Source organism: Comamonas sp. HJ-2, from assembly GCF_053615495.1.
In genome coordinates, this window is record NZ_JBSIFD010000016.1 from 1 (window position 1) to 114,828 (window position 114,828).

Consider the following 114,828-nt stretch of genomic DNA (forward strand, 5'->3'; position numbering starts at 1 on the left):
CTTTACCATTCAGTTCGGAGACCGCATCTCCGTCAATTGAAGTCCGAACCGTTTACACAAAAATTCGGACACGCCCCGCCCAAGGACTCCAAGTCCTTGGAGAAGTCCTCAACGCCGCCACGACCCCAGTCGTCATTTACGCCGATATAAGCCACCTTCTTTAGCTGGAGCTTGTTTGCCAGGATCTTGCTAAAGGTCTTGGACATGAGCCGATCAGTTTCTGCCGAACGGAAGAAGTACTGCATACCTTTTTCTGTCAGGTCAGCTTTAGAAGAAACGCCTGAGACAAAGGGAACTTTGTACTTCTCAGCGACGGGCATCACCGCTGCAGTGGCTGAGCTGCAGAAAGCCCCTTGCAGCGCCACAACTTTGTCGCGCTGTAACAGCTTTTCGGCCGCATTGACCGAATTGGCAGGGCGGCACTGGCCATCTTCAATGACAAGCTCGACCTTTCGACCCAGCACACCGCCTGCGGCGTTGCGCTGTGCTACGGCTAGCTTGGCACCATTGACGGATGCTAGGCCGTTGTACGCAACTGATCCGGTTAACGGTTCGATCACGCCAATTTTTACCGTCTCTTGCGCAGTGGCTGCGGCGGTAACCGCAAGCAGGCTTGCCAGGGACATCAGTTGAGACCATTTGTGCATTTCACTCTCCAGATGAGGACAGACACCCATCTGATGTGCCAGCTTCTGCTAGCCCACCAGTACTAATAAATTAAACGACCAATTAATTAAGTGCCTGAAGAATATCCGCCAAGGCGGAAATCTAGCTTCGGGGTTAACCCGGGCAACTAATTGAACGTTACGCAAGCAAGTTTAGTGCCAATCTGGGGATCTGTTTTGCGCTGTCAAGATAGGGAAGCTAGGCGCCAAGTGTCACTTGCGGTGCACCAACTAGGGTCCTGTGCACTTGCAAAGTGCAAAGATCAACTCGAAATCGTGCTCATCGCGAGCCATGGAACAAGAGCAAGGTCGTCGAGCAGAAGTCGCCGTGTTAATTTCCACGCATAACTGACCCACCGGGGGCTAGTGGGTCACTTCTGGGTGGAAATCAACATCCTGGCCTCGCGCGCCCGAAAGCACTTGCACCTCATCTCGGAGGCCGGTCGCTCACGCGGAAGATATGGGAGCTACGAGCCCACCGAGGTCCTAGCACGCTGTGAGTTTGATTACAACGGGTAGTGAGGGCGACGCAGCTACCGCAAGAGAGATTTTGTCCTGCGTCTATTTCCTACGGCCCTGGCTTCGCGCCAGCGAGGTGATTGGCCCAAAGGTCAACCAACGGCTGCTATCGGGGATACGCCTTGGTGGTACGAACGGCAGCATCGGTCGATTGCTGGCCGACACGAACGACCGCTGATGGGTACCTCAGGTTTGTCGCGCTGTCCCATCAAGTCTACCGTCCGGCGACAGACCGCTCACAGCCTAAAGCACCTGCTCAGCCTTGATTTCAAGCGACCCGCATTTTTTTAGCACCTTCAACTACGCCCAACGACTCGCGTAAATTATCCAAATAGTCAGCCCACTGCTGAATCTGATCGAAGCGCTTTGCCAAGTACTTCGTCCGGTTGTAGCTGCGTCCATTAGCATCCTTAACGGCGTGCGCTAGATTAGCTTCAATCGCCAGCGGATCGAGATCAAGCTGATCAACCAACATGGTTCTGGCACTAGCACGAAAACCGTGCCAGCTTTGCTCATCGCCATATCCCAAGCTATACAGGGCTGTACGCACAGAGTTATCTGACATGGGCCGGTCATGATCTCGCTGGCCAGGGAAAACATAACGGCCACGTCCACTGAGAGGCTTCAGCTCACGAAGCATCGCTACCGCCTGTTTGGGCAACGGCACCACATGCGGCTCGCCGTTTTCCTTCTCTTGCACAGAACGCTTCATTTTTGCGCTAGGAATCGTCCACAGTTGCCCATCCAAATCAAGCTCCTCCCACTCCATCATCCGCAGATTGGCTGGGCGCTGATAAAGCAACGGTGCCAGCAAAAGCGCCGTTCGCACGAACGGGCCGCCTTTGTAGGCATACATTGCCCTCAAAAGTTCGCCAAAGCGCTGTGGTTCCACAATGGCTGGGAAGTTGGTGCCTCGATATGGAGTCAATCGAGCTTTCAGACCTTCTGTGATGTCACGCTGTGTATTGCTGGCTGTAGGCAGCCAGTAACGCCAGACCTGCCGCGCCAGCATTAGTGCACGGTCAGCGGTCTCAACAGCACCACGCGCTTCCACTTTCTGCAGCACTGCCAACAATTCCATGGGCTGGATCTGAGCCATTTCCCGCTCACCGATATACGGAAACAAATCACGCTCTAACTGACGAAGCATCCGTTCTGCATGACCAGGACTCCAACGGGGAACCTGCTTGTCATACCACTCCAAAGCTACAGCTTTGAAAGTGTGAGCAACTCCATTTGGATTGACCAGTTTCTCCAGCTTGCGTGCCTTGGCGGGATCGACGCCTTCTGATTTCTGCAGCCGAGCAACATCTCGGGCTTTCCGCGCAGCAGTCAAACTGACCTGCGGATAGCTGCCTAACGCCAGCCTCCCCTCTTTACCGTCTTTTCGATACTTCCAAAACCAACGACGAGACCCTGCTGGGCTGACCTCAAGGTACAAGCCACCAGCATCAGAAAAACGCTCTCGCTTGGCGCCAGGGGAGCAGACTGCGTTTCGGCACTGTGCATCAGTCAACATAGGGGGAACAAATCCTATTTAAAAAAAACCCACCACAGAGGGGAAAGGGGGAACAATATGGAAGAAATTTACCATTCCCCCCGCTTGTTCCCCCACCTGTTCCCCATGTATTCATCGGCAGCAGTGAGATCAGTTAAGACGCAACAAGACGATAAGTCATTGATTTTTCAAAAGAAAAAGGGGTTCAATGAACTTCATTGAACCCCTTTGGATGGGTGTATGGTGGAGCTGGCGGGAATTGAACCCGCGTCCGTAAGCCTTCGCCGGACAGATCTACATGTTTAGTGCTCTGTTTTAAATCTCGCCACCCAAACCCCGCAGGCACACGCTGCTTGGGTAGCCAGCTTCCTAAAATCTCGCCAAATACCAAGAAGCCCGGTATCCAGCCAGCTAATGTAAATTCCCTTGCAGCCGGGAGGTATTGCTACCCCCTTGCCCAGCCCACTAGCGTGCTGTTGCAAGGCTCACCGGATTAAGCGGCGAGTGCGAAACGTTCGTCGTTTGCAGTTAGTTTTTTGAATGGAGATTTACGAGCGTCACTCAAGCTCGACATGCACCGCACCGGTCCCGAACCCACGTCGAAACCAGGACAGCCCCTTAGTGCCTATTCTAGCCTCATCCCAGCAACTTCAACAGCTCAAGCGGTGAATTGATATGTGCATCGGCACCCCAATGAACCGTATCTGCTGTCGCACCCAGGTAGCCATAGCGTGCAGCTACGGTTTTCATACCCGCTGCTGCACCCGCCTGGATATCGCGCTCGTCATCTCCGACATAGATGCAATGCTCGGGAGCAATCTGCATGCGTCGTGCGGCTTCAAACAGAGGCTCTGGGTGAGGCTTGGAATGCGGCGTCGTGTCCCCGCTCACCACGGCCGCAGCCTGAGCAAACAAGGGCATTTGCCGTGTCAAAGGGTCAGTGAAACGCATAGACTTGTTGGTCACCACCCCCCACAACAACGGACCGGCTTCCAATGCCCGGATCAACTCGGGCACGCCATCAAAAGCATAGGTACGCTCGGTCATGCATTGCTCGTAATTGCGAAAGAACTCCTCGCGCATTTCCGCAAAGCCTGCAGACTCAGGCGTCATGCCGAACGCAATACCCAGCATTCCACGAGCCCCAGCCCCGGCCATATGGCGGTAGGCATGGAGCGGCAGCGAGGGCATGCCGCGATCCACACGCATCTTGTCTGCTGCAGCTCCCAGATCAGGAGCGCTGTCGATCAAAGTGCCATCGAGATCGAAAAGAACGGCTCTAACGTGCTTCCACATGGCTGTCACTCCTGAGGGCGGCGTGTCGCCAGCATGTAATTGACCGAGGTGTCGTTGCTGAGCCAATAGCGGCCCGAGATCGGGTTGTGCTCCATGCCCTTGCTGCCTTGCACATCCAGGCCGGCTTCGCGCGCAAAGCGAGCCAACTCGCTTGGGCGCAGCAACTTGGCGTACTCATGAGTCCCTTTGGGAATCATCTTGAGCATGTATTCGGCAGCCACGATCGCCAACGCAAAAGCCTTGGCATTGCGATTGATGGTGGAAAAAAACACCCAGCCACCAGGCTTGACCAGCTGGGCACATGCCCGCACGATGGACGCAGGATCGGGCACATGCTCCAGCATTTCCATGCAGGTCACCACATCAAAACTGGCCGGCTGCTCCTGCGCCAGTTGCTCGACGCTGACCTCATGGTATTGAATATTGGGCGTTCCCGCCTCCAGAGCATGCAACTGCGCGACGCGCAAAGCCTTGGTTGCCAGATCGATACCCACCACCTTGGCCCCTTTGCGCGCCATGGAGTCTGCAAGAATGCCTCCGCCACAACCCACATCCAGCACCCTCTGGTTCGCCAATGGGGCCTGGGCGTTGATCCAGTCCAGTCTAAGGGGATTGATCTGATGCAGTGGCTTGAATTCACTCTCGGGATCCCACCAGCGATGGGCCAGGCTGGAGAATTTTTCCAGTTCTGCCGGGTCGGCATTGATAGTGTTGCTCATAGTGCAATTGTCCGCGATTACCGCAATGGATCAGGCATAAAAAAAGCCCCGTTGCCGGGGCTTTTTGTGTAGCAATCGAAAGATTACTGAGCAGCCTTGGTGCCCACAACTTCGATTTCCACGCGACGGTTTTGAGCGCGGCCAGCAGCAGTCTTGTTGTCTGCCACGGGTTGCTTCTTGCCCTTGCCTTCGGTGTACACGCGGCTCTTTTCGATGCCCTTGGACACCAGATAAGCCTTCACAGCTTCAGCGCGACGCACCGACAGCTTTTGGTTGTAAGCATCGGAACCGATGGAGTCAGTGTGACCCACGGCGATGATGACTTCCAGGTTGATGTCCTTGATCTTGCCGGTCAGGTCATCCAGCTTAGCCTTGCCTGCGGGCTTCAGCACGGACTTGTCGAAGTCGAAGAAAGCGTCAGCAGAGTAGGTAACCTTAGATGCCACTGCAGGCTGGGGAGCCACAGGAGCGGGAGGCACAACGGCGGGAGCGGGAGCAGCAACCTGGGCCTTCAGAGCACCGTCGCAATCAACAGCGGCAGTAGCAGGAGTCCAGTTGGCATCGCGCCAGCACAGTTCGTTCGTGCCGTTCTTCCACACCAGTTCGCTGGTGCCGTTTTGCCAGTTGTCGATAGTCTTGCCACCGTCAGCAGCCTTCACTTGTGCGCCAGCGGCTGTCACGAGGGCAGCAGAGGCAAACAACATCGCCACTTTGTTCAGTTTCTTCATGGTTCTCCTCTTGGGGAAAAAGCCGCAGCAGGGCTGCGAATCTGTGGACGTCATCAGTGACCATCACCAAAAACGTTGAAATGATTGTGCCATACGTAACATGCAAGAGTGTTGTCAACTAGGCACCAACAAGTAGGACAGCTATGTAATTCCTCAGTTATGTTGCTCTGCTGCCACACGCCATTCGACCTAAAATGGCTGTTTTCCAGCCGTCAAAGTATCACTAGACATGACCCAGTTTGCTAAAGAAACTCTGCCCATCAGCCTTGAAGAGGAGATGCGTCGCAGTTATCTCGATTACGCTATGAGCGTGATCGTGGGCCGGGCGCTTCCTGATGCGCGTGATGGCCTCAAGCCCGTGCACCGCCGCGTTCTGTACGCCATGCACGAACTCAATAACGACTGGAACCGCCCCTACAAGAAGTCGGCGCGTATCGTCGGTGACGTCATCGGTAAGTACCACCCTCACGGCGACAGCGCGGTCTACGACACCATCGTGCGTATGGCGCAGGACTTCTCGCTGCGCCACATGCTGGTCGATGGTCAGGGCAACTTCGGCTCGGTGGACGGTGACAGCGCCGCCGCCATGCGTTACACGGAAATCCGCCTCTCCAAGATCGCTCATGAAATGCTGGGCGACATCGACAAGGAGACCGTGGACTTCGGCCCTAACTACGACGGCTCCGAGCAGGAGCCGCTGGTGCTGCCAAGCCGCCTGCCTAACCTGCTGGTCAACGGCTCCTCCGGTATTGCCGTGGGTATGGCCACGAATATCCCGCCGCACAACCTCAATGAGGTAGTGGACGGCTGCCTGCATTTGCTGCAGAACCCCGAAGCTTCCATCGACGAGCTGATGGAGATCATTCCCGCGCCCGACTTCCCCACGGCCGGCATCATCTACGGCATCAACGGTGTCAAGGAAGGCTATCGCACCGGCCGTGGCCGCGTGGTGATGCGTGCCAAGTGCCACTTCGAGGACATCGACAAGGGCCAGCGCCAGTCCATCATCGTTGACGAGCTGCCCTACCAGGTCAACAAGAAGACGCTGCAGGAGCGCATGGCCGAGCTGGTGCACGAAAAGAAGATCGAGGGCATCAGCCATATCCAGGACGAGTCGGACAAGTCCGGCATGCGCCTGGTGATCGAATTGAAGCGCGGCGAAGTGCCCGAGGTGGTGCTCAACAACCTCTACAAGCTGACCCAGCTGCAAGACACCTTCGGCATGAACATGGTGGCCCTGGTCAACGGCCAGCCCAAGCTCTGCAATCTGAAGGATCTGATCCAGGTCTTCCTGGAGCACCGCCGCGAAGTGGTGACCCGCCGCACCGTGTTCGAGCTGCGCAAGGCGCGTGACCGCGGCCATGTGCTGGAAGGTCTGGCTGTCGCACTGGCCAATATCGACGACTTCATCGCCATCATCCGCAACGCTCCCACACCTCCCGTGGCCAAGGCCGCGCTGATGGAAAAATCCTGGGACAGCAAGCTGGTGCGCGAGATGCTCACCCGCACGCGCACCGACGGCGGCGTGGTCAATGCCGACGACTATCGCCCCGAGGGCCTGGAAGTCGAATTCGGCATGCAGCAAAACGGCCTGTACCGCCTGTCCGAAACCCAGGCCCAGGAAATTCTGCAGATGCGTCTGCAGCGCCTGACGGGCCTTGAGCAGGACAAGATCGTGGCCGAGTACAAGGACGTCATGTCGGTCATCGAAGACCTGCTGGACATCCTGGCCAAGCCCGAGCGCGTCTCCATCATCATTGGCGAAGAACTCAACGCCGTGAAGGCCGAGTTCGGTCAGTCCAAGAAGGGCGAGCGCCGCTCCACCGTGGAGTACAGCGCGCAAGACCTGTCCACCGAAGACCTGATCACGCCCACCGACATGGTGGTGACGCTCTCGCACACCGGCTACATCAAGAGCCAGCCCCTGTCCGAGTACCGCTCGCAAAAGCGCGGCGGCCGCGGCAAGCAGGCCACGGCCACCAAGGAAGACGACTGGATCGACCAGCTCTTCATCGCCAACACGCACGACTATCTGCTGTGCTTCTCCAACCGCGGCCGCATGTACTGGCTCAAGGTCTGGGAAGTGCCATCGGGCTCGCGCGGCTCGCGTGGTCGCCCCATCGTCAACATGTTCCCGCTGCAGGAAGGCGAGAAGATCAACGTGGTGCTGCCGCTGACCGGCGAAAACCGCAGCTTCCCCGAAGATCACTTCGTCTTCATGGCCACCAGCATGGGCACCGTCAAGAAGACGGCGCTGACCGAGTTCAGCAACCCGCGCAAGGCCGGCATCATTGCCGTGGGCCTGGACGAGGGCGACTATCTGATCGGCGCTGCGCTGACCGACGGCAAGCATGATGTGATGCTGTTCAGCGACGGCGGCAAGGCCGTGCGCTTTGACGAGAACGATGTGCGCCCCATGGGCCGCAATGCGCGCGGCGTACGTGGCATGAACATCGAAGAGCATCAGAACGTGATCGCCATGCTGGTCGCCGAGGCCGACGACGGCACGGGCAATGTGGTGGCGGGTTCGCAAAGCGTGCTGACCGCCACCGAAAACGGCTACGGCAAGCGCACGGCCATCAGCGAATACACCCGCCACGGCCGCGGCACCAAGGGCATGATTGCAATCCAGCAGTCCGAGCGCAACGGCAAGGTTGTGGCCGCCACCCTGGTGGCGCCCGAGGACGAGATCATGCTGATTACCGACACCGGCGTGCTGGTGCGTACCCGGGTGGCGGAAATCCGCGAGCTGGGCCGCGCCACACAGGGCGTGACGCTGATCAACCTGGACGAAGGTGCCAAGCTCATCGGCCTGCAGCGCATCGTCGAAAATGATGCGAACGACAATGCCGGCGAGGACGGCGAAGCCGATGACTCCGGCAGCGCCGGCGCCGAAGGCGCAGCCGAGTCCGGCGACGCCTCCTGATCGGCCAGCCCCGGCTGCCCCGATACGGACCGGACGCCACGGGCATGGCCCCATGCCCGTGACCCAATGTTTTGATAGCTGAAAGCGCAAGCCAGACAAGCGCTTTCACATGTTTTTAGCGTAAATCTGATGAACCGCCCTTTTAACTTCTCCGCAGGCCCCGCCGCCATCCCTGAAGAAGTGCTGCAAACCGCAGCCGCCGAAATGCTGGACTGGCACGGCTCCGGCATGGGGGTGATGGAAATGAGCCACCGCGGCAAGGAATTCATCAGCATTTACGAAGCCGCCGAAGCCGATCTGCGCGAGCTGCTGGCCGTGCCCGCGCATTTCAAGATCCTGTTCATGCAGGGCGGCGGCATTGCCGAAAACGCCATCGTGCCCATGAATCTGTCGCGCGCCGGCGTGGTGGACTTTGTGGTGACCGGCAGCTGGAGCCAGAAGTCGGCCAAGGAAGCCGCCAAGTACGCCAGCGATGCCAATGTAGCCGCCAGCGCCAAGGACAGCGACTACACCACCATTCCCGCCGCCAGCAGCTGGAATCTGAGCCGCGGCGCCAGCTATGTGCATATCTGCAGCAACGAGACCATTCACGGCGTGGAGTTCCACGAGCTGCCCGACCTCCAGGCCCTGGGCTCGGATGCACCTCTGGTCATCGACTTCTCCTCGCATGTGGCCTCGCGCTCCATCGACTGGAGCCGCGTGGGTCTGGCCTTTGGCGGCGCGCAGAAGAACATCGGCCCCGCCGGCCTGACCATCGTCATCGTGCGCGAAGACCTGCTGGGCCATGCCCTGCCCGTCTGCCCCTCGGCATTTGATTACAAAACCGTGGCCGACAACGGCAGCATGTACAACACGCCGCCCACCTGGGGCATCTACATGGCCGGCCTGACCTTCCAGTGGCTCAAGCGCCAGACCGAAGGCGGCCTCAGCGGCGTGGCAGCCATGGAAGCGCGCAACATCGCCAAGGCCAAGCTGTTCTATGACTATGTGGACCAGTCCTCGCTCTACGTGAACAAGGTGGCCGCGAACTGCCGCTCGCGCATGAACATCCCGTTCTTCCTTCATGATGAGTCGCGCAACGACGCCTTCCTGGCCGGCGCCAAGCAAGCCGGCCTGCTGCAGCTCAAGGGCCACAAGTCCGTGGGCGGCATGCGTGCCAGCATCTACAACGCCATGCCCATAGCAGGCGTGCAGGCGCTGGTCGACTACATGCGTGACTTCGAGCAACGTCAGGCCTGAGCCCCACCCTTAGCCTTGTAAAAAGATGAGCTGCCAGCGCTTGATCTGCAAGTACCTCACCAAGGTATTGGTTTGAATCCCTTGTGCAACAAGCGCCAGCAGCTACGAAATTTGAGAGATTCATGAGCCAAGAACCCCAAGCCAGCCCCGAGCTGTTGTCGCTGCGCAACCAGATCGACTCCCTGGACCGCCAGTTGCTGGAGCTGGTCAACCAGCGCGCCCATGTGGCCGAGCAGGTGGGCGAGCTCAAGAAGAAGGAAGGCTCGGCCTTCTTCCGCCCGGACCGCGTGGCCCAGGTGATCGAGAAGATCAAGTCCAACAACCCCGGCCCGCTCAAGGGCGCGCATGTGGCCGCCATCTGGCGCGAGATCATGTCAGCCTGCCTGGCGCTGGAATCCCCCCAGCGCGTGGCCGTGCTCGGCCCGGCCGGTACCTTCTGCGAAGAAGCGGCGATCCAGTACTTCGGCGGCGCGGCCGACCTGATGTACTGCAACAGCTTCGAGGAAGTCTTTCATGCCACGGCCGCCGGCAGCGCCCAGTACGGCGTGGTGGGCGTGGAGAACTCCAACGAGGGCGTGGTCACGCGCTCGCTGGACATGTTCCTGCACACGCCCTGCCATGTGGTGGGCGAGGTCAGCATGCTGATCCGCCACAATCTGATGCGCACCAGCAACACGCTGGACGGCATCGAGGTCGTGGCCGCCCACCCCCAGGCTCTGGCTCAGTGTCAGGGCTGGCTGTCCAAGCATCTGCCGCATGCCGAACGCCGCCCCGTGGAGAGCAATGCCGAAGGCGCACGCCTGGCGGCCCTGCATCCCAACTGGGCCGGCATTGCCGGTGAGCGCGCCGCCCAGCAGTTCGGCCTGCACATCGTCAGCCACGCGATCCAGGACGATGCCTACAACCGCACGCGTTTTGCCGTCATCTGCCTGCCGCACACGCTGGCCACGGCCGCGCCCAGCGGCAGCGACTGCACCAGCCTGGTGGTCTCGGTGCCCAACACCGCCGGCGCCGTGCATGACCTGCTGGTGCCGCTCAAGAAGCATGGCGTCTCGATGACGCGCTTCGAGTCGCGTCCCGCCCGCACCGGCCAATGGGAGTATTACTTCTACATCGACATCGAAGGCCACCCGGCCCAGGCCAATGTGGCCGCCGCCCTGCAAGAACTGCAGGGCCTGTGCGCGTTCTACAAGGTGCTGGGCACCTACCCGGTGAGCAAGTGATGGCGACTCAGGAATTGCAGCCGTTCGAGCAGCTCGGCTTGATCGGCTGCGGATTGATGGGCGGCTCCTTCGCGCTGGCACTCAAGAAAGCAGGCCTGGTCAAGCGCGTGGTGGGCTACAGCAAATCGCCCTCGACCACCGAACGTGCGCGCCAGATGGGCGTGATCGACGTGGAAGCGCCCTCCGCCCTGCTGGCGGCGGCCGGCGCCGATCTGGTGCTGCTGGCCGTGCCCGTGGCGGCCACCGAGGCCACGCTCAAGTCCATCAAGCATCTGGTCACGCCCCAGATGATGATCATGGACGTGGGCTCCACCAAGGTCGATGTGGTGCAGGCCGCACGTTCGGCGCTGCGCGACCAGATCGGCAGCTTTGTGCCCGCCCACCCCATCACCGGCAAGGAAGTGGCCGGCGTGGAGCACGCCGATGTCAAGCTCTACCAGGGCGCCCAGGTCGTGCTGACCCCTACGGAGCGCACGCTGACAGCGCATCTGGCCAAGGCCCAGGCGCTGTGGCAGGCCCTGGGATGCAAGGTCACGGCCATGTCGCCCGAAGCCCATGACAGCGCACTCGCCACCGTCAGCCACCTGCCCCATCTGCTGGCATTTGCCATGATGCAAAGCGTGCTGAACCAGCCCGGTGCCGACGATATGCTGGCGCTGGCCGGGCCCGGCTTTCGCGATTTCACGCGCATCGGCGCAGGCGACCCCAAGCTCTGGCGCGATGTGCTGCTGGCCAACCGCGATCAGGTGCTGGCCCAGTCACGTCAGTTTCGCCAGGCGCTGGAGCAGCTCGAAGGGCTGATGCAGGCCAACGACGGCCAGGGACTGCAGGATCGCCTGACCCTGGCCAGTGCCGCACGCGCCGAATGGACCATGGGCGGCAAGCGAGGCTCTTAAACTAGCGGCGTCGATCTATTCACCCAACCGCCAGAGACACCGGGCAGAGGCAGCCACGCAGCCTTGGTGTCGAAGCAGCCAGGCTGCACAGGGGGTTACGAGAGTTTTATGTTCACCACTGAATTTCTGGACCTGCCCGCACTGGACTCCGCCAACGGCAGCGTCAGCCTGCCCGGCTCCAAAAGCATCTCCAATCGCGTGCTGCTGCTGGCGGCGCTGAGCCAGGGCACCACCACCATTCACGACCTGCTGGATTCGGACGACACCCGCGTCATGCTGGCCGGACTCAAGCAGCTGGGCTGCAGCATCAGCCCGGATGCCGTCACACCCGGCCAGGCGATTGACGTCACCGGCATCGGGGGTCAGTTGCCGGCCGGCACTGCGGCCACGCTGTTCCTGGGCAATGCCGGCACGGCCATGCGCCCGCTGACTGCGGCGCTGTCGGTGCTGGGCGGCGACTTCGAGATGACGGGCGTTCCCCGCATGTACGAACGCCCCATCGGCGACCTGGTCGATGCGCTGCGCCAGCTGGGCTGCAAGATCGACTACCTGAAGGATGAAGGCTTTCCGCCCCTGAAGATCGGCCAGCCCGACTTCAGCCAGCTGGGCAGCGAATCCATCAAGGTGCGCGGCGATGTCTCCAGCCAGTTCCTGACCTCGCTGCTGATGGCCCTGCCCTTGCTGGCCAATGTCCCCGGGGCACAGCGCGACATCACCATCGAGGTGGTGGGCGAGCTGATCTCCAAGCCCTATATCCACATCACGCTGGAGCTGCTGGCGCGCTTCGGCATTGCCGTGAAAAACGATAGCTGGCAGCGCTTCGTGATCCCCGCAGGCTGTCGCTACCAGTCGCCGGGTGCCATCCATGTGGAGGCCGATGCCTCCTCCGCCAGCTATTTCATCGCACTGGGCGCGATTGCCACCGGCACCACCGATGATGCGGATGCAGACAATGCGCCGCAGCCCAAGAGCATCCGCATTCTGGGCGTGGGCCAGGACTCGATCCAGGGCGACATCCGCTTCATCGAGGCCGCCCAGGCCATGGGCGCAAAGATCGAAAGCGGCCCCAACTGGCTGCAGGTCAGCCGTGGCAGCTGGCCTCTGAAGGCCATCGACCTCGATTGCAACCATATTCCCGACGCGGCCATGACGCTGGGCACCATGGCGCTGTATGCCGACGGCGTGACCACACTGCGCAATATCGCCAGCTGGCGCGTCAAGGAAACCGACCGCATTGCCGCCATGGCGATTGAGCTGCGCAAGCTGGGGGCTTCCGTGGAAGAAGGTGCGGACTACATCCGCATCACGCCGCCCGCCGGCAAGACCGCCTGGAAAGCGGCCAGCATCCACACCTATGACGACCACCGCGTCGCCATGTGCTTCTCTCTGGCGGCCTTCAACCCGGCCAAGCTGCCGATGCGCATAGAAGACCCCAAATGCGTGGCCAAGACCTTTCCCGACTATTTCGAGGCGCTGTTCTCCGTCAGCGAAGCCGAACGCGAGCATATTCCCGTGATCTGCATCGACGGGCCCACAGCCTCCGGCAAGGGCACGATTGCTGCAGAAGTCGCCAGGGCACTGGGCTACCAGTTGCTGGACTCCGGCGCGCTGTACCGCATCACCGGCCTGGCCGCATCGCGTGCCGGCATGACGCTTGACGAGTCGAACGAGGAAACCATTGCCGAGATGGCGCTGGACATGCCCGTGCGCTTCGATGCACAGCAGCGTGTCTGGCTCGGCGACGAGGACATCAGCCTGGCCATTCGCAGCGAAGAAGCCGGCATGAATGCCTCGCGCGTATCGGCCCTGCCTGCCGTGCGCACCGCGCTGGTGGATCTGCAGCTGTCCTTCCAGGCCCTGCCCGGGCTGGTTGCCGATGGCCGCGACATGGGTACGGTCATCTTCCCTCACGCCCCTCTGAAGGTCTATTTGTGGGCATCTGCCCAGTGCCGCGCCGAGCGCCGATATAAACAGTTGATTTCCAAAGGAATTTCAGCTAATATATCCACCCTTTTGGCAGACCTTGAGGCGCGCGACGCCCGCGATATGAATCGCAGCACCGCTCCGCTCAAGCCCGCCGAGGATTCTTTGCAGCTCGACAGCTCCGAGATGCCCATTGAAGAAGTGGTTGCCCAGGTGCTGTCGTGGTGGCAGGAACGCCAGCCGTTCGGCCGTCCTTGAAATTTCAAGCTTGAAGTTTCAAGGCCAGCCCTGCATCTGGCTTGTTGGCCCTTGATGCCAGGTTCTCGCAGACCGCGGACCGGCAGCAAGGTTGTTAACCTTTAACCCCCGTGGGCCTCAAACCCACAACCTCCGCAATCAGTCTTAAAAACGCTTGGCAATGGTGCCGACGGAAACCTGGTTGCGGGCAAGGAACTACATGTCTGAATCTTTTGCCGCCCTTTTTGAAGAGTCGTTGACACGCACCGAAATGCGTCCTGGCGAAGTTATCACCGCTGAAGTCGTGCGCGTTGAGCACAACTTCGTGGTGGTGAACGCCGGCCTGAAGTCGGAAGCCTACGTGCCCCTCGACGAGTTCAAGAACGACCAGGGCGAAGTCGAAGTCCAAGTGGGTGACTTCGTGTCCGTGGCCATCGGCTCCATCGAAAACGGCTACGGCGACACCATCCTGTCCCGTGACACCGCCAAGCGTCTGGCTTCCTGGCTGTCGCTGGAAAAGGCTCTGGAATCCGGCGAATTCGTGACCGGCACCACTTCCGGCAAGGTCAAGGGCGGCCTGACCGTTCTGGTCAACGGCATCCGCGCTTTCCTGCCCGGTTCGCTGATCGACACACGTCCCATCAAGGACCTGACCCCCTACGAAAACAAGACCCTGGAATTCAAGGTCATCAAGCTGGATCGCAAGCGCAACAACGTGGTGCTGTCGCGCCGCGCTGTGGTGGAAGCCTCCATGGGCGAAGAGCGCGCCAAGCTGATGGAAACCCTGAAGGAAGGCGCTATCGTTCAGGGCGTGGTCAAGAACATCACCGAATACGGTGCGTTCGTGGACCTGGGCGGTATCGACGGCCTGCTGCACATCACCGACATGGCATGGCGCCGTGTGCGTCACCCCTCCGAAGTGGTGACTGCCGGCCAGGAAATCACTGCCAAGATCCTGAAGTTCGACACCGAAAAGAACCGCGTGTCCCTGGGTCTGAAGCAAATGGGCGACGATCCCTGGATGGGCGTGGCTCGCCGCTACCCCTCCGCCACCCGTCTGTTCGGCAAGGTCACCAACATTGCTGACTACGGCGCATTCGTGGAACTGGAACCCGGCATCGAAGGCCTGGTGCACGTTTCCGAAATGGACTGGACCAACAAGAACATCGCTCCCACCAAGCTCGTGTCCCTGGGCGACGAAGTGGAAGTCATGGTTCTGGAAATCGACGAAGACAAGCGTCGCATTTCCCTGGGCATGAAGCAGTGCAAGGCTAACCCCTGGCAAGAATTCGCCCAGAACACCAAGCGCGGCGACCGCGTGAAGGGCCCCATCAAGTCCATCACCGACTTCGGCGTGTTCGTGGGTCTGGCTGCCGGTATCGACGGCCTGGTGCACCTGTCTGACCTGTCGTGGAACGAAGCCGGCGAAGCCGCTGTTCGCAACTACAAGAAGGGTCAAGAAGTCGAAGCCATCGTGCTGGCCGTGGACGTTGAGCGCGAGCGCATCTCCCTGGGCATCAAGCAGCTGGACAGCGATCCCTTCACGACCTTCGTGACCGTGAACGACAAGGGCCAGGTTGTGACCGGCAAGGTCAAGACCGTGGACGCCAAGGGCGCTGAAATCGACCTGGGTGAAGACATCATCGGCTACCTGCGCGCTTCCGAAATCTCGCAAGACCGCGTGGAAGATGCTCGTTCCGTCCTGAAGGAAGGCGACGAAGTGACGGCCGTGGTGGTGAACGTGGATCGCAAGAGCCGCAACATCCAGCTGTCCATCAAGCAAAAGGATCACGCTGAACAGCAAGTCGCCATGGCTTCCCTGTCGGCTCAGTCCTCCAAGGAAAACGCTGGTACCACCAGCCTGGGCGCTCTGCTGCGCGCCAAGCTGGACGCTGACAAGTAAATCTTGCATCAGCCGGTCAGCCAGCTCGCCTGACTGACCGCCAAGCGTCAAAGACAACGGGCGCCCTGTGCGCCCGTTGTTGTTTCAACCTAGAGCCTCCGTCACCCGATGACCCGATCCGATCTCGTCGAAGAACTTGCCGCCCAATTTGGCCAACTCAACCAACGTGATGCCGAGCAGGCCGTCAAATTCATTCTGGATGCCGTCAGCGATGCCCTGGTGCGCGGTCACCGTATTGAAATTCGCGGCTTTGGCAGCTTTGCCATCAATCACCGCCAGCCCCGCATAGGCCGCAACCCCCGCTCCGGCGAGTCCGTTCAGGTTCCTTCCAAGCGCGTGCCTCATTTCAAGCCAGGCAAGGCCTTGCGCGAAGCCGTGGACAATCTCAAGGCCGAAGACTCCGCTGCCCAGCAGCCGCAGATCGCCTGAAGTCCATGGGCACCGTCAGCCACATCAGGGCTGACCACGCCATCCGTTTGCCAGTCCGAGCATAGGCTGGCCTAAAATCTTCCCGTCACACAAGGCGCATAAAGGGAAGCATGAAATACCTGCTGTGGCTGCTCAAGGCAGCCATTTTTTTCACTCTGTTCGCATTCGCACTCAACAACCAGCAAGACGCCACCGTGCATTTTTTCTTTGGCACGGCATGGACGGCACCTCTGGTGCTGGTGGTTCTGGCTGCTTTCGCACTGGGCCTTTTTGTCGGAGTGCTGGGCATGGTGCCACGCTGGCTCAAGCATCGCAGCGCAGCGCGCGAGGCACAGGCCACTCAACAGGCACCGAACGCCGCAACCAGCGCCACCAGTGCAGCACCTGCGGTGAAGGAACAGAACTCTTCTTCGATCATTGCGCCGGGCGACGTGCATGGAATTTAATCTGACTTGGATTTTGCTGGGCCTGCCTGCAGCCTTTGTGCTGGGCTGGCTGGCCTCCCGCTGGGATTTGCGCCAGGTGCGTGCCGACAACCGCCAGGCTCCCAAGGCGTACTTCAAAGGCCTGAACTTTCTACTCAACGAGCAGCAGGACAAGGCCATCGATGCCTTTATCGAGGCCGTGCAGAACGACCCCGACACCACCGAACTGCACTTTGCACTGGGCAATCTGTTTCGCCGCCGCGGCGAATACAACCGAGCAGTGCGCGTCCACGAGCATCTGCTCAGCCGCGCCGACCTCACCCGCCCCGACCGGGACCGTGCCCAGCATGCACTGGCACAGGACTTTCTCAAGGCCGGCCTGCTGGACCGCGCCGAGGAGGCTCTGAACCGCCTGGAAGGCACGCAGTACGAAGGCGAGGCACGCCTGGCGCTGCTGGCCATTTACGAGCGCTCGCGCGACTGGGCCCAGGCAGCGGCCATCGTGCGCAAGATGCAGGCTGCGGGCCAAGGGGACTTCAGCACCCGGCTGGCCCACTATCTTTGCGAAGACGCGCAATCTCAGGTCGCCCATGGTCAGCTCGACAAGGCGTTTGCGCAGCTGCAACAGGCCCTGGAGACTGCGCCGCAAGCTCCGCGTCCCCGACTGGAGCTGGCCCAGCTCCAGCATCGACAGGGCCGGTCCGCACAGGCTTTGTCAAGTCTTCAGGCCCTGGCACAGAACAGCCCCGCAGCCCTGCCCCTGGCGGCCAGCCTGCTTGTGGAAGTGGCCGAGGCAACGGGCGCGCTCGCCGAGGCTCGCGATCTGCTGCTCAAGCACTATGAGCAGGCACCCTCGCTGGATCTGCTGCAGGCACTGGTCGCAGTCGATCAGAAAAGCGGAGATGCAGGAGCCCCCGGCCGCCAGCTCCTGGTGCAACACCTGGAGCATGAGTCTTCCCTGGTGGCTGCCGCCCAATGGCTGGAAGGCGAGACCCTGACCGAAGAGCAGTACCATGCCACCGTGCAGAAGGCGCTGAACCACGCCACCAAGCCCCTGACCCGCTACCGCTGTGCGGCCTGCGGCTTTGAAGCCCGCACCCATTTCTGGCATTGCCCCGGCTGCCAGAGCTGGGACAGCTACCCGGCACGCAGGGTCGAAGAGCTGTAAAGCACTTCCCGAAGAAAAAGAGCGCCCAGGGCGCTCTTTTTCAATGCATGCAGCCGGCCCCTCTAATGGCCACCCCACTCATCGGCCGGCATATCCTGCTTGCCGATCAGCCAGGGCAGGCGCGAGGACACTCCGACCAGAACCCCCACGGCCCAGAACAGGGCAGAGACACCGACCACGGTGCCCAGCGAACCGAACAGCACCGGCATCAGCACGCTGGAGCCATTGATGGCCATCATGCGCAATCCCAGCGCCTCACCATGGCGCTCGGGCGGGGTGATCTGATGAATCATGCTCATCACCATGGGCTGCACCGACCCCAGCACCACGCCCAGCAAGACTGAACAGGCACCCATGGTCCAGGCTCCTGGCATGAAGGGATAGGCGATGAACAGCGCGCAAGCGGCAACCATGGCCCCCAGCACCACTTGCGATTCGGCCATATGGCGCGTGATGATGGGCATCAGCATGCGGATCACGGCTGCAGCAATCGCAAAGGCGCCCAGGATGCTGCCTATCACCGAGGCAGGAAGTCCGCGTTCATGCCCCAGAATGGGTACGACAAAGGTGTGCACGTCCCAGCAAGAGGAAAGCGCCCAGTTCAACAGCAACAGGCGCCTGAAGCCCCGGTTCTGCACCAGGTCCCAGGCCGTTGCCTTCTGGTTCGCACTCTCGGTCTGCAGTGCGGGCAGCTCCTGTACCGTTCTCGCCCAGAACCAGGCCGCCAGAGGCATCAGGGTCAGCAGCAAAAACGCCGCCCTGAAGCCCGTGGTGCTGGCCGCTTCGCCGCCGGCGTAGTCGATCAGCAACCCGGCCGCGAAAGGCCCCAAAAAATTGGAGATGGCCGGCCCGATCGCCAGCCAGCTGAAGACCTTGCGCAACTCGTCCTTGTTGTGTGCCATGCGCCCCACATGGCGCTGCAGGGCGATGAGTGCCATGCCGGCGGCGCCGCCCGTCAGCAAAGCGCTCAGGCATAGCACCGGATAAATCGGGAACAGCACGGCCACCCCCGCTCCGGAACAGGCGGCCGCCACGCTGATGATGAGCGGGCGCTTGAGCCCGTGACGGTCCGCATAGCGCCCCGCGGGCAGGGACAGAAACACCTGGGTCAGTGCGAACAGCGCCAGCAGCATGCCGACCGCAGCCGCGCTATAGCCCTCCTTGAGCGCCAAAAGCGGCGTGGCCATGCGCATTCCGGTCATGGTGCCGTGAATACAGACTTGCGCGAGGATCAGGCGCAGCAGGGCCGCATTCATTCTTCATCCTCGCTGGCGGTCTGATCGCCTCCAGACGAGGTGGCCGGAAACAGGGGCTGCTCCTGCCCTGCTTCATTCGGCAGCTCCTGCACATTGCGCAAATGGCGCTGAATGGCGCGCGTGCGCACACCCACCTGATCGAACTTGCGCGCAGCGGCATCGATGGACTTGCGCGTGGCCTCCACCACCTCGCCGAACTTGCCGAACTCGGTCTTGACCTGTCCGAGCACGCCCCAGACTTCGGAGGAGCGCTTCTCGATCGCCAGCGTCTTGAAGCCCATCTGCAGGCTGCTGAGCATGGCGGCCAGATTCGCGGGACCGGTAATCACGATGCGATGCTCGTTCTGCAGGGCCTCGACCAGGCCCGGACGTCGTAGCACTTCGGCGAACAGGCCCTCGGTGGGCAGATACATGACGGCAAAGTCCGTGGTGTGCGGCGGTGCGATGTACTTGCTGGCAATCTTTTTGGCTTCGCCGCGAATCGATGTCTCGAAGGCATTGCCTGCAGCGGCAATTGCCACCCTGTCGGCACTGTCCTGGGCATCCTGCAGGCGCTGATAATGCTCGACTGGATATTTGGCGTCGATGGGCAGCCAGACGGGCTGCTCGTCGTTGCGGCCCGGCAGCCGGATGGCGAACTCGACCAGCTCATCACTGCCAGGCACGGTCTTGACGTTTCTCGCGTACTGCTCGGGCGTGAGCACATTGTCGATGATGCTGCCCAGTTGCAGCTCGCCCCAGGTGCCGCGCGACTTCACATTGGTCATCACGCGCTTCAGATCGCCTACGCTGCCCGCCAGAGTCTGCATCTCGCCCAGCCCCTTGTGCACCTGCTCCAGCCGATCGCTGACCAGCTTGAAGGACTCGCCCAGACGCTGCTCCAGCGTGGCATGCAGCTTCTCGTCGACAGTGCGGCGCATCTCGTCGAGCTTGAGGGAGTTTTCACTCTGAATCGTGGCCAGTCGCTCGTTGAGCGTTGCGCGCAGTTGCTCCGCCGTGGTCTGCTGGCCCTGTGCCAGCGCAGCCAGTTGCTGGCTCACCGCATCCTGCAACACGGCAAACTGATGACGCAGTTGCTCGCCATTGCTTCCCAGCTGATCCTTGAGCGCAGCCCCCATATTGGTACTCATATGCGTGAGCTGCTGCTGGATGTCGCCCTTGAGCGAGTCCAGCGTGCCGCGCGTCGTCTCGGCCAGGGCCTCGAAGCGCTGCTGGACATGGACTGCCTGCTCTGCACTGCTTTGGGCCAGTGCCGCACGGGCTTGCTGGCTGTCGCCCGTCAGCCGCTGCGCAAGCTGGGAAACGTCTTCACGAAAGGATGCCAGCGCCGCCGCCTGCTCGCGCCGTGCGGCCAGTGCATCTTGCTGGGCCTGGGCCAACTGGGTCTGTACATGCTGGGTGACACGGTCCAGGGCTCCATCGCTCTTGGCCACCGTCATCTGGGTACTCTGGCTGCTGCGCTCCAGCTGCTGCAGCCTGACATCCAGCGCCTGCAATCCCTGCAGCAGCTGGGCTTGCAACCTCATCGCATCAGGGCCCAGAGCAAGTTCCGTCTGACGGCGCAGCCCCTGCAGCCACCACAGCAGCACCAGAAGCAGGCCCACCATCAATACGGCCAGCGCCGCCAACCCAAGCCACCACGTAGTCACTGTCTTGCCACGCCTTTCGCACTCTTTTTCATAGCTGCAAGCGCTTATCAGCAAATCGCTACAGACCTATTCATTGAATTTCCGCCCTGGGCATTGCAGACTGAAGTTTGCAAGCACTAGCGCGCAGGCAAATTATCAGTCCTCAGAGCCACGAAAAATTCAATGCGATCAAAAGTGCTGCGTCCGATTGCAGCCTTGGTGACAGCGAGGCTGCAATCGGTTGACGCAAGAATCAGGCGTCGGGGCCCACTTGCTGGGCAATGGCCATGGCGAACTTGCCGCCGCCCACAGACCAGTCGGAATAGTCGTTTTCGTGCGTGAAGATGAACACATCGCTGGGTGCGACGTCCGCATCTTTTTCCAGATTGGCGGCGATGTTGGCATACAGCGCGCGCTTCATGGCATCGCTGCGCCCACGGCGCATGGTGATCTCGACCACGACCACGCGGTCCGAGCGCTTGTAGCCGTTGAAAGTGCGGCTGAAGAAGAACTTCTGCTCGTCATATTCCTCAACCATGTTGAACAGCTCATCGGCGGGCATGCCGATGCCGTCGATCAGGGCCTGATGAATACCGTTGACGATGGCCTGGCGCTGGGCGGGCGTGGTGTCCTTGTGGACGCTGGTGCGGATAAAAGGCATTGCTGTCTCGCTTGATATAAAAAAGCCCGCCGTGCGCACAGACGCCAAGCGGGCAGAAATTATCAAAGCCGACAACGCACTCAGAGCACGTATTCGCCCTCAAACTGATATGACGTGATACGGCCTAATCGCGGCATCAGGCCAGCTGATTGACGGGCGTCAGCGGCCCCTTGCCAGCAAAGAACGAGATCAGGTTGTCAGCCGCCAGCCCCGCCATGGCCGTACGCGTACCCTTGGTGGCGCTGGCGATATGAGGTGTCAGCACCACATTGGGCACGGTCAGCAGATCGGGATGCACGACAGGCTCACCCTCGAACACGTCCAGCCCCGCTGCGGCAATGCGCTTATCCTTGAGTGCCTGGGCCAGAGCCGCATCATCGACGATGCCGCCGCGCGCAATATTGATCAGCGTGGCCGTGGGCTTCATCTGCGCAATTTCTGCCGCGCCTATGGTGTGGCGGTTTTCGGGGGTGAACGGCAGCACCAACATCAGATGGTCTGCACGTTCGAGCAGCTCCTGCTTGCCGACATAACTGGCCTTGCACTCGGCTTCCAGCGCAGCATCCAGACGCGAGCGGTTGTGATAGAGCACCTCCATGCCAAAGCCGTAAGCCGCACGGCGTGCAATGGCCTGACCGATGCGGCCCATGCCCAGGATGCCCAGCGTGCTGCCATGCACCTCGGCACCGGCAAACAGGTCGTAATGCCAGTCCTTCCAGAGCCCGGCACGCAGATAGTGCTCGCTCTCGGCAATGCGGCGCGCCGTGGCCATCAGCAGGGCAAAGCCGAAATCAGCCGTTGTCTCGGTCAGCACATCGGGGGCATTCGTGCCCTGCACGCCCGCGGCCGTCATCGCAGGCACATCGAAATTGTTGTAGCCCACCGCCATATTGGCCACGATCTTGAGCTGCGGGCAGGCGGCAAGCAGCTCGGCATCGATGCGCTGCGAACCCGTGGTCAGCACGCCATCCTTGCCCTGCAACTGCTGTGCCAGCTCTGCCGGAGACCAGACCACATCCTCCTGATTGGACTGCACTTCAAAATGCTGCTGCAACCGCTGCACCACCTCGGGTGAAATGGCGCGGGCAATCAAGATACGGGGCTTTTGACTCATCGCGTTGTCTCCTCATTCATCTTTTTAGAACATATCAGCTCGCCCGGCACAGCCCGAGCTATCAAGCAAGAACCGTCCCGCAGCAATGATGTCGTCCCCCTCAAGGGGAGAGCCATCACCTAAACCAAATCCAGGTAATCAAAACCAGCAGAGGTACCAGCACGCAGACCGACCAGAGCATATAGCCGAAAAAGCCCGGCATCTTCACGCCGCGATCTTCGGCAATCGCCTTGACCATGAGATTGGGCGCATTGCCAATGTATGTGTTCGCTCCCATGAACACGGCACCGGCAGAAATGGCTGTCAGCGTCAGCGCCATCTCGGTCATGAGGTGAGCGGGGTCGCCACCGGCGGTATTGAAGAACACCAGATAAGTCGGAGCGTTGTCGAGGAAGGAAGACAGCAGACCCGTGGCCCAGAAATACATGGCCGGGTTGGGCGTGCCATCGGCATTGGTGACTGCGCGCACCACGGCACCGAACGGGCCATCGACACCTGCCTTGAGCATGGCGATGACGGGAATGATGGTCAGGAAAATACCTGCAAACAGCTTGGCCACTTCCTGCATGGGACCCCAGCCGAACTCATTGGCCTGATGCACACGGGCGGGTGTGAGTTTGAGCGAAAGCAGCACCACGGCAAGCAAACCCAGATCACGCACCAAACCGGGCAGGCCCACATGAGTCCCGGCGATCTCTATACCCGCAGGAGTGCGCCAGATGCCGCTGACCAGCACCAGAGCCACCACCACCATCAGCAGCACAAAGTTCACGCGGCCTTCAAAGCCCAGGCGGCTTTGAGCCCCGGTCACATCCATGCTGGGCGTGGGATCGGGCAGATCGGTCTCGCCCTTTTGCCCCATCAGCTTGTGATCTATCACATAGAAGATGGCCAGCAGCGCCAGCGTGAGGAACAGCATAGGGCCCCAGATATGGCTCACCGTCCAGAAGAAGTCCACCCCCTTCAGAAAGCCCAGGAACAGCGGCGGATCTCCGAGCGGCGTCAACGCCCCCCCGGCATTGGAGACGATGAAGATGAAAAACACCACCACATGAGCCTGATGACGGCGGTTGTCGTTGGCGCGCAGCAAGGGGCGTATCAGCAGCATCGAAGCCCCGGTCGTGCCCATGAAGCTGGCCAGCACTGCTCCAATGGCCAGGATGGCGGTATTCAACCCCGGCGAACCACGCAGATTGCCGCGCACATAGATGCCTCCGGCCACCGTGTACAAGGCGGTCAGCAGGATCACGAATGGCAGATACTCGGCCAGCAAGGCATGCACCAGATTCACGCCCGCCGCGCCCAGACCGTAGACCAGCGCAAAAGGCAGCAGGAAGGCCAGCGCCCAGCCGGCAGTGACCTTGCCGAAATGGTGATGCCAGAATTGCGGAAGCAGCAGCGGCAGCAGCGCAATGGACAGCAGCATGCCCACAAACGGCAGGCCCCAGGCCACGGACATGGCTGCGCCGTCAATGTCTGCGGCCTGCGCGGTGGCCGCTGCCAGCGTCAGCAGCGCGGCCGCCGCGGCTTTCATAAAAGATTTGCTGTTCAAACGCCCATCCTCTCTGCTCTTTGCCCTGCAACAGGCATAACTCCCGCCAATGATTCTTTGATTTCTATGCCGGCGAAACCGGCTCCGGCGGCGCAATGCTGAACACCTGGCGCAGATAGGCCAGGTATTTTTCATCGTCACACATGCTCTTGCCCGGTGTGTCCGATAGCTTTGCCACGGGCTGGCCGTTGCAGCGCGTCATCTTGATCACGATCTGCAATGGCACATGCTCGGGGGGATTTCCCAAATCGTTGGTCAGATTGGTGCCGATGCCGAACGCCAGCTGGCAGCGACCGTTGAAGCGCTCGAACAGCCCGATGGTTTTGGGGATGGTCAACCCGTCGCTGAAGATCAGCACCTTGCTCAACGGATCGATCTTGTTGGCCTTGTAATGTGCTATCAGGCGCTCTCCCCAGTCAAACGGGTCGCCGCTGTCATGACGCGCACCGTCAAAAAGCTTGCAGAAGTACAGATCGAAATCACGCAGAAAGGCCGACATGCCATAGACGTCGGACAGCGCAATCCCCAGATCGCCCCGGTACTCGCGCGCCCAGGACTCGAAGCCGAAGATCTGGCTGTCGCGCAGGCGCGGGCCCAGCGACTGGCAGGCCTGCAGATATTCATGGGCCAAGGTGCCCAGCGGGATCAGGCCCAGCTTCATCGCATACAGCACATTGCTGGTGCCCGCCAGTTGCCCCCTGCGCTGGCCGTTAACGCGCGCCGCCCCCGAATGACCCAGCCTGGCGCAAAGCACCCGCAGCACCTCTTCATGCCAGGCCCTGGAAAAGCGCCTGCGGGTGCCGTAATCGGCAATCTTGAGCGACTCAAGGCCAGGCGCCTGCAGCAGCTCGATCTTCTCGTCCAGGCGCTTGCGTCCTTCCAGAAAGCTGGGTACGGGCTGGGTATTGCGGAAATACACCTCGTTGACGATGGCCAGCACTGGAATCTCGAACAGGATGGTGTGCAGCCAAGGGCCCTGGATGGTGATGTCGATCTCGCCGCTGGCCAGGGGCGTGACCGTGATGTATTTGTCGTTGAGCTGGAACAGGCTCAGGAAATCGACAAAATCGCTCTTGATGAAGCGCAGCGAACTCAGATAGGCCAGCTCGGCATCTTGAAAGCGCAGCTTGCACAGAGAGCGGATTTCTTCACGAATTTCATTGACGTACGGAGCCAGTTGCACGCCAGGGTTTCGGCATTTGAAGCGGTACTCCACCTGCGCGCCCGGAAACTGATGCAGCACCACCTGCATCATCGTGAATTTGTACAGGTCGGTGTCTAGCAGACTGGTGATGATCATGGACGACGGTGGGCCTGACGGTCCGTTCAGTCATGGAACAAGGCTGGCTCAAATACAGGCTGCGCCAGCCTCAACAGAGACTGACGAGTGTAGGCTATTCCACACCCTGCACCGTACTCACGGCCCCTAAGCGCTTCTTGCAGATGCGGGCTTCGGATTTGCCGCCAGATATATCAATCGGATCAGAATCAAACCTTTGATACACATACGCAAGAAGCTATCGTTTTTGCTATTCACCAGCAGGCTCTGCACGAAGCAGTGACTGTAGCGCCGCCCGCAAGGGCTCGGGCAAAGGCACAGGCCGGCGCGTCTGCCTGTCGACATAGACATGCACAAAATGCCCGGCAGCAGCCGACTGGCTCGCACCCCTGGCAAACAGACCCACTTCATAGCGCACGCTGGAGCTACCCAGATGGGCCACGCGAATACCCGCTTCCACGGCTTGGGGGAAAGCCAACGAGGCAAAGTAATTGCACTGGGTCTCTATCACCAGGCCAATCGTCTGCCCATCATGAATATCCAACGCGCCCTGCTCTATCAGATACGCATTGACCGCGGTATCAAACCAGCTGTAGTAGATGACGTTGTTCACATGACCGTAAACATCGTTGTCCGACCAGCGGGTGCTGATTTCACGAAACACGGGATAGGAGTCGCGCGCCTGCGGCTGGGCGCGCAAAGGTTTGCCATGAGATAACGATGCAGTCATGCAGTCATTTTGCAGAGCTGCCCCGGCGCCGCCAGCACCACCGCGACAGGGCTTGCAGGTTGTCACTCATCAACGCATGACGCACCGCACAAAGAAAACACGCTACTTCAATTTTTGTCAGTTATCAGACATAACAAAGTCTTTTAAAAATCAGATACTTATCAAAAACAAAGAGTCATTAATTTTTTTGCTGCAGCGCAACAAATTAAAGCTTGCATTGCCACAAATTCTCTTTCACAATGCACCCATGCTGCACTGCAACATACGGCTGGCAAAGATAGCGGTCATGTCAGGGCAGACGTTTCCTCCGGTCCGATCCCTTTGTTAGATCCGTAATTTTGGAGAATTGCCATGAGCCTGACCCCTGACCAAATCCTGAGCGCACAAAAAGCCCACTTCGAGACACTGTTCGGCCTGACCAGCAAAGCTTTCGAAGGCGTGGAAAAGCTGGTGGAACTGAACGTCACCGCCTCGCGCGCCGCACTGGCCGAAGCTGCCCAGCACACCCAGGCCGTGCTCAGCGTCAAGGACGCCCAGGAACTGCTGACTCTGCAAGCAGGCCTGTTCCAGCCGCTGGCCGAGAAAACCGCTTCCTACAGCCGCCACCTGTACGACATCGCCAGCAACACTGCCGGCGAATTCAACAAGACGCTGGAAGCCCAGTCCACCGAAGCTCGCAAGAACTTCAATGCCCTGCTGGACAACACGACCAAGAATGCTCCTGCCGGTTCCGAATCCGCTGTTGCCATGGTCAAGAGCGCAGTCTCTGCCGCCAACAACGCCTTCGAATCCGTGCAAAAGGCGGTGAAGCAAGCCTCCGACATGGCCGAAGCCAATTTCAACGCTGCCACCAAGACAGCAACTGAAGCTGTCAAGGCCACGACCGCCGCCAAGCGTTAAGAACATGGTTATTGACATGCTTGGCAAAGACTAGGGTTTACCCTATAATCACCAGCATGTCAGGTCAGCGTACATTGAATCAGATGCTGACCTTGCGCAAGTTGTCTCCTTGGATCCTCCTGAAACCCCCGTTTCATGGATCCCTTCAAAGCCCAATCTTCCCGATTGGGCTTTTTTTTATGCGCGCTTTCCTCAGGTCGCCAGTTCCTTCACTCTGTGCATAATTGACGTTTACGTCAACGTCAACAGACATCGAACAAGGAGACAGTTCATGCAGATTCAGGATCGCGTATTCATCGTGACCGGTGGCGCTTCAGGCTTGGGCGAAGGTACGGCGCGCATGCTGGCCGCCAACGGCGGCAAGGTCGTGATTGCCGACATGAATGCAGAGCGCGGCGAGGCCGTAGCCAGTGAGATCGGCGGCGTCTATCTGCGCTGCGATGTCAGCAATGAGGCCGATGGTCAGGCCGTGGTCGCCAAGGCCACCAGCCTGGGCAAACTCGCCGGCCTGATCAACTGCGCTGGTATTGCACCGGCCGAGAAGACCGTAGGCAAGAGCGGCCCGCACAGCCTGGCCGTCTATACCAAGACCATCATGGTCAACCTGGTCGGCACCTTCAACATGATTCGCCTGGCAGCGGATGCCATGAGCAAGAATGAGCCAGAGCCTACCGGCGAGCGCGGTGTGCTGATTTCTACCGCCAGCGTCGCAGCTTATGACGGCCAGATCGGTCAGGCCGCCTACTCAGCCTCCAAGGGCGGCGTGGTCGGCATGACGCTACCCATTGCTCGCGACCTGGCTCGCAGCGGTATTCGCAATATGACGATTGCTCCCGGCATCTTCGGCACCCCCATGCTGTTCACCATGCCGCAGGAAGTTCAGGATGCACTGGCCGCCAGCGTGCCCTTCCCCAGTCGCCTGGGCAAACCCGAGGACTACGCCAAGCTGGTCAAGCAGATCCTGGAAAACGACATGCTCAATGGTGAAGTCATCCGCCTGGACGGCGCCATTCGCATGGCCCCGAAATAATGGGTAAATCAAAGGCCTTGCCGCAAGGCCTTTTCTCGGGATCCCGGGCAAAGAAAAAGCCGCAATCAATTGCTTGATTGCGGCTTTTTGAATCTGGCGGAGTGGACGGGACTCGAACCCGCGACCCCCGGCGTGACAGGCCGGTATTCTAACCAACTGAACTACCACTCCTGGCAGGAAGCTTTGCTACATATCATGTAGCTACAAGCGCTTCAAACTTGGCGACCCTACGGGGATTCGAACCCCGGTACTCACCGTGAAAGGGTGATGTCCTAGGCCTCTAGACGATAGGGTCATAACCTAGAATCTTTGCTTTCGCACCGATTAAAAAAGCGCCTTCTGAAAATAAAGGCGCTTTTTTAATCAAGCGACTAGCCAAACTGGCGGAGTGGACGGGACTTGAACCCGCGACCCCCGGCGTGACAGGCCGGTATTCTAACCAACTGAACTACCACTCCTGGCAGGAAGCTTTGCTACATATCATGTAGCTACAAGCGCTTCAAACTTGGCGACCCTACGGGGATTCGAACCCCGGTACTCACCGTGAAAGGGTGATGTCCTAGGCCTCTAGACGATAGGGTCAATTCCTAGAACGATTCGAGTCTTGCGACTCGCCGTCATTAATTTTGGTGGAGGTAAACGGGATCGAACCGATGACCTCTTGCATGCCATGCAAGCGCTCTCCCAGCTGAGCTATACCCCCAAAAACTCTCTGCAAGACAACCTTTTAATCAGTCGCGTTTTGCAGAGACTCGAATTATAGACAGGTTTTTAGCGATTTTTCAAACGCGCGATAACTTTTTCACGTCCGAGCAATTCCAGCACCGCATCGACCGAGGGAGTATGGGCCGTGCCCACGGTCAGAACACGTACGGGCATGGCCAGCACGGGCATCTTCACGCCCTGCGCCTTGAGCAGCTCCTTGATCGCAGCCGCAATGGCTTCCTTGGTCCATTCCACGTTTTCCACCACGGCAGCAAATGCATCCAGCACGGGGTTGGCCGCCTCGGTTACATGTTTGGCGTAGTCTTCCGCATTGCGCTCCACGCTGTCCACATAGAAGACCTTGGCCCAGTTGGCCAGATCCACCAAGGTCTCGCAACGGTCCTTGAACAAGGCAGCAATGCGCACCAGACGGTCATCGGCATCGATCAGGCTCTCGGCCACACCCGCCTTGACGACAAAAGGCTTGACCAACTGGGCCAGCTCGGCGTCGTCCATGGCCTTCAGATGCTGGGCATTGACCCAGCGCAGCTTGGCTTCGTCAAACTGGCCGGCACTGCGGCCCAGGTGATCCAGGTTGAACCACTCCAGGAACTGGGCGCGACTGAAGATTTCGTCGTCGCCGTGGCTCCAGCCCAGACGCGCCAGATAGTTCACCATGGCATCGGGCAGATAGCCTTCATCGCGGTACTGGGTCACGGCCTTGGCACCGTTGCGCTTGCTCATCTTTTCACCTTGCTCGTTGAGCACGGTGGGCAGGTGGGCAAAGGTAGGCACGGTGGCACCCAGCGCTTCAAAGATGTGGATCTGGCGCGGCGTGTTGTTCACATGGTCGTCGCCACGGATGACATGGGTGATGTTCATGTCCATGTCGTCCACGCAGACGCAGAAGTTGTACGTGGGCGTGCCGTCGGGTCGGGCAATCACCAGATCGTCGAGCTCGGAGTTCTGGAACTCGATACGGCCCTTGCACTTGTCCTCCCAGCCCACCACACCGGTTTGCGGAGTCTTGAAGCGCAGCACGGGCTTCACGCCTTCGGGAATCGCGGGCAGGACCTTGCCCTCCTCGGGACGCCATGTGCCGTCGTAGCGCGGCTTTTCCTTGGCAGCCATCTGCTTTTCACGCAGCGCGTCCAGCTCCTCCATGCTCATATAGCAGGGGTAGACATAGCCTTTTTCCTGCAAGGTCGCCAGCACCTGCTTGTAGCGATCCATGCGCTGCATCTGGTAGAACGGACCTTCATCGTGATCCAGTTGCAGCCATTCCATGCCTTCCAGGATCACGTCCACGGAAGCCTGGGTGGAGCGCTCCAGATCGGTGTCCTCGATGCGCAGCACGAAGTCGCCGCCATTGGCGCGCGCAAACGCCCAGGGATAGAGGGCCGAACGAATATTGCCCAGATGGATGAAACCCGTGGGCGAAGGGGCAAAGCGGGTGCGAATTTTGTTGTTTGTCATATCAGAAATCCTTGTACGACATTCCCCGCGCCAAGGCTGCGGCGCTTGATACGCACGCAGTCTCGGCCAGAGATGCCGAGCAAGAGCCGCCTCGCAGCGCAGGCATAGTCCCCCAGAAAGGGGAAGGCGCGAAGCGACTCAGGGAGTGTTTCACAGCGTATCCAGTCCGCGAGCCAAGTCGACCTTGAGGTCTTCCAGATGCTCAAGACCCACGGAAATACGAATCAGACCCTGACCCACGCCGGCAGCCTGACGCTGGTCCTCGGTCAGACGACCATGCGAGGTGCTGGCCGGATGGGTGATGGTGGTCTTCACATCACCGAGGTTGGCCGTAATCGAGCACAGACGCGTGCTGTCCACGACATGGAAGGCATTGGCACGCAGTTGCTCGGCACCCTCGCCCACCACATCGAAGGCCAGCACCGCACCGCCCATGCCATTTTGCTGGCGCATGGCCAGCTCGTGCTGAGGATGGCTCTTGAGGCCCGGGTAGTACACACGCGCCACCTTGGGATGGGCTTCCAGCCAGGCGGCAAACTCCAGCGCTGCTGCGCTTTGCGCCTTGACGCGCAAAGCCAGGGTTTCCAGACCCTTCATCACCGTCCAGGCATTGTAGGGAGCGATGTTCAGACCGCCGCTGCGCAAGAAAGTGCCCATGACCTTGTCCACGAGGGCAATGGTGCCGCAAACCGCACCGGCCATGACGCGGCCCTGGCCGTCGAGGAACTTGGTGCCCGAGTGCACGACGAGGTCGGCGCCGAACTTCACGGGCTGCTGCAGCACGGGAGTGGCGAAGCTGTTGTCTACGGCCAGCAGCGCGTTGTTGGCGTGCGCCAGCTCGGCCAGTGCGGCGATGTCGCAAAGATCGGTCAGCGGGTTGGTGGGCGTCTCGGCAAAAAGCATGCGCGTGTTGGGCTTGATGGCCGCCTTCCAGGCTTCGATATCGGTCTGCGAGACAAACGTGGTTTCCACGCCGAAGCGTGCCATCTCGGTTCCCAGCAGCTTGATGGTGGAGCCGAACATGGACTGCGAGCAGATCACATGATCGCCCGTCTTGAGCGCCGTCAGCGCCACCAGCAAGATGGCCGACATGCCGGTGGAGGTCGCTACCGCACATTCCGTGCCTTCCATGGCCGCCAGACGCTTTTCAAAGCTGGTGACCGTGGGGTTGCCAGTGCGGCTGTAGGTGAAGCCCGGCTCTTCATTGGCAAAGCGGCGCGCTGCGGTCGCCGCATCGGGCTGCACAAAGCTGCTGGTCATGTACAGGGCTTCGCAATGCTCGCCCCACTGACTGCGCTCGACCGCTTCGCGCACGGCCAGAGTTTCAGGATGCAAACCTTCGGGTAATGTCTTGTTGGTCACAATCGTCAAATCCAGATGGTTGGTACCGGTCATGAGTCCGCTGCAGACCGCCAATCAGGCCCGCACGCATGCTGCTCTACCAGCTTGACCGGCGGCACTCGCCGTGCCGGTCTTTGAATATGCTTTGCTCGCACATCATGAAATTTGAGTCATATCAGGCTCAAACCCTTAATGAGCATACGTCAAAAGCTCACTTTTAAAGAGCATACCGACCGCACAGCTCTGCCATTGTCCTCCCGAATGAAAAGGGTTGCCTAAGCAACCCTTTCCGACTCGGTCATTCGCTGCGCTTTAACGCCAGCGCTCAGCTTTCCTGAGCATTCGGCAGGGACAGGCGCGAAGTGTCTTCGCTCTCCTCTTCGCTGCCGCGGTTGCGGCCTTCGTTGAGCGCCGTCACCTCTTCATCGGAGATATCACCGGTGATGTAGATGCCGTCGAAACACGAGGCCTCGAAACCGCTTACCTGGGCATTGATCTTGCCCACGGCCTGCTTCATGGCTTCCACGTCCTGATAGATCAGCGCGTCGCAGCCGATGACCTGGCGAATTTCCTCGACCGTGCGGCCGTGGGCCACCAGCTCGGAGCGCGTGGGCATATCGATGCCGTACACATTGGGGTGACGCACGGGGGGCGCAGCGGAGGCCAGATACACCTTGTTGGCACCTGCATCGCGCGCCATCTGCACGATTTCCTTGGAGGTGGTGCCGCGCACGATGGAGTCATCGACCAACAGCACATTGCGGCCCTTGAACTCGCTGCTGATGGCGTTGAGCTTCTGGCGCACCGACTTCTTGCGAGCGCCCTGACCCGGCATGATGAAGGTACGGCCCACATAGCGGTTCTTCACAAAACCTTCGCGATAGGGCTTGCCCAGCAACTGTGCCAATTGCATGGCGCTGGGGCGGCTCGATTCGGGAATGGGAATCACCGCATCGATTTCATTGGGCGGCACCATGGAGATCACGCGCTTGGCCAGCGTTTCACCCATGTTCAAACGAGCCTGATAGACCGAAATGCCATCCATGGTGGAGTCGGGACGTGCCAGATACACATACTCGAACACGCAGGGATTGAGCTGGGTCTTTTCAGCGCATTGCTGGCTCTCGACGCGGCCGTCGTTGTGCACGAAGATCGCTTCGCCGGGAGCAATGTCGCGCTCGAACTGATGGGTCGTACCTTCCAGCGCCACGGACTCGCTGGCCAGCATGATGGTGCCATCATTGCCGCGCCCCATGCACAGCGGACGAATGCCGAAGGGATCGCGGAAGGCCAGCAGGCCGTAGCCGGCGATCAGCGCGATCACGGCGTAGGAGCCCTTGATGCGCTTGTGCACCGCACGCACGGCCTTGAAGATTTCCTCGCTCTGCAGCGGAGCGCCGCTGGAGGCGCGGCCGATCTCGTGCGCCAGCACGTTGAGCAGGACCTCGGAGTCGCTTTCGGTGTTGGTGTGGCGATGGTCGGTATCCGCCAGTTCGCGGCGCAGTTGCTTGGCATTGGTGAGGTTGCCGTTGTGCACCATGACGATGCCGAAGGGCGCATTCACGTAGAAGGGCTGAGCCTCTTCCTCGCTGGAGGCATTGCCCGCCGTGGGATAACGCACCTGACCCAGACCCACATCACCGGGCAGAGCACGCATATTGCGGGTGCGGAACACATCCTTCACCATGCCCTTGGCCTTGTGCATGAAGAACTTGCGTTCCTGCTGGGTCACGATGCCGGCTGCATCCTGCCCACGGTGCTGCAGCAGCAGCAAAGCGTCATAAATCAGCTGATTCACGGGTGTGGTGCTCACCACACCAACGATTCCACACATAGTTGCGTTCCATCTGTTCGCGAAAGTCGCCCTTCGCCACACTCGCCTGCTTCGCCACCCATTGGCTAGCCTGCGCTTTGATATCCGGCATGGCGGATCACGCCAACACCAAACTCTCGTCAGCACCCACTGCGTTTTACAGCAAGCACCTTAGCCACTTTCAACCCTTAGGTAAATTGCGGCAAAAAACTTCGCTTCAAGAGGAAGCCTTGGGCAGATACTGCCCCCACTCCTCTGGCAGAGCCGGCAGCACCCAGCCCAGCGCCTCGGTCAACCAGGGCGCCAGCATCGAGTCCTGCCACCACAAGGCCTTGTGCAGCGGCGTGTACTGGATCACCAGAGCCAGCACCAGCAGCAGCAGGCCACCACGCAAGACACCGAACAATGCGCCCAGGGTGCGATCCACAGGTCTCAGACCCACGGCTTCAATCAACTGCTTGGACAGCCAGGAGATCACTCCCCAGGCAAACATGGACCCCACCAGCAGCAGCACAAAGCCCGCCGCATAACGCAGCTGCATGTCCCAGCCATCCAGCGGCAGCCACACCGCCACCTCTTGCGCCCAGGTCCGCGCGACCATGAAGGCTACCAGCCAGCCCAGCAAGGACAGGACTTCATAGACCAGACCGCGCCAGGCCCCTAGCAACAAGGAGCCCAGCACAACGACCACAAAAATCCAGTCCAGCGTGCTCATCAATCAAACCGTTGCCGGAAAACCGGTCTCAAGCCTTGAACACCGATGCCGGCAAACCCAGTGCCTTGGCTCTGGCGGCAGCCTTCTCGGCTTCTTCGCGGCTCTTGAAAGGCCCCATGCGAACACGTGTGCGCTTGCCGTCCTTGGTATCCACGGTCTGGGTAAAGGCTCCGGCCCCCAGCTTGCCCTTGATTTCATTGGCCTTGCCGACTTCGGCAAAGGCGCCGATCTGAACGATAAAGCGCTCGTTAGTCGCTGCAGCCTCCTTGGCCGGTGCTGCTTCCGAGGTACTGCGCCCCTCCAGCAATGCACGGGCACGAGCGGCCTCGTCCACCTTGGGCGCCTCCGGCTTGTGCTTGGGCTCGGGTTTGGCTTCCGGCTTCTTGATCTCGGGCTTGACCTCTGGCTTGACCTCGGCCTTGGGTTTTTCAGGCTTCGGTTCCGGCTTGCGCTCGGGCTTTACTTCCGGCTTGGGCTCCGGCTTGGGCTGAGGTTTGACCTCTGGTTTGGGCTCGGGCTTGACCTGAGATGCCACCGCGGCGGCAGTGCCGACGGCAGCCGCAGTGACTGCAGCCCCGACCACCGGCGCAGCAGGCGCCACAGCGGCCGCCGCAGGAGCTGCAGGCCTGGCCGAAGGCGCAAGCACTTCTTCGCCATCATCCAGAGAAGCATTGGCAGCAACACGCCCTGACGGTGCAGCCGTCTGGCTCGCCACCTGAGTGCCAGGCACGACCTCGGGAGCCGAGTTGGCCTGATCGGGAATTTCAATCGGAATATTGACCGGAATGGGACGTGGCTGCGTATCGAACAGCAGCGGGAAGCCCACCACACCGATCAGCACCAGCACGGCCGCCCCGATGAGGCGATGACGTGCGCGGCGGCGCATGGCTTCCACGCTTTCGCCCTGGGCCAAGCGGCTGGGGCGCTTGGCTCCGGCCACGGACTCGGCTTCGTCTTTTTTGCCAGGCCAACGGAAATTGAAAAATGCCATGAGTGAGGACTTGTTGAGGTCTGCCACCCGACAAAAGCCGGGGCGGCAGGCCGCTGACTCAGTGAGCCAGGTGTTTGGCGTTCAGACGAGGCGTGCCGTTTTGCAACACTCCGCCCACAGTGAAGAACGATCCAAAGACCACGATTCTATCAGCCGCCTCCGTTGCCGCGACTGCGGCATCCAGGGCCTGCTGGGGATTGGCAAAGGTCTGCATGCTCACATCTTTGCGGATCACGCCCTGGGCCTGCAACTGCTGCAGCTTGGCCTTGAGGTTTTCTGCCGAATCCGCACGCGGCGTCGGCAGATCGGTGAAATACCAGCGATCAACCAGCGGACCCACCTTGGTGAGCATGGGCTCCCAGTCCTTGTCGGCCATGGCACCGAATACGGCATGCGTGATCGGAAAGTAACCCATGGCATCGAGATTCGCCGTGAGCGCCGCCACCGAGTGCGGGTTGTGCGCCACATCCAGCACCAGCGTAGGCTGGCCGGGAACGATCTGGAAGCGACCGGGAAGCTCCACCATGGACAAGCCCGTGCGCACGGCCTGCGCCGTCACAGGCAGCTTGCCGCGAATGGCTTCATAGGCGGCCAGCACGCCGGAAGCGTTCATCAGCTGATTGGCGCCGCGCAGCGCCGGATAGGCCAGCCCCGCATAGCGGCGGCCACGGCCGGCCCAGCCCCATTGCTGCTTGTCGCCGTCGTAGTTGAAATCCTTGCCGAAGCGCCAGAGGTCGGCACCGATTTCGGCCGCGTGATCGATCACGCTTTGCGGCGGCACGGGGTCGCTGACGATGACGGGACGACCGGCACGCATGATGCCGGCTTTTTCGCGGCCAATGCTTTCGCGATCGGGGCCCAACAGTTCCATGTGATCGAGATCGATGCTGGTGATGATGGCGCAGTCGGCATCGATGATGTTGGTGGCATCGAGCCGGCCTCCCAGACCCACTTCCAGAATCGCCACATCCAGCCTGGACAGACTCATCAGGCGCAATATCGCCAGCGTGGTGAACTCGAAGTAAGTGAGTGCAACCTCTTTGCCATCCTTGACCCTGGCCTGCTCCACCGCTTCAAAATGCGGGATCAGCTCCTCGGCCTTGACGATCTCGCCGCCCACACGGCAGCGCTCTTCAAAATGAACCAGATGCGGCGAGGTATAGACACCGGGGCGATAGCCGGACTGCAGGGCCACGGCCTCCAGCATGGCGCAGGTCGAACCCTTGCCATTGGTGCCGGCCACCGTGATGACGGGGCAGTCGAATTGCAGGCCCATGCGCTGTGCGACTTCACGCACGCGATCCAGACCCAGGGCGATGTTCTGGGGATGCAGGCGCTCGCAATAAGCCAGCCAGGCATCCAAGGTGGGGAATATGGTGTGCATACTGGGCGCTATTGTCGCCCACTGTCAGAGGCCCTATGGCTGCCGGCACTTGGCAAATGCGTTACATCTGACTCCAACCGTTTCACCGCTACCGAACACCATGAGCAAGATCACCACCGTCTACGGCATCCCCAATTGCGACACCGTCAAGAAAGCACGCAGCTGGCTCAGTGAGCAAGGTATTACTTACCAATTCCACGACTTCAAGAAACAAGGCGTTCCCGCCGAGCGTCTGCCCCAGTGGATGCAGGCTCTGGGCTGGGAAAAGCTGCTCAACCGCCAGGGCACGACCTGGCGCAAGCTCGATGACGCGACAAAGGCCTCTGCCGTGGATGCGCCCAGTGCCGCCGCCGTGATGCAGGAGCACGCCAGCACCATCAAGCGACCCGTGGTGGAATGGGCCGATGGGAAAATCACCGTTGGTTTCAAGGCCGATGAATGGGATACGCTGCAAAACACATAAGCAACCGCTCACATTTACACATGGCTTTACCTAGTTTTACGGTGCCGAGTGCTTGAATTTACGCAGATCCCCTAAACTTTTCGGTGATCTGATGCGTTAAAGCTTCAGAGACAGGAGAGATGTTGATGAAAACTCTGGCAGTTTTGACTTTGACCGCCGTGGCCGCCACCGGGGCCTATGCCCAGGAGCGCGGTCGCGTGCTGTCCTCGACCCCCATCACCCAGCAGGTCGCCGTGCCGCAGCAGGTCTGCAGCGACCAGCCGGTGGCGGTCGCACCTCGCCCCACCGGTGCGGGTGCCGTGGTCGGAGCCATTGCCGGCGGCCTGATAGGCAATGCCATCGGTGGCGGCGGCGGCCGTGCCGCGGCCACGGCAGCCGGCGTGGTCGGCGGTGCCATGCTCGGCAATCAGGCCGAAGCCTCGGGCCCGGTGCAGTACCAGAACATGCGCCAGTGCAGCACGCAGACCTTCTACCAGAACCGTACCGTGGGCTACAACGTGACCTATGAGTACAACGGTCGCAACTACACCACGCAGACCGCCAACCCGCCCGGCCAATGGATTGCGCTGAATGTGCAGCCCGTGGCCAACGACCCGGTCTACAGCAACGACGGCTACTACAGCACCCAGACGCCTCCTCAGGGCGCCTACAGCACCAGCTATCCGCAGAACTACGACAGCGGCTATTACGCCCCTCAGCCCGTGGCGCCCACCTACTCGGTAGGCTCGACCTACTCGGCGTCCGACTATGTGGCGCCGCTGCTGATCGGCGCAGCCATTGGTGCGGGCGCCTATTACGCCACCCGCCCCCATTACTACCGACCCGGCTACCGTCCGGGCTGGCACGGTGGCCACGGCGGCCATGGCTGGCGCCGCTGATCCCAGCCGATCCGGCCTTGCGAACCGCTCAGGAGCCCCGTCACGGGGCTCTTGTTTTTCCTGCCTTTGCCGGGCATTCGCGCAGGTGCAAATCCCGTGGCCTAAAATCAATGCTTTTGATCTTCGACCACGCACAGCGTACCTCTTCCATGACCACCGAAACCATCGCAGGCGTCAGCCTCACCACCAAGGCCAATGTTTACTTTGACGGCAAGTGCGTCAGCCACAGCTTCACGCTGGCCGACGGCACCAAGAAGTCGGTGGGCGTGGTGCTGCCTGCAACGCTGACCTTTGGCACCGCAGCCGCAGAAATCATGGAATGCGTGGGCGGCTCCTGCGAATACAAGCTCGACGGCAGCGACGAGTGGAAGAAGTCCTCGGCCGGCGAGAGCTTCCAGATTCCCGCGAACTCCAAGTTCGACATCCGCGTGACCGAGGCTTACCACTACATCTGCCACTACGCGTAATCCGCGCCTGGCCCGGCGTCGGGCCAGACCCGAGAATTTCAAGCCTTTTCAGCCCCAATCGCTTACCCATCAAGCGCTTGCAGCTATCACTTTGAAGAGAAATCTCATGGAAACCATTCTGCAACATGTTCCCGTCGGCCAGAAGGTCGGCATCGCCTTCTCCGGCGGCCTGGACACTTCTGCCGCTCTGCGCTGGATGAAGAACAAGGGTGCCCTGCCCTACGCCTACACGGCCAACCTGGGTCAGCCCGACGAAGCCGATTACGACGAAATCCCCCGCAAGGCGATGGAATATGGCGCAGAAAAGGCCCGTCTGATCGACTGCCGCCCCCAGCTGGCCAACGAAGGCATTGCCGCCATCCAGTCCGGCGCTTTCCACATTTCCACCGGCGGCATCACCTACTTCAACACCACGCCCCTGGGCCGTGCCGTAACCGGCACCATGCTGGTGGCAGCCATGAAGGAAGACGACGTCAACATCTGGGGCGACGGCTCGACCTTCAAGGGCAATGACATCGAGCGCTTCTACCGCTACGGTCTGCTCACCAATCCCGCGCTGAAGATCTACAAGCCCTGGCTGGACAGCAACTTCATCGACGAGCTGGGCGGCCGCGCAGAAATGTCGGCCTTCATGACCAAGGAAGGTTTCGGCTACAAGATGTCGGCCGAGAAGGCCTATTCCACCGATTCCAATATGCTGGGCGCCACCCACGAAGCCAAGGATCTGGAGTTCCTGAACTCCGGCATCCGCATCGTGAACCCCATCATGGGCGTGGCTTTCTGGAAGCCCGAAGTTGAAGTCAAGGCAGAAGAAGTCTCCATCACCTTCGAAGAAGGCCGCCCCGTGGCCATCAACGGCAAGGAATACACCGATGCCGTGGAAGTCTTCCTGGAGCTGAACCGCATCGGCGGCCGCCACGGCCTGGGCATGAGCGACCAGATCGAGAACCGCATCATCGAAGCCAAGAGCCGCGGCATCTACGAAGCCCCCGGCATGGCCCTGCTGCACATTGCCTACGAGCGTCTGGTGACCGGCATCCACAACGAGGACACCATCGAGCAGTACCGCATCAACGGCCTGCGCCTGGGCCGTCTGCTGTACCAGGGCCGCTGGTTCGACCCCCAGGCCATCATGCTGCGCGAATCCTCGCAGCGCTGGGTGGCCCGCGCCGTGACCGGCACCGTGACGCTGGAACTGCGCCGCGGCAACGACTACTCCATCCTGAACACCGTGTCGCCCAACCTGACCTACGCTCCCGAGCGTCTGTCCATGGAAAAGGTCGAAGACGCGCCTTTCAGCCCCATCGACCGCATCGGCCAGCTGACCATGCGCAACCTGGACCTGATCGACACCCGCGCCAAGCTGGCCATCTACTCGCAAGCCGGCCTGCTGAGCGTGAGCAGCGCCAACGCCCTGCCACAACTGGGCAACGACAAGAAGTAATTCGACCCGCGCCCACGAAAAAGCCGCTGCAGTGCAGCGGCTTTTTTCATGCCAAATACGCCTCAATCGCTTGTAGGCAAAGCGATTGAGGCTATCAGTATTAAGGCATCAGCGATTGATCTGGTGCACCTGCTGTTCCAGTTGCCCCACATAGGCTGCCGTGCTGTTGTCCGACTCCTGGGCACGCTGCACCAGATGCGCTTCCAGCACATCAAGCCGGGCCATCACCTCTTCCTTGTCCCTGGCATGCAGTGCTTCCAGCACACCGCGCAGTTCGGTGAAGCGCGAAGCCTCGGCCTTGTCGGCCAGATCGCGCTGGGCTTGCATCTCCTTGGCATGGCGGCGTGCCTCCAGCAGCACCGAGCCCTGCATCCACAGCACATAGGCGATGAAGAACACGCTCAGCAAAATCGTCAGCGCCAGCATGAGCACGCCCAGCGGTGCCTGGATTTCGGTCAGGCCCAGCGAAACTGCGGCAGGGGCCGACAGCGCCGTCCAGTTGAAGGCTGCCAACACGGCAATCAGGGCCACGATGATGGCAATGCAGATGGTGCGAAAGTTCATGCTCTTCTCCTTGTACTCCGAGATGCCTTGTTTTAACCCAAGATCGCATCGGCTTGCGTCAGCAAGCGCCAGAAATGACAAAGCCGCTGTTGCCAGCGGCCCTGTCGTCATGATGCGTTCAGATCAGCGGCATGCGCCGGCTCAATTGGTCTCCGACAATTGCTCGAGGATCGCGGGATTCTCCAGAGTGCTGGTGTCCTGGGTAATCGCTTCTCCCTTGGCCAGCGAGCGCAGCAGGCGGCGCATGATCTTGCCGCTGCGGGTCTTGGGCAGGTTGTCGCCGAAGCGGATGTCCTTGGGCTTGGCAATCGGGCCGATCTCCTTGGCCACCCAGTTGCGCAGTTCGGTCGCAATCTGCCTGGCTTCCTCGCCCGTGGGCTTGCCGCGCTTGAGCACCACAAAGGCGCAGATGGCTTCGCCGGTCAGGTCGTCGGGACGGCCGACCACGGCGGCCTCGGCCACCAGATCGGTCTTGGCCACCAGGGCCGACTCGATTTCCATGGTGCCCATGCGGTGGCCCGAGACATTGAGCACATCGTCGATACGGCCCGTGATGCGGAAATAGCCGCGATCCTCGCTGCGCACGGCGCCGTCGCCAGCCAGGTAGTAGCCCTTGAGCTCTTCGGGGAAGTAGCTCTTCTTGAAGCGCTCGGGGTCGCCCCAGATGGTGCGAATCATCGAGGGCCAGGGCTTCTTCACCACCAGGATGCCGCCGGCGCCATTGGGGATCTCGTTGCCTGCCTCGTCGACGATGGCCGCCGTGATGCCGGGCAGGGGCAGGGTGCAGGAGCCGGGCACCAGAGGCGTGGCACCGGGCAGCGGCGTGATCATGTGGCCGCCGTTCTCGGTCTGCCAGAAGGTGTCCACGATGGGGCAGCGCTCGCCGCCCACATGCTTGTGATACCACATCCAGGCTTCGGGATTGATGGGCTCGCCCACCGAGCCCAGCAGGCGCAGGCTGGACAGATTCCAGTTCTTCGGGTGGACGCTGGGGTCGGAGTCCGCCGCCTTGATCAGCGAGCGTATGGCCGTGGGTGCCGTGTAGAAGATGCTGCACTGGTGGCGCTCTATCATCTGCCAGAAGCGGCCCGCATTGGGGAAGGTCGGCACGCCTTCGAAGACGATCTGCGTGGCACCGGCCGCCAGCGGGCCATAGGCCACATAGCTGTGGCCGGTGATCCAGCCGATATCGGCCGTGCACCAGAAGACATCACTGTCCCTGGCATCGAAAGTCCATTCGAAGGTCTGCTTGGCCCACAGCACATAGCCACCGGTGGCATGCTGCACGCCCTTGGGCTTGCCGGTGGAGCCGCTGGTGTAGAGGATGAAGAGCGGGTGCTCGGCATTGACAGGCACGGCTTCGCACTCGGTGGACTGGCCGGCCAATGCCTCGGTGAAGCTGATGTCGCGGCCCGCGACCATATTGCAGGCAGTGGCCGTGCGCTCATAGACCAGCACGCTCTTGACGGCTTCGCAGCCGCCCAGCGCAAGCGCGTCGTCGACGATGGCCTTGAGCGGCAACTCCTTGCCGCCGCGCATCTGGTAGTTGGAAGTGACGACCAGACTGGCACCCACGTCCACAATGCGCTCCTGTACGGCCTTGGCCGAGAACCCCCCGAACACCACGGAATGCGTGGCGCCGATGCGTGCGCAGGCCTGCATGGCCACCACACCCTCGATGGTCATAGGCATGTAGATCAGCACGCGATCGCCCTTTTTCACGCCGCGCGCCTTGAGCGCATTGGCGAACTGGCTCACGCGGGCGAGCAACTCTTTGTAAGTGACCTTGGTGACCTCGCCGCCGTCGGCTTCAAAGATGATGGCCGTCTTGTTCTCCACGGGCGTGCCCATGTGCTTGTCCAGACAGTTGGCGCTGGCGTTGAGCTCGCCGTCGGCAAACCATTTATAGAAAGGCGGGTTGCTCTGGTCCAGCACCTGGGTGAAGGGCTTGGTCCACTGCACGTTCTCGCGGGCCAGCCGTGCCCAATAGCCTTCATAGTCGCGCTCGGCTTCATCGCACAGGGCCTGGTATTGCGCCATGCCCGAGATGCGGGCCTTGGCGGCGAAATCCGCAGGGGGCGGGAACACACGGTTTTCCACCAGCACGGATTCGATGGTTGATGTCGCAGCGCTCATCGTTTTGTCTCCTGATGCATAAGCAATGAAATAATTGTGGGTGTACTGTCAAGGCTCGGTCTTACACCCCACTGACTGAAATTGAGAAGCGGCTTTTGCGCGCCGTCAAGCCCGTCATTCGCTCCCATTTTTGCAGCAGAAAGTGCCTGCTTGGTATTGATTTGCTTGCATTTTTTTCAAAACACCCTGGAACAAACCCTTAGAATCGCGCACCTGCTGCTGCAGAGGCCTGGGCCCACATTACGGTCTGCTCTCGAAGGCGCAGGCAGTCCGGGACGCGGCCCCAGCAAAACCAGTCTTACAAGGTGGCGGCATCCCGTTGCCCACCCATCGCATCCAGCCAGCCCCGCATACACATCATGAGCCGCATCCCTTCCGACGAAGCAGGCAACCCCAACCACCACACGCCGCATGGCGGCTACCAGCCTTCCGGCGTATTGCGTCCCCTGCCCTCGCTGATCTTTGCCAGCCGCTGGCTGCAGTTGCCGCTGTACCTGGGTCTGATTGCCGCCCAAGGTGTCTATGTCTGGCACTTTCTGTTGGAGCTCTGGCATCTGGTGGAGGCAGTCTTCGGCAATCAGGAAGCCCTGCATGCCCTGATCACCAATATTGGCTACAAAAGCGATGTCCAGATCACCCATCTGAACGAAACCATCATCATGCTGGTGGTACTGGCCTTGATCGATGTGGTCATGATCTCCAACCTGCTGATCATGGTCATCGTGGGTGGCTATGAAACCTTTGTCAGCCGCATGGGCCTGGAATCCCACCCCGACCAGCCCGAGTGGCTGAGCCATGTGAATGCCTCGGTACTCAAGGTCAAGCTGGCGCTGTCCATCATCGGCATCAGCTCCATCCACCTGCTCAAAAGCTTTATCAACGCCGGCAGCTATGAAGTACAGGTGCTGATGTGGCAGACCATCATCCACGTGGTCTTCCTGCTCAGCGCCCTGGCCATTGCGCTGACCGACAAGCTCACCCAAAGCGCTCATCATTGAGACAGCACGTCCTCCTCAAAAAGCCCCGCATGGTTGACCATGAAGGGGCTTTTTTCATGCCCATGGCAGCGGCAAAACGCGTCAAAAGCTGACAACCGGCAAAAAAAAGCCCTCGGTAGGCTGCCACGCCTTATCTATCAAGCACTTGCGCCTCCTGTTTTTGCGTATGCAAATGTTTCAATGGCGCGATTTCCGGCGGATGCGGGCGGCAAAGCTTACAGTCTGATTTGACGCATAAAACCCAATTCGATATATTAAAAAGTCATTTACAACCTGCCGTGCAGGTCGTCACCGCATTGTTGAGATGCGGTTGACTCACTTCCCGGCGGATCGTTGTGTCAATTCATGAGCGCTTGCCGCTCTTTGGCGCAGCCCCGTCAACCGGGCCGAAACACGGCCCTGATGTAGGGGGCTCTCCCCGGCCGATATTGCCGGGGTTGGCCTGACAAGAAGCCGTGCAGACACGTGCCAGTCGGTACCTGATCTGCCAGCCAGCTGCTTCTTCCAATTTGCCAGCTCTTGCGCACACCTGGCTGTGCCATCCGGGCTGAAAACTCGGCGCCATCGCTGCGCCATCTGCATTGCGCAGCCCTGTCCACAAGGCCGGGCTGAGCTGCGGCATCAGGGCTTTTATTTTGGCTTGTGCGCCAGCGCCCACCGGCATTGCCGGCTGTGGGCGCTGGACTGTGTTCCATCTCATCAAAAAGGAGAACGCCACAGTGGCCAAGCAAATCGCTATCGATCATGTCTTCAAGGTCTTCGGCAACGATCCGAAAACCGCGCTCAACCTGGTGAAACAGGGCCGGAGCAAGCAGGAGATCCTCGCCCAGACCGGGCAATCCATCGGCGTGTTCGACGCCGACTTCACCATCGAGGCCGGTGAAATCTTCGTGGTCATGGGCCTGTCGGGCTCGGGCAAATCCACCCTGGTGCGCATGCTCAATCGCCTGATCGAGCCCACCAGCGGCCGCATCCTGGTCGACGGCCAGGACATCAATACGCTCAATGACAAGGAACTGCGCGCGCTGCGCCGCAAGGACATCTCCATGGTGTTCCAGTCCTTTGCCCTCATGCCCCACCTCACGGTGCTGGACAACACGGCCTTTGGTCTGGAGCTGGCCGGCGTGGACCGCGCCACGCGCCAGCAGCAGGCGCAGGATGCCCTGGAGCAGGTAGGCCTGGGTGCCTGGGGCGCCAGCTATCCGGACGAGCTCTCCGGCGGCATGCAGCAGCGCGTGGGCCTGGCCCGCGCGCTGGCCTCCGACCCGTCCATTTTGCTGATGGACGAGGCCTTCTCTGCACTGGACCCCATCATCCGCACCGAGATGCAGTCCGAGCTGTTGCGTCTGCAGGAAATCAAGCGCCGCACCATCGTCTTCATCTCTCACGATCTGGACGAAGCCATGCGCATTGGCGACCGCATCGCCATCATGAAGGACGGCATGGTCCAGCAGGTCGGCACGCCCGACGAGATTCTGCGCAATCCCGCCAACGACTATGTGCGCACCTTCATTCAGGGCGTGGATGCGGCAGCCGTATTCAAGGCCTCCGACATCGCTCGCCAGGCGCTGACCGTGATTTCAGAGCACAGCGACCGCGGTTGCCGCGCCGCGCTTCGCCTGCTGGAGGACTCCGACCGCGATTACGCCTATGTGCTCAATGCACGCAAGCGCTTTCTGGGCGTGGTCTCGTCGCAGTCGCTGCGCGATGCGCTGCACGGCCACGAGGGAATGCTGGGCCTCAAGCACGCCTTCATCCCCAATGTGAAGCCCATCGCCAGCAGCACGCCGGTGGCCGAGCTGTTCGGCACCGTGGCCACTCCGGCCTACCCGCTGCCTGTGGTGGATGAAGAGGGCAAATACCTGGGCGTTATCAGCCGCACCACCATGCTCAAGTTCCTGGATCGAGCCACCCCGCCGGTGCCGCCACCCCAGAAGGAAATTCCGCCCATCAAGCTGGACCAGCACTTCCAGCCCACGTCCAACACGCAAGCTGCCCAGCACGCAGCGCAATAAAAGAAGGGAGCCGATTTGAACGATAACGCACTGAACAACCCCAACACAGAAACCACCAGCACGGCTTTTGACGACCCGTGGGCCGCAGCCTCTGCGCCCGCCACCGAGCCGGCCAGCGCCAATGTCACTAGCTCGGCGGCAGATGCCGATCCGTGGGCTGCCTCCTATGCCGATGCGGATGCCGGCTCAAGCACCGATGCCTGGAGCAGCGGCGATGCTGCCAGCCAGGCCAGCAGCACCGACTGGCTCAGCGCTCCCTCGCCCACCGATGTGCCCGAGCATGACGGCGGCATAGGCCAGCTCTGGCACCAGATCACCACCGAAGGCCTGCCCGTGCAGGACTCGATCAACAACGGCCTCACCTGGGTGGTTGATCATTTCCGCCCCTTCTTCCAGGCTGTTCGTACCCCCATCGACGCCACGCTCAACGGTGTGACCGATGTGCTGCAGACCATCCCCATGCCCGCACTGGTGCTGCTGATTGCCCTGCTGGCCTGGCAGTTTGCAGGCCGCAAACTGGCCATTGGCTCGGCAGTTTCGCTGCTGATTGTGGCCCTGCTGGGCATCTGGTCCGAAGCCATGGTCACGCTGGCCCTGGTGCTGACCTCGCTGTTCTTCTGCATCGTGATCGGCCTGCCCGTCGGCATCTTGCTGGCCAGCAGCGACCGTGCCCAGCGCTGGACGCGCCCACTATTGGACGCCATGCAGACCACACCGGCCTTCGTCTATCTGGTGCCGGTGGTCATGCTGTTCGGCATTGGCAATGTGCCCGGAGTGATCGTGACGATTGTGTTTGCCCTGCCGCCGCTGATCCGCCTGACCAACCTGGGCATTCGCCAGGTACGCCCCGACCTGATCGAGGCCAGCCGTGCCTACGGTGCATCGCCCGCCCAGTTACTGTGGAAAGTCCAGCTGCCGCTGGCCATGCCTTCCATCATGGCCGGTATCAACCAGGCGCTGATGCTGTCGCTGTCCATGGTGGTGATTGCTTCCATGATCGCCGTGGGCGGTCTGGGCCAGATGGTGCTGCGCGGCATCGGCCGTCTGGACATGGGTCTGGCCACCGTCGGCGGCCTGGGCATCGTGCTGCTGGCCATCGTGCTGGACCGCATCACCCAGGCCATGGGCGAGCCCAAGCGCGGCAGTGCCCGCTGGTGGGCCACCGGCCCAGCTGGTCTGGCCGTGCGTCTGCTGGGCAACAAGCGCTCGGCACCGGCTCCCAAGCCCGGCAGCGAAGCCACCAAGCCAGCAACGATCTGAATCAAGAACAAGGAGAACGCATGAGTACCGCCAACAACACTGTCAGCATCCGCCACGGCCTGGGCCACTGGCTGCTTGCCAGCACAGCCGCGGCCTCCATGGCCCTGTCCATGGTGAGCACCGCTGCTTTCGCTGCCGACGAGCTTCCTGGCAAGGGCGTCAAGGTCCAGCCGCTCAAGAGCTCGATTGCCGAAGAAGCCTTCCAGACCCAGCTCGTCATGAAGGCCCTGGAAAAGCTGGGCTACGAGGTCCAGCCCATGAAGGAAGTGGAATACCCCACCGCCCATATTGCACTGGCCAACGGCGATGCCACCTTCATGGCCAATCACTGGAACCCGCTGCACGCCGACTACTACAAGAATGCGGGCGGCGACGCCAAGCTCTACCGCAAGGGCGTGTTCTCGGCCAATGCCGCTCAGGGCTATCTGATCGACAAGAAGACGGCCGATGCGTACAAGATCACGAATCTCGGCCAGCTCAAGAGCCCCGAAATTGCCAAGCTCTTCGACACCGACGGTGACGGCAAGGCCGATCTGACGGGCTGCACGCCGGGCTGGGGCTGCGAAGCCATGATCGAGCACCAGCTTGGCGCCTACAAGCTGCGCGACACCGTCACTCACAAGCAAGGCACCTATTCGGCGCTGATGGCCGACACCATCACGCGCTACAAGGCCGGCAAGCCCGTCCTCTACTACACCTGGACGCCCTACTGGGTGAGCAATGTGCTCAAGCCCGGCAAGGACGTGGTGTGGCTGGAGGTTCCGTTCTCCGCGCTACCCGGCGAACAGTCCGGCACCGACACCAAGCTGGCCAACGGCAAGAACTACGGCTTCATTGCCAACAACCAGCAAATCGTGGCCAACAAGGCCTGGGCCGAACAGAACCCGGCCGCCGCCAAGCTGTTTGAAATCATCAAGCTGCCCGTGGGCGACATCAACGCCCAGAACTACATGATGAGCCAGGGCCAGAACAAGGCCTCCGACATCGAGCGTCACACCGACGGCTGGATCAAGGCCCATCAGAAGACTTTCGACGGCTGGATCAGCCAGGCGCTGGCGGCTGCCAAGAAGTCCTGATCACAATCCCCGAATCACGGCGACCGCTTGCGCGGCCGCCGTTTTTTTATCACCGGGCCGCCCCAAGATAAAACGCCCCTCCTGGAGGGGCAGCGAACCACACGCAGTGGGGAGCGTGGGGTGTCATTTGCAATCGGGCCGCAAGCCCACCCAAGCCAAGGAGAGACAAGAACAATGAGCAAGTCTGTGCAGACCCCGACCCCAAACCGACGCGCCAGGCGCCAGCTGCTGCTGGGCACGGCCGGAGCCGCAGCGCTGAGTCTGGGCCAGCCGCCTAGCTGGGCGGCCGGCCAGAATGTACCTGGCGATGCGCTTCCGGGCAAAGGCATCACCGTGCTGCCCGTCAAGAGCGCTCTGGCCGAGGAGAACTTCCAGACGCTGCTGGTGATGAAGGCGCTGCAGCAACTGGGCTACACCGTCAAGCCCTGGGAAGAGCTGGACTACCCGCTGATCCACGTGGCCGTGGCCAATGGCGATGCCAGTTTCATGGCCAACCACTGGAACCCGCACCACGCCGAGTTCTATCAGCAGGCCGGCGGCGACGCCAAGCTCTCGCGCAAGGGCGTGTATGCAGCCGGTGCGGCCCAGGGCTACATGATCGACAAGAAGACGGCCGACGAACACAAGATCACCCATCTCGACCAGCTCAAGGATCCTGGACTGGCGGCCCTGTTCGATATCGACGGCGACGGCAAGGCCAATCTGATCGGCCCCAACGCCGGCTGGGGCGGCGAGGCCGTGGTGGCCCACCAGATCAAGGCTTTCGGTCTGGAAAGCACCGTCAGCTACACCCAGGGCAACTATCCGGCCCTGATTGCCGACACGCTGGCGCGCTTCAAGGCCGGCAAGCCCGTGCTGTACTACGCCTGGACACCGTACTGGCTCAGCAATGTGCTGCGCCCCGGACAGGAAGTGGTGTGGCTGCAAGTACCGCGCTCCTCCATGCCCGGCGTGCAGGCCGGCACCGACACCCGGCTGCCCAATGGCCGCAACTACGGCTTTCCGCTCAACAACGAGTACATCGTGGCCAACAAGCTCTGGGTCGAACAGAACCCCGCTGCCGGCAAGCTATTCGAGATCATGCAGATCCCCATCAGCGATATCAGCCGCCAGAACCAGCTGCTGCGCGAAGGGGAAAGCAAGCCCGCCGATATCCACCGCCATGTGGACGCCTGGATCAAGGGCCACCAGAAGACCTTTGACGCCTGGATTGTCCAGGCCAAGGCCGCAGCCCTGAAATCCTGATTCGCCAACGGCGCACCGAACCGGGTTCGGGCGCCGTTTCTTTCATCAACCCTCTCGCTTTTTCATGCCGATTTCGGGGTAGGCACCCAGCATTCAAGGAGTACTCATGCACCGCGACACGCCCGCACATTCCCCTCTCCCAACCCTGCAGCCCCGATACCGCTATCTGGTTGCCATCGCCTTGCTGAGCTTTGGTGCTGCTGCCGCTCAAGCACAAACGAGCTCTGGCGATCTGCCCGGCAAAGGCGTCTCGGTGCAACCGCTCAAGGGCACGGTGGATGAGGAAATGTTCCAGACCCTGCTGGTTTCGCGTGCTCTGGAGAAGCTGGGCTACCGGGTACAGCCCGTCAAGAGCCTGGAAAACGGCACCCAGCATGTGGCCGTGGCCCAGGGCGATGCCACCTTTACCGCGACTCACTGGATGCCGCTGCACCGTGCCTTCTATGAGAGCAATGGCGCAGACAAGGCCTTCTATCGCGCCGGCACCTATTCGCGCAATGCGGTCCAAGGCTATCTGATCGACAAGGCCACGGCCGAGAAGTACCGGATCACCAGCATCACGCAACTCAAGGACCCCAAGCTGGCGGCGCTGTTCGACACCGACGGCGACGGCAAGGCCGACCTGACGGGCTGCAACCCCGGCTGGGGCTGCGAGCTGGCCATCAACAAACATCTCAAGGGACTGGATCTGGAGTCCAGCATCACCCACAGGCAAGGCAATTACCAGGCCTTGATTGCCGACACCATCACCCGCTACAAAAGCGGCAAGCCCATTCTCTACTACGTCTGGACCCCGTTCTGGGTGAACACCGTGCTGCGCCCGGGCAAGGAGGTCAGCTGGCTGGAGGTACCCAATGTCCCCGGGGCACAGGGCGAGGACCAGACCCAGCTGCCCAATGGCAAGAACTACGGCTTCCAGCTCAATCAGCAATACATCCTGGCCAACAAGGCCTGGGCCGAGAAAAATCCGGCCGCTGCCAAACTGTTTGCCGTGATGCAGCTGCCCATTGAGGACATCAACGCCCAGAACATGCGCATGCGCCAGGGCGAGAGCAGCTCGGCCGACGTCAGCCGCCATGTGGACGGCTGGATCAAGGCCCATCAGCAGACTTTTGACAGCTGGCTGGAGCAGGCGCGCGCCGCTGCCAGATAAGGATCAAAAACGGCTACAGCGCTTTATGGCAAAGCGCTGGCAGCTATCAAAAGTGCTTTCGACAGCGGGCGGCTGCCTACCAGTTGGCCTTGGCATTGCGGCAGGCCGCCTGGCTGGACAGGGCGACAAAGCGCTCCACCCGCAGCGCCAGCATCTTGCGCCCCTGTCGAGCCAGCACCGGATCAGCCACGGCTCGCTCCACCACCTGGCCCTGTACCTCGGCCAGCATGGCGACGGTGGCGCTGCTGCGCGTGTTCAGATAGGCCTGCTCCAGCAGCACGCTGTCTCCCTCGGGCAGCACGCCGATGATCTGGCCGCTTTCGCATTCCTGAAACCGGGCCGTCTCGCCATCCAGGCTGTACAGTCCCTGCCATCGCCCGCTTTCCTCGCTAGGCTTGAGGCCTGCGGCGGCAGGGCCGGCCTGCCTGACCTCGGTCTGGGCCTGGGCCTGCTTCTTGCCCGTCAGACCGGTCCAGGTCTTGTCCCAGGTCTGGGAAACCTTGTCCGTCATGCCGGACAAGCTCGAACAGGCGGTCAAACCCGTCACCACAATGACACTGGCCGCCAGGCGCCACAGCTTGCTCTGCATGAATACCTCTGATTTTCCAAAAGCAGGCACGTTAACAGACAGCGGCAGCCTTCAATTGCTGCAGATATCTCTATGCAACAAAGTGTTGCATACATAATCAGCGATCTCTTGAACCAATGCAGCCATGAGCCAACCCACCGCCCCCATCGTCCACGGCACCGAAGATGTGCTGATTGCCCTGTGCAACTCCGTCTCGCGCGTGCTGCAGGTGGCCACCCAGTGCCCGATCCAGTACTCGGGCATGGTGCAACGCATCACCAAGACCAGTCTCAAACCCGATATCGGCTGCTTTGTGCTGATCGATGGCGGCTTTTCTGCGCTCATCATCATCAACTTCTCGGCCGATGCGGCCATGGAGCTATACCGCAGCTATCTGCTGTCCATGGGCATGGCCGAGAGCGATCTGGCCAGTTCCTATACCTCGGACGATGTGAGCAACGTCATGGGCGAACTGATGAACCAGGTCGTTGGCGACTTCACCAGCAAGGTGCAGCGCGAGCTGCAGACCCATATCGCGCAAAGCCAGCCCAAGATGATCCGCCTGAACAAGCAGGTCAATCTGAGCGTGGATGCCAATCTGGATGCCCCGGAAGCGCGCCGCGTGACCTTCTACACAGGCAACAACAACATCTTCTATCTGGAGATGGCGGTGGATCACATGGAGTTCATCAAGATCAAGGACTTCGAGGCCCAGGAAAAACCGGACCCTGATCTTGTCATGGCCCAGGCCCATGAAGCCCAATCTGGACAAGCACCTGCCGCTATCAATACTGCTGTAGCCTCCAGCGACACCGACGACCTGCTCAAGTCGCTTGGCCTCTAAGGCAAGAGCGACGGCCCGGGAGCTCGCGTTTGCACGTGATCGGTCTTGCGTCGGCGGCGCTTACCTGCCTTTTTCTGCCGGCAGGCCCGGTCTTACCGCATCGGCCATTGCGAGAATAAAGGCGCGTAGCTTTTGCACATCGTCGTCGCTGAGCTTGCCCGCAAAATCGGGCATGCCACGCGAGGTGGCCGGGCCGTTGATGATGAAGCTGCCCAGATTGTCAATCATGGCCGCAGGCAGATAGGTCAGGCTGGGCAGGGCTCCGCCCTTGCTGATGCCAGGATAGCCGTGACAGGCAATGCAGTTGCTGTTGTAGAGTGCGGCACCGGCCGGCACCAGTTGCTGGTCGTACTGGAGCCCACCGATCAGGGCATTCATCTGATAGGCCACCCGTTCCGGCATCGGGGCCTTGCCTCCCAGCACAAAGGTATAGACCGTGCCGGGGCTCTTGAAGTCGGCCACGCGGTCACCCAGGCCAAAAGCACCACCCCAGCCCACGGCAATCGAGACATATTGCCGGCCGTCCAGTTCATAGCTCACCGGTGCCGCAATCACGCCGCTGCCCATGGGAGCCGCCCAGAGCTTTTTGCCGCTTCTGGCGTGATAGGCCACCAGCCGCGCATCGGCCGTTCCCTGAAAGACCAGATCACCGGCCGTCGCCAGCGCTCCGCCATTCCAGGGCGAGACATGCTTTTGATGCCAGGCTTCCTTTTGCCGCACCGGGTCCCAGGCGATCAGGCGACCAAAGGGCAGGCTGCTGGGCTCCAGCATCACGCGCCCCGTATTCCAGCCGGTATTGCTCATGAGCTGGCCCGGCGTATTGCTGTTGAAGCCGGTCCAGTTCGGATCGTCGGCCATGGCCGTGGGAATATGCTGGGCCGGAATATAGGCCAGCCCTGTCTGCGGGCTATAGGCCATGGAATGCCAGTTATGCGCCCCCAGGGGGCCGGGAATGATCTCGGCCTTGCCGGCGCTGCGCACGGCCTCCTCCATGATGGGACGGCCGTTGCCGTCATAGCCCCTGGCCCAGTTCACGGGCACAAAGTTCCTCGCGGAGATGAATTTTCCGCTCTGGCGGTCGATCACAAAAAAGTAGCCGTTCTTGGGCGCATGCAGCAATACCTTGCGCAGCTTGCCGTCAATTCTGATGTCAGCCTGCACGATATCCTGGGCAGAAGTGAAGTCCCAGTTATCACCCGGCGTTTCCTGGTAGTGCCATTTGTAGGCACCCGTGTCCGGGTCCAGCGCCACGATGGAGCCTAGATAGAGGTTGTCTCCCCCCGCAGGACTGCGCTTGCGGTGCGCCCAGGGTGAGCCATTGCCCACGCCGATATACATCTGATCGAGTTCTGGGTCGAACACCAGCGAGTTCCAGACCGTTCCGCCACCGCCGCTCTCCCAATACCTGCCTGCCGGGTCCCAGGTTTTGGCCGCCTCCTCCAGCGCCTTGCTCTCATAAGCCCGAGCCGGATCGCCTGGCACGGTATAAAAGCGCCAAACCTGCTTGCCGGTCTCGGCGTCATAGGCCGTCACATAACCGCGAGCACCATATTCGGCGCCGCCATTGCCGATATAGACCTTGCCCTTGAACACTCGCGGAGCGCCCGTGATGGTGTATGAAAAATTCTTGTTGTCTATGGTGTCCGTGGACCAGACCTGACGGCCCGTGGCAGCGTCCAGCGCAATCAGCCGCCCGTCGAAGGCAGCCACAAACACCTTGCCCTTGTAGACGGCCACACCGCGGTTGACCACATCGCAGCAGCCCTTGTAGGCCATCTCGCGCGGCACCTGTGGGTCGTAGGTCCACAGCGCCTTGCCCGTGCGTGCATCCACTGCATGCACCACGCTCCAGGGGGCGGAAACATACATCACGCCATTCACCACGATGGGGGTGGCTTCCACGCCGCGCGACGAATCGAGCTTGTACGACCAGGCCAGGCCCAGTTGGTCCACATTGCCACTGTGGATCTGCTTGAGCGGGCTGAAGCGATTTTCCTGATAGTTCAGCCCATGGCTGGGCCAGTCCTTGCCGGTCCTGGCATTGGCTTCGATATGAGCGTCATCCACATGCTGCCCAGCCAGCGCCGGCATGGACAGCCAGCCCAGCAATCCTGCAACGGCCAGGCTCACCAAACGCCGGTTTGGCCTGTGGTGGGTGCGGATGCACGCAGGGTTTTGCATAGAGTCTGTCTCCTGTGGTGATGGGGTCGTTCTGCCGCAGTTCTCCCGCCAGCTTCGGCAAATTCTTGGGCAAGCAGGAGCAGCTCGCATCACAGGCAAATCCGCACTCCGTTTGGACGATGCGTCGCACGCCTGACAAGGTGCCATGTCCGACGACAGCCGGTCACAGCATCCTTGCCTAAAACCCTGTTAACAAGATAAATACTGTTTTCGCAATAATTTGAATACCAACTATTTGAATGCATTCGGAATGTCCAGCACCGCCTCACTGTCCAGTCGTCAGCGCCAGCTCATGTTCGTCATGGCGCAGGTCAACAAGCAATGGCGCCGCACGCTGGACAAGGTCCTGGCACCCCTGGGTCTGACGCAGGCGCTGTGGCTGCCCCTGGTCCACCTGGAGCGCAGTGCGGGTGCCATGCGGCAAAAGGACCTTGCTCTGGCGCTGGCGTTGGACAGCTCTTCCATCGTGCGACTGATTGACGGCCTTCAGGCCCAAGGCTGGGTGGAGCGCATCGACGATGCCGATCGGCGCGTCAAGCGCATACAGCTCACGGCGGCCGGACTGCTTCAGGTCGAGACCGTCAAGACCATCGTGGCGGATGTCCGCAGCGAAGTCATGCAGGAGCTGCCCCCCGATCTGCTGGACGCCACACTGGATGCACTGGAAACCATGCTGGAAAAGATGGCTGCGCTGGAAGCAAGCGCCAGCGAGGGCTCCCAGCCCGAAAGCTGAACTAGCGCCGCACGCAACAGAACCCTCACAGCCAGTTCCGGATTTCACTTGTATGCAAAGTCCCGTCACCCCTGTACGCAAAGCGCCGCTCTGGCTGCTGGTCATGGTCACCATTGCCGGCACCATGGCCATGCATATGTTCATCCCGGCTCTGCCCGATGCTGCTCGCCACTTCGGCGCCAGCAGCGGACAGATGCAGCAGACCATCACCGTCTACATCCTCGGCCTGGCACTGGGCCAGCTGATCTACGGCCCCATGTCGGATGCACTGGGTCGCCGCCCTCTGTTGCTGGTCGGACTGTGTCTCTACACCGTCGCCAGCCTTGCGGCCTTTCTGGCCCCCAGCGCGAATATGCTGATTGGCGCACGCCTGATTCAGGCTCTGGGCGGCTGTGCCGGCCTGGCACTGGGCCGCGCCATTGCCCGCGACACTGCGACACCGGAAACCGCCGTGGGCAGTCTGGCCTTGCTCAATCTCATGATGATGATTGGCCCGGGCATCGCCCCCTCCATAGGCTCGGGGCTGGATGCCCTGTTTGGCTGGCGCATCATTTTTGCGGTGCTGGCGCTCATGGGCGCGCTGACGGCCATCGGAGTCTGGCGCCTGCTTCCTGAGACCGGTCACCCCACCGGCAAGCTGAACTGGCGCACCGTGCGCAATGACTATCGAACCTTGCTGGGTTCACCCCAGTTTCTGGGCTTCGCCATAGGCGGCGGTAGCGCCACCACATCCATGTACGCCTTTATTGCTGCAGCGCCGTTCATCTTCATCGAGCAGTTGCACACCAGCAAGGCGCAGCTTGGAATCTACCTCGGGGTGCTGATGGCCGGCATGGCAGCAGGCAATGCGCTGGCACGCCAGCTCATCAAACGCTGGCCACTGGAGCGGCTGATACTGGGCGGCAATATATTGAGCCTGGGCTGTGCGGCTGCACTGGTAGTCCTGACGCTGCTGCAGCTGATCAACGTACCCGCTGTCGTGACATTGATGCTGCTGTTTACCTTGGGTTCCGGCATGACCAGCCCCGCCGCACTCTCCAAGGCTCTGGGCGTGCACAGCGATTTGACGGGATCGGCCGCCGGAGTCTATGGCTTCACGCAAATGGCCGTGGGCGGTCTGTGCACGCTGGGAGCCAGCCTGGGTGGCAGCCCGGCGCTATCGGCTTTTACAGTGCTGCTGATTGCCTGCATCGTGGGTCAGTTGGGCTTTCGCAGCGCGCTCAAGATGAAACCGGCCTCTAGCGCTTGATGGAAAATCGTAAACAGCTATATATTCAGTAGCAAACAGATTCAAGGAGCACCATGTCATCCATCGCCCAAAGCTGGCAGCGCATCGGCGCCTGGTATGCCCAGAACACACCCAAAGACACTCTGGTCTTGGCCGATGGCGCCAGCGAGGCAGAAATTGCCGAGCTGGAAACCGCCCTGGGTCAGCGCCTGCCGGACGATGTGCGTGAGTCACTGGCCCTGCACAACGGCGCGGCCAATGAGGCCTATCTGCTGTACTTTGGCGAGCTGCTGTCCACACAGCGCATGCTGGAGGTCTGGCAGATGTATGCGGACATGCAAAAGAGCGAAGGCTGGGGGCTTGGCCCGGACTACAACCCCGACTATCTGCAAGGCCCCCTGCGCCCCGTGTACTGGGATGCACTGCGTGTTCCCCTGACCGACAACTGCGGCGATGGCGCCATGCTGGACCTTGCGCCAGCGGCTGGTGGCCATGCGGGCCAGATCATCGAGTTTGATCACGAGGGAGGCCCCAAGGGCGTGTTTGCACCCAGCTTCTCGGCCTGGCTGGCGCTGCTGGCCGACGAGCTGGAGCAAGGCAAACATGTCTATATCGAAGACGCAGGCTGTGTGGCACCGCCGGGCACCTGGTGAAAATCGGCGGTCAAGGCCTGCACGGCATCGTCCACGCTCCAGGCTGAATAGCAGTCGGGGTTGAGCCCCGGCATCTGCACGCGCTGCAGCAGCTCGCGCAGACTGTCCTTGACGCGGGCCAGCCGCAGCAGCACCCCGGCTTGCTGCAGCTGACACGCCAGCTCGCCCAGTGCCTCAATGCCGGTGCTGTCCAGATCAGGGCTTTCTTCCAGACTCAGCACCACGGCATGCACATCTGCAGCTTGCGCCACGCGCGCGCGGATATCGCTCATCACAGCCTCGGCATTGCCAAAGAACAGGCTTTCCTCGGGCCGCAGAATCAGCAGACCCGGCACAGGCTGCGCTTCTGGGTGGCGCTGGCGGTCCACAAAATCATGGCTGCCCACCAGCCGCCCCAGCTCGCTGACATGGGACTGGGCCATGCGCTTGAGCAGCATCACAATGCTGACCACCATGGCCAGCAGCAGGCCATCAAGCACACCCAGCACAATCACGGCAGCAAAAGCTGTGAGCGCCACGGCGCGATCACGCTGCCAGATGAAATAAGGCTGCAGCGTGCGCCAGTTGAGCGAATGCGCCACCGCATGAATGACGATGGCGGCCAGCAAGGGCTCAGGGATTCGCTCCATCCAGGGCAGCAACTGCCACACCAGCACGGCCACCACGGCGCAGGCAATCAGGCCTGCGGCCTTGGTCTGCGCGCCAGCCACCTCATTGGCCGAGCTGGCCGAAAACCCTGCCCCCACAGGCAGGCCCTGAAACAGGGCCGAGGCCATATTGGCGCCGCCCAGCGCCAGCAGATCGCGGTTGCTGTTCACCCCATCGCCATGGCGCAGCGCCAGCGAGCGGATGGAGCTGTATGACTCGGCATACAGAATCAGGGCCAGCGCCACAGCCAGCTGCCCCACGCGCAGCCAGTCGCTCCAGTCCAGCGCAGGCAGGGCCAGATGCGCAGCACCCAGTTGCAGCGAACCCACAGGCGCTATGCCCCAGCTCCTGCAAAAGCCCAGTGCATCGAGCGCAATGCCCGCCGCAATCACCAGCAAAGCACCGGGCACGGCCTTCCACCGTGCCAGAAGCCGCAGCGCCAGCAAGGCCACAAGCAGCATGGTCAGGCCATACCAGTTCCAGCGCGGTAGCAGCGCGATCAAGTCCCAGCTGAAATGCAGAAAGTCGCTATGCGCGGGATGCACGCCCACAGCCAGTGGCAGTTGCTTGACCACAATGGTCAGCGCCAGACCAATGGCAAAGCCGCGCAGCACGGGCTTGGCAATGAATTGCGAGATGCCGCCCAGCCGCAGCAGGCCCGCCAGCACAAACATCACCCCAGCCACCAGCACCATGGCCACACCCATGAGCGCGCGATGATCGGCCGAGACATGCAGCACCGAGCCCGTGGCCGCCAGCAGCACAGCCGCTGAGGATGAGGTCGACGACACAATCGCAAAGCGGCTGGTACCGAGCAGCCCATAGACCAGCAAGCCCGCAAACAGCGCAATCACCCCGGCCTGGGGCGGCGCACCGGCAATGCCAGAATAGGCCACGGCCTCGGGCAGCAGCAGCCCCGCGATAGACAGGCCCGCAATCCAGTCCGCGCCCGCAAGCATCCAGCGCGCAGTCATAAAGGCTTGTGCAGATTGCTGGTCACACCTGACCAGCCGGGCAAGAACTGCGCCTTGACGCTACGGGCCAGCGCAACAGCCTCCACGACCGCAGACTCAGGCAAGCCCAAACCGCCACTGCTGCGCAAATCCGCCTTGCGAAACAGAGGCCGGTAGAAATCAGCCCAGAGGAACTCGGTATAAGGCGAGGCATCCTTGGCATAACCACCGGCCTTGCGCACCTCCCCCGCCAAGCTGCGATACGGGTCATCCCTAAGCTGGCTCAGTTGCTGGGGGATCTGCGAAAACTCGCAACGCCGCCCCTTCTCGTCATAAGGGTGCGCCCAGTGGTGGAACTCCATGACGCGCCAAAACATCTCCGCGCCCTGTTCGCTCAGATCGGCCAGTTGCATGACCCAGACGGTTTTGACCGCTTCTTGCATCAGCGCCAGTCCCAGATGATGGTGATCCACGATGAAAAACCGGCCCTGAGGACCTTTCACGGCAGGAAACCAGTGACTGAGCAACAGTTTGTCGCGAGCCTTGGATTTCAGCTGAGCCCATTGAGAGCGTTTGAGCGACACTTCGGCAGCCCCCACCGTCATCTGCGTGGGCCGTAGATCCGAAACCGAAACCTGCTCCAGGTGCTGCTGTGCGGGCATGCCGACTCCAGTCATCAACGATGTCGCATTGTGTGCAAACCCTGGACAAAAAGAAAAGAGCCCGGCAGGCGGGCTCTTTTCAGTACGAAACCGGCTTACAGATTGCCGACCATCTGCTCGGGCACGACCCACTGGTCGAACTGCTCGGCCGTCACATGGCCGCTGGCAATGGCCGCGTCTCGCAGGCTGCTGCCCTCCTTGTGCGCCTTCTTGGCAATATAGGCTGCCTTGTCGTAACCGATATGCGTGTTGAGCGCTGTCACCAGCATCAGCGAACGGCCTACCAGTTCGTCAATGCGCGCGCGGTTGGGCTCTATACCCACGGCGCAGTGATCGTTGAAACTGACCATGCCGTCGGCCAGCAGGCGCACGCTTTGCAGGAAGTTGTGCGCCACCATGGGGCGGAACACATTGAGCTCGAAGTTGCCCGAGGCTCCGCCGAAATTGATGGCCACATCGTTGCCGAACACCTGGGCGCAAAGCATGGTCACGGCTTCGGACTGCGTGGGATTGACCTTGCCCGGCATGATGGACGAACCCGGCTCGTTCTCCGGGATCGAGATTTCGCCCAGGCCGCTGCGCGGCCCGGATGCCAGCCAGCGCACGTCGTTGGCGATTTTCATCAGGCTTGCAGCCAGCGTCTTGAGAGCTCCATGTGCATAAACCAAGCCGTCGCAGCTCGCCAGAGACTCGAACTTGTTGGGCGAGGTGACAAACGGGGAGCCTGTCAGTCTGGCCAGTTCCGCCGCCACGCCTTCGGCATAGCCCTTGGGGGCATTCAGCCCCGTACCCACGGCCGTCCCCCCCAGGGCCAGCTCATACAGATGCGGCAATGCAGCCCGCACATGGGCTTCGCCATGGGCCAGCTGGGCCACCCAGCCGGATATTTCCTGACCCAGCGTCAGCGGCGTGGCATCCTGCAAATGCGTGCGACCGATCTTGACGATATCGGCAAAGGCTTCGCTCTTGGCCAGCAGCGTGACACGCAGCTTGGCGATGGCAGGCAGCAACTTGTGTTCGATGGCCGTCACCGCCGCCACATGCATGGCCGTGGGATAGACATCGTTGCTGGACTGGCTTTTGTTCACGTCGTCATTCGGGTGCACCAGACGGGCTTCACCGCGCTCGCCGCCCATCAGCTCGCTGGCCCGATTGGCCAGCACCTCGTTGACGTTCATATTGGTCTGGGTGCCGGAACCTGTCTGCCAGACCACCAGGGGGAACTCATCGGGGTGCTTGCCCGCGAGCACCTCATCGGCGGCCGCATTGATGGCTCTGGATTTTTTCTCGTCCAGCAGACCCAGCGCCTGGTTGACGCTGGCGGAGGCCTTTTTGACCTGCGCCAGCGCAGCAATGATTTCACGCGGTTGCTGCTCGCCGCTGATGTCAAAATTCTGCAGCGAGCGCTGCGTCTGCGCGCCCCAGAGCTTGTTGGCGGGTACATCGATCAGGCCAAAAGTGTCTTTTTCCTGGCGGGTGACTGTCATGGAATCGCTCCTTGCAATACAACTCGGCGCAGCTGGCTGAAGAAATCTGGCTGCCGTTGGCCGCAAACGGAAGTCGACCCACCGCCAGGCAGGCCACTCCCACAACCGGTCCATGCTAGCTCAGCCCGGCAGGCGGCAAGCACAATCGAGGCAACACCCCTGCGCCGGCAAGGCCAGAAATACATAGTTACATTAAATCAATGTCGGACAAAGAATCCGACCGGCCTTGCTGGCCCGCCACATCAATGTTCACTGATCTTTCCACCCCCATCGCCACCACCGTCATGACATCAAGTTACAGCACGATGATGGTGTGTGTCTCCATCGTCATCGCGGTATTTGCCTCTTTTGTGACGCTGGGTCTGGCCCGTCGCATGCGCATGGCCTCGGGCAGAATCGGACGCATCTGGTGGGCCATCGGCGCCATGGTGATGGGCACGGGGGTCTGGGCCATGCACTTCATCGGCATGCAGGCGTTTGAGCTGCCCATCACCCTGGGTTACAGCGGTGCTCTGACGCTGGCATCCTGGGTCGCGGCAGTCGCGGCATCGGCATTGGCCTTTGGAGTGGCAACCAGGGCCGAATACCGCTGGCCTCATTTTCTGGGCGCCTCGCTGCTCATGGGCGGCGGCATCTGCGCCATGCACTATCTGGGCATGCTTGCCATCGAGATGTCCATCCCGATTGCTTGGGACTGGCCGCTGGTGGCGGCCTCCGCTCTGATCGCAGTACTGGCCTCGGCCACGGCGCTGACTCTGTTTCGCGCGCTGTTTTCGCTCTCCGGCAAGCGGCTGTGGTTGTTCCAGACATTGGCGGCACTGGTCATGGGCTTTGCAATCTGTGGCATGCACTACACCGGAATGTCGGCAGCCAGCTTTGCCAGCGGCTCGGTCTGCCTGAGTGCGGAAGCCCTGAGCGGCCCCGAGCTCACCACCATCATCATCATCACCACGGTCATGCTGCTGATTGCGGCGATGTTCAGCACCTTGCTCGATGCGCGCCTGCAAAGCACAGCCTTCAAGCTCAATCAATCGCTGCAGGAAGCCAATGCCAAGCTGCAGCTGGCCAATACCGAGCTGCGCCAGCGCGCCTTTGCCGATCCGCTGACCAATCTGCCCAACCGGCTGCTGTTCGAAGACCGCCTCATCCATGCCCTGCTGCGCCTGGAGCGCGCCAACCGATCACGAATCAAGGAGCGGCTGGGAATCTTGTTTGTGGATCTGGACGGCTTCAAGCCCATCAACGACTCCTTCGGTCATGCAGCAGGCGACCAGATCCTCGTCAGCGCGGCCGAGCGCCTCATGGCGGAAGCCCGCAGCAGCGATACCGTGGCCCGCGTGGGCGGGGATGAGTTCCTGGTGCTGCTGGAGGACACCCAGGACGTGGCCGCCTGCATGGCGGTGGCCAATCGCATTCTCAAGGCGCTTAGTCAGCCCTTTCGCCTAGGCAACAAGGAGCTGCAGATCACCTGCTCCATCGGCATCGTGGCCTTTCCCGACCATGGTGACCGCGACCACCTGATCGCCAACGCAGACGCCGCCATGTACGCAGCCAAACGCAATGGTGGCAACGGTTTTGCAGTGTTCGAGCCGCATATGGGCAGCGATGCATCCGAGCAGCTGGAGCTGCAAAACGACCTGCGCCACGCCATTCAGCGCGGTCAGATGGAGTTGCATTACCAGCCCAAGATCGACAGCGAGCGCGGCAACATCATCGGGGTCGAGGCGCTGCTGCGCTGGGCTCACCCCGAACGCGGCATGATTGCCCCGGACATCTTCATTCCCCTGGCCGAGCGCTTCGGCATCATCAACAGCCTGGGCAACTGGGTGATCGAAGAAGCCTGCCGCCAGCTGGCCCTGTGGCGCGATATGGGACTGCAGATGCGGGTGGCGATCAATCTTTCCGTGCACCAGCTGCGCGAAAGCGGCCTGGCAGATCGCATCACCCAGACGCTGCTGCGCCACGACGTACAGGCCAGCCAGCTGCTCTGCGAGATCACCGAATCCGTGGCCATGGAAGACACCCAGGCCACGCAGCGCGCAATCGAGGAGTTGCGCGACATCGGCATCTTTCTCTCTATCGACGACTTTGGCACCGGCTACTCCAGCCTCAACTATCTGCGTCAGTTGCCCGCGCAGCAGCTGAAGATCGACCGCAGCTTCATCCGCGACCTGGAAACCGAGGAAGATGCCCGCGCCGTGGTCCATGCCGTCGTGCGCCTGGCCCATGCCCTGGGCCTGCGTGTGGTGGCCGAGGGTGTGGAAACTGCGGGTCAGCGGGACATCCTGATCGACATGCAATGCGATGAGCTTCAGGGCTACTTCTACGCGCGCCCCATGCCGGCGGACAGCCTGCTGGCCTGGGCAAGAGGCGATCGCCGAGGTGGTCAGGCCGATTTCTCGGCCTCCATCCTCGGCGCACTGACCGGCTGAACGCCACACAGCACCCACCAGTCATATATAAGACTGGTGGGTTATGGCTGCAAGAATTGTCGTCTGGACCGATAATCGATGGGTTTACCGTGCGCGCCCCACGCGTACAGATTGCAACCCCCGAGAAGCTTCACGATGACCACCTCCATCCGCCAGCAGGACCTGATCGATTCGATCGCAGGTGCCCTCCAGTACATCAGTTACTACCACACGCCGGATTTCATCCAGCATCTGGCCCGCGCCTATGAACGCGAGCAAAGCCCTGCGGCCAAGGATGCGATGGCACAGATCCTGACCAACTCCAAGATGGCGGCCACCGGCCAGCGCCCCATCTGCCAGGACACCGGCATCGTCAACGTGTTCCTGAAAGTGGGCATGGACGTCAAGTGGGAAGGCTTCACCATGGGGTTGGAAGACGCCATCAATGAAGGCGTACGCCGTGGCTACAACCACCCCGACAACACGCTGCGCGCCTCCGTCGTGGCCGATCCCCAGTTCAAGCGCAAGAACACCAAGGACAACACCCCCGCCGTGATCAATGTGCAGATCGTGCCTGGCGACAAGGTGGACGTGACCGTGGCCGCCAAGGGCGGCGGCTCAGAGAACAAGTCCAAGATGATCATGATGAACCCCAGCGACAACATCGTGGACTGGGTTCTGAAGACCGTCCCCACCATGGGCGCAGGCTGGTGCCCGCCCGGCATGCTGGGTATTGGCATCGGCGGCACGGCTGAAAAGGCCGTCCTGCTGGCCAAGGAAAGCCTGATGGAAGACCTCAATATGTACGAGCTGCAGCAAAAAGCTGCCAGCGGTGCAGAGCTCGATGACGTGGAAAAGCTGCGCCTGGAACTGTTTGAAAAGATCAACGCCCTGGGCATAGGCGCCCAAGGCCTGGGCGGCCTGACCACGGTGCTGGACGTCAAGATCAATATGTACCCCACGCACGCGGCCTCCAAGCCCGTGGCCATGATTCCCAACTGCGCCGCCACGCGCCACGCCCACTTCGTGATGGATGGATCAGGCCCCGTGCACCTGGATGCCCCCTCGCTGGACACCTGGCCCAAGATCGACTGGCACCCCGACTACAACAAGTCCAAGAAGGTCGACCTTAACAATCTGACCAAGGAAGAAGTGGCCAGCTGGAAGCCCGGCGACACACTGCTGCTCAATGGCAAGATGCTGACCGGCCGAGACGCCGCCCACAAGCGCATCCAGGACATGCTGGCCAAGGGCGAGAAACTGCCCGTGGACTTCACCAACCGCGTGATCTACTACGTAGGCCCCGTGGACCCTGTGCGCGACGAAGTGGTCGGCCCAGCAGGCCCCACCACGGCCACCCGCATGGACAAGTTCACCGACATGATGCTGTCGCAGACCGGCCTGATCTCGATGATCGGCAAGTCCGAGCGCGGCCCCGTCGCCATCGAGGCCATCAAGAAGCACAAGAGTGCCTATCTGATGGCCGTGGGCGGCGCCGCCTACCTGGTCTCCAAGGCCATCAAGCAAGCCAAGGTCGTTGGCTTCGAAGACCTGGGCATGGAAGCCATCTATGAATTCGACGTGGTCGACATGCCTGTGACCGTGGCCGTGGATGCCGGCGGCACCAGCGCCCACATCACCGGCCCCGCCATCTGGAAGGAAAAGATCGCGACCGGGGAATTCAAGGGCATTGAAGTGGCCGGCGTGTAATCACCCGTCAGGCCCTGCCTTGAAGAACCGCCTTTGGGCGGTTTTTTCATGCCCGATCGCCTGGACAGCGGCTGCAGCAGGGCCATTGGCCGTTTCCCCGGCTCTTTCTCTATTTGCGGCATAGTCGAGGCAGAATTTTTGTGAACCCATTCCAAGCCATGCAAATCCGAGCAGAACTCCCCGCCGACGCCCAGGCCATCGAGCAAGTGACGATACAGGCCTTCAAGGACGCACCGCATACCAACCACACCGAGCAATTCATCGTGCGTGAGTTGCGCGCAGCCGGGGCGCTTGCCCTGTCCCTGGTCGCAGAGATTGACGAGCAAATCGTCGGGCATGTCGCCATCTCTCCCGTCACCATCAGTGACGGCAGCCTGCACTGGTTTGGCCTGGGCCCCATCTCCGTCATTCCCCAAGAACAGCGACAGGGTATCGGCAGTGCACTCATGCAGGCAGCCATCAGCGCTCTGCAAGCGCAGTCTGCGCGGGGATGCGTGCTGCTTGGCGATCCGGACTACTACCGGCGCTTTGGTTTCAGGACGGTGCCGGGCCTGGTGCTGCCCGGAGTGCCTGCCGAGTACTTTCAGGCCCTGACTTTCGAAGGCCTGCCGCCGCAAGGCGAGGTGAGTTATCACAGGGCCTTCAACGCCCTGGACTGAGCCTGCCGGTTTTTACCGTCTGTCGGCTCGGCGGCGAGGCGGCATCCGCTCTCGGCCATCGGCGCAGCACCGATGACAAAGCCGATGTGCTGGCCAATCCGACATTGGGCACACCGCCGCCATCAGCAAGCAAAGCTTTCGGGGTTCACGGCAACGCGATGCCTAGTCTTCATCGAAATCAGGGCTTCTTGGTAAATACGAGACACAGATACCAAGCATGCTAATTAAGATATGCGACAGAGTGGGTATTTGTCTGACGCCGTCCAGAATGATTTGCATCGCAAGCACAAGGAGTTCAGCATGAGCCATGTCGCAGCAAAGATGGTGACCGGTGCGCTGGTGGCGCTCTCGGGCTTTGCTTCCGCACAGACTCAGCAGCCATCGGCTGCGCCCAAACCGCTGCCCTCCCCTGCGACTCAGGTACTGGTCCCCCAGGGAGTCTATGCGCAGATCGACACCAGACTGGGGCAGGAGGCTCTTCGCTTGCTGTCGCAGGGGACGCCTCAGCAGCAGCAAGCCGTGCTCGAGCGCGTACGCGCCGCGCCCGAGCGCTTTCAACCGCCCGTGTTCTATGTGCTGTCGCAAACACTGTTCAAGGCAGGTCTGCGGGACGAGGCTGCCTTCTGGTTCTACGCCGGCCAGCTGCGTGCCCGCTTCGACGCCAATCGCTGTGCCGACACCACTGCCAGACAAGCGGTCGATGTGATGAATCAGAGCTATGGAGCCCCCATCAACCGCCATCTGTTTCAGGACCTGGACAAGGCTCAGGAGTTGATCGCCAAGGTTGTGGACTGGGATCGCCGCACACCCCACGCCTACGACCCGCACTGGATCAATCTGCACGGTATGCAGGCGGTGCAGGCCTCCCGGGACCCGCAACTGGCCGCCAGGCTGACAATGGAATCGCTGAGCCTGCCAGCCGCGCAGTGGCCTAGCCTGGCCGAGCAGACGCGCACCAAGTATCTACAGGGCTTTCAGGAAGCCATCAGCCAGCTCAAAGCCGAATCAAAGTCCAAGTGAACGATCGCTGCCGACCCGCCGAAATCCAAGTCCAAGGGCCTATATCCCTTATGTAGAAATCGCTTGCGGCTACTTTTTTGAATAATCTTCCGGCAAGACTCCACGCAAGCTTGATAGCGCCCCTATTGGCGCATGCCCTGTTTGCTCTACGATGACTCAGACCTCTGCACCCTGGGCCACTGCAATGCCACTCAGAAGGAGTCCTCATGCACAAGCTTTTTGCGCTGTCGATGACCACCGCCCTCGTCGCCTTGCTGACTGCCTGCCTGGTACCTGAGCGCTTCTCCGCCAGCGTGGAAGTGCAGGCCGATGGCAGCTACAGCTACCGCTTTGACGGCACGGTGGTGAATGCCCTGGCCGTGATGAAGCTCAGAAAACAAGGCGTGCTGAGCGAGAAAGACCACCAGGAGCTGGCGGCGCAAGCGCAGCAACTGAGCCGCGAACCCGAGGTCAGGAAAGCCGTCTACAAAGGCAATGCGCGCTATGCGCTGGAGATTGCCGGCCAGCGAAAGCCCGGTGAAGGTCTGCGATTGCTGGACATGTTCACCGTGCAGACCGACAGGAATGGCGTGATGACGATTGCCGCCAAGCCGCTCAAGGACAAGGAAAAGAGAGACTTCGCGCAACTGGGCATCACCATGAATGGCAGCCTGAAAGTCAGCCTGCCCGGCAATGCCGAGGTGCTCTCGCAAAACGCCAGCTCCACCCCCACGCTGGGCATGGGCGCATACAGCTGGAAAATCGGCGGCCTGAACGTGCGACCCGAGATCAGGCTGCGCTTCAGGCCGTGAAGGCTGTCGCAGTGCTCGGACTTGGCATTTCGGGAGAAGATGCCTGTACGATTTCCCGTGTCTGCCCGCCAAGCCCCTCATGACCCCAAACCTTCCATCGACAGCCCCGCAACGGCCTTTTTCCCAGGCCTGCGAAAACAATCAGGCCCCTATTTTCGAGGTGCTGAAGTCCGCTTTTCAGCACAGCCGGCATGTGCTGGAGATAGGCTCCGGCACCGGGCAGCACAGCGTGTACTTCGCTCCGCGCCTGCCGCAGTTGATCTGGCAGACCAGCGACCTGGCCGACAGTCATGCAGGCATCCAGGCCTGGCACGCCGCCCATGGAGCACCCAATCTGCTTGCTCCGCTGGAGTTCGACCTGGCGACCGATGCCTGGCCCGCAACCAAGGATCCATCAGGCTTTGATGCCGTCTATACCAGCAACACCTGCCATATCGTGGCCTGGCCGCTGGTGCAGCGCATGTTTGATCTGGTGGGCTCGCACTTGCCCGAAGGCGGCGTGTTTGCCATCTATGGTCCGTTCAACTACGGCGGCCACTTCACCAGCGACAGCAACCGCGCCTTCGACGCCTGGCTGCGCCAGCGTGATGCGCGCAGCGGCCTGCGCGACTTTGAAGCCATCGTGGCGCTGGCCGCAGAGCACGGCATGGAGTTGCAGCTCGACCAGGCCATGCCGGCCAATAACCGTACGCTGGTATTTCGCAAACGCTGAACTCTTACACCATGGCCGCCATCTTTGCCTACCAATGCAGCAAATGCGATCAGATTCACGAAGGATCGCCGAGCTTTGCTTTCGATGCCCCAGCACCCTACCGACGCCTGAGCGAGCAAGAGCGCGAGGAATGGGCCGAGCTTAGCGACGAGCTCTGCGTCATCGCCCACCCCGAAGGCACGCAATACTATGTGCGCGCCATTCTGGAAGTGCCGATCCATGGCCTGGACGAGCCCTTTCTCTGGGGCATCTGGGTGTCGGCCAGCGAAGCCAGTTTTCACCGCTATCTGGACTCCTTCGACAAACCTCCCGAAGACCCGATTTTCTTTGGCTGGCTGTCCAATCTGATTGCCGTCTACCCCACGCAGGAATCACGCCCGGCCGATGTGCATATCCAGGCCGACGGCACACGCCCGCGCGTGGTGCTGCACCGCTGCGACAAGGAGAGCGATGCACTGGTCGTCGATCAGCATGAAGGCATTTCGATCGCGCGTGCCCAGCAACTGGCCGAGCAATCGCTGCATGGCATTGAAGCCGAACCAGGCCCAAGCACTGGCTCATCAAGAACTATCTTCATGCATTGATGGGCAACAAAAAACCGCCAGAGGAAAATCTTCTGGCGGTTTCTGGCCGTTTGATGATCAGGCGCGACTGTTTATCCGTTGTTCCAGCCGGTCTGGTAGAACTGCTGGATGAAGGACCAGGCCTCGGCCGGATCGTCGGTGTAGCGGAACAGGTTCAGATCCTTGGCGGAAATGGTGCCCTCTTCCACCAGCACATCGAAGTTCAGCACCCGCTTCCAGAACTCCGTGCCGAACAGGATCACGGGCACGGGCTTGCTCTTGTGGGTCTGCACCAGCGTCAGCACTTCAAAAAGCTCGTCCATGGTGCCGAAGCCGCCAGGGAAGGCCACCAGCGCCTTGGCGCGCATCATGAAGTGCATTTTGCGCAGTGCAAAGTAGTGGAACTTGAAACTCAGCCCCGGCGTGATGTAGGGGTTGCCATGCTGTTCATGCGGCAGATAGATGTTCAGCCCCACATTGGGAGCACCCGCATCATGCGCGCCGCGGTTGGCGGCCTCCATGATGCCGGGGCCGCCGCCCGTGCAGATGTAGAAGCGCTCGCTGGGCGCCTGCTTCATGCCTTCGGTCGCCACGATGCGCGCGAAGGCGCGTGCCGCCTCATAGCGCTCGGCATTGCGCATGCCGCGTTCGGCCAGCGCCATGCGCTGGGTATCGCCGCTGGCCTTGGCTTGCGCAAGCTGCTCGCGCGCCTGCTCCATATCCACAAAACGCGCGCTGCCGTAGACAACCACAGTGTGCTCGATGCCGCGCTCGATCTGGGTCAGATCGGGCTTGAGCATTTCCAGCTGCATGCGGATGCCACGGGTTTCGCGGCGGAACATGAACTCCGGATCGGCGAATGCAAGGCGGTTGGATTGAGGTTCCAGCTCTTTGCCGTTATGGGCCTGGTTGTGCAGCTCGGCCCAGGCATTGGCCAGATCGGTATCGGACAGGGGTGAAGAAATTTGCATGGACCCTCGGTTCTTAGAATGCTGAGCAGCACGGACTACAGCCATCCCTAAAGATTTCGTAGCGCTGACCGCCCATCCGTCAAGTACTTCAAGCTCAAATGCACCTGTAGTGCAGATGATGCTTGCACTATACGCTCACAAAGCTATAGCCCTGGAGAGTATTTCGCCTCTAAACGCTGAAGCAGTTTGCCGCAATAGTGGCAAATGGTCTGCCAGCTTAACGGCTGAACCCGATGCTCCAGCTGAGCATACCCATGTAGGTCATGAACAGAGAGCCGACCAGATGCACACAGGCCCAGCCCAGAGCAGCGACCAGGCGCTGCTGCTGCAGCAGGCCGATGACCTCGGCCGAGTAGCTGGAAAACGTGGTCAGAGCCCCGAGAAAGCCGGTGATGATGGCCAGTTTCCAGGCTGGATCCAGCTGGGGCATGGCCTGAAACAGCGCGATGAAGACGCCGATCAGATAGCCGCCGATCAGATTGGCGGCAAGAGTGCCCCAGGGCATGCTGGCTCCGGCACTCAGCCACAGTCCCAGCCCCCAGCGCGACAGGGCGCCCAGGCAGGCACCGATGCAGATGGCAACAATATTGAGCATGGCTGCCAATCTAGCGCAAGACGACCGCCCTGAAGGGCTTGGACTCCAAGGATTTCAGACTTTGTTCGCCACCGGCTTTTCGTCGGCCTCGGCGGCCTCTTCTTCGTCCAGGGGTTCGTTGCGCACCAGGTTGCTGAGCGTGGGCGGTACGCTCTCTCCTGCCCGGCGCGAGCGAAACAGCGCTGCGCGCATGAGGAAGATGGTGGTGATGGGCACGGTCACGGCAATGAAGATGGCAATCAGCACCGAGTGCATGACAAAGCCCTGGCCGCTGACGGAAAAGTAGATCCAGGTGGCATGCATGATGAGCCAGCAGCCCATGGTGGCGATGATGGAGGGTGCGTGCACGCGCTCGAAATAGCTTTTGAGCCGCAGCAGTCCTACGGAGCCCATGAGAGCAATCAGCGAACCACCGAAGACCAGGGCCGCCACCAGAATCTGGGCCCACAGCGGCAGATCCACGCCAATGACCTCGGTACTCATTCGATCACCTCGCCGCGCAACAGGAACTTGGCCATGGCCGTGGAGCCGACGCAGCCGAACAGAGCCACCAGCAAGGCCGCCTCGAAATAGTTGGTGCTGTCATACAGAATGCCCATGACCAGCATGGCCAGCATGCCGTTGAGATACATGCAGTCCAGCGCCAGCACGCGATCTTGCGCATGCGGCCCCTTGAGCAGGCGCAGCACCGAGCAGCCCATGGCCGCCAGCAGCATGACCAGAGATGCCATCAGCACCCAATAAAACCAGGGATTCATTCAAAAATCTCCATCAGCAGGCTCTCGTAGCGGGACTTCACAAAGTCGGCCAGCTGCTTGGCATCCTCCACCTCCAGCGCATGCAGCAGCAGCATGGAGCGGTCACGCGAAATTTCGGCCCAGGACGTGCCCGGCGTCAGACAGACGATCATGGCCAGTACTGCCAGCCCGTTGGGATCGCGCAGCTCGAGCGGAATATGGACAAAGGCCGCCGGGTGCTTGCGCATGCGCGGCAGCAGCAGAAAACGCACCACATTGAAATTGGAGACCGAGGTGTCGCAGACCACACGGAATGCCAGTTTGAGAATGCTCAGCGGGTGACTGACCCGCACCGGCAAGGGGCGCAGGCCGCGCAGCAGCACGGGGATCAGCAGGCCCAGGATCAGGCCCAGCAAGATCTGGCCGGCACTGACCGAGCGGTTGAGCAACAGCCACAGCACCAGCAGAGCTACCGACAGCAGCGGTGCCGGGAAGATGGATTTCATGATGTTCTTCATGGGCGGCCCTCCTCTTTCTGAGCCGAGGCTGCGGTCTGGGTAGCGGCCTCCTGTGCAGCTTCGCTTTCATCGCCGATACCGGGGACGGGCTCTGCCTGCATTTCCAGTGCTGCAGCACGTGCCGCCGCCTCGGGACCCGCAGCCTCCTGAGCCTTCTTCTCCTTGGGCGCAGGTACCGGAGCAAGACCCAGGACGGTACGCACATAGACATCGGGCGAATGCAGTGCATTGGCCGCTCGCTGGGTATAGCGCATCACATCATCGGCCTTGACCGTCAACACCACACAGCACAGCAGCAGTGCAACGATGGGCAGGCCTTCCGCCACCTTGAGTGATGGCGCGCTCTGCTCCGGATTGGCCCAGAAATGTCGGATGCCGGCGCGCGTGAGTGCCACCAACGCCATCAGACCGGTGATGATGAGCAGGGCCACCATGCTCCAGCCCAGCGGACCGGCCTTCACACCACTGGATGTACCCATGCCCAGCGGGTTGAGCAGACTGGTCAGCATGGCGAACTTGCCGAGAAAGCCGGACAGAGGCGGCAGTCCCGAGATCAGCAAGGTGCAGACCATGAAGCTCAGACCCAGAAAAGCCGCCGCTGCCGGGAAGGCCCGGCCGATCATGAGCTCTTCATCATCGTCGAGATTGAAGCCTTCGGTGGGCAACAGCTCTGCATTGAGGAATGGCGCTTCATCGTCCTCATAGGGCTCGCCCGCGTCATCATCCACGCGCCAGCGGTCCACCACATCGGCGATCAGGAATAGGGCCGCAACTGCCAGCGTGGAGCCCGGCAGGTAATACAGCAGGCCGGCGGTCAGCAGATTCTGGCCAAAACCCGTCGCGGCCAGCAGGGTGCCGGACGAAAGAATGGCGGCGAAGCCCGCCAGATGGGTCAGCCGTTGCGAGCCCAGCATGCCTATCGCACCAAAGGCCATGGTCAGCATGCCGCCCACGATCAGCCAGGTACTGCCAAACAGGGCCGATGCCCCGGCTTCCGAGCTGAACAGCAAGGTCCACAGGCGCAAGATGACATAGACCCCCACCTTGGTCATGAGCGCAAACAAGGCTCCCACCGGCGCAGTCGCCGCGCTGTAGCCAGGCACCAGCCAGAAATTCAGCGGCCACAGCGCCGCCTTGATCAAAAATGCCGTGCCCAGCACACCCGCTGCCGCATGCAGCAGGCCGCGGTCTGCGTCCTGCACTTGCGGAATGGCGCGGGCCAGATCGGCCATATTGAGCGTTCCGGTAATGCCGTAGAGCATGGAGACGCCGATCAGGAACAGCGAAGACGCGGCCAGATTGATGGCGATATAGTGAAGACCGGCCTGAATGCGCGTGCTGCCGGAACCATGCAGCAGCAAACCGTAAGAGGCTGCCAGCATGATCTCGAAGAACACAAACAGATTGAACAGATCGGCCGTGATGAAGGCACCGCTGAGCCCCATCAGCTGCAGCTGGAACAAGGGGTGGAAGTGCACCCCGGCCTTGTGCCAGCGCGCAGCGGAAAACACCAGCGCCGCCAGTGCCACCACATAGGTGACCAGCAGCATCAGAGCAGTCAGCCTGTCCAGCGCCAGCGCGATGCCAAAGGGCGCCGGCCAGTTGCCGGGCATATAGACCGACATGGTGACGGCAGAGCCCGCCTGGTTGGTCCAGCCCAGCAGCATGACCACGATCACCAGACTGATCGTGGTGGACAGGATGTTCATGCCCAGCTTCAGGCGCTGACGCTCTTCACGCAAAAACAGCATCAGCGCTGCCGTCAGCATGGGCAGCATGATGGGAGCCAGCATCAGGTGCGGCATCAGATGCTCAATCCACCCGGTCATAGCATTTCCTGTTCGGTACGCGAGTGCACGCCATCCACATGGTCGTTTCCAGAAGCGCCGCGCGATGCCAGCAGCACGACCAGGAACAGCGCCGTCATGGCAAAGCCGATGACGATGGCGGTCAGCACCAGGGCCTGAGGCATGGGGTCTGCATAGTGCGACAAATCGGTCGGTACACCGTTTTGCAACACCGGCACCTTGTTGATCGACAGGCCCTGACGCCCCATGGAGAAGATGAACAGATTGACGGCATAGGACAGCAGCGCCAGCCCCATGATGACCTGGTAGCTACGCGGGCGCAGCAGCAGCCAGACGCCCGAGCCGGTGAGCACACCGATGGCAATGGCCAGAACGATTTCCATTACATACCTCCCCTTGCCAGTGCTGCAGCTGTAGCTGCCTGCACCTCGGCCTCGGCCTTCTTGGCCTCTTGTTCCTGCTCTTCCAGCAAGCGCGCATGAAAGCGGTGTCCGCGCACCGATTGGTGGGCTATCGCCGTCAGGATCAGCATGGTGGATCCCACCACCAGCGCAAACACGCCAATATCGAAGAACGTGGCGCTGGCGAGATGCACATGCCCCACCAATGGCAGCGAAAAGTCAAAGCTGTGGCTGGTCAGGAAGGGGTAGCCAACGGCCACCGACCCCAGGCCCGTGCCCAGTGCAAAAAGCAGGCCCGCGGCAATCCAGCGACGCGGATACAGCGGCAGATGCGCCTCCACCCAGTGCGTGCCCGAGATGATGTATTGCATCAGCAAGGCGACCGAAAACACCAGCCCCGCCACAAACCCGCCGCCGGGCTGGTTATGGCCGCGCACAAAGATATAGGCCGCCACCAGCGTCGCAAACGGCAGCAGCAGTCGCACCAGCACGGCTGGCACCATCAGGTAGCCCACGGCTGTATCGCTGGCATTGCGCGGGTTGAGCAGGTCGGTCTGCAAATCGCCAGGCACATAACGCTGCTGCTCCGGGATGTCCATGGCCTCGCGTGCCGGACGGAAGCGGCGCAGCAGCGCATAGATGACGATGGCCACAATGCCCAGCACCACGATTTCGCCAAAGGTGTCGAAGCCGCGGAAATCCACCAGCATCACATTGACCACATTGGTGCCGCCACCGCCGCCCAGCGCGTTTTCAAGGAAGAAGGTGGAGGTGCTTTCATAGAAAGGCCGGCTCATCATGGCAAATGCCAGCCAGGCCATGCCACCACCGGCAATCAGCGACAGCACCAGATCGCGCAGGCGGCGTGCCTTGGCCCTGGCATCGGCGTTATCGGCCGTGCGCATATTCTTATCCCGCTTGGGCAGCCAGCGCAGCCCCAGCAGGATCAGCACCGTGGTGGCGACTTCCACCACCAGTTGAGTCAGAGCCAGATCGGGGGCCGAGAACCAGAGGAAGGTCAGCACCGTGCACAGGCCCGTGCCGCCGAGCATGATCAATGCGGTCATCCGGTGGTACTTGGCTTTCCAGGCCGTGCCCAGCGCACACAGGCAGCCAATTGCCCAGAGCAGGACAAAAGCCGAAGACACGGGCAAAGTGCCGCGATTGCCCAGCTTCATGCCCCATAGCCACATTGGCAATGCTGCCGCCACCAGAGCAACGCAGACCAGCCACAGCATCTGCCACTGCAGGCGGCGCGTGGACAGATTGCGGCGCCCCGCCCGGCCCAGCCAGGTGATGCGAGCCAGCAGATTCTCAAAAATCCTGCGACCGCTGACACGGCCCAGCACGGGCGTCGTATCAAAGTGTCCGACCGTGCGCTGCCAGCGCAGCATGGTGTAGAGCAAGATACCGCCGGCCAGCGCCACCAGACTCATGATGAGCGGCATATTCCAGCCATGCCAGATGGCCAGGCTGTACTGCGGCAAGTCACCTCCTACGACTGGAGTTGCAGCGACAGCCAGAAAACCGCCCACCGCCCAGGCCGGGAAAATGCCGACGATCAGGCAAGCCAGCACGAGCAGCTCCACCGGTACACGCATCCAGTGCGGCGGCTCGTGCGGCTCGTGAGGGAGATCGTTTGCCTGGGGCCCAAAAAAGACATCGAACGTAAAGCGCAGCGAATAGGCCACGCTGAACATGCCCGCCACGGTCGCAACCACGGGCAGCACAGTCTTGACCCAGGGTGCTGCATCCAGATAGACGGTCTCGGCAAAGAACATTTCCTTGGAGATGAAGCCGTTGAGCAAGGGCACACCGGCCATGGCGGCACTGGCCACACAGGCCAGCGTGGCCGTGATCGGCATCATGAAGCGCAGGCCCGACAGGCGCCGGATGTCACGCGTGCCGCTTTCATGGTCCACAATGCCCGCCGCCATGAACAGCGAAGCCTTGAAGGTCGCGTGATTCATGATGTGAAATACCGCCGCCACGGCAGCCAGCTTGCTGTTCAGGCCCAGCAGCAAGGTAATTAGCCCCAGATGCGAGATCGTTGAATAAGCCAGCAAACCCTTGAGATCATGCTGGAACATCGCGCAATAACCGCCAATCAGCAGCGTCATGGCACCGGCTCCGCCGACCAGCCAGAACCATGCATCGGTGTCTGCCAGCACCGGCCACAGCCGTGCCAGCAGAAACACGCCGGCCTTGACCATGGTGGCCGAGTGCAGATAGGCCGACACGGGCGTGGGAGCCGCCATGGCGTTTGGCAGCCAGAACTGAAATGGAAATTGGGCACTTTTCGTTAGTGCACCAAGCAAAATCAGCACCAATGCCAACAGATAGAGGTGACTATCGCGAATCTGCTGCCCTGCTGCCAGAACGTTGTCGAGGTCATAGCTGCCTACGATATGACCCAGTACCAGCATGCCCACCAGCATGGCCAGCCCGCCCGTTCCCGTGACCGTCAAAGCCATGCGTGCGCCCCGGCGCGCATCCTTGCGGTGATACCAGTAGCCGATCAGCAGGAACGAAAAAAGACTGGTCAGTTCCCAGAAAAATACCAGTTGAATGATGTTTCCCGAGAGCACCACCCCCGCCATGGCCCCCATGAAGGCCAGAAAAAACGAGAAAAAGCGCGGTACAGGATCAGTGGGCGACATGTAGTAGCGCGCGTAAAGCACCACCAGCGCACCAATGCCAAAGACCAGCATGGAGAACAGCCAGGCGAACCCGTCCATGCGGATCACCAGATTCAGCCCCAGCGCCGGCAGCCAGGAAATCTCCTGCCTGAGCACCGCTCCATCGGCCATTTCCGGGAACAGCATCCCTACCTGAATTGCGCATATCAGCGCAATGACACCCGCGAGTGTTGATTCAGTATTGCGCGCATTCGCAGGCAATAAAGCAGCCAGAAGGCTGCCTGCAAAAGGTAGGAGGATGAGGTATATCAAGGGCATGGGCGGATCATTCTAGAGGTTGACGTTATTTTTTCCGCTATAAAAACCTGAGCATTTCACAGACTTTAGACCACAGTTCACCTTTAGTTGATGACAGAAAATCCATCAAAACAGCGGGTTGCATGCAGATAAAGAAGTGCTTCCACAGCCGCCCTTGCGCGCGGCACCGGTGTCATACATCTGCTGCAAACCATTTTTGCCAAACTCAATCAATCTGCCAACCCATGCATGTACGCAGCTATCGCCCCGGAGATGAAGTCGCGCTATGGCAGGTGTTTCACGATGCTGTTCATCAGCTGGCAGTGAATCACTACAGCCAGGTGCAGCTTGACGCCTGGGCGCCACAACATCCCGACTGGATGGAGTGGCGCCAGCGCATCCAGGCACTCAAGCCTTTTGTCGCTATCTGCGCCAATGACTCACCCATGGGTTATGCCGATCTGCAGGCCAATGGCTATATCGACCACTTTTTTGTAGCCCCGCAATATGCGCGCCAAGGCGTGGGCCGATTGCTGCTTGCACATATCGAACAAGCAGCACGGCAAAACGGCCTGTCTGAGCTGACCGCCGATGTCAGTCTCAATGCCCAGGCTTTCTTCGCTCATTTCGGCTTTGAGCTACAGCGCCAGCAAATCCCCGTCGTACGTGGCATTGCCCTGAGCAACGCGCATATGCGAAAAACTCTTTGAACCTGGCTCAGATCAAACTACCGGCAGCACCCCAACCGATGCAACAAGCATGAACTGGCTCTGGAAACCTGAAACCTCCAATCCACAGAAATGGCTGATCGTCGCTTTCATGGCGGTGATGATGGGCGCACTCGCCCCCATTTTCTGGCGCAGCTTCATACCCGATGCGCATTGGCAACTGATCGCGCTGTATCTGGCGCTGGCATTTACCGCAGCAGCCGGCATTTGGTTGCGGCGACTCCATAGGCTGGGACTTTGGCAACCCGCAGGCCCCTGGCTCAGCTACGGCCCCATCAAGCGCTGGCTGATGGCCTTGCTATGCACCGCTTTCATGGCTTTCATGCTCTGGCTCAACCTGGCAGCCACCCTGCCCATGGTCTACACGGCGATCCTGGGAAGCAATACCAGCATGCAGACCATTGCCGAGAAAAAACGGGGCACAGGCCGCCATGCCTGCCGCCATCAGCTCAAGCTGCCCGAAGTTGACTACCTGTTTTTCGAATTCTGCATTGATGAAGATGGCTACGACAGCCTGCCATCTGCCCCATTGCCCGCTTCGCTGTCCATGCGCGAAAGCTACTTTGGCAGGCTTGTGGACAGCATTCGTCTGGCGGCCCCACAGCAAAAAGATGAGCAATGATCGCTGTGCCACAATAAAAAAACATCTTATTGACTGCTGAAACTATCAGTAAACAAGCGCTTTCAGCTCCTTTTTTTGTCTTTTCAAGCCGCCATGCAAATTCTTCTGCCGCCATTGATGCTGATTTCCGGAGTGGGCTTTGCGCTCAGTGCAATCACACATTTGACTGCACTTACAGGGCAGATAGATGCACTTGAAACATACTTACCTCAAAATGTCCTGGAGATATTCAGAAGCGCCATGAGCATCGGGATTTTTGTCGTCTGGATGCCTGCGGCACTGATTGCTCAGCGCATCAACAACGGCAATCGCCTGCAGTTTTCCTGGAAGAAGGTGCTCGCAGGCTGCCCCTCCTGGATGCGCAACACTGCCTATGCGGTCTTCATTTACGCTTTTGCCAACTTTTTTCTCGGCATTGCGGGCGGCATGGCCGAGCAGCAGCACGGCTTGCGCGTGTTCTCGGGCCACTGGATGATCTTCTACGGCATGGCGTTTTGCATCTTCTTCTCGAGCTGGAACCTGCCTTCCATGCTCAAGATCCGCCACTGCCCGGCCGGGCATGAAGTCGGTCATGGTGATAATTTCTGCCCGGTCTGCGGCTTGCCTGCAGACCAGGACAGCCCGAATCCCTGATAAACCATAGCCCTGGAGGCGCCGCCGGCCCCCAAAGCGGCGCATACTGACGGCCGCACCATCGCCTCCACCTACCTCTTGCACCATGCCCACTCCTCACTCCCCCATCGGTATTTTTGATAGCGGTGTGGGCGGCCTCAGCGTGCTGCAGGCACTGCGCCACGAGCTGCCGCACGAGCAGTTTGTCTATCTGGCCGACAGCGGCAATGCCCCCTATGGCGATGCACGCGGCGATGCGTTTGTGCAGGAGCGCAGCCTGGCCATTGCGAAATACCTGCTGGAGCAGCACGACATCAAGATTCTCGTGATTGCCTGCAATACTGCCACCGCTGCGGCCGTGGAACTGTTGCGCGAACGCTTGCCGCAACTGCCCGTCATTGGCGTGGAACCGGCTATCAAACCTGCCTCTTTTTCCAGCCAGACCCATCATGTGGGAGTGATGGCCACCCGGGGCACCATCTCCAGCCAGCGTGTGGCACGCCTGGTGTCGGAGCATGGGCAACGCGCCGAGTTTCACCTCCAAGCCTGCGACGGCCTGGCCAGGGCGATCGAGCAAAGCACGGAGCAGGCATTGCCCGAGGACGCAAGCGCCACGGAGATCAGAGCGCTGTGCGCAAAGTACACAAGCGCTTTAGGGAGTTTCGGCCTTAAGACAGGACAGATGGATACGCTGGTGCTGGGCTGTACCCACTATGTGTTCGTCAAGGATGATTTGCGTGCCCTGCTGGGGCCCGATATTCAGCTCCTGGACACGGGTGCCCCCGTGGCACGCCAGACCCGGCGCATGCTGGAGCAGCGCAATCTGCTGGGAGCCGAGACCGATGGATCGCTGCAGCTGGCCCAGGCCGATCAGATTCAGCTCATGACGACCGGCCGCCTGACGGCCATGCAAGCCGCAGCCCAGCGTTGGCTGGAGCTACCCGAAGGCTGCAGCCTGGCCGTCAACGTGTGCTCGCCCAGCGCAGTGCCCACCCCCGCCTGATCTGCGCCATCAGCTCCAGAGCAGCTCGCCGCCCTGATCCAGATAACTGAGATAAAAACGCACATCGAACTCCAACTGATGGTAATCAGGCTCCATATGCGTGCATAACTGATAGAAAGCCTTGTCGTGATCCATGATGCGGATATGCGCGAGCTCATGCACGCAAATCATGCGCAAAAAGGCATCTGGCGCCTGCTTGAACATGGCCGCCACATGAATCTCGTGCCGAGCATTGAGCCTGCCGCCATGCGCAATCGCACGCCGCGTATGCAGACCCAGGGCATTGCGCACCACATGAATCTTGCTGTCGTAGGCCACCTTGTGCAACTGCCCTGCATTGCGCAGATATTGCGCCTTGAGCGCATCGACATAGTCATAGAGCGCCCTGTCCGTGCGAACCGCGTGGGCCTGCGGATATTTGCGCAGCAGCCAGTCAGCGGCCCTGCCCGCGAGCAGCCAGTCGCGCACCTGATTCTGCAGCGATGGCGCGTAGCCCGAGAGATAGGGCAATGCCAGAGGCATGGATGCATTCACCCCTTCTTCGCCCATGCTGGCGCGCGCAGCCCTGTCCTTGCGCAGCTGCTGGGTCACGGCTCCTGAATACTTGGGTGTAGGAATGGGCTTCATGACAAAAGACAAGCCCTCCGCCACAGTCTCGGGACTGCAGCACAGAGGGCTTTGACAGCGGATGATCGAAGGAATCAATGCAGATGGCGCGGGCGGCGATTGCCGCCATGACCGGAGGCCGAGCCCCCCGATCCACCACGCGGCGGCTTGCCCAGTTCCAGCGAGCTGACCAGGGCTTCGAAGCGCTGCGAGAACAGCTTGTCGATCTCCTGCACCACTCCGCCGAGCTCTGCGCCGTCAAAGTGACGCTCCATCATGTTGATGACATCCTGCACCAGCAGATCGCGCTGCACCTGCATGATGGCTGCGGGATTGGGACCGACAAACAGCATCAGGAAGTCATCGCGACTCTGGGCCTCGGCAGGAGCCTCTTCCTCGTCGAACTCGGTGTCGTAGAAGGTCACCTCGATGGGCGAGCCCTGCTCGGCCAGCTCGTTGAGCCCCATGCACATATCGTCCAGGGACTGACGAAAATCATCGTCACCACGTACGGTCCAGCACATCTGCAGCAGATGCTCCTTGGCGTCGAACTGAATGCCGGGCTCTTCTTCATAGAGACTTCCCTCGCCGTCGGTCAATGAGCGCGCACCAGCATAGGCCCACAAGGGACGCAATGCATCTTGCAGCTGCTCATACGTAACATCAGCACGGAGCAGAACCTGTCCGTGGACATGAATTTCAAAAGCAGCGTTGTAACTAGACATCTTTTTTCTCTGGGAGTGCAGGCCTCGTCAGCATGACAGAACTGCAAGCCATATTGCATCGAAGCCAGGACTTTTCCAAGCGCCTTGGCCAAGCCTTGACGCCCACAGCCCTACGGCATCGCAGTGACTGAATTTTCCCACCTTCAGCAAGACTGCGGGCAGCAACGGCTACTCAAGTCACAAATAAAAAAAGCCCGCTACACAAGATATAGCAGGCTTTTCAATTCTGGTGCCCCGAACCGGAATCGAACCGGTACGCTTCGTTAAAAGCGGCAGATTTTAAGTCTGCAGTGTCTACCAATTTCACCATCGGGGCCCACTTCACAACCGGCGCCGGGCGCCAGCGAGAAGTATTGCATCAGCCATGCGACCAAAGCAATAAAAAAGGGAAGCTTTTGCTTCCCTTTTCAAAATCTGGAGCGGGAAAACGGGTTCGAACCGTCGACCTATACCTTGGCAAGGTATCGCTCTACCAACTGAGCTATTCCCGCATTTCTGCAAAGCCGTTCGCCTTACAGAGCAGACTCGAATTATAGCCACGATTTTGAGCCGGTTTTCGAAAACCGTGTGGCTTTTTCAGATAGCCCTGTTCAGGCAGGCTGAGGTACAGACTCAAGCCTGCCCTTGACGATCTGCAGCAGATCGCGCTTTTGCACCTTGTTGGATGCGTTGACGGGCAGGCCATCGAGCTGGAGGACAAAGCGCGGCACCTTGTAGTTGGCCATATTGGCGCGGCACCAGGCGATGAAGGCCTCCTGGTCCAGTGTCACGCCGTTGCGTGTCACCACGCAGGCACAGCCAACCTCGCCCATGCGCTCGTCGGCCACCCCGACCACGGCAACCTGTGCCACCTCGGGGTGGTTGGACAGCATGCGCTCTATTTCTGCAGGGTAGCAGTTGAAGCCGCCCACGATGAACATATCCTTGAGGCGGTCGGTAATACGCAGATAGCCGCGCTCGTCAAGCACTCCCACATCACCTGTATGCAACCAGCCATCGGCATCAATGGTTTCTGCCGTGGCCTTTTCATCCTCGAAGTAGCCCTGCATGATGTGGTAGCCGCGCAGCAGCACCTCCCCCGCTTCACCCGGGGCAACAGGCTGCCCTTGCTCATCCACACAGCGCACCTCGGTCCCCGGCAGGGCCTTGCCACAGGTATTGGCCACGGTTTCCACATTGTCGGAAGGCTCGCAGAGCGTGGCACAACCACCGCACTCCGTCAGGCCGTAGGCCGTGGTGACATTCATGATGCCCAGCTCCTCGCGCATGCGCTTGATGAGAATGGGAGGTACCGTGGAAGCACCGGTCACGGAGGACTTCAGCGAACTCAGATCGAAATTCTTGAGCCCCGGATGCGCCAGCATGGACAGAAACAGAGTGGGCGGCCCGGGCAGGAAGCTGATACGGTCGCTCTCGATGCGATGCAAGATGGCTTGCGCATCAAATACCTGCTCGGGATAGACGGTAGAGCCCTGCAGCAAGGCTGCCACCCAGCCGGCCTTGTAGCCAAAGGTGTGAAAGAACGGATTGACGATCAGGTATCGGCTGCCTTCGGTCAAACCCACCACATCCGACCAGGCCTTGAAAGCCAGGATCGTCGGGCGGTGCGCGCACATCACTCCCTTGGGGCGTCCCGTGGTGCCGGAAGTGAACATCAGATCGGCCGTATCGTCAGGTTTGATCCGGGCTTCACGCTGCTGCTGGGCTCCGGCAGTCGTGTCATCGGCCCTGGCCATGAACTGCGCCCAGTTCATATCCGCGCTGGGCAGCACCTTGTCACCGAGTACCACCACCTGCTGCAGTGTGACAGGACGCAGGCCGTTCAGCAGATCCGGGTAGTAGTTGTTCAGGAAGTCGCCCACGCACACCAGCACCCTGGCACGGCTGCGCTCGAGAATATCGGCAGCCTCGGCGCCCTTCATGCGGGTGTTCAAGGGCACCAGCACGCCGCCCGCAGCATGCACACCGCAGGCGGCAACGATCCACTCGCTGAGATTCGGTGCCCACAGAGCCACACGGTCGCCAGCCTGCACGCCCAGACTCATCAAGGCACGTGCGGCCAGGCGGCTCAGCTGCTGCAACTGGGCATAGCTGATGGATTTGCCGTTTTCGACAATCGCCGCGCGGTCGGCAAAGCGGCTGACCACGTCAGCCAGCATGCCGGGCAAGGTCAGCGAAGACTCGGGCATCGCGTTCTGGTTGGTATTCGACATAAGTTACTCCGGAAATTTGACGCGCAGCTTTTCGCTGGTGGGCACGGATTGACAGGCCAGCGTCCACTTCTTGGACAGATCCTTGGCATCCAGCACTTCGTTGTGTCGCAGATGTACGCTGCCGTCCTGCACCTGGCACATGCAGGATGCGCACATGCCGGCCTGGCAGGAGTAGGGCACATTGATGCCGGCGCGCAGTCCGGCCTCCAGAATGGTCTCCGTGCCACTGCAGTTGAATTCGTATTCCTCGCCGTCCAGACGCAGCTGCACCAGTGCCTGGTCGACAGCAGCCTCCACGGGAGCAGTTGCCTCCTGCATCAGTTGCAGAGTCTCCTCGTCAGGCAGAGAGACAAAGCGCTCCACATGTACCTGCTCGGCAGGCATGCCGGCCTCGATCATCGCGGCCTGCGCGGCATCCATGAAGGGGCCCGGCCCGCAGATAAAGGCCTGGCCAGCATCGGCCACCCAGGGCGTGGCCCAGGCTGCGAGCTGCTTCTGCGAAGGCGCGCCTTGCACAGAGTCCAGCCAGTGAATGACCTGCAGGCGATCCGGATACTCGGCCGCCAGCTGCTGCAGGTCCTTCTTGAAGATCACCGAGCGCTCATCGCGGTTGGCATAGAACAGCACCACATTGCCCTGATGCTGCTTGAGTACGGTGCGCAAGATGGAGAACACCGGTGTGATTCCGCTGCCACCGGCCAGCAGCAAAAAGTTCTGAGACAGATTCCGGGGCGAAAACAGGCCCGATGGTGGCATCAGCTCGATGGAGTCACCCACCTGAACCCTGTCGCAAACCCAGTTGGAGCCTCGTCCCTTGTCGACGCGCTTGACAGTCACCCGCAAGGCATCGTCGAGCATCGGGGCACTGGACATGGAGTAGCAGCGAGGCACATAGCGGCCCTCGATAGGCAGTCGCAGAGTCAGAAACTGGCCGGGACGATAGCTGAATTGCTCAGCCAGAGCCTCTGGCACCTCGAACACAATTGACTTGGTATCGTGCGTCTCGTCAATCACCGCGCGCACGCGCAGCGGGTGATACCGCGACGCGGTTGTTGTGGCTTCACTGCTCATTTCTTCTTACCCCTTACTCACTCACTCTTTTTGTGCAACCTTGCACTGGCGCCCCGGCACAAGATCGTCCCCAATCCACGGGGTCAGGAACTGACGCTCTCCACAGCGCTTGCCTGCGGACACACTGCCTGGGCAGCAGGGGGCTCGCCCCCTTCCAGTGCAGCCGCCTTGCCCGCTCGGCGGCCCGAGAACACGCAGTCGGCCAGGGACAAGCCGCTCACATAACGCGAGGAAGCCACACCAATGGCGGTGCGCCCCGCGGCATACAGCCCGGGAATGTCATAGCCGGCACCGTCAATCACTGCACCGTTGTCCTCGTTGACCTTGAGGCCCCCCAGACTCAGGACGGCCAGCGGGAACATCTTCTGGCTGATGGAGATATCGATGGCAAACAGCGAGCCGCCCTTGAACTCATGGCGCATGTCCTGGGACTTGCCCAACGGGTCTTCGATCTCACCGCGTGCAGCGGCATTGGCGTGATCGAACTGGAGCTGCAGCACTGTTGCATCCATGCGAAGCTTTTTGGCCAGATCGGCGACAGATTTGCCCTTTATCGCGACCTTGTACATCAGCGCCAGCGCGGGCATGGACTGGAAGGCCCACAAACCGCCAAACAGGCACTGCCACGCAGCCTGCCTGCGCAGCTTGCTATCAATGATGAGCCAAGCCTGTCCCCCCTGCTTTTCCATCATCTCGTAGCCGAGCTTGGCACCGTAGACCTGTTCATTGCAGAAACGCTCGCCTTTGGTGTTGACCACCAGACCCTTGGGCCAGACCGAGGGTGGCGTGATGAAGCGCCAGGCCGAGATATTGTTCAGATCCTGAGCGATCCCTCCCACGGATTGCCCGAGGCGCAGACCAGAGCCATCGCAGCCCGCAGCACCGGTCAGCCAGCCGGGCTTGTAAGCCGGCGCATGCCGTTCCAGCAACTCCGAATTGAAGATATAGCCGCCAGTGGACAGCACCACACCTTTGCGAGCACGGATGTAGCGCTTCTCGCCGATCTCGCTTTCGATCTGCGCAGCTTCACGACGACCCGCCTGGGCACGTGGTGCCTGATACAAACGCCACTTGGCCACCAGCTCATCGAGCTTCTTGTGGCGTTCGGTACGTGGATCGCCTTCGGGCAACACCATCACCTCCACGCCCAATACACGGCCACTGTCCTTCTCGCGCACCAGGCGCTGGACGCGGGCCTGCGTCAATGTGCGGGCTCCGTGCGCCAATGTGGATTTTTGCAGCGCGGCAAAGAACGTCGCTCCCGACTGCCCCTTGGCCACCACGCGATGACCGCGCGGAGCGGGCTTCTTGACCAGTTGTGGGTTGCCGTAGGCGGGCACCACCTCGTTGCCCGAGTAGTACAGATACAGGCCATCGGTCGGATAGGAGGTCTTGTACGCAGGCATGGTCGATGCAAAGGTAGCGCCCTGCTTTTCCAGCCAATTCAGGTTGGCCACGCTGTCGCGGCTGAAGCGAGCCAGTGTCTCGTCACTGACCACACCATTGACCTCATGCTTGAGGTAGGCAGTCATGGCTTCGGGTGAGTCCTCGAAGCCCGCCTCCTTCTGGTACCTGGTACCGCCACCGGCATAGACCACACCACCCGACAGCACACTGGCACCACCGCCGCTGAAGCGGTCTATCACCAGAACTTCGGCCCCCTGCTCGCGCGCCTCAATCGCTGCACTGGCACCAGCGCCTCCCCAGCCGACCACCACCACATCGCTGGCATCGGACCACTGAACCTCATCGGCCGACCGCACATCCAAGACTGCACCCACAGGATTGATGGTGTTGACATGCTTTTTGAAATTGGACATTTCCGCGCCTCCTGATCAAACCGTCTTGCCCAGCAGATGCGGGTTCTCAAGCGGCAAGGGTTTGCCTAGCATGTCGGCCACGGCGCGAAAGGCAAAAGTCATGGCAGGCCCCAGGGTGGAGCCAGCGCCGGCGTAGGCCGGCCCCATGACGGAGGCGGAGTTATTGCCCACGCAGTACAGCCCCTCGATGATCCTGCCTTGCGTGTCGAGCACACGCCCCTCTCTATCGGTAAGCAGCCCTCCCTTGGTGCCGATCTCGCCGGGCCACAGGCGCATCGCGTAGAACGGACCTTTCTCGATGGGGCCGAGGTTGGGATTCTTGAGACGCGGATCGCCGTAGTAGCGGTCAAACACATTGCCGCCGCGGTCAAAGTCCAGATCCTTGCCAGCTCTGGCGTATTCGGTCATGCGGCGCGCACTGTCCTGCAGGCCTGCAGCGTCCACGCCGATCTGGCGCGCCAGATCTTCCAGCGTCTCGCCCTTCCAGTAGACATTGTTCAGCCAGCTCTTGCGCACCTTGCTGTCCGGCACGGCCGATCCAGGCATCAGCGGCCCCATGGGGTTTTGCGCGCGGAAGCTGGCGTCGAACACAATCCATGCAGGCACGCCGCCATTGCCCTTGGCATGTTCGGCCAGCATGGCCTGCTGGAATTCCGGATAAGGGCCGGACTCGTTGAGAAAGCGCTGCCCCCTGCTGTTGACCACCATGCACCCCGGCAGCGAGCGCTCCACGAAAATGCCGCGAAAGGCCGGCTCCTTGGGAACATCCATGGTGGGCACGCCCCAGGACCAGTCCATCAGCGCCAGCTGCGCGCCCACGGCCTGACCGGCCCGGTGAGCATCGCCGGTATTGCCTCCCACTGGAGTGGCCGTCCACTCTGCCTTGGTGGGCTTGTTCAGATACTGGTCCCGCATCTCCTGATTGCGCTCAAAGCCACCAGCACCCAACAACACGCCACGTCTGGCGTTGATCTGCTGGCGCTGACCATTCCTTTCAACGATGACACCCGTCACACGGCCCGATGCATCCTGCACCAGCTCCTTGAGCGGAGAGTTGCGCCACATCTCGACACCGACCTTGTTGGCAGCAGTCAGCAGGCCTGCCACCAGCGCCTGGCCGCCCGTCATGCGACGATCGCGCCTGGTCTTGTTGCGCCAGGGGTAATCCAGAAAATACTTGAGCATGATGCCCAGGATGGTGAAGCGCGACTTGAGCTCGCGCGAGAGCATGGAATGCGCCTCGAAGGCACTGATGCTCATGCGGCCGAACAACTGGTTGCCGGGAGGGCCGGGGCGCATGGTTTCCAGCGCCGCCAGGCCCAGCCTGGCGGCATTGAAGTCAACCGGATCCATGGTGCGGCCGCCGGGCCTGGAGCCTTCGATATGGGGGTAGTAATCCGCATACTTGGCCATGGCGCGATAAGGGATGCCGATCTGGCGCAGGTACTCGGCCATCTTGCTGGCGGTTTCCACATAGGCCAGCACGCGGTCGTCCGTCGCCATGCCGCGCACACAGCGCTTCATATAGCCAAATGCGGTTTCCAGATCGTCCTTGATGCCAGCGGTCTTCTGATCGTAATTGAGCGGGATCCAGATGCCGCCCCCCGACAGGGCCGAAGTGCCGCCGAACAGCTCTGTCTTCTCCACCACCAGAGTCTTGAGGCCCTGCTCCTGCGCGCGAATGGCGCCCAACATGGCACCTGCCCCCGACCCCACGACGATCAGGTCATATTCTTGTTCTGCCATACCTTGTCTCCGTCAATCTTTTGTTCTATGGATGGACTGTCGCAAATACACGCTGGCGGCAGCCTCCGTTGTGAGAGCACTGCCGCAGCTTGGCCTGAATTCAATCAGACAAAGGGTTCCTGGTTGGGAATGCCCAGCACATGCGAGCCATAGGCGCGCACATAGGCATCCGTGTTGTTCGCAATGTGGGTACGTCCCTGATGGATGTCGCGGAAGATGCGCTCGATGGGATTGTTCTTGAAAGTACCGCTGGCTGCGCAGGCACGCATCAGCTCATTGGCATGAAAGCCCGTCAGCTTGGGAACGTATGACGCCTGAGCACGCTGCAGCAGACGCTCTTCCAGCGTCAGCTGAATACCAGTCTTGGCCGCATCCACAATGCGTGCGTAATTGCGGAACAGCACCATCTTGAGCTGGTCCAGCGCAATCGTGGCTTCGGTCACGGCCGTCTGGGCGTTCACGTCCTCTGCCATCCTGTTGCCATGCTTTCCAACGTGCGCCGTCGCGCGCTCGGTGAACGACGCGATGGCGCTTTCCAGCGCGCCCAGGCAGGCGGTGGACACCGCACGCTGGAACACATGGGTAAAGGGGATGCGGAACAGCCAGCTGCTGTTTTCCATGCGGCCGGGGCAGCCCACATCGCTGTGGTCGTTGGTGTACTGGATGCGATGTGCCGGGACAAACGCGTTTTCCACCACGATGTCATGACTGCCTGTGCCGCGCAGGCCCAGCACATCCCAGTTGTCCTCAATGCGGTAGTCCGCCTTGGGCACCAGAAAAGTCACATGCTCCAGGCCAGGCGTGCCATCACGCTTGGGCAGCAGACCGCCGAGAAACAGCCAGTCGCAATGCTTGGAGCCGGTGGAAAAGCTCCAGCGACCGTTGAACCTGAATCCGCCTTCCACGGGCTCGGCCTTGCCAGTAGGCATATAGGTCGAGGCGATGCGCACGCCGTTATCCTTGCCCCACACATCCTGCTGGGCCTGGTCGGGGAAGAGCGCCAGCTGCCAGGGGTGAACGCCGACCACCCCGTAAATCCAGGCCGTGGACATGCAGCCCTTGGCCAGCTCCATCTGCACGCTGTAGAACACACGGGGATCCATTTCATAGCCACCCCAGCGCTTGGGCTGCAGCACACGGAACAGACCCGCCTCAGCCATCTCCTGAACGGTTTCGTCGCTGATCTTTCCTTCGCGATCCGCCTGCTGCGCGCGCGCCGCCAGCTTGGGCGCCAGGGCCTTGGCACGCTCGATCACGGCCAGCGCATCAGGGGTGAGGTAGTTATCTGTCATTGTGTTCATTCAGGTCTCCAGTTGCCGCTCCACCGGACGGCTTGTGGTGTGGTGGGCAAGGCCTTTTCGCCTATGACAGAAATGCTCTCACCATGCAATTTTCCGTTCATCGTCCGATCAGACTAACGATGAAGCAGGCGTTTGCGGACTTCTCCAAAGCCTGATCCCGCACAGCAAAAACACCGAGCCTAGGACAAACACCAAGCCCTGTTTTGCGCTGCTAGTCCATGTGAAGGATTCATAAAAGCCCTGTTCGCAGCACTCTTGCACCAAGGAGACATTCACCCCATGCAAAGCACTGCAGCAACCTTCGACCCCAAAGACTTTCGCCGCGCCCTGGGCATGTTTGGCACCGGGGTCACCATCGTCACCACCCGTGCAGAGAATGGCGAGCCTGTAGGAATCACGGCCAACAGCTTCAACTCGGTTTCGCTGGAGCCCCCCATGGTTTTGTGGAGCCTGGCCAAGAACGCCCGCAGCCTGCCTGTATTCCAGAACGCCGACACCTGGAATGTGCACATCCTCTCCAACGAGCAAGAAGCCCTGTCGAACCGCTTTGCCCGTGCTGGCGAAGACAAGTTCTCCGGCCTGCCGCTGGACTCCGAGGCAGCCCATGCCCCGCTGCTGCAGGACTGCAGCGCGCGCTTCAGGTGCAAGACGGCATTTCAGTACGACGGCGGCGACCACATCATCTTTGTGGGCGAGGTGACCGACTACGACGCCAACCCACACCCTCCCCTGCTCTACGTGACCGGCGGTTACGCCCTGGCTTCACGCAAGGCCAACGCCGTGGCCAGCGAACCGGCCGCAGACACCAATACTGCCTACTCGGAAAACCTGATCGGATATTTGATGGGCCGCGCGCACTTTCAATTCCTGAGCGGCTTGCGCAAGCCCATGGCGGCTTACGGCATGACCGATGCCGATTTTTACGTGCTCTCGCTGCTGAGTATCCAGCAGCCCCAGTCGCCTGCCGAAATTGCGTCTCACATGGCCTACACCGGCACCGACATCGGAGCCGTGGCCCTGCAGTCGCTGATCAGCAAGGGCTGGGTGGAAGAGAGCCGCGAGCGCGCCGAGTCGCTGCAACTCACGCCCCTGGGCAACGAAGCCATCTTGCGTGTGCTGGCCGCAGCCAAAGCCGTGGAAACCGATTTGATAGCAAGCCTTGGCGAGATGGAAGCAGCCACGCTGCGCAATCTGCTCAAAAAGGCGATTGCCGCCACCGATCCCGGCCTGCCCAAGCTCTGGCAAGCCAGGGCTTGATAAGCCTCGTCATCCAAGATTTCTCACCCGAAGGCAGGAGACAGCCTTCGCCTATCCACTCCAAGCATAAAGAACAGAGATGAGCCAATTTTCCATCCCAGAAGGCAAGTATGTGGACATCGGCAATGTGGCCGGTCATCCTCAGCGCGTTCACTACCATGAGCAAGGCTCTGGCGATCCCGTGATCTTTTTGCACGGCGCCGGCACTGGTGCCAGCGGCTACAGCAACTTCAAGGGCAACTACCCCGAGTTTGCTGCGGCCGGCTTTCGCTCCATCGTTCCCGACCTGCTCGGTTACGGCCTCTCGTCCAAGACCGAGGAGCCCAGGCAGTACGACATGGATTTCTTCATCGCCGGCGTCAAGGGACTGGTGGAGCAATTGGGCCTGAAAAACATCACCCTGCTGGGCAACTCGCTGGGCGGTGCGGTGGCGCTGGGCTATGCGCTCAAGTACCCCGAGGACGTCAAGAGCCTGATCCTCATGGCACCCGGTGGCGTGGAAGAGTTTGAAGCCTATATGGCCATGCCCGGCATTGCCAATATGTTCAATGTCTACAAGTCGGGCAAGACCGGCCCCGAAGCCATGCGCGCCGTCATGAGCATGCAGGTGGTGGACCAGTCGCTGCTGACGGACGAAATCATCAATGAACGCGCCCCGATTGCATCGACCCAGACCGAGGCCTCGCGCCAGCGCCTGTACATCCCCAATATGACCGAGCAGCTGCCTGAACTCAGGTGCAATGTGCTGGGGTTCTGGGGCATGCAGGACGCCTTCAACCCCGTGGGCGGTGCCGACAAGCTGGCCAAGGGCATCAAGAACTGTCGCGTGGTGCTGGTCAACCAGTGCGGCCACTGGGTGCAGGTCGAGCATCGCGAGATGTTCAACCGCACCTGCATAGACTTCATGAAAAACGGTTGAATCCATGAGCACCACCGAACTTGATCTGTCATTCACCGAAACCCAGGGTCGGCGCCTGTATGACGCGCTGCGCACCGCCAGGACACTGGCACCGCTGACCGACAGCCACCCCGAAATGACGGTGGAAGACGCCTATCACATCTCCCTGCACATGCTGCGCCTGCGCGAAGCATCGGGCGAACGTGTGATCGGCAAGAAGATAGGCGTGACCTCCAAGCCCGTGCAGGACATGCTGAATGTGCACCAGCCCGACTTCGGCTTTCTCACAGACAGCATGCAGTTTGAAGACGGCGCAGCCGTCTCGCTCAAGGCATCCGGTCTGATCCAGCCCCGCGCCGAAGGCGAAATTGCCTTCATGCTCAAGAAGGATCTGCAAGGCCCGGGGGTGACCAAGGAAGACGTGCTGGCCGCCACCGAGTGGGTCGCCCCCTGCTTCGAGATCGTCGATTCGCGCATCAAGGACTGGAAGATCAAGATCCAGGACACCGTGGCCGACAACGCTTCCTGCGGCGTCTTCGTGATCGGCAAGCAGCACACAGATCCGGCTTCGCTGGATCTGGCCGCTGCCGCCATGGAAATGCGACGGAACGGCCAGCCAGCAGGCTCTGGCCTGGGCAGTGCCGTGCAGGGCCACCCTGCTGAAGCCGTAGCCTGGCTGGCCAACACATTGGGCGCTTTTGGCATTCCTTTCAAAGCCGGTGAAGTGATTCTCTCTGGCTCTCTCGCCCCCCTGGTGCCCGCCGCCGCCGGCGACCGTTTCGACATGGTCATCGAAGGCATGGGTACTTGTTCCATTCAATTCACCGAGTAAGAAACCATGACGCAAAAAAAGATCAAGTGCGCACTGATCGGCCCCGGCAATATCGGTACCGATCTGCTCATGAAACTGCAGCGTTCCCCCATACTGGAGCCTGTGTGGATGGTCGGCATCGACCCTGAGTCCGATGGTCTCAAGCGTGCCCGCGAGATGGGCATCAAGACCACTGCCGACGGTGTGGACGGCCTGCTACCCTTCGTCAAGGAAGACGGCATCCAGATCGCCTTTGACGCTACCAGCGCCTATGTCCACGCCGAAAACAGCCGCAAGCTCAACGAACTGGGCGTGCTGATGATCGACCTGACGCCTGCAGCGATCGGCCCCTACTGCGTGCCCAGCGTGAATCTGGCCGAGAAGGTTGCAGAAAAGGCCATGAACGTGAACATGGTCACCTGCGGCGGCCAGGCCACCATTCCCATGGTGGCTGCGGTTTCGCGCGTGCAGGCCGTGAGCTACGGAGAGATCGTGGCCACGGTATCGAGCCGCTCGGTCGGTCCCGGCACGCGCAAGAACATCGACGAATTCACCCGCACCACATCGGGTGCCGTGGAAAAGATTGGCGGCGCGCAAAAGGGCAAGGCCATCATCGTCATCAACCCCGCCGAGCCGCCGCTGATCATGCGCGACACCATCCACTGCCTGACGGTGGATACGCCCAAGCCTGCCGAGATCGAAGCCTCGGTGCACGCCATGATCAAGGAAGTGCAGAAATACGTGCCCGGCTACAAGCTGGTCAACGGTCCCGTGATCGACGGCAACCGCGTCTCCATCTATATGGAAGTCGAAGGCCTGGGCGACTACCTGCCCAAGTACGCGGGCAATCTGGACATCATGACCGCCGCTGCGGCGCGCACGGCCGAGATGTTTGCCGAAGAAATCCTCGCCGGCCGTTTCGAGTTGGCCGAAGCCGCTGTTGCTGTCTGATCCAGGAGAAGAACATGTCCCTCAAAGGTAAGAAGATCACCGTTCACGACATGACGCTGCGTGACGGCATGCACCCCAAGCGCCACCAGATGACCCTGGAACAGATGAAGTCCGTGGCCACGGGACTGGACGCCGCTGGTGTGCCCCTGATTGAAGTGACCCATGGCGACGGCCTGGGCGGCAGCTCGGTCAACTACGGCTTTCCTGCACATACGGACGAGGAGTACCTGTCCACCGTCATTCCGCTGATGAAGCAGGCCAAGGTCTCGGCTCTCTTGCTGCCCGGCATCGGCACTGTCGATCACCTGAAGATGGCCCACGAGCTGGGCGTCTCCACCATCCGCGTGGCCACGCATTGCACCGAGGCCGATGTCTCCGAGCAGCACATCGCCATGGCCCGCAAGATGGGCATGGATACCGTGGGCTTTCTCATGATGGCGCATATGAACAGTGCCGAAGGTCTGGTCAAGCAGGCCAAGCTGATGGAAAGCTACGGCGCCAACTGTATCTACATCACGGACTCGGCCGGCTATATGCTGCCGGACGACGTGAAAGAGCGTCTGTCCGCCGTGCGCCAGGCTCTGAAGCCCGAGACCGAACTGGGTTTCCATGGCCACCACAACCTGGCCATGGGCATCGCCAACTCTCTGGCTGCAGTGGAAGTCGGTGCCAACCGCATCGACGCTGCGGCTGCCGGCCTAGGCGCCGGTGCGGGCAACACGCCTATGGAAGTGCTGGTAGCCGTGTGCGCGCGCATGGGGATTGAAACCGGCGTGGACGTGTTCAAGATCCAGGACGTGGCCGAAGACCTGGTCGTGCCGTTGATGGACTTTCCCATCCGCATCGACCGCGACGCGCTGACCCTGGGCTACGCAGGCGTCTATGGCAGCTTCCTGCTGTTTGCCAAGCGTGCCGAAGCCAAGTACGGCATCCCCGCGCGCGAGCTGCTGCTGGAGCTGGGCCGGCGCGGCATGGTGGGCGGCCAGGAAGACATGATCGAAGACACGGCACTGACCATGGTGCGCGAGCGCCAGAGACAGGCTGTGGCAGCCTGATACGTCTGACTTCAGGCTCTCTTTGCCACTTTGATCGGGTTCAACGGCTGCTTGGGGCGGTCGTTGAACCCTTTTTTTGCGACATCGGCCTGAGGATCAGGCCTCTATGCATCTAGGCTGCCCCCTGGCAGCAGCTGGCCCAGGCCAGTCGGCCCGTGCCACATGGCACACCTTTTTTAGAAGCGATAGCGCGCCACCACCTGGGCCGAGCGCGGTGCGCCCGGCAGATTGAGATTGGGCGAGCTGCCATGACCGGCCACGATGTAGCGACGATTCAGCAGATTGTTGAGCTTGAGCTGCACATCCCAGGGGCCCATGCGGTAGTAGGCCATGGCATCCACCGTGGTGTAGCCTGGCAAGGTCACGGTATTGCCCGGATTGGCGAACCGGGCGCCGACATAGTTCAGGCCCCCGCCCAGGCCGAAGCCGTGGCCCAGTGCCTTGGTCACCCAGAAGTTGGCGCTTTGCCTGGGCGTCAGCGTGGGGCGTTTGCCCTGCACCGGCTGGCCGGAATCGACGGCAGGCGATGTGGTCATCTCGCCATCGAGGAATGCATAGCCGGCCCAGACCTGCCAGCTCGGTGCAATCTCTCCGGCAAACGTCAGCTCCAGCCCGTTGGTGCGCTGCACGCCCAGAGGCACGACGGTGTTGCTTGTGGGGTCGACGCTCTTGATATTGGTGCGCTCGAGCTTGAACAGCGAGGCCGTGATCGAAGCCTTGCCGTCCGGCAGATCCCATTTGACGCCGACTTCCTGGCTGGTCGTTTTCTCTGGTGCCAGCTGTGCATTGTTGGCAGCCAGCGCAAAGGTTTCGCCAGAGGGCTGGAAGGACTTGCTCCACGATGCATAGTAGGACCACGCCGACGAGGGCTGATAAACCAGCCCGACACGCGGACTCCAGGCAGTGTCCGTGCGGCCCAGATCCGGCTTGCCTGGCTGGCGCTCATGCGTTTCCTGCTGGAAGCGGTCGTAACGCACACCAGCCAGTGCCTTCCACTGAGGACTGATGGTGACCAGATCCTGCAGGTAGGCGCTGGCCACCTTGAAGACGCTGTGATTGTCCGCCGCAGGCTTGCCGTCGATACGCAGCGGCAAAGTCGGCAGCACCGGATTGAACAGCGAGACCGTTGCCACATTGGCTCGGCTGTATGACAGCAGATCCTTGCTCTGTCGGCCGAATTCAAAGCCGTACAGCAATTGGTGCTTCACCCCTGCGAACTCGAGCTTCTGGGTCAGCTCGGTCTGGTTGAAAAATCCGCTCTCGTCACGCTGCACATTGCCGCGTGTCAGCGATGCCGTCATCGCCTTCTCGTTGACCGAGCCCACGAGAGTGTTGTTTCTATCCAGCGAATAATCGTAGTAGCGCAAGGCATTGCGCAAGGACAGGCTGTCGCTGATCCGGTGATTCAGCGTGGCCCCCAGCGATGCCACTTCGGCACGGCTTACATCCACGTCCCTGGCATTGGCCGCGCCGTAATAGGTGCCGGGCGACACATTGACCGGCCGGCCCTGGTACGCGGGGATTCCGAAGTCCGTGAGGCGGCTGTCCTTCAGATAGTCGGCTTGCAGCAGCACGCTGGTGTCCGAGCTGGGCTTGATCAGCACCGATGCAGCCAGCGCCTTGCGATCGAGAAATTGCTGGTCGCGGTAGCTGTCGGCGCGCTCGACGGCGCCGGTCAGGCGATAGGAGACAGCACTGTCCTGCGGCGCGCGCGCCAGGTCGAACTCGCCACGGCGCTGGTTCCAGCGCCCCAGAGTCAAGCCCACTTCGCTGAGATTGACGCCGGGCTTCTTGGTGATGCGATTGATCAGGCCGCCCGACGAGCCGCGTCCGTACAGCACCGATGCCGGACCCTTGAGCACTTCGATCTGCTCGATATTGGACAGATCGCGGAAATACAGCGCGTCATCGCGCAAGCCGTCCACAAACTGGTCGGCAATGGCCGAGAAGCCGCGAATGGTGACCTGATCGCGCTGACCGTCACCATGAGAAAAGCCCACGCCAGGCACGGCCTTGAGAGCGTCCTGCATGGATTGAGCGACCTGATCGCGCAGCAGGCTCTGGGGCACCACATTCACGGTCTGAGGAATATCACGCAACGGTGCCTCGATCTTGGTGGCGCTCGTTGCCGTGGGTGGGTTGTAGCCGGAATCGGGCTGGCGATCGCTGCGGACCTGTACTTCGTCCAGCACCACCTCTGAAGCTTGCTGCGCCCACGCTGCACCGGAAAAAGCCAGCCCCAATGCCGCTGCCAGCGGCGAATACCTCAATGCCATGAATGCCTCGTTATACGGAGTTTTAATTCGGCTTGGCGGGTATCGTCCGCAGCAGGGACTACGGCATCAATTGGCTACAACCTGTGTGCTGTGCAAAAGCGTGCGCATCATAATCGAGAATCAGTATCATTTACCTGTACTTTACAGTACAGAAATTATCTGGAGATCAAAGTCATGTAGATGCTTTGAAAGCAGCAAGAGTCCATGGCTTAACAAGGCCGTATCCGCCCCTCCGAGGCGGACTGGAGGCGATGCCGATGCAACGGCAACTCGCAGCCATCAGGCCGCCGATTTCAGGACCGATCAAGGGAAAACGAGAGGACCCGACCGGCAGAGCTTTCAGCCCAGGGTTCAATAGCCCGATGCAAAAACTGCGTTCCAGGAGGTCTGGGCACTGGCCAGCACGATGCCGGCGGGCAGCTTGACCTCAGACTCCGCCTGCCCTGCCACAGCGGTACCCTGCGGCAGATTCATGGCAGGCAGGTACAGCGCCAGTGCGGCAGCCACCAGCGACACTGCGCGAAGCGCATTCATCCAGCGAAAAGAGGTTTTCATGCTTGTCTCCTTTACAGGCTCTATGGCCTTTCTGGTTTGCAGTATGGCCAGCACGGAAAACGCAACATCGTCCATTTTGATGAGCAGGTATTTACTTAGGTGGCAACCCCAGATCGCCGACCCGATGGCGCCGCCGCATGGCTTTGACTCCTGCCGGCAGAGTTTCAATAATTTGATAGCTGCCAGCGCTTTTCAGACATAGACATAAAGCCAATTTGATTGATATTTCGCGCATTCCAACAGAGCCAGGATCCCATCTGTGAACGGTCGCAAAAAAAGGGCTTTGCTTGCGCAAAGCCCCAACCCTTGAAGAAACTGAAACACCCGCCTTCACCGGGCGGGCAACGGCGATTACATGTAGAGAATCACCAGGTCGTTGATGACTGCAGGACGATCCTGGCCCACCACATGGATGTTGAGCTCCATCGTGGCCTGCACGCCGCTCTTGACCTGCTCCACAGCCTTGATGCGAGCCCGCGCACGGATCTTGCAGCCGGAGGGCACGGGGGTCGGGAAGCGCAGGCGGTCCGAACCATAGTTGACCATGTTGTTGAAGTCCACCACCTCGTAGTCCAGCGGAATCCTGAGCTGACTGGCCAGCACCTGCACCAGAGCGCCGTGGGCGATGGTGGTGCCGAACGGGCTTTTCTCGCGCGCCTGCACGGGGTCGGTGTGAATCCAGTAATCGTCGCCGGAGAGCCTGGCAAACTCGTTGATGACTTCCTGGCTTACAGTGAACTCGTTGGACCAGGGGCTGTACTCCTCGGACACCAGCGACTTCATGGCCTCGATGTCCTTGACGGAAATCCTGCGCTTGGCTGCGGCAGCCTCCTCCACCACGGCAACCGCAACTGCGGCCTCGGCGTCGGCCTTGATGACGGTCGGGTGGCTGCCCGCATGGGCGGTAAAACGCAGCAGGGTGACCTCGCCGGGGCGCTCGTCAAACACGGGACGCACCTCCATGCCCACCTTCAGCGCCTCGGGCTCCACGCCGACCATGGTGGTGTTGATGCGCACGCCTTCACGGAGTTCGACCACGGCCAGGGCCTGGGGCATCTCGTCCGTGAATTCGGGCATGGTGGGAATGCGCGCGATGGTGAAGCTGTAAAGCGTGCCTTCGCCCGACACTTTGCTCCACTTCAAGGAGCGCGATCCGCAAGTGGGGCAATGGGTCCGCGGAAAAAACAGCGAATGTCCACGATCACATTGCTGAATGCGCACTTCGTGGGCCTTGAGACCTTCCCAGTACGGCGCAGAAATTTCCGTGGGATGGGGCAGAGGTTTGTTCCAAGCCATGTTCTTATGCTCCCCGCAGGATCAAGGCGCCCTGCTCGCTCATCACGCCACCGGTGCCGGACACATAGGCCAGATCGTTGCGACCCAGCTGCCTGTCGCCGGCACGCCCCTGAATCTGATGCACCGCTTCAATCACCTGGGACATGCCGCCCGCCGTGCCGGACTGACCGAAGCTCAGCTGGCCGCCATGGGTATTCATGGGGAAGTTGCCCTTGAAGGTGAAGTCGTTGTTGCGCAGAAAGTCCATGCCTTTGCCCTTCTCGCAAAAACCCGCGTCTTCCAGCGTCAGCATCACGGTGATCGTGTAGCAGTCATAGATCTGCGCCATATGCATGTCTGAGGGACGCATACCCGCCATTTCGAAAGCCTTGGCAGAAGCCGGGCCGATGGGGGTCTGCAGCATGTCGGCCATATAGGTGGGCGACTTGCTGCTCACATGCTCGCCGCAGCCGACGATGCTGACGGGGCGGTGTCTGGTGGTTTTGGCGCGATCGGCACGAGTGACAATCATGGCGCCGCCGCCCGCAGCCGGCAGCACGATTTCCAGCACATGCAAAGGGTCGGCCACCATGCGCGAGTTCAGCACGTCATCCACCGTGATGGGCTGACCGTAGAACATGGCGTCGGGGTTGTGGCAGGCATTGAAGCGCTGGTCCACGCTGATGCGTGCCAGAGCGGCCGCGTCGTAGCCATGGACCGCGCCATAGCGCTGGGCAATCATGGCATAGCCGGTGTTCTGCGCCATATGGCCATAGGGCAGGTCCATCTCGGCCTCGGGCGCTCCAAAGCGAGTGCTGTGGCCGCCGAAGCGGCTGGCCTTCATGACTTCCTTGATATGGTCGTCATGTTCGGAGATCGGTGCCATTCGCGACGGCAGCACGCAGACCACGGTGTTGCACAGCCCCAGCTCGATCGCCGCCGCCGCGCGCCAGACCATGGCCACGGAACTGGCTCCCCCCAGGTCCACGACTTCGGCAAAGTTCAGGCGCACACCCAGGTATTCGCCGGCCATGGCGGGCACAAAACAGCTGGCTTCATGAAAGTGCGGAGCGCTGGTGATCAGACCGTCCACCTCGGACAGCTCCATGCCGGCGTCCTCCAGAGCCTGCAGCGTCAGGTCGGCCACCTGTTCCAGATGGAACATGCGCGGCGCCGTTGCGTACTTCTCCGGCTTGTACTGCGCGACGCCAACCAGCGCCGCTTTTCCTTGCAAACCCATATGTCTCCCTTACCAAGAAAGTGTGCATTCATTGTGTAAATGAAGCAGACCGAATCCATCGTCTGTAGAGACTAAAAAGCCGGCCCCGTACATACCCCTAATTCTCCAGGCAAACGTCCATTCGGACGATGTTGCAGAAGCTCCAAATCAAGAACCTGCACCCGTGTTTGCAATACATGCACAGCGTGTACGAATCAATAAGGAGACAACGTGAAAACAGCCGTCGGTATAGGCGCAGCAGCATTGGTGGCCTTTGCCTCAGCGCTCGCCTTTGCACCCCGCACACCGCCCCCCCTGGCCCCTACCACCATTGGCATCGAGCGCAGTCACTTCAACACCATCACGCAGGCGGGCGATCGTCTGCTGACAGCCGGCGCACTCGGTGAAATCCTGTACTCGGACGACAAGGGTGCTCACTGGCAGCAGGCACAGATCAAGGAGCAGCGTCAGGCGCTCATCGTCAGCATGGCTTTTGCGCCCGACAGAAAGACCGGCTTTGCCGTGGGGCACGAAGGCTGGATTCTGCGTACCAAGGACGGAGGAAGCACCTGGGAGGAGGTCGCTTTCTCCAAGGAAAACGGAGAGCCTCTGATGTCGATCGCGCGCCTTCCTTCGGGCGACTGGATCAGTGTCGGCGCCTTCGGCCGTGCCATCACCTCCAGGGATAACGGTCAGACCTGGGAGCAGTTGCCCCTGCCCTCAGAGGTGGAGGACAAGCACATGAACCGCATTGCCAGCTCCGAAGATGGCAAGCACTGGCTGATAGTGGGCGAGCGCGGCCTGGTCATCAAGTCCGAGGACTCCGGCGCAAGCTGGCAGATCGAGCCCGGGTTCTACAACGGATCTTTCTACAACGCCATGGCTACACGCGACGGCGGCTGGCTGATCTATGGCATGCGCGGCAACGCCTTTGTGCAGGCCGCGCCGGGCGCGCAATGGGTCAAGTCGACGATTCAGGCTCCGGTCTCCTTCTTTGGCCATGCCCAGGAAAAGGACGGAACCATCATCCTGGTAGGACAGGGCAGCATGCTCGGCCTGAGCAAGGACGGCGGCAAGAGCTTCAGCCTGCAACGCGCCAAGGGCCGCGCCACCCTGACCGACATTGTGCTTACCGGCCCCGACAGCGGATGGATGTCCAGCGACGCAGGCCTGCAACCCTTTCCCCCACCACAACAAGCCAAGGCAAACGCTCAGGCTGCCCCAGGAGCGACTCAATGACTCTGAGCGAACCCACCAGCCGGCTGGACCGGTTTATTGCATCCACGGCACGCTGGCTGATCTCGTGGAGCAAGTCCATAGTCGTGCTGACGCTGATTGCCACGGCACTACTGGCTGTCTCGGCCATGCGCACACATCTGGATCCGGGCTTCAACAAGCTGATCCCCATGCGTCATGAGTACATGACGGCATTTCTCAAGCATTCAGCCACCTTCTCCGGAGCCAACCGCATTCTGGTGAGCGTGGAATGGAAGGGCCGGCAAGACGATATCTATAACAAGGAATTTCTCGAAGCCCTGCGTGGCGTGACGGACGAGGTCTTCTTCACGCCCGGCGTCAACCGCGGCCAGGTGTATTCGCTGTTCACACCGAACGTGAAATACATCGAGATCACCGAAGACGGCTACGTGGGCGAGGTGCTGATTCCTTCGCGCTTCGAGGCCAACGAACAAGGCCTGGCCCAGGTACGCTCCAACGTGGCCAAGTCCGGTCAGATCGGCTCGCTGGTCAGCAACGATCTGAAGTCCGCCATGGTGCGCGCCGACCTGCTCGAGGTCGACCCAAAGACCGGAGAAAAACTCGACTATCACAAGGTTGCGCAGCGCCTGGAAGAGATCCGCAGCAAGTTCGAAGGCAAGGACATCTCCATCCACATCATTGGTTTTTCCAAGGTGCTGGGCGATGTGATGGACGGCCTGACCACGGTGATGACCTTTTTTGCCATCGCCTTTGTCATCACGGCCATCATGCTGCGTCTCTACACCAAGTCAACCAACATCACGGTGGTCGGCTTGGCCGTGGCGCTGCTGCCCGTGATCTGGCTGCTGGGCATTTTGCCGCTGATCGGCTACGGCATCGACCCCATGTCGATCCTGGTTCCCTTTCTGATCTTCTCCATCGGTGTATCCCATGCGGTGCAGATGACGGGAGCCTGGAAGCATGATGTGCGCGCCGGCCTAAGCTCCAGGCTGGCTGCCGAGAACGCGATTCGCAAGCTGGCCATTCCCGGAGCTCTGGCGCTGCTGACCAATGCTCTGGGCTTCATGGTCATCATGCTGATCGACATCCCCATCGTGCACGAGTTGGGCGTGACCGCCTGCATGGGCGTGCTGCTGATGATCATCACCAACAAGGTGTTCCTGCCCGCGGTGCTGGCCAATCTGCGCCTGGAAAAAAAGGCCATGCAAGCCCCCTCCTCCTCCGCCAATGGCCGTAACCCCATCTGGTGGAAGCTGTCGGCACTGGCCGAAGGCAAGCCCGCCATGCTGACTCTGGTGGTATCGCTGCTGCTGCTGGCCGCCGGCACCTACGAATCGCGCAATCTGCTGACAGGTGATGTGGGCACGGGCGCTCCCGAGTTGCGCGCCGAGTCGCGCTACAACCGTGATAACGACACCATCATCGGCAGCTATTCCATAGGCATGGACGTGCTGTCCGTCTTCGTCGAAACCTCCAAGCTCGACGAAGGCTGCCTTAACTGGCAGGTGATGAACGCCGTGGAGCGCTTTGAGTCGCGCATGCGCCGGGTTGACGGCGTGCAATCTGTCTCCACCGTCTCCGGTCTGGCCAAGATCGCGGCCTCCAGCAACAACGAGGGCAACCCCCGTTGGGCAGCTCTGCAGCGCACCGAAGCCGCATTGCGTTCGGGCGCCAAGGCACTATCTCCCGATCTGGGCCTGAACACAGAGGGCTGCAAGGTCATCAATCTGCAGGTCTTCCTCAAGGACCACGAAGGCGCCACGCTGACCCATGTCGTCAATGAAGTGCGTGATTTCATCGCCGCAGACAAGACGCCCAACGTCAAGTTCCTGCTGGCTGGCGGCAACGCCGGCGTGGCGGTCGCGACCAACGAGGCCGTGGAACATGCCGAAGTGCAGATGCTGGGCTCCATCTTCGGCGCCATCACGCTGCTGTGCTGGCTGACCTTCCGCAGCTGGCGCGCCGTGCTGTGCATCGTCGTGCCCCTGGCCATCGTCTCCATACTCTGCAATGCCTTGATGGCCATGCTGGGCATAGGTCTCAAGGTCCCCACACTGCCCGTGGTGGCGCTGGGCGTGGGTGTGGGCGTGGACTACGGCATCTATCTGTTCGAGAGCATGCAGCATGAGCTGCGCGAGCGAGACATCACGCTGCGCGAGGCTTTCTATGAAGCCATGCGCCAGCGCGGCAACGCCGCCATCTTCACGGCTCTGACCATGTCCATAGGCGTGGGCACCTGGGCGTTCTCGGCACTGAAGTTCCAGGCCGACATGGGCATCTTGCTGGCCTTCATGTTCCTGGTGAACATGCTGGGCGCGATCTTCCTGCTGCCTGCCATGGCCTATTGGCTGAATGTGGGCGCGGCGGAAGCCAGGGCACGCGTCAAGCGCCTGCACCGGCAGCCCAGACACGCCCATGCGACAGGCAGCGCAGGCGGCATCAGCCACGCGGGCGGCATGCTCAAACCCGAGCCCCAGTCATCCGTGAACGGCAAAGTGTGATGCAGACCGCCGCAAGCACGCTGGAGCAGGTTCTTCTTGAACATGCTCTGGCCCAGACCCTGACCCGCTACGCCACGGCCTGCGACACCCGCAACTGGGACTTGCTGCAGCAGGTGTTCACACCTGACTGCACCACGGTCTACGGTGGCAGCTACATCTGCGAAGGGGTTGCCAAGGTCCGCCGCATGATCAGCACCCACCTTGACGGCTGCGGCCCCACCCAGCATCTGCTGGGCAATCTGGAAGTCGATGCCGGCAACCCTCAGCGCCCGCTCAGCAGGATTCAGGTGCGAGCCGCGCATCAGGGACTGGGCGAGCGCAGTCATCTGCGCTACGACGCCATCGGTTTCTATGAAGACGAATGGGTAAGGCTGCCCGAAGGCTGGCGCATCCAGAAGCGCAGCATGACCATGTTGCTTGAGATCGGTGAGCGCTCCGTGCTGCAGCCCGGCACCTGAGCAGCCACACTCCATCAATCAAGCCGCGCGGCCACGCTGCGCGGCTTTTCTGTTTCCGGACGATTCAATTGACAAAAGCCTACGTTCCATCAAAAAAACTTCGGGCAAATTTGACAGGTGAAAAAGGCCAGCATTTGCTGGCCTTCTGCTTTTCCGCCGAGTCCTGTCTACTGCTCGAACTTCACCTTGAGAAACTGCAGCAACTGCTTGCCGGCCAGACTGCGTGCGGTTTCATCGCGTCCGGCGATATAGCCCACCTTGACGCAGTCCCCCAGCGCTTTGCCGCTCTGCACCCGAATTCTGTAGCGGGTCTGGCGATCGGACTGGGCCCCGGCGGGAATCAGCGGCTGGCCGTTGAGGACGGGGAAGTCCTTGTCATTGAACTCTATCGTGCAGCCGGACAGGTAGGGGCGATTCGTCATCTCTCGTGGCTTGTCGCTTTCCCAATCATGGCCTGCTCTGGCATAAACCACGGTACTGACTTCGGAGCCCGCCTCACGCAGGATTTTTTCCTGCTGCGCACAGGCCACCAGATCATTCGATGCATCCTCCCCCGCTCTGAAGCTGAGCAGAGGCGAACCCGTGGTTTTGCGTGACTGCAGCAGCGCATAGCACGGCCCGTAAAAGTCCACATGCAAGGCAAAGGGCTGAATGAAAGGCGCCAGCTTGTCGCGAATGCGCGCATCCAGGCTCATGCGTGCCGCAATTCCGCCTTTGGAAAATCCCATCACCCCGATACGCCAGCCATCGATGGCCGGGTGCTTGTTCAAGGCCTTGAGGGCGGCATAGGCATCGGCCACGGCATCGAACTCGGAGGTACCCATGATCTTGAGCGCATAAGGCATGTCTTCGCTGATGCCACGCGGCTTGAAGTTATCGACCAACAGCGCAGCTATGCCGTTGTCGGCCAGCATCTGGGCCGTTTCGCTCTCGCGCCCGGGGATGGCCCCCGCGCCACCTGGCAGGACAACCATGGCCGGCACCTGCTTCTTTTCGCTGGCCCCCTTGGGCAGGAACAGCTTTCCCATACCCATGGTTGCCTCTGCCTTGGCAGGCTGACTGAGCAGCACATCGAGGTCGTACGGACTGCTGGACTTGAAGCGGATATCGCCCTGTGTATCACCATGCAGCTCCGTGGGGGCCATCAAGGGAGCCACCTTTGGCAAAGGAGGCAAGGCATCCAGCAGATACTGCCCCGATGCGGCACTGCTCATCAATCCCAGCGCCATGGCCCTCAAAGGGATGATCCATTTTCCGGTCGTTATTTGCATGTACTCAGACCTCTTTCAAACACAAAAGCCCGGAGAGCCGGGCTTTTGTGGTGTTGGCTCGTTGGTGTGGTTCAGAACGAGTACTTGGCGGTAACAGACAGCTGGTCGCGGTCGGCCAGCGGGCGTGCACGCAGGGAATCGGCAGAAGGATTGCCCAGGTAGTTGATGTAGGCCACGTTGATCGAGAAATTGCTCTTGCGAACAAAAGTCGCGCCAATGCTCAACCGGCTGTCGCTCTGGCCGCCGCCGAAGGTGCCGACCAGAGAACGGCCGCGCAGTTGCGACTGGTAGCTGATGGGGATGCTCAGATCCCAGCCTTCGAAGATGCCGGGGTAGCCCAGCGTCAGGGTCGCACCGGCCACCAGGGAATTACGGGTCTTGAAGCTCAGGTTATCGGTAGAGCTGCCATCGGCCACACTGATCACGCGAGAGCCGGAAATTTCGGCAGCCAGGGACATGTCGTCCGCGATACCGGTGCGGCCGATATTGAAGATACCGCCGACGTTGCCCTGCACCACATCGCCACGCACCGCCACACCATTGCCGTTGAGCACCGGCGTACCTTTTCGATAGCTCGCTTCACCAAATGCAGAGAACTTGCCGAAGGTCGTGCTGACCGTCGTTCCCAGCATCTTGATGTCGTCGAAATAGCGAACCTGATAGCCGGTAGGTATCGCACCATTCATGTTCACGACCAGCGATGGAGTGCGGTCGTTGTAATTCAGGTAGTACAGACCGACTTCCGTCTCGTCGGTGACGCGGTAGCGACCGCCGATACCCCACTGACCCGAGCTGCTGGGCCGGATGTCGGTACCGCGTCGCAGGCCGCGACAGGTCGCACCGTTGTAGACGCCCAGGCAGGAGGCGCCGGGACCCAGGGCATTGCTGGTGCTGGTGTACATGCCGGGAGCCGGCAGCAGCGTTTCATGGAAGCCGAACTGGTAGTGGCCCAGCAGCGAGAGTTTGGGACTGACTTCCAGCGAAGCCGAGATCTGATCTTCCGGCAGAAGGATTTCCTTGACCTCAGCGCCAGGCGAAGCTGCCTTTGCTGCATCGCTGGGTCCCTGGGCCGCAGCGATATTGGCAAAGTACATGGACTCGCCCCAGTTCACCACCTGCTTGCCCAGGCGTACCGTGGCGCGGGCCTCGCCCATGTTGAAGCTGGTGTAGGCATAGGTATCCAGAAGGCGCGAATAGCCGCCACCATAGCGCTTGGCAGCAGAGTTGAACTCATTGACGGGACCTGCCGTACTGATCGGTCCCTTGTTGTCGTTGCGCTGGTGATATACATCGTCATAAAAAGTGCTGGCATTCAGCACAAAGCCGCTGTCACCTTTTGACAGCTTGCTTTCCCAGACGGCACCCAGTCGGTTCGCCGTCAGAGCACCTTTCTTGAAATTGTTGTTGCCGTCTGTGTTCAGCACCGGAGACGGGTTATCCAGACGAACACCCAGGCCATAGCTCACGTTCAGACGCCAGTCGAACTTGAGGCCATCTCCCAGCTCGACAGTCTCCCCCGCCTGAACTGCTCCCATACCCAAGGACAGCAGCGCCGCCACTGCGATGGGCGTGAGTTTCTTCATATTGTTTTTCATAATGAGTCGCTCGTTGATAAAACTTAGTTGCCCGCGTTGCGTGCGGCTTCTGGTGTGAACATGGCGGGCACGAGATCACCCTTGTTCAGGATGGGGCCCTGGGGACGCTCCTGAAAAAGGTTGTAGCCCATGTAGCCGCCGGAATTCAGGTCGTGATAGAAGGACGTGCCTGCATGCCAGGCCTTGATATCAAAGGAGTAGTAGTAGTTGATGAAGGCGTGCTGCCACAATTGGCCACGCGCGTCGTACATGTCCGCGGCCACGGCCTGGCCGGTGTCCTCGTCCACGAACAGCACACGCTTGCCATAGACATGTCGGAAACCGTCCTTCAGCGTGCCTTCCACGGCCCAGACTCTGCGCAACTCGTAGCGCATGAAATCGGGGTTGGCATGACCGGGCTTGAGCAGGTCGGCATACTTCACCGTGGGCTGATGGATCTTGTAGTTGTTGGCGGGGATATACATCTCCTTCTTGCCCAGCAGCTTCCAGTTGTAGCGCTCTGGCGAGCCATTGAAGAGACGATCCGAGTCGATGGTCATCTTGCCGCCGGTGCCAGCCATGGGCTGGTCAAAGCCATACTCGGGCACCTGGCGCACGCGGCGTGTACCGGGGTCATAGCTCCAGGCCAGGCGCTTGTCCTTGCCGAAATTGACGGGCTCCACCGAGTGGGTCACACCGCCCTTTTCACGCTCGGGAGCCAGCGTTCTGGTGCGGGTATAGGCCATCACGCCCTCGACCGGCTTGCCAAGCATTTCAGGCTTGTTGACCATGTCCAGGTTCAGGTTCTGCATACGGCCAAAGCTCATGCTGCCGTCTGACAGCACATTCGCCATGTCACGCGTGATGGCCTCGGTGTAGGCACGCGTGGGCAGCAGGTTGTTCCAGATCACTTCCTGCCCGGTCTTGGGAATCGGGAAGTTGATCGCACCAAAGCTGCCCTTGATTCCCATGCCGTTATCGACGACCTCGGACTCCAGCGCATTCTTCTTCAACACTGCGCAGACCTCATCGGTGTAGCGGAAATCGCGATGCCCCTTGTAGACCGGCATCTGCATGGTCTTGGAATACTTCTGGAACATGGCTTTCTGACCAGCACTGAGCTTGTCGCCATACTTCTCCATGTTCTCTGCAGTGATCACGAACAGTGGTTTTTCATCGGCATAGATATCCACGGGGTGCTTGCCGCTGGATTGCACATGAGCCACGCCAGCAGGGGCTCCGACCCATTTGCCTGTGAACTCTGGAATCGTGCCTTCCTTGTTGCCGGCCTTGATGGCACCCACGCATGTCAATTCCTTGCCCAGCTGTTCTGCCTCGTTCGCCGGAACCTTCGCCCATACCGACGTCGCCACCATCAAACCCACTGCCGCTGCGAGTGGAGTCTTGGCTGTCACAAACTTCATCTCTGTCTCCTAGGTTCTAGAACTTATTTTTGGCGGGTGCTACAAACGAGGTACATTGCCTCGCATCACCCCATTGGTTTTGCCGTTTGCAGGCAGTTGCATACTGCGCCAGGAGGTCTCTTCAACCATCGTCTGAGTTGACTACTGACAGACCCTAGCGACCTAGTCCACATGGGTCACCTGAAGCGCCGCCCCGAATGAAAAAAGCCTGCTGTTGCACGAAGCAGCAGCAGGCTTTCGGAACGTGATCGGGAAAGTCCTAGGACCACCCAATTCCGTCAATCAGGTCAGCAGGTGAGCGCACTCCTTGCGAATCGATGCCTTGAGCATCTTGCCTGCGGGATTGCGAGGCAAAGGCTCGGCACGAACAACGATCCGACTGGGAACCTTGTAGCCCGCCAGGCGCTGTGCCACGAACTCGCGAAGCAGCTCGGGAGTCACCTGACTCCCGATCTTCCCGACCACCACGGCAACGACCTGCTCGCCCGTTACCTCATGCGGCATGGAGAACACAGCAGCCTCCTCCAGTGCCTCATGCTGCAGCAGACAGGCCTCGACCTCCGCCGCAGCAATCTTTTCACCGCTGCGGTTGATCACGTCCTTGATGCGATCGACGATGGTCAAAAAGCCTTCATCGTCCAGAACTCCTATGTCTCCGGTGTGGAACCAGCCGCCCTGCATGGCTTTGGCTGTGGCCTCTGCATCACCGCAATAGCGCTCCATCAGGGTCACGCCACGCAGCCAGACCTCACCGGGCTCACCGATAGGCAAGGCTGTGCCATCCAGGTCTGCGATTCGTACCTCGATGATGGGCGACAGCACCCCCGAGCTGCGCGGATGCGCCTCGAACATGCGCCCTGAGCTGCCTGCGCAGACGCCATTGGATTCGGTCAGTCCAAATCCAATGCCTGACATGCGCCCCTTGAACTTGGCCAACACCTCATCGATCAGGCGCGGGTGCAGGCCCGCTCCGCCAAAGCCCACACCGGAGAGATTGCCAGAGCTTTCAGGCTGCTCGAAGCCGGGCAGTCCAATGAGCTGCTGCACCATGCTGGGCGCACCATTGAACTGCGTGACCTTTTCCTTGCGAATCAGCTCGGCAGCTTTCTCTGGCTCCCAGCGGTGCACAAAGATCAGGCGGCGACCATGGCGCAGGCTGACCAGCAGCTGGGCATGCAGGCCGCTGACATGAAACAGAGGAACTGCCGACAAGATCGTGGGCTGCAGCTGTCGCGCCATGATGGCGGCGATGGCGTCCGGCGAAGTCATGGCTGCCACTGCACCGATGAAGTCAATATTGAAGATGCCCTGGCAAACGGCGCGGTGGGTGGATTCCACGCCCTTGGCTCGGCTGGTGGCTCCCGAAGTGAACAGAATCAGCGCAGGCTCATCGGCACTCAGCTGCGGCGACACAAAGCCATCATGACCGCCTGCGGTCAACTCCGACCAGCTGATATCGCCCCCCTCGCCATCCACCACCACCACCTTGATGGCCGTCTGCGCAATGGCCTGGCTGATGCGAGCATGGCGGTCCGCGTCACAGATCAGCATCACCGGCCGGGTGTCCTCCAGATTGGCCATCAGCTCGCTGCTCAGGCCAAAGCTGTTCAAAGGCACCGGCACTGCGCCAAGCAAGGCAATGGCAGCAAAAGCCACGGCCCATTCGGGACGGTTGCGCATGGCAATCGCCACCCGGTCGCCGGGCTTGATACCGCACTGCTTCTGCAAACGACTGGCCAGTGCATCGGCTGCTGCAAAGAACCTGTCAAATGTCCATCGATCCTCGCCATAGACCATGAACTCGGCCGCACCATGAACCCGGCCGGCATCAATTACCTGTGCCAGATTCTGAAAGGCGTTGCGATAGGCTGCCACGCTGCGCCCATCGGACAGCGTGACCTGCTGCACTTCAAAAGGTGCGCCCTGCGAAGTCAGCTGCGCACGAATGTTCCTGATCTTTTCACCCATAGAAACCAAGGCATCGCTCATCTCAGAAACCTTTCAGTTGTGCAAAGCGATTGCGGTGATAACCACCGTCGCCCAGCAGGCGTTGCAGAACGCGTGCCCGCTTGAAGAACAGGCCAATATCCAGTTCATCGGTCACCCCGATGCCGCCATGCAACTGGATCGCCTCGTTGCACAGCTTCTCGCACAAGTCAGATGCCTTGGCCTTGGCTGCGCTGACCAGCTCGGGCACCTTGGCTTCCAAACCTGAATCAATGGCCTCGAAAGCTGCCAGCACACAGCTCTCCAGCAGCTCAAGCTCCACATACAGACGTGCAGCACGGTGCTGCAACGCCTGGAACGAGCCGATCTGTACGTCGAACTGAACGCGCTCCTTCAGATAGCTAACCGTACGATCAAACACCTCACGCATCAGACCCAGAGACTCTGCGGCCAGGCAGGCACGGGCTCGGTCCAGCACTTCATCAAGCACCTGAGCAGCGGGTCGGGCCACCAACGCCATATCAGCGCTCAGCTCCACCTTATCGAACTGCACGCGGGCCATGTTACGGCTGTCAATCATGCACATGGGTTTGATGCTGACGCCTGGTGCATCAGCTGGCACCAGCCACAAACCGGGAGCACCTTCGCCAGACGCCGCCAGCACCAAAAAGCCATTGGCGCCCACTCCATCCATCACAAAGGCTTTCTCACCGCTCAGGCACCAGCCCGTGCTGGTCTGCTCGGCTAACGTGCTCAATCTGGCTGAAAGATGCTGGCCGGACTTTTCATCCAGAGCCAGTGCCAGCCTGGCCTGCCCGCTGCCCAGCAGGGGCAGCCACTGCGTCTGCTGAGCTTCGGAGCCGGCGCGAATCAGCAGCTCAGGTGCGATCACGGCCTGACTCAGCAGCGGCTGTGCCGACAGGTTTCGGCCGATGGCTTCAAACACGGCGCCCATGCCCAGATAGCCCGCAGCCAGCCCGTCATGCGACTCGGGCAGCACCGCCACGGGCCACCCCATCTCCACCATCTGCTGCCACAGTTGTGTATCGAAGCCCTGTTCCACCTTGTCATCCCGCAGACGGCGCTGCTGGGCCACGGGTGCTTCCTGCGCGAGAAAGGCAACAGCACTGTCCTTGAGCAATTCCTGCTCTTGCGACAAAAGCATGGTCATATTCTTGTCTCCATTTCAATTCGTTATCCTCAGCCTGCGCGACCACCACTGCCCAGCTCAGAGACGGCGAGCAAGGGCCCAGACAGCCCCTCCCCCCGCAGCGAGGCTGTCGCCGCACAGCGGCTCAGGGGGTCAAGGCAATTCCAGCACTCGCTTGGCAATGATGTTCAGTTGCACTTCCGAACTTCCGCCTGCAATCGTGTAGCTCTTGGAGCGCAGCCATGCACGACCTATATCGATCTCATCGGCTGTGAAATCATCGCCAGCCTCCCAGCCCAGACCGCGCAGGCCCAGCACCTGCTCCAGCAGTTCGTACTTGGCGACTTCCTGCTCGGTCTGCACCAGCTTCATGATGCTGGAGGGGCCTGCAACGTCCTGACGCGCCAGAGCCTTCTCGGTCACCCGACGATGGGTCAGGGCGAAAGACTGTGCATCCATCAGCAATCCTGCCAGCTTCTCGCGCAGCACACCATCGCTGATCCGCCCCTGCTCGTCCACCATGTAGGGCAAGGCGGTCTTGAGTGCATCGTGCGACGGCGCACCACCTTCCGTGAACTTGGACATGGCTGCACGCTCATGCTGGAGCAGCTTTTTGGCCAGCGACCAGCCTTCGCCTTCCTTGCCCACAAGCTGTCGCACAGGCACCCGCACATCGTCGAAGAAGACCTGACAGAAACTGGACTTGCCGCTGATCAGTTCTATGGGCTTGACCGTGACGCCGGGACTCTTCATGTCGATCAGCAAAAAGCTGATGCCGTCTTGCTTCTTGCCTTCGCTGCTGGTGCGCACCAGCGCATACATCCAGTCGCCCTTGTCTCCGTCCGAGGTCCAGATCTTGCCCCCGTTGACGATATAGACCTCGCCCTGCTCGTCCGTCACGCGCCTGGCCGAGGTCTTGAGGCTGGCCAGATCCGAACCGGCATTGGGCTCCGAAAAGCCCTGACACCAGCGCTGCTCGCCGCGCATCATGGGAACCAGATGCTCAAGCTTTTGCTCATGCGTCCCCACCTCCACCAGAACCGGCCCCAGCATCCACACGCCCAGGTTGTACTGGGGCTGACGGCAGCCAAGACGGGCCATCTCCGTGTCCAGGATACGGGCTTCCCTCGGGGAGAGTCCACCGCCGCCGTATTCACGCGGCCATGACGGTGCAAACCAGCCACGGTCGCGCATGCGCTCGAACCACAGCTTCTGATCCTCGTTCAGAAACTGCAGCTTGGAGCTGCCCCAGACCATCTCCTCTGAAACAATGGGCCGGCGCATGCTCGCAGGACAGTTCTCCTCCAGCCACTGCGCCACTTCTTGTTTGAATGTTTCGAGTTCCGTCATGGCTTCCTTACCTCAGGCCAACGAGAAATATGCAATCTTGCCCTCACCCGGGGTACGCAGCAGCGTTCCATCCTGGTGAAGCAGGTTCAAATGGGCTATCGTTTCCCCTAGGGCCATCAGGCGATCCACGGGGCTGCGCAGCCTGGGAAAGAGCACGGGCACCAGCTCCGCAGCCGTTGCCCGTCCTGCCTGGCCCAGATGTCCGGTCAGCAGTGCAAACTGCTCGGCATGGTGCTCTAGCACCTGCACCAGGCGCTCATGCAGGCCGTAGAAAACGCCCTGGTGCGATGGAAGCACCAAGGTCTCGGCCGGCAGCTCACGCAAACGATGCAGCGAATCGATCCAGAGTTTGAGCGGATTGCCTTCGGGCTCGATGGGGCTGACCATCACATTCGAGGTGATGCGCGGCAGCACCTGATCACCGGCCAGCAGAATGCCGTCTTCCTCGCAATACAGACAGGCATGCTCGGGCGAGTGCCCCTCGCCCAGCACAATGCGCCACCGACGCTCCCCGATCTGCAGCACCTCACCCGGATGAATGCGCTGGTAATGGCTGGGCTGCCTGGGCATGAACGGATCCTTGCGCATGGCAGCCAGCATGTCGTCCAGCTCTTCGCTGCTCACCCCGGCACGCGCATAGAAATCGCGATGCGCCTCGGGCAGAGGATCGGGCGGCGGCCCCATCAGCGAGCGCAGCATCATGAACTCGCCATAGCTCATGAGCAGCGGCACGCCAAAGCGCTCCTGCAACCACCATGCCGCACCCGCATGGTCGTAGTGACAGTGGGTGCAGATCACACGGGTCAGCGGCTGGCCGGCCAATTTCTCCGTGAAGATTCTTTCCCACAGCTCGAAGGTGCCGGGAATTCCCAGCCCCGTATCGACCACCGCCCAGCCGTCGCCGTCCCTGAGCAGATAGACATTGATATGGTCCAGAGCCATGGGCATGGGCATGCGCAGCCACAACAGACCGGGGACGATCTCCACATGGCTGCCATCGGCTGCAGGCGGCGCAAAGGGATAACGCAGCACATCTGCGGGCTTGGCCCGTACGCGCTCCTGCGCGACGGCGCTATCCACGCAGAGCCTCTTCAAGCGTTGCAGCGGTCAGCGGCACATAGGTCTGCAGCTTGTCATTGCGTACAAACAGCGGGTCGCCAGTCTGAGCGCTGTCATAGCCCTGCTTTTGCAGATCCACCTTGCGCAGCTTGTAGTTGCCGGTCATGTCCGGCGTATCCATCAGACGCACGAACAGTGGTGCCGCATAGCGCGGCAGACGAGCGATGGCCATCGTCCAGAAGGCCTTGGGATCGAATTGGGCTCCCTCATGCATCACCAACGCTGCCATGCCCGCACGGCCACCGTGACCGGGAACCTGCACACCATAGACGGTAATCGCATCCAGCCCCTGGTAGTCTCCGAGTGCGTCGCTGACTTCCATGGTCGAGACGTTCTCGCTCTTCCAGCGGAAGGTATCGCCGATACGGTCCACAAACCAGCAGTAGCCGTCTTCGTCGCAGCGCAGCAGGTCGCCCGATGTCCACCACACATCGCCCTGCTGGAAGACATTGCGCAGCAGCTTCTTTTCGGAGGCCTCCTCGCTGGTATAGCCTTCAAAGCGCCCAGCAACCACACCGGGATACTGGATGACCATGCCGATGGCCTCGCCGGGCTCGTTCACGCCGGCCAATTGCAAGAAGCCGTTTTCATCTCGGATGTAATCGCCTTTTTCCTGGTCGTAGCGAACCAGGCGCAAATTGGTTTTTTCCCAGAAGGGAACGCGGCCGCAGGAGCCGATGCGATTGTCCAGATTGATGGTATTGGTGTTGGACTCCGTGCCTCCCCAGCCTTCATAGATCTGGAACACGGCGCCAAAGCGCGATGTCCATTGCTGCCAGATCTCGGGCGTGAGACCGGTTCCGGCCATCTTGCGCAAGCTGTGCTCCCGGTCGCTGTCCGTCGCGGGCACGCTGAGCAGGAAGCGGCAAATCTCCCCCACATACTGGCAAAAGGTAATGCCATGTGCGCGGATATCGCGCCAGAACTCGCTGCGGCTGAACTTGCGGCGCACCACGATGCGCGCTCCTGCAGCCATGGCGGTTGCCGTCAGCGACATGGAAGCCGCACCGTGGTAGAGCGGCAAAAAGCAGTAGAAGCAGTCATCCCGGGTGATCTCCCACAGCAGCTGCATGGAGTCCCCCGCCATCAGCCAGCGTGCATGGCTGATGACCGCGGCCTTGGGCAGGCCGGTGGTGCCGGAGGTGAATATGTACTGCGCCGTATCGCCGGCCACCACGCCCTCGCGCCATGCAAGCGGTACGGGGGAACCGTCCTGGCTCGTGGCCAGTGCCTGCAGATCCGGTCCGAATTGCGACAGGACTTCCGCTGCCGCGGGCCTGTCCTCATCCGGCCAGTGCCAGTAGCTCAGCGCGGTGTTCAGCCCTTCGGTCTGCGCAAAGCGCTCTGCACATTCCTCGCCTACGATCACATGACTGGCGTTGGTCACCTCCAGTGCATGCGTCAGAGGCTTGCCCATCACATGGGTGTTGATGAAGGCCACCACGGCACCCAGCTTGGCCACGCCAAACCAGGCAAAGAAAAAGGCTGGGCGATTCTCGATGGCCATGGCCACCACATCGCCCTTTCTCACGCCCTGCTCGTGCAACGCACGTGCCACTTGATTGGCGCGCTGGTTGAATTGCGCATAGGTGTAGCGCACATCGCCTTCGATCAGAAAGATGCGCTCGCCGAAATCTCGCGCACAGTCCTCCAGACGATCAGCCATGGTGTAGGGCGTATCGGCCAGGTACTTGGCCGCAATGGGCGCGCGACGATCCAGCTTGAGCTGGGTCTGCTCGCGCGACACCACAGTCGTGTCGCTCATCACATGTCTCCTTGGTATTTGTTATGTGTGAGATGTCTTCGATCAGCGCTGGGGGCGCGGCATGCCGAGGCCGAACTGGGCAATCAGCTCGCGCTGAATCTCGTTCGTGCCGCCACCGAAGGTGTTGATGGTGGAGGCGCGCAGCTCATACTCCAGCTCGCCCATCAGATAGGAAGCCGCCGAGCCACCACGCACCAGAGCGCTGCTGCCCACGATGTCCATCAATCGATGCAGCACCTCGACCACGCCTTCCGAGCCATAGACCTTGGTGGCAGATGCCAGGCTCACGTCCATGGCACCGGCTTCCAGACTGGCCGCGATGCGGAAGTTGGTCAGTCGCATGGCTTCAAGGCGGGCATAGCACTCCGCAAGACTGCGTCGCACCCAGGCCTGATCGACAGCGCGACGGCCCTGCTCATCCTTGGCCTTGGCCCATTGCAGCACCTTGAC

General features: G+C 60.8%; 98 protein-coding genes, 7 tRNA genes and 1 other RNA gene (1 of these 106 only partly in view). 44 read left to right on the forward strand and 62 right to left on the reverse strand.

Annotated features, from left to right (window positions below):
- Positions 1-32: 32 nt before the first annotated feature.
- The 6 genes from ACWGXF_RS14295 to ompA all read right to left on the reverse strand — a co-directional run bounded on the left by ACWGXF_RS14295 (position 33) and on the right by ompA (position 5,425).
- Positions 33-647 (reverse strand): ABC transporter substrate-binding protein, encoded by a 615-nt coding sequence (locus tag ACWGXF_RS14295; protein ID WP_452102055.1) that lies wholly within the window; start codon positions 645-647, stop codon positions 33-35.
- An 805-nt stretch (positions 648-1,452) separates the two neighbouring features.
- Complete coding sequence (locus ACWGXF_RS14300) at positions 1,453-2,703, reverse strand: tyrosine-type recombinase/integrase (RefSeq protein WP_256496327.1); 1,251 nt, start codon at positions 2,701-2,703, stop codon at positions 1,453-1,455.
- Between the two features lie 220 nt (positions 2,704-2,923).
- Positions 2,924-3,300: a transfer-messenger RNA gene (ssrA, locus tag ACWGXF_RS14305) on the reverse strand.
- 18 nt (positions 3,301-3,318) lie between these two features.
- Positions 3,319-3,978 (reverse strand): HAD-IA family hydrolase, encoded by a 660-nt coding sequence (locus tag ACWGXF_RS14310; RefSeq protein ID WP_003067658.1) that lies wholly within the window; start codon positions 3,976-3,978, stop codon positions 3,319-3,321.
- Positions 3,979-3,983: 5 nt separating this feature from the next.
- Positions 3,984-4,697 (reverse strand): bifunctional 2-polyprenyl-6-hydroxyphenol methylase/3-demethylubiquinol 3-O-methyltransferase UbiG, encoded by a 714-nt coding sequence (ubiG, locus tag ACWGXF_RS14315; RefSeq protein ID WP_003067659.1) that lies wholly within the window; start codon positions 4,695-4,697, stop codon positions 3,984-3,986.
- Between the two features lie 83 nt (positions 4,698-4,780).
- Positions 4,781-5,425 carry an outer membrane protein OmpA gene (gene ompA / locus ACWGXF_RS14320; protein ID WP_003077020.1) on the reverse strand — a complete coding sequence of 215 codons (645 nt, stop codon included), beginning with the start codon at positions 5,423-5,425 and terminating at the stop codon, positions 4,781-4,783.
- Positions 5,426-5,654: 229 nt separating this feature from the next.
- On the opposite strand from ompA, the gene gyrA reads away from it, so the two are divergent.
- From gyrA to lapB, 9 genes are all read left to right on the forward strand, one after another.
- A complete protein-coding gene (gene gyrA, locus ACWGXF_RS14325; RefSeq protein WP_012837599.1) occupies positions 5,655-8,351 on the forward strand; it encodes a DNA gyrase subunit A in 2,697 nt (898 codons plus the stop codon).
- Positions 8,352-8,480: 129 nt separating this feature from the next.
- Positions 8,481-9,590 carry a 3-phosphoserine/phosphohydroxythreonine transaminase gene (gene serC, locus ACWGXF_RS14330; RefSeq protein WP_256630045.1) on the forward strand — a complete coding sequence of 370 codons (1,110 nt, stop codon included), beginning with the start codon at positions 8,481-8,483 and terminating at the stop codon, positions 9,588-9,590.
- A 122-nt stretch (positions 9,591-9,712) separates the two neighbouring features.
- The gene (pheA, locus tag ACWGXF_RS14335) at positions 9,713-10,813 is read left to right on the forward strand and encodes a prephenate dehydratase (RefSeq protein ID WP_003067663.1); all 1,101 of its coding nucleotides are present in this window, start codon (positions 9,713-9,715) and stop codon (positions 10,811-10,813) included.
- Positions 10,813-11,709 (forward strand): prephenate dehydrogenase, encoded by an 897-nt coding sequence (locus tag ACWGXF_RS14340; protein WP_012837598.1) that lies wholly within the window; start codon positions 10,813-10,815, stop codon positions 11,707-11,709. Before pheA ends, ACWGXF_RS14340 begins: the two co-directional genes overlap by 1 nt.
- Positions 11,710-11,817: 108 nt before the next feature.
- Positions 11,818-13,890, forward strand: a complete 2,073-nt coding sequence (locus tag ACWGXF_RS14345) for a bifunctional 3-phosphoshikimate 1-carboxyvinyltransferase/cytidylate kinase (RefSeq protein WP_256630043.1) — start codon at positions 11,818-11,820, stop codon at positions 13,888-13,890.
- Between the two features lie 199 nt (positions 13,891-14,089).
- On the forward strand, positions 14,090-15,772 hold the full coding sequence (gene rpsA / locus ACWGXF_RS14350; RefSeq protein ID WP_003057144.1) for a 30S ribosomal protein S1: 1,683 nt from the start codon (positions 14,090-14,092) through the stop codon (positions 15,770-15,772).
- A gap of 108 nt (positions 15,773-15,880) precedes the next feature.
- The gene (locus ACWGXF_RS14355) at positions 15,881-16,201 is read left to right on the forward strand and encodes an integration host factor subunit beta (protein WP_452102056.1); all 321 of its coding nucleotides are present in this window, start codon (positions 15,881-15,883) and stop codon (positions 16,199-16,201) included.
- Between the two features lie 110 nt (positions 16,202-16,311).
- Complete coding sequence (locus ACWGXF_RS14360) at positions 16,312-16,647, forward strand: LapA family protein (RefSeq protein WP_256630041.1); 336 nt, start codon at positions 16,312-16,314, stop codon at positions 16,645-16,647.
- A complete protein-coding gene (gene lapB, locus ACWGXF_RS14365) occupies positions 16,637-17,794 on the forward strand; it encodes a lipopolysaccharide assembly protein LapB (RefSeq protein ID WP_054075785.1) in 1,158 nt (385 codons plus the stop codon). Before ACWGXF_RS14360 ends, lapB begins: the two co-directional genes overlap by 11 nt.
- Before the next feature lie 62 nt (positions 17,795-17,856).
- Here the strand turns inward: lapB and ACWGXF_RS14370 are convergent, their stop codons facing one another.
- The 7 genes from ACWGXF_RS14370 to ACWGXF_RS14400 all read right to left on the reverse strand — a co-directional run bounded on the left by ACWGXF_RS14370 (position 17,857) and on the right by ACWGXF_RS14400 (position 26,014).
- Positions 17,857-19,050, reverse strand: coding sequence for an MFS transporter (locus ACWGXF_RS14370; RefSeq protein WP_054075784.1), 1,194 nt, complete (start codon positions 19,048-19,050; stop codon positions 17,857-17,859).
- Entirely contained in the window at positions 19,047-20,657 is a 1,611-nt protein-coding gene (gene rmuC / locus ACWGXF_RS14375; RefSeq protein WP_034362702.1) for a DNA recombination protein RmuC, read from the reverse strand. The genes ACWGXF_RS14370 and rmuC overlap by 4 nt, the downstream gene beginning before the upstream one ends.
- Positions 20,658-20,931: 274 nt before the next feature.
- Positions 20,932-21,339 carry a tautomerase family protein gene (locus tag ACWGXF_RS14380; RefSeq protein ID WP_012837593.1) on the reverse strand — a complete coding sequence of 136 codons (408 nt, stop codon included), beginning with the start codon at positions 21,337-21,339 and terminating at the stop codon, positions 20,932-20,934.
- A gap of 136 nt (positions 21,340-21,475) precedes the next feature.
- Positions 21,476-22,453, reverse strand: coding sequence for a 2-hydroxyacid dehydrogenase (locus tag ACWGXF_RS14385; RefSeq protein WP_054075782.1), 978 nt, complete (start codon positions 22,451-22,453; stop codon positions 21,476-21,478).
- A gap of 115 nt (positions 22,454-22,568) precedes the next feature.
- Positions 22,569-23,987 carry a sodium:proton antiporter gene (locus ACWGXF_RS14390; protein WP_012837591.1) on the reverse strand — a complete coding sequence of 473 codons (1,419 nt, stop codon included), beginning with the start codon at positions 23,985-23,987 and terminating at the stop codon, positions 22,569-22,571.
- Between the two features lie 82 nt (positions 23,988-24,069).
- Positions 24,070-25,305 carry a nicotinate phosphoribosyltransferase gene (gene pncB, locus ACWGXF_RS14395; RefSeq protein WP_256630039.1) on the reverse strand — a complete coding sequence of 412 codons (1,236 nt, stop codon included), beginning with the start codon at positions 25,303-25,305 and terminating at the stop codon, positions 24,070-24,072.
- 229 nt (positions 25,306-25,534) lie between these two features.
- Positions 25,535-26,014, reverse strand: coding sequence for an acyl-CoA thioesterase (locus tag ACWGXF_RS14400; protein ID WP_012837589.1), 480 nt, complete (start codon positions 26,012-26,014; stop codon positions 25,535-25,537).
- Between the two features lie 351 nt (positions 26,015-26,365).
- Between ACWGXF_RS14400 and ACWGXF_RS14405 the strand changes: the two genes are divergently transcribed.
- Both ACWGXF_RS14405 and ACWGXF_RS14410 read left to right on the forward strand, forming a co-directional pair.
- Positions 26,366-26,914: a phasin family protein gene (locus ACWGXF_RS14405; protein ID WP_003067688.1), complete on the forward strand. Its 549-nt coding sequence runs from the start codon at positions 26,366-26,368 to the stop codon at positions 26,912-26,914.
- 271 nt (positions 26,915-27,185) lie between these two features.
- The gene (locus tag ACWGXF_RS14410) at positions 27,186-27,944 is read left to right on the forward strand and encodes a 3-hydroxyacyl-CoA dehydrogenase (protein WP_003057163.1); all 759 of its coding nucleotides are present in this window, start codon (positions 27,186-27,188) and stop codon (positions 27,942-27,944) included.
- Positions 27,945-28,038: 94 nt separating this feature from the next.
- Here the strand turns inward: ACWGXF_RS14410 and ACWGXF_RS14415 are convergent.
- The 12 genes from ACWGXF_RS14415 to folC all read right to left on the reverse strand — a co-directional run bounded on the left by ACWGXF_RS14415 (position 28,039) and on the right by folC (position 36,369).
- Positions 28,039-28,115, reverse strand: a tRNA-Asp gene (locus ACWGXF_RS14415).
- Between the two features lie 48 nt (positions 28,116-28,163).
- Positions 28,164-28,239 (reverse strand) — tRNA-Glu (locus ACWGXF_RS14420).
- Positions 28,240-28,325: 86 nt separating this feature from the next.
- Positions 28,326-28,402, reverse strand: a tRNA-Asp gene (locus tag ACWGXF_RS14425).
- Positions 28,403-28,450: 48 nt separating this feature from the next.
- Positions 28,451-28,526: transfer RNA gene (locus tag ACWGXF_RS14430), tRNA-Glu, on the reverse strand.
- A gap of 45 nt (positions 28,527-28,571) precedes the next feature.
- Positions 28,572-28,647, reverse strand: a tRNA-Ala gene (locus ACWGXF_RS14435).
- 68 nt (positions 28,648-28,715) lie between these two features.
- Positions 28,716-30,125, reverse strand: coding sequence for a glutamate--tRNA ligase (gene gltX, locus ACWGXF_RS14440; protein ID WP_256630037.1), 1,410 nt, complete (start codon positions 30,123-30,125; stop codon positions 28,716-28,718).
- 150 nt (positions 30,126-30,275) lie between these two features.
- A complete protein-coding gene (locus ACWGXF_RS14445) occupies positions 30,276-31,487 on the reverse strand; it encodes an O-succinylhomoserine sulfhydrylase (RefSeq protein WP_003061097.1) in 1,212 nt (403 codons plus the stop codon).
- Positions 31,488-31,791: 304 nt separating this feature from the next.
- Entirely contained in the window at positions 31,792-33,300 is a 1,509-nt protein-coding gene (gene purF, locus ACWGXF_RS14450) for an amidophosphoribosyltransferase (RefSeq protein ID WP_003061095.1), read from the reverse strand.
- Positions 33,245-33,391: a hypothetical protein gene (locus tag ACWGXF_RS14455; protein WP_003057184.1), complete on the reverse strand. Its 147-nt coding sequence runs from the start codon at positions 33,389-33,391 to the stop codon at positions 33,245-33,247. The genes purF and ACWGXF_RS14455 overlap by 56 nt, the downstream gene beginning before the upstream one ends.
- Before the next feature lie 105 nt (positions 33,392-33,496).
- Positions 33,497-33,994, reverse strand: a complete 498-nt coding sequence (locus tag ACWGXF_RS14460) for a CvpA family protein (protein WP_003061092.1) — start codon at positions 33,992-33,994, stop codon at positions 33,497-33,499.
- Positions 33,995-34,022: 28 nt separating this feature from the next.
- On the reverse strand, positions 34,023-34,985 hold the full coding sequence (locus tag ACWGXF_RS14465; protein ID WP_003061090.1) for an SPOR domain-containing protein: 963 nt from the start codon (positions 34,983-34,985) through the stop codon (positions 34,023-34,025).
- Between the two features lie 58 nt (positions 34,986-35,043).
- Positions 35,044-36,369 (reverse strand): bifunctional tetrahydrofolate synthase/dihydrofolate synthase, encoded by a 1,326-nt coding sequence (gene folC / locus ACWGXF_RS14470; protein WP_012837578.1) that lies wholly within the window; start codon positions 36,367-36,369, stop codon positions 35,044-35,046.
- 100 nt (positions 36,370-36,469) lie between these two features.
- Here folC and ACWGXF_RS14475 point away from each other — a divergent pair, with 100 nt between their 5' ends.
- From ACWGXF_RS14475 to argG, 4 genes are all read left to right on the forward strand, one after another.
- A complete protein-coding gene (locus ACWGXF_RS14475) occupies positions 36,470-36,832 on the forward strand; it encodes an ArsC family reductase (protein WP_003061086.1) in 363 nt (120 codons plus the stop codon).
- 125 nt (positions 36,833-36,957) lie between these two features.
- Positions 36,958-37,710 carry a glycine zipper 2TM domain-containing protein gene (locus ACWGXF_RS14480; RefSeq protein WP_012837577.1) on the forward strand — a complete coding sequence of 251 codons (753 nt, stop codon included), beginning with the start codon at positions 36,958-36,960 and terminating at the stop codon, positions 37,708-37,710.
- A gap of 149 nt (positions 37,711-37,859) precedes the next feature.
- Complete coding sequence (ppnP, locus tag ACWGXF_RS14485; RefSeq protein ID WP_003057202.1) at positions 37,860-38,177, forward strand: pyrimidine/purine nucleoside phosphorylase; 318 nt, start codon at positions 37,860-37,862, stop codon at positions 38,175-38,177.
- 106 nt (positions 38,178-38,283) lie between these two features.
- Positions 38,284-39,621, forward strand: a complete 1,338-nt coding sequence (gene argG / locus ACWGXF_RS14490) for an argininosuccinate synthase (protein ID WP_087864859.1) — start codon at positions 38,284-38,286, stop codon at positions 39,619-39,621.
- 108 nt (positions 39,622-39,729) lie between these two features.
- Here argG and ACWGXF_RS14495 read toward each other — a convergent pair whose 3' ends face one another.
- Positions 39,730-40,185, reverse strand: coding sequence for a hypothetical protein (locus ACWGXF_RS14495; RefSeq protein ID WP_012837575.1), 456 nt, complete (start codon positions 40,183-40,185; stop codon positions 39,730-39,732).
- A gap of 141 nt (positions 40,186-40,326) precedes the next feature.
- Positions 40,327-42,321 carry an acetate--CoA ligase gene (gene acs, locus ACWGXF_RS14500; protein ID WP_256630036.1) on the reverse strand — a complete coding sequence of 665 codons (1,995 nt, stop codon included), beginning with the start codon at positions 42,319-42,321 and terminating at the stop codon, positions 40,327-40,329.
- A 359-nt stretch (positions 42,322-42,680) separates the two neighbouring features.
- Between acs and ACWGXF_RS14505 the strand changes: the two genes are divergently transcribed.
- The 6 genes from ACWGXF_RS14505 to proX (ACWGXF_RS14530) all read left to right on the forward strand — a co-directional run bounded on the left by ACWGXF_RS14505 (position 42,681) and on the right by proX (ACWGXF_RS14530) (position 50,068).
- A complete protein-coding gene (locus ACWGXF_RS14505) occupies positions 42,681-43,319 on the forward strand; it encodes a YqhA family protein (RefSeq protein WP_172415253.1) in 639 nt (212 codons plus the stop codon).
- A gap of 719 nt (positions 43,320-44,038) precedes the next feature.
- Complete coding sequence (gene proV / locus ACWGXF_RS14510) at positions 44,039-45,334, forward strand: glycine betaine/L-proline ABC transporter ATP-binding protein ProV (RefSeq protein ID WP_256630035.1); 1,296 nt, start codon at positions 44,039-44,041, stop codon at positions 45,332-45,334.
- 15 nt (positions 45,335-45,349) lie between these two features.
- The gene (gene proW, locus ACWGXF_RS14515; protein ID WP_012837572.1) at positions 45,350-46,594 is read left to right on the forward strand and encodes a glycine betaine/L-proline ABC transporter permease ProW; all 1,245 of its coding nucleotides are present in this window, start codon (positions 45,350-45,352) and stop codon (positions 46,592-46,594) included.
- 20 nt (positions 46,595-46,614) lie between these two features.
- Complete coding sequence (gene proX, locus ACWGXF_RS14520) at positions 46,615-47,670, forward strand: glycine betaine/L-proline ABC transporter substrate-binding protein ProX (protein WP_256630034.1); 1,056 nt, start codon at positions 46,615-46,617, stop codon at positions 47,668-47,670.
- Between the two features lie 174 nt (positions 47,671-47,844).
- Positions 47,845-48,915, forward strand: coding sequence for a glycine betaine/L-proline ABC transporter substrate-binding protein ProX (proX, locus tag ACWGXF_RS14525; protein ID WP_012837570.1), 1,071 nt, complete (start codon positions 47,845-47,847; stop codon positions 48,913-48,915).
- Positions 48,916-49,021: 106 nt separating this feature from the next.
- Positions 49,022-50,068: a glycine betaine/L-proline ABC transporter substrate-binding protein ProX gene (gene proX, locus ACWGXF_RS14530; protein WP_202788270.1), complete on the forward strand. Its 1,047-nt coding sequence runs from the start codon at positions 49,022-49,024 to the stop codon at positions 50,066-50,068.
- Between the two features lie 76 nt (positions 50,069-50,144).
- Here the strand turns inward: proX (ACWGXF_RS14530) and ACWGXF_RS14535 are convergent, their stop codons facing one another.
- Positions 50,145-50,657 carry a hypothetical protein gene (locus tag ACWGXF_RS14535; protein ID WP_256630033.1) on the reverse strand — a complete coding sequence of 171 codons (513 nt, stop codon included), beginning with the start codon at positions 50,655-50,657 and terminating at the stop codon, positions 50,145-50,147.
- A 124-nt stretch (positions 50,658-50,781) separates the two neighbouring features.
- Here ACWGXF_RS14535 and ACWGXF_RS14540 point away from each other — a divergent pair, with 124 nt between their 5' ends.
- Positions 50,782-51,480 (forward strand): DUF3334 family protein, encoded by a 699-nt coding sequence (locus ACWGXF_RS14540; RefSeq protein ID WP_012837567.1) that lies wholly within the window; start codon positions 50,782-50,784, stop codon positions 51,478-51,480.
- A gap of 60 nt (positions 51,481-51,540) precedes the next feature.
- On the opposite strand, the gene ACWGXF_RS14545 is transcribed toward ACWGXF_RS14540, so the two are convergent.
- Complete coding sequence (locus tag ACWGXF_RS14545) at positions 51,541-53,661, reverse strand: PQQ-dependent dehydrogenase, methanol/ethanol family (protein ID WP_370466548.1); 2,121 nt, start codon at positions 53,659-53,661, stop codon at positions 51,541-51,543.
- A 250-nt stretch (positions 53,662-53,911) separates the two neighbouring features.
- Between ACWGXF_RS14545 and ACWGXF_RS14550 the strand changes: the two genes are divergently transcribed.
- The 3 genes from ACWGXF_RS14550 to ACWGXF_RS14560 are packed head-to-tail and all read left to right on the forward strand — an operon-like array spanning position 53,912 to position 56,275.
- Positions 53,912-54,394: a MarR family winged helix-turn-helix transcriptional regulator gene (locus ACWGXF_RS14550; protein ID WP_003061063.1), complete on the forward strand. Its 483-nt coding sequence runs from the start codon at positions 53,912-53,914 to the stop codon at positions 54,392-54,394.
- Positions 54,395-54,446: 52 nt separating this feature from the next.
- Complete coding sequence (locus ACWGXF_RS14555) at positions 54,447-55,643, forward strand: multidrug effflux MFS transporter (RefSeq protein WP_054074728.1); 1,197 nt, start codon at positions 54,447-54,449, stop codon at positions 55,641-55,643.
- Between the two features lie 53 nt (positions 55,644-55,696).
- Positions 55,697-56,275, forward strand: a complete 579-nt coding sequence (locus ACWGXF_RS14560; protein ID WP_256630032.1) for an SMI1/KNR4 family protein — start codon at positions 55,697-55,699, stop codon at positions 56,273-56,275.
- On the opposite strand, the gene ACWGXF_RS14565 is transcribed toward ACWGXF_RS14560, so the two are convergent.
- The 3 genes from ACWGXF_RS14565 to fumC form a co-directional block, all read right to left on the reverse strand.
- Positions 56,230-57,897, reverse strand: coding sequence for a SulP family inorganic anion transporter (locus ACWGXF_RS14565; RefSeq protein WP_003061058.1), 1,668 nt, complete (start codon positions 57,895-57,897; stop codon positions 56,230-56,232). The genes ACWGXF_RS14560 and ACWGXF_RS14565 overlap by 46 nt on opposite strands.
- A complete protein-coding gene (locus ACWGXF_RS14570; protein WP_452102057.1) occupies positions 57,894-58,538 on the reverse strand; it encodes a ParB-like protein in 645 nt (214 codons plus the stop codon). The genes ACWGXF_RS14565 and ACWGXF_RS14570 overlap by 4 nt, the downstream gene beginning before the upstream one ends.
- A gap of 95 nt (positions 58,539-58,633) precedes the next feature.
- Complete coding sequence (fumC, locus tag ACWGXF_RS14575; RefSeq protein ID WP_003061054.1) at positions 58,634-60,025, reverse strand: class II fumarate hydratase; 1,392 nt, start codon at positions 60,023-60,025, stop codon at positions 58,634-58,636.
- A gap of 245 nt (positions 60,026-60,270) precedes the next feature.
- Between fumC and ACWGXF_RS14580 the strand changes: the two genes are divergently transcribed.
- The 7 genes from ACWGXF_RS14580 (at position 60,271) to ACWGXF_RS14610 (ending at position 67,912) form a co-directional block, all read left to right on the forward strand.
- Complete coding sequence (locus ACWGXF_RS14580) at positions 60,271-62,457, forward strand: putative bifunctional diguanylate cyclase/phosphodiesterase (protein WP_256630031.1); 2,187 nt, start codon at positions 60,271-60,273, stop codon at positions 62,455-62,457.
- A 135-nt stretch (positions 62,458-62,592) separates the two neighbouring features.
- A complete protein-coding gene (locus ACWGXF_RS14585; protein ID WP_003061052.1) occupies positions 62,593-64,146 on the forward strand; it encodes a fumarate hydratase in 1,554 nt (517 codons plus the stop codon).
- Between the two features lie 158 nt (positions 64,147-64,304).
- The gene (locus ACWGXF_RS14590; protein ID WP_256630030.1) at positions 64,305-64,805 is read left to right on the forward strand and encodes a GNAT family N-acetyltransferase; all 501 of its coding nucleotides are present in this window, start codon (positions 64,305-64,307) and stop codon (positions 64,803-64,805) included.
- 300 nt (positions 64,806-65,105) lie between these two features.
- Positions 65,106-65,825, forward strand: a complete 720-nt coding sequence (locus ACWGXF_RS14595) for a hypothetical protein (RefSeq protein WP_202788274.1) — start codon at positions 65,106-65,108, stop codon at positions 65,823-65,825.
- Between the two features lie 206 nt (positions 65,826-66,031).
- Positions 66,032-66,616 carry a hypothetical protein gene (locus tag ACWGXF_RS14600; protein WP_256630029.1) on the forward strand — a complete coding sequence of 195 codons (585 nt, stop codon included), beginning with the start codon at positions 66,032-66,034 and terminating at the stop codon, positions 66,614-66,616.
- Between the two features lie 79 nt (positions 66,617-66,695).
- Positions 66,696-67,328 carry a DUF938 domain-containing protein gene (locus tag ACWGXF_RS14605; protein ID WP_256630028.1) on the forward strand — a complete coding sequence of 211 codons (633 nt, stop codon included), beginning with the start codon at positions 66,696-66,698 and terminating at the stop codon, positions 67,326-67,328.
- Between the two features lie 11 nt (positions 67,329-67,339).
- The gene (locus ACWGXF_RS14610) at positions 67,340-67,912 is read left to right on the forward strand and encodes a DUF2199 domain-containing protein (RefSeq protein WP_256630027.1); all 573 of its coding nucleotides are present in this window, start codon (positions 67,340-67,342) and stop codon (positions 67,910-67,912) included.
- Positions 67,913-67,983: 71 nt separating this feature from the next.
- Here ACWGXF_RS14610 and ACWGXF_RS14615 read toward each other — a convergent pair whose 3' ends face one another.
- The 8 genes from ACWGXF_RS14615 to ACWGXF_RS14650 form a co-directional block, all read right to left on the reverse strand.
- Positions 67,984-68,862 (reverse strand): LOG family protein, encoded by an 879-nt coding sequence (locus tag ACWGXF_RS14615; protein WP_003078213.1) that lies wholly within the window; start codon positions 68,860-68,862, stop codon positions 67,984-67,986.
- A 217-nt stretch (positions 68,863-69,079) separates the two neighbouring features.
- A complete protein-coding gene (crcB, locus tag ACWGXF_RS14620; protein ID WP_003061043.1) occupies positions 69,080-69,457 on the reverse strand; it encodes a fluoride efflux transporter CrcB in 378 nt (125 codons plus the stop codon).
- A 54-nt stretch (positions 69,458-69,511) separates the two neighbouring features.
- Positions 69,512-69,940, reverse strand: a complete 429-nt coding sequence (gene mnhG, locus ACWGXF_RS14625; protein WP_012837551.1) for a monovalent cation/H(+) antiporter subunit G — start codon at positions 69,938-69,940, stop codon at positions 69,512-69,514.
- Positions 69,937-70,215, reverse strand: a complete 279-nt coding sequence (locus tag ACWGXF_RS14630; protein WP_003057255.1) for a K+/H+ antiporter subunit F — start codon at positions 70,213-70,215, stop codon at positions 69,937-69,939. Before ACWGXF_RS14630 ends, mnhG begins: the two co-directional genes overlap by 4 nt.
- A complete protein-coding gene (locus ACWGXF_RS14635) occupies positions 70,212-70,712 on the reverse strand; it encodes a Na+/H+ antiporter subunit E (protein ID WP_003061039.1) in 501 nt (166 codons plus the stop codon). The genes ACWGXF_RS14630 and ACWGXF_RS14635 overlap by 4 nt, the downstream gene beginning before the upstream one ends.
- Positions 70,709-72,541, reverse strand: coding sequence for a monovalent cation/H+ antiporter subunit D (locus ACWGXF_RS14640; protein WP_039049282.1), 1,833 nt, complete (start codon positions 72,539-72,541; stop codon positions 70,709-70,711). The genes ACWGXF_RS14635 and ACWGXF_RS14640 overlap by 4 nt, the downstream gene beginning before the upstream one ends.
- Positions 72,538-72,903 (reverse strand): Na+/H+ antiporter subunit C, encoded by a 366-nt coding sequence (locus ACWGXF_RS14645; protein WP_003061035.1) that lies wholly within the window; start codon positions 72,901-72,903, stop codon positions 72,538-72,540. The genes ACWGXF_RS14640 and ACWGXF_RS14645 overlap by 4 nt, the downstream gene beginning before the upstream one ends.
- Positions 72,903-75,878, reverse strand: a complete 2,976-nt coding sequence (locus tag ACWGXF_RS14650; protein ID WP_034361100.1) for a monovalent cation/H+ antiporter subunit A — start codon at positions 75,876-75,878, stop codon at positions 72,903-72,905. The genes ACWGXF_RS14645 and ACWGXF_RS14650 overlap by 1 nt, the downstream gene beginning before the upstream one ends.
- A gap of 224 nt (positions 75,879-76,102) precedes the next feature.
- On the opposite strand from ACWGXF_RS14650, the gene ACWGXF_RS14655 reads away from it, so the two are divergent.
- The 4 genes from ACWGXF_RS14655 to murI all read left to right on the forward strand — a co-directional run bounded on the left by ACWGXF_RS14655 (position 76,103) and on the right by murI (position 78,822).
- Positions 76,103-76,567 carry a GNAT family N-acetyltransferase gene (locus tag ACWGXF_RS14655; RefSeq protein WP_256630025.1) on the forward strand — a complete coding sequence of 155 codons (465 nt, stop codon included), beginning with the start codon at positions 76,103-76,105 and terminating at the stop codon, positions 76,565-76,567.
- Positions 76,568-76,616: 49 nt separating this feature from the next.
- Positions 76,617-77,207 (forward strand): hypothetical protein, encoded by a 591-nt coding sequence (locus ACWGXF_RS14660; RefSeq protein ID WP_256630024.1) that lies wholly within the window; start codon positions 76,617-76,619, stop codon positions 77,205-77,207.
- Between the two features lie 240 nt (positions 77,208-77,447).
- A complete protein-coding gene (locus tag ACWGXF_RS14665) occupies positions 77,448-77,840 on the forward strand; it encodes a hypothetical protein (protein ID WP_256630023.1) in 393 nt (130 codons plus the stop codon).
- An 85-nt stretch (positions 77,841-77,925) separates the two neighbouring features.
- The gene (gene murI / locus ACWGXF_RS14670; RefSeq protein WP_012837546.1) at positions 77,926-78,822 is read left to right on the forward strand and encodes a glutamate racemase; all 897 of its coding nucleotides are present in this window, start codon (positions 77,926-77,928) and stop codon (positions 78,820-78,822) included.
- Positions 78,823-78,831: 9 nt separating this feature from the next.
- On the opposite strand, the gene ACWGXF_RS14675 is transcribed toward murI, so the two are convergent.
- The 9 genes from ACWGXF_RS14675 to ACWGXF_RS14715 all read right to left on the reverse strand — a co-directional run bounded on the left by ACWGXF_RS14675 (position 78,832) and on the right by ACWGXF_RS14715 (position 88,295).
- Positions 78,832-79,449 carry a M48 metallopeptidase family protein gene (locus tag ACWGXF_RS14675; RefSeq protein WP_034407375.1) on the reverse strand — a complete coding sequence of 206 codons (618 nt, stop codon included), beginning with the start codon at positions 79,447-79,449 and terminating at the stop codon, positions 78,832-78,834.
- Positions 79,450-79,523: 74 nt separating this feature from the next.
- Entirely contained in the window at positions 79,524-80,153 is a 630-nt protein-coding gene (locus ACWGXF_RS14680) for a DUF6806 family protein (protein WP_003061017.1), read from the reverse strand.
- Between the two features lie 227 nt (positions 80,154-80,380).
- A tRNA-Leu gene (locus ACWGXF_RS14685) sits at positions 80,381-80,469 on the reverse strand.
- Between the two features lie 99 nt (positions 80,470-80,568).
- A tRNA-Gly gene (locus tag ACWGXF_RS14690) sits at positions 80,569-80,644 on the reverse strand.
- 99 nt (positions 80,645-80,743) lie between these two features.
- Positions 80,744-82,366 (reverse strand): FadD3 family acyl-CoA ligase, encoded by a 1,623-nt coding sequence (locus tag ACWGXF_RS14695; protein WP_012837544.1) that lies wholly within the window; start codon positions 82,364-82,366, stop codon positions 80,744-80,746.
- A 3-nt stretch (positions 82,367-82,369) separates the two neighbouring features.
- Entirely contained in the window at positions 82,370-83,437 is a 1,068-nt protein-coding gene (locus ACWGXF_RS14700) for a ferredoxin--NADP reductase (RefSeq protein WP_012837543.1), read from the reverse strand.
- 83 nt (positions 83,438-83,520) lie between these two features.
- Positions 83,521-85,257 carry an FAD-binding protein gene (locus tag ACWGXF_RS14705; protein WP_452102058.1) on the reverse strand — a complete coding sequence of 579 codons (1,737 nt, stop codon included), beginning with the start codon at positions 85,255-85,257 and terminating at the stop codon, positions 83,521-83,523.
- Between the two features lie 15 nt (positions 85,258-85,272).
- The gene (locus ACWGXF_RS14710; protein ID WP_012837541.1) at positions 85,273-87,003 is read right to left on the reverse strand and encodes an FAD-dependent oxidoreductase; all 1,731 of its coding nucleotides are present in this window, start codon (positions 87,001-87,003) and stop codon (positions 85,273-85,275) included.
- 104 nt (positions 87,004-87,107) lie between these two features.
- Complete coding sequence (locus ACWGXF_RS14715; protein WP_256631318.1) at positions 87,108-88,295, reverse strand: acyl-CoA dehydrogenase family protein; 1,188 nt, start codon at positions 88,293-88,295, stop codon at positions 87,108-87,110.
- Between the two features lie 288 nt (positions 88,296-88,583).
- Here ACWGXF_RS14715 and ACWGXF_RS14720 point away from each other — a divergent pair, with 288 nt between their 5' ends.
- The 5 genes from ACWGXF_RS14720 (at position 88,584) to tesG (ending at position 93,276) form a co-directional block, all read left to right on the forward strand.
- Positions 88,584-89,561, forward strand: a complete 978-nt coding sequence (locus tag ACWGXF_RS14720) for a flavin reductase (protein ID WP_003071341.1) — start codon at positions 88,584-88,586, stop codon at positions 89,559-89,561.
- Positions 89,562-89,640: 79 nt separating this feature from the next.
- Positions 89,641-90,480 carry an alpha/beta fold hydrolase gene (locus tag ACWGXF_RS14725; protein WP_256630021.1) on the forward strand — a complete coding sequence of 280 codons (840 nt, stop codon included), beginning with the start codon at positions 89,641-89,643 and terminating at the stop codon, positions 90,478-90,480.
- Between the two features lie 4 nt (positions 90,481-90,484).
- Positions 90,485-91,291 (forward strand): 2-hydroxyhexa-2,4-dienoate hydratase TesE, encoded by an 807-nt coding sequence (gene tesE, locus ACWGXF_RS14730; protein ID WP_003071347.1) that lies wholly within the window; start codon positions 90,485-90,487, stop codon positions 91,289-91,291.
- A 6-nt stretch (positions 91,292-91,297) separates the two neighbouring features.
- The gene (tesF, locus tag ACWGXF_RS14735; RefSeq protein ID WP_004341179.1) at positions 91,298-92,221 is read left to right on the forward strand and encodes an acetaldehyde dehydrogenase TesF; all 924 of its coding nucleotides are present in this window, start codon (positions 91,298-91,300) and stop codon (positions 92,219-92,221) included.
- Between the two features lie 14 nt (positions 92,222-92,235).
- Positions 92,236-93,276: a 4-hydroxy-2-oxovalerate aldolase TesG gene (tesG, locus tag ACWGXF_RS14740; RefSeq protein WP_039049274.1), complete on the forward strand. Its 1,041-nt coding sequence runs from the start codon at positions 92,236-92,238 to the stop codon at positions 93,274-93,276.
- Positions 93,277-93,452: 176 nt separating this feature from the next.
- Here the strand turns inward: tesG and ACWGXF_RS14745 are convergent, their stop codons facing one another.
- The 4 genes from ACWGXF_RS14745 to ACWGXF_RS14760 all read right to left on the reverse strand — a co-directional run bounded on the left by ACWGXF_RS14745 (position 93,453) and on the right by ACWGXF_RS14760 (position 98,622).
- The gene (locus ACWGXF_RS14745; protein ID WP_039049273.1) at positions 93,453-95,552 is read right to left on the reverse strand and encodes a TonB-dependent receptor; all 2,100 of its coding nucleotides are present in this window, start codon (positions 95,550-95,552) and stop codon (positions 93,453-93,455) included.
- A 351-nt stretch (positions 95,553-95,903) separates the two neighbouring features.
- Positions 95,904-96,107: a hypothetical protein gene (locus tag ACWGXF_RS14750; RefSeq protein ID WP_039049306.1), complete on the reverse strand. Its 204-nt coding sequence runs from the start codon at positions 96,105-96,107 to the stop codon at positions 95,904-95,906.
- Positions 96,108-96,458: 351 nt separating this feature from the next.
- The gene (locus tag ACWGXF_RS14755; RefSeq protein ID WP_039049272.1) at positions 96,459-97,403 is read right to left on the reverse strand and encodes a bifunctional OB-fold nucleic acid binding domain-containing protein/MaoC family dehydratase; all 945 of its coding nucleotides are present in this window, start codon (positions 97,401-97,403) and stop codon (positions 96,459-96,461) included.
- 4 nt (positions 97,404-97,407) lie between these two features.
- Positions 97,408-98,622: a thiolase family protein gene (locus ACWGXF_RS14760; RefSeq protein ID WP_004341195.1), complete on the reverse strand. Its 1,215-nt coding sequence runs from the start codon at positions 98,620-98,622 to the stop codon at positions 97,408-97,410.
- Positions 98,623-98,832: 210 nt separating this feature from the next.
- Here ACWGXF_RS14760 and ACWGXF_RS14765 point away from each other — a divergent pair, with 210 nt between their 5' ends.
- From ACWGXF_RS14765 to ACWGXF_RS14775, 3 genes are read left to right on the forward strand one after another with little or no spacing between them, the layout of a single operon-like run.
- Positions 98,833-99,840, forward strand: a complete 1,008-nt coding sequence (locus tag ACWGXF_RS14765; RefSeq protein WP_046461370.1) for a WD40/YVTN/BNR-like repeat-containing protein — start codon at positions 98,833-98,835, stop codon at positions 99,838-99,840.
- A complete protein-coding gene (locus ACWGXF_RS14770; RefSeq protein ID WP_256630020.1) occupies positions 99,837-102,320 on the forward strand; it encodes an efflux RND transporter permease subunit in 2,484 nt (827 codons plus the stop codon). The genes ACWGXF_RS14765 and ACWGXF_RS14770 overlap by 4 nt, the downstream gene beginning before the upstream one ends.
- Positions 102,320-102,778 carry a nuclear transport factor 2 family protein gene (locus ACWGXF_RS14775; RefSeq protein WP_012837532.1) on the forward strand — a complete coding sequence of 153 codons (459 nt, stop codon included), beginning with the start codon at positions 102,320-102,322 and terminating at the stop codon, positions 102,776-102,778. The genes ACWGXF_RS14770 and ACWGXF_RS14775 overlap by 1 nt, the downstream gene beginning before the upstream one ends.
- Before the next feature lie 167 nt (positions 102,779-102,945).
- On the opposite strand, the gene ACWGXF_RS14780 is transcribed toward ACWGXF_RS14775, so the two are convergent.
- From ACWGXF_RS14780 to ACWGXF_RS14820, 9 genes are all read right to left on the reverse strand, one after another.
- Positions 102,946-104,049: a dienelactone hydrolase family protein gene (locus ACWGXF_RS14780; RefSeq protein ID WP_238554041.1), complete on the reverse strand. Its 1,104-nt coding sequence runs from the start codon at positions 104,047-104,049 to the stop codon at positions 102,946-102,948.
- 71 nt (positions 104,050-104,120) lie between these two features.
- The gene (locus ACWGXF_RS14785) at positions 104,121-105,632 is read right to left on the reverse strand and encodes a DUF1302 domain-containing protein (protein WP_004341209.1); all 1,512 of its coding nucleotides are present in this window, start codon (positions 105,630-105,632) and stop codon (positions 104,121-104,123) included.
- A 35-nt stretch (positions 105,633-105,667) separates the two neighbouring features.
- Entirely contained in the window at positions 105,668-107,047 is a 1,380-nt protein-coding gene (locus ACWGXF_RS14790; RefSeq protein ID WP_004341210.1) for a DUF1329 domain-containing protein, read from the reverse strand.
- A gap of 282 nt (positions 107,048-107,329) precedes the next feature.
- A complete protein-coding gene (locus tag ACWGXF_RS14795; RefSeq protein WP_256630019.1) occupies positions 107,330-109,036 on the reverse strand; it encodes a class I adenylate-forming enzyme family protein in 1,707 nt (568 codons plus the stop codon).
- Between the two features lies 1 nt (position 109,037).
- A complete protein-coding gene (locus tag ACWGXF_RS14800) occupies positions 109,038-110,165 on the reverse strand; it encodes an acyl-CoA dehydrogenase family protein (RefSeq protein ID WP_256630018.1) in 1,128 nt (375 codons plus the stop codon).
- Between the two features lie 132 nt (positions 110,166-110,297).
- Positions 110,298-111,494, reverse strand: a complete 1,197-nt coding sequence (locus ACWGXF_RS14805; RefSeq protein ID WP_256630017.1) for an acyl-CoA dehydrogenase family protein — start codon at positions 111,492-111,494, stop codon at positions 110,298-110,300.
- 12 nt (positions 111,495-111,506) lie between these two features.
- A complete protein-coding gene (locus ACWGXF_RS14810; RefSeq protein ID WP_012837528.1) occupies positions 111,507-112,574 on the reverse strand; it encodes an MBL fold metallo-hydrolase in 1,068 nt (355 codons plus the stop codon).
- A complete protein-coding gene (locus tag ACWGXF_RS14815; RefSeq protein WP_012837527.1) occupies positions 112,567-114,378 on the reverse strand; it encodes a long-chain-acyl-CoA synthetase in 1,812 nt (603 codons plus the stop codon). The genes ACWGXF_RS14810 and ACWGXF_RS14815 overlap by 8 nt, the downstream gene beginning before the upstream one ends.
- A gap of 42 nt (positions 114,379-114,420) precedes the next feature.
- On the reverse strand, positions 114,421-114,828 hold the end of the coding sequence (locus tag ACWGXF_RS14820) for an acyl-CoA dehydrogenase family protein (RefSeq protein ID WP_034396832.1). The gene runs 774 nt beyond the window's last position; only the last 408 of its 1,182 coding nucleotides appear in the window; its start codon lies off the right edge, out of view; it ends in the stop codon at positions 114,421-114,423.

What these genes read in the sequence shown, in the direction of transcription:
- ACWGXF_RS14805 (WP_256630017.1), bottom strand. Translation starts at nt 111,494, where the DNA reads ATGACGGAACTCGAAACATTCAAACAAGAAGTGGCGCAGTGGCTGGAG.
- ACWGXF_RS14535 (WP_256630033.1), bottom strand. Translation starts at nt 50,657, where the DNA reads ATGCAGAGCAAGCTGTGGCGCCTGGCGGCCAGTGTCATTGTGGTGACG.
- ACWGXF_RS14660 (WP_256630024.1), top strand. Translation starts at nt 76,617, where the DNA reads ATGAACTGGCTCTGGAAACCTGAAACCTCCAATCCACAGAAATGGCTG.
- ACWGXF_RS14665 (WP_256630023.1), top strand. Translation starts at nt 77,448, where the DNA reads ATGAGCATCGGGATTTTTGTCGTCTGGATGCCTGCGGCACTGATTGCT.
- ACWGXF_RS14750 (WP_039049306.1), bottom strand. Translation starts at nt 96,107, where the DNA reads ATGAAAACCTCTTTTCGCTGGATGAATGCGCTTCGCGCAGTGTCGCTG.
- ACWGXF_RS14590 (WP_256630030.1), top strand. Translation starts at nt 64,305, where the DNA reads ATGCAAATCCGAGCAGAACTCCCCGCCGACGCCCAGGCCATCGAGCAA.
- ACWGXF_RS14615 (WP_003078213.1), bottom strand. Translation starts at nt 68,862, where the DNA reads ATGCAAATTTCTTCACCCCTGTCCGATACCGATCTGGCCAATGCCTGG.
- rmuC (WP_034362702.1), bottom strand. Translation starts at nt 20,657, where the DNA reads ATGGTGGGCCTGCTTCTGGTGCTGCTGTGGTGGCTGCAGGGGCTGCGC.
- crcB (WP_003061043.1), bottom strand. Translation starts at nt 69,457, where the DNA reads ATGCTCAATATTGTTGCCATCTGCATCGGTGCCTGCCTGGGCGCCCTG.
- ACWGXF_RS14780 (WP_238554041.1), bottom strand. Translation starts at nt 104,049, where the DNA reads ATGCAAATAACGACCGGAAAATGGATCATCCCTTTGAGGGCCATGGCG.
- ACWGXF_RS14345 (WP_256630043.1), top strand. Translation starts at nt 11,818, where the DNA reads ATGTTCACCACTGAATTTCTGGACCTGCCCGCACTGGACTCCGCCAAC.
- ACWGXF_RS14580 (WP_256630031.1), top strand. Translation starts at nt 60,271, where the DNA reads ATGTTCACTGATCTTTCCACCCCCATCGCCACCACCGTCATGACATCA.
- ACWGXF_RS14715 (WP_256631318.1), bottom strand. Translation starts at nt 88,295, where the DNA reads ATGACAGATAACTACCTCACCCCTGATGCGCTGGCCGTGATCGAGCGT.
- gyrA (WP_012837599.1), top strand. Translation starts at nt 5,655, where the DNA reads ATGACCCAGTTTGCTAAAGAAACTCTGCCCATCAGCCTTGAAGAGGAG.
- ACWGXF_RS14775 (WP_012837532.1), top strand. Translation starts at nt 102,320, where the DNA reads ATGCAGACCGCCGCAAGCACGCTGGAGCAGGTTCTTCTTGAACATGCT.
- ACWGXF_RS14460 (WP_003061092.1), bottom strand. Translation starts at nt 33,994, where the DNA reads ATGAGCACGCTGGACTGGATTTTTGTGGTCGTTGTGCTGGGCTCCTTG.
- proX (WP_256630034.1), top strand. Translation starts at nt 46,615, where the DNA reads ATGAGTACCGCCAACAACACTGTCAGCATCCGCCACGGCCTGGGCCAC.
- ACWGXF_RS14585 (WP_003061052.1), top strand. Translation starts at nt 62,593, where the DNA reads ATGACCACCTCCATCCGCCAGCAGGACCTGATCGATTCGATCGCAGGT.
- rpsA (WP_003057144.1), top strand. Translation starts at nt 14,090, where the DNA reads ATGTCTGAATCTTTTGCCGCCCTTTTTGAAGAGTCGTTGACACGCACC.
- proX (WP_202788270.1), top strand. Translation starts at nt 49,022, where the DNA reads ATGCACCGCGACACGCCCGCACATTCCCCTCTCCCAACCCTGCAGCCC.
- ACWGXF_RS14760 (WP_004341195.1), bottom strand. Translation starts at nt 98,622, where the DNA reads ATGGGTTTGCAAGGAAAAGCGGCGCTGGTTGGCGTCGCGCAGTACAAG.
- ACWGXF_RS14790 (WP_004341210.1), bottom strand. Translation starts at nt 107,047, where the DNA reads ATGAAGTTTGTGACAGCCAAGACTCCACTCGCAGCGGCAGTGGGTTTG.
- proX (WP_012837570.1), top strand. Translation starts at nt 47,845, where the DNA reads ATGAGCAAGTCTGTGCAGACCCCGACCCCAAACCGACGCGCCAGGCGC.
- ACWGXF_RS14390 (WP_012837591.1), bottom strand. Translation starts at nt 23,987, where the DNA reads ATGAAAGCCGCGGCGGCCGCGCTGCTGACGCTGGCAGCGGCCACCGCG.
- argG (WP_087864859.1), top strand. Translation starts at nt 38,284, where the DNA reads ATGGAAACCATTCTGCAACATGTTCCCGTCGGCCAGAAGGTCGGCATC.
- ACWGXF_RS14630 (WP_003057255.1), bottom strand. Translation starts at nt 70,215, where the DNA reads ATGAATCCCTGGTTTTATTGGGTGCTGATGGCATCTCTGGTCATGCTG.
- gltX (WP_256630037.1), bottom strand. Translation starts at nt 30,125, where the DNA reads ATGACAAACAACAAAATTCGCACCCGCTTTGCCCCTTCGCCCACGGGT.
- ACWGXF_RS14595 (WP_202788274.1), top strand. Translation starts at nt 65,106, where the DNA reads ATGAGCCATGTCGCAGCAAAGATGGTGACCGGTGCGCTGGTGGCGCTC.
- ACWGXF_RS14650 (WP_034361100.1), bottom strand. Translation starts at nt 75,878, where the DNA reads ATGCCCTTGATATACCTCATCCTCCTACCTTTTGCAGGCAGCCTTCTG.
- ACWGXF_RS14770 (WP_256630020.1), top strand. Translation starts at nt 99,837, where the DNA reads ATGACTCTGAGCGAACCCACCAGCCGGCTGGACCGGTTTATTGCATCC.
- ACWGXF_RS14370 (WP_054075784.1), bottom strand. Translation starts at nt 19,050, where the DNA reads ATGAATGCGGCCCTGCTGCGCCTGATCCTCGCGCAAGTCTGTATTCAC.
- ACWGXF_RS14725 (WP_256630021.1), top strand. Translation starts at nt 89,641, where the DNA reads ATGAGCCAATTTTCCATCCCAGAAGGCAAGTATGTGGACATCGGCAAT.
- ACWGXF_RS14710 (WP_012837541.1), bottom strand. Translation starts at nt 87,003, where the DNA reads ATGGCAGAACAAGAATATGACCTGATCGTCGTGGGGTCGGGGGCAGGT.
- tesG (WP_039049274.1), top strand. Translation starts at nt 92,236, where the DNA reads ATGTCCCTCAAAGGTAAGAAGATCACCGTTCACGACATGACGCTGCGT.
- ACWGXF_RS14505 (WP_172415253.1), top strand. Translation starts at nt 42,681, where the DNA reads ATGAGCCGCATCCCTTCCGACGAAGCAGGCAACCCCAACCACCACACG.
- ACWGXF_RS14545 (WP_370466548.1), bottom strand. Translation starts at nt 53,661, where the DNA reads ATGCAAAACCCTGCGTGCATCCGCACCCACCACAGGCCAAACCGGCGT.
- ACWGXF_RS14570 (WP_452102057.1), bottom strand. Translation starts at nt 58,538, where the DNA reads ATGCCCGCACAGCAGCACCTGGAGCAGGTTTCGGTTTCGGATCTACGG.
- ACWGXF_RS14480 (WP_012837577.1), top strand. Translation starts at nt 36,958, where the DNA reads ATGAAAACTCTGGCAGTTTTGACTTTGACCGCCGTGGCCGCCACCGGG.
- acs (WP_256630036.1), bottom strand. Translation starts at nt 42,321, where the DNA reads ATGAGCGCTGCGACATCAACCATCGAATCCGTGCTGGTGGAAAACCGT.
- ACWGXF_RS14340 (WP_012837598.1), top strand. Translation starts at nt 10,813, where the DNA reads ATGGCGACTCAGGAATTGCAGCCGTTCGAGCAGCTCGGCTTGATCGGC.
- ACWGXF_RS14555 (WP_054074728.1), top strand. Translation starts at nt 54,447, where the DNA reads ATGCAAAGTCCCGTCACCCCTGTACGCAAAGCGCCGCTCTGGCTGCTG.
- ACWGXF_RS14410 (WP_003057163.1), top strand. Translation starts at nt 27,186, where the DNA reads ATGCAGATTCAGGATCGCGTATTCATCGTGACCGGTGGCGCTTCAGGC.
- murI (WP_012837546.1), top strand. Translation starts at nt 77,926, where the DNA reads ATGCCCACTCCTCACTCCCCCATCGGTATTTTTGATAGCGGTGTGGGC.
- pncB (WP_256630039.1), bottom strand. Translation starts at nt 25,305, where the DNA reads ATGATCATCACCAGTCTGCTAGACACCGACCTGTACAAATTCACGATG.
- fumC (WP_003061054.1), bottom strand. Translation starts at nt 60,025, where the DNA reads ATGACAGTCACCCGCCAGGAAAAAGACACTTTTGGCCTGATCGATGTA.
- mnhG (WP_012837551.1), bottom strand. Translation starts at nt 69,940, where the DNA reads ATGAGTACCGAGGTCATTGGCGTGGATCTGCCGCTGTGGGCCCAGATT.
- serC (WP_256630045.1), top strand. Translation starts at nt 8,481, where the DNA reads ATGAACCGCCCTTTTAACTTCTCCGCAGGCCCCGCCGCCATCCCTGAA.
- ACWGXF_RS14295 (WP_452102055.1), bottom strand. Translation starts at nt 647, where the DNA reads ATGCACAAATGGTCTCAACTGATGTCCCTGGCAAGCCTGCTTGCGGTT.
- ACWGXF_RS14795 (WP_256630019.1), bottom strand. Translation starts at nt 109,036, where the DNA reads ATGAGCGATGCCTTGGTTTCTATGGGTGAAAAGATCAGGAACATTCGT.
- ACWGXF_RS14300 (WP_256496327.1), bottom strand. Translation starts at nt 2,703, where the DNA reads ATGTTGACTGATGCACAGTGCCGAAACGCAGTCTGCTCCCCTGGCGCC.
- ACWGXF_RS14815 (WP_012837527.1), bottom strand. Translation starts at nt 114,378, where the DNA reads ATGAGCGACACGACTGTGGTGTCGCGCGAGCAGACCCAGCTCAAGCTG.
- purF (WP_003061095.1), bottom strand. Translation starts at nt 33,300, where the DNA reads ATGTGTGGAATCGTTGGTGTGGTGAGCACCACACCCGTGAATCAGCTG.
- ppnP (WP_003057202.1), top strand. Translation starts at nt 37,860, where the DNA reads ATGACCACCGAAACCATCGCAGGCGTCAGCCTCACCACCAAGGCCAAT.
- ACWGXF_RS14675 (WP_034407375.1), bottom strand. Translation starts at nt 79,449, where the DNA reads ATGAAGCCCATTCCTACACCCAAGTATTCAGGAGCCGTGACCCAGCAG.
- ACWGXF_RS14400 (WP_012837589.1), bottom strand. Translation starts at nt 26,014, where the DNA reads ATGACTGCATCGTTATCTCATGGCAAACCTTTGCGCGCCCAGCCGCAG.
- ACWGXF_RS14745 (WP_039049273.1), bottom strand. Translation starts at nt 95,552, where the DNA reads ATGGCATTGAGGTATTCGCCGCTGGCAGCGGCATTGGGGCTGGCTTTT.
- ACWGXF_RS14645 (WP_003061035.1), bottom strand. Translation starts at nt 72,903, where the DNA reads ATGGAAATCGTTCTGGCCATTGCCATCGGTGTGCTCACCGGCTCGGGC.
- ACWGXF_RS14540 (WP_012837567.1), top strand. Translation starts at nt 50,782, where the DNA reads ATGAGCCAACCCACCGCCCCCATCGTCCACGGCACCGAAGATGTGCTG.
- ACWGXF_RS14310 (WP_003067658.1), bottom strand. Translation starts at nt 3,978, where the DNA reads ATGTGGAAGCACGTTAGAGCCGTTCTTTTCGATCTCGATGGCACTTTG.
- ACWGXF_RS14680 (WP_003061017.1), bottom strand. Translation starts at nt 80,153, where the DNA reads ATGTCTAGTTACAACGCTGCTTTTGAAATTCATGTCCACGGACAGGTT.
- ACWGXF_RS14705 (WP_452102058.1), bottom strand. Translation starts at nt 85,257, where the DNA reads ATGTCCAATTTCAAAAAGCATGTCAACACCATCAATCCTGTGGGTGCA.
- tesE (WP_003071347.1), top strand. Translation starts at nt 90,485, where the DNA reads ATGAGCACCACCGAACTTGATCTGTCATTCACCGAAACCCAGGGTCGG.
- ACWGXF_RS14355 (WP_452102056.1), top strand. Translation starts at nt 15,881, where the DNA reads ATGACCCGATCCGATCTCGTCGAAGAACTTGCCGCCCAATTTGGCCAA.
- lapB (WP_054075785.1), top strand. Translation starts at nt 16,637, where the DNA reads ATGGAATTTAATCTGACTTGGATTTTGCTGGGCCTGCCTGCAGCCTTT.
- folC (WP_012837578.1), bottom strand. Translation starts at nt 36,369, where the DNA reads ATGCACACCATATTCCCCACCTTGGATGCCTGGCTGGCTTATTGCGAG.
- ACWGXF_RS14455 (WP_003057184.1), bottom strand. Translation starts at nt 33,391, where the DNA reads ATGCCGGATATCAAAGCGCAGGCTAGCCAATGGGTGGCGAAGCAGGCG.
- ACWGXF_RS14800 (WP_256630018.1), bottom strand. Translation starts at nt 110,165, where the DNA reads ATGACCATGCTTTTGTCGCAAGAGCAGGAATTGCTCAAGGACAGTGCT.
- ACWGXF_RS14605 (WP_256630028.1), top strand. Translation starts at nt 66,696, where the DNA reads ATGACCCCAAACCTTCCATCGACAGCCCCGCAACGGCCTTTTTCCCAG.
- ACWGXF_RS14640 (WP_039049282.1), bottom strand. Translation starts at nt 72,541, where the DNA reads ATGACCGGGTGGATTGAGCATCTGATGCCGCACCTGATGCTGGCTCCC.
- ACWGXF_RS14695 (WP_012837544.1), bottom strand. Translation starts at nt 82,366, where the DNA reads ATGTCGAATACCAACCAGAACGCGATGCCCGAGTCTTCGCTGACCTTG.
- ACWGXF_RS14720 (WP_003071341.1), top strand. Translation starts at nt 88,584, where the DNA reads ATGCAAAGCACTGCAGCAACCTTCGACCCCAAAGACTTTCGCCGCGCC.
- ACWGXF_RS14385 (WP_054075782.1), bottom strand. Translation starts at nt 22,453, where the DNA reads ATGAGTCAAAAGCCCCGTATCTTGATTGCCCGCGCCATTTCACCCGAG.
- ACWGXF_RS14655 (WP_256630025.1), top strand. Translation starts at nt 76,103, where the DNA reads ATGCATGTACGCAGCTATCGCCCCGGAGATGAAGTCGCGCTATGGCAG.
- ACWGXF_RS14550 (WP_003061063.1), top strand. Translation starts at nt 53,912, where the DNA reads ATGTCCAGCACCGCCTCACTGTCCAGTCGTCAGCGCCAGCTCATGTTC.
- ACWGXF_RS14560 (WP_256630032.1), top strand. Translation starts at nt 55,697, where the DNA reads ATGTCATCCATCGCCCAAAGCTGGCAGCGCATCGGCGCCTGGTATGCC.
- ACWGXF_RS14475 (WP_003061086.1), top strand. Translation starts at nt 36,470, where the DNA reads ATGAGCAAGATCACCACCGTCTACGGCATCCCCAATTGCGACACCGTC.
- ACWGXF_RS14785 (WP_004341209.1), bottom strand. Translation starts at nt 105,632, where the DNA reads ATGAAGAAACTCACGCCCATCGCAGTGGCGGCGCTGCTGTCCTTGGGT.
- ACWGXF_RS14600 (WP_256630029.1), top strand. Translation starts at nt 66,032, where the DNA reads ATGCACAAGCTTTTTGCGCTGTCGATGACCACCGCCCTCGTCGCCTTG.
- ACWGXF_RS14380 (WP_012837593.1), bottom strand. Translation starts at nt 21,339, where the DNA reads ATGCCTTTTATCCGCACCAGCGTCCACAAGGACACCACGCCCGCCCAG.
- ACWGXF_RS14700 (WP_012837543.1), bottom strand. Translation starts at nt 83,437, where the DNA reads ATGAGCAGTGAAGCCACAACAACCGCGTCGCGGTATCACCCGCTGCGC.
- ubiG (WP_003067659.1), bottom strand. Translation starts at nt 4,697, where the DNA reads ATGAGCAACACTATCAATGCCGACCCGGCAGAACTGGAAAAATTCTCC.
- ACWGXF_RS14360 (WP_256630041.1), top strand. Translation starts at nt 16,312, where the DNA reads ATGAAATACCTGCTGTGGCTGCTCAAGGCAGCCATTTTTTTCACTCTG.
- ACWGXF_RS14465 (WP_003061090.1), bottom strand. Translation starts at nt 34,985, where the DNA reads ATGGCATTTTTCAATTTCCGTTGGCCTGGCAAAAAAGACGAAGCCGAG.
- ACWGXF_RS14610 (WP_256630027.1), top strand. Translation starts at nt 67,340, where the DNA reads ATGGCCGCCATCTTTGCCTACCAATGCAGCAAATGCGATCAGATTCAC.
- pheA (WP_003067663.1), top strand. Translation starts at nt 9,713, where the DNA reads ATGAGCCAAGAACCCCAAGCCAGCCCCGAGCTGTTGTCGCTGCGCAAC.
- ACWGXF_RS14755 (WP_039049272.1), bottom strand. Translation starts at nt 97,403, where the DNA reads ATGGCTTGGAACAAACCTCTGCCCCATCCCACGGAAATTTCTGCGCCG.
- tesF (WP_004341179.1), top strand. Translation starts at nt 91,298, where the DNA reads ATGACGCAAAAAAAGATCAAGTGCGCACTGATCGGCCCCGGCAATATC.
- ACWGXF_RS14495 (WP_012837575.1), bottom strand. Translation starts at nt 40,185, where the DNA reads ATGAACTTTCGCACCATCTGCATTGCCATCATCGTGGCCCTGATTGCC.
- ACWGXF_RS14565 (WP_003061058.1), bottom strand. Translation starts at nt 57,897, where the DNA reads ATGACTGCGCGCTGGATGCTTGCGGGCGCGGACTGGATTGCGGGCCTG.
- ACWGXF_RS14405 (WP_003067688.1), top strand. Translation starts at nt 26,366, where the DNA reads ATGAGCCTGACCCCTGACCAAATCCTGAGCGCACAAAAAGCCCACTTC.
- ompA (WP_003077020.1), bottom strand. Translation starts at nt 5,425, where the DNA reads ATGAAGAAACTGAACAAAGTGGCGATGTTGTTTGCCTCTGCTGCCCTC.
- ACWGXF_RS14635 (WP_003061039.1), bottom strand. Translation starts at nt 70,712, where the DNA reads ATGAAGAACATCATGAAATCCATCTTCCCGGCACCGCTGCTGTCGGTA.